Genomic DNA, 112097 nt, shown 5'->3' with positions numbered 1-112097 from the left:
AGGCGCCGCCACCGTAGTGGCTGGTGAGCCAGGTGGGCAGGCGCCCGCCCTCGAGGAAGGCAGGGCGGCCCACCAGGATGCCCTGGCGGGTCTGCTCGAATTGCAGGCGCTGGGTGGCGAGCAGCTCGGCGCGCTCCTGCGGCAACAGCAGCAGGGGATTGCTGAGCACAAAGGCCAGCAGCATCACGCCAAGGAAGCCTGCCGCCAGGCGCAGCGCCCGGCCGCGGCCCAGGCGGCCACGCCGCAGGCCGAGGAACAGATACGTGGGGATGGTGAGCACGAACCAGGCTGTACTGTATTTGATGCCGAGGCCAAGGCCGGCCGCGGCCGCGGCCCACCAAAAATACGGCCCAAAACGCAGCCCATCGCGCCGCAGGCAAAAGAACACCAGGCTGACGCATAACAGCGCCAGCCCATCGGCGTGCCACCATAGGCTGTTCACCAACAGGCCGGGCACGATCAGCAGCAATACGAACAACACAATGGTTTTGAGGCGCGCGGCGAACCCGGTGGCCGCGTAGGTGAGCAGCCATACGCTCAGCAAGTTGGGCAGCACGCTGATGCATTGGCGTAATACCAGCACCAGCGTGCTGGTGTGCGCGGCCCAGCCGCTGCCCAAGAGCACGCGCAGCGGCAAGAGCACCAAGGCGGAGAGGAAGTAAAACGGGTAACCGTAGAAATAATGCTGGTAGGCCACGAAGTTGCGCAGGCTGCCCACCAGCGTGTCGCTGCCGCTGGCCATGCGCACGGCGTGGGCATACTGGGCGAACTCGTCCACCTCAAAAATGGCGAGCATCTCGGGGTTTTGTGCCCCGGTATGGTTGGGCAGGATCAGGGTGAGGAAATACAGCAGGCTAAGTGCCAGCAGGAAGCCAATGTGCCGCGGTGAAAGCGTTGACGTACTTTTTTGCATAGTGTGCCGTGCCAATGAACTTCCCCTGGCAACGGTAGAAACTACGCGAAAATTCTATCCCGCGGCGATTTGGAATGTAAACCCCAAAGCAAGCGCTCACTCCTGGGCACGATTGTAGAGCAGCAGCCAGGCACCCCAGGCCGGGTCGCCCGCCTCGGTGATGCAGGCGGCGGGCTGCAGGCCGGCTAGCGTCTCGCTGCCGGCAATCGAAAGGATGTAGGTGGAGCCAGGGGTCATTTCAAATTCAGCGTAGCCCGGGCCGAAATCCGGGCGGGCGCCGGTAAAGAATTCGCTGCTTTCTTCGCCATCGTTCATCGCCAAACGCACGCCGGCCTGGGCCTGGCCGTTGGCGTCGAAGACGAACAGCTTGACCAAGGGCGGCGTCTCGCTGCTTTCGCACAGCAGCTCACGGCTGCCCAAGCTGTAGCTGCCGCCTTCCGCGGCCGCGAAGGGCGTGGCCGCCGCGCCGGCCTCTTCCGGATTGGGGGTGAACACCGCCTCGGAGGTGGATTGTGCGCTGACTTCGAAAGTATCCAGATCCTTGGCCAGGCTGGCGAGGGCACGCGCCTCGCGCTGCGTGGCGCTGTTGCCCAGTGCCAGTTGCGCTTGGGCGCTGAGCGCACGCGCCGGGTCAGCATCGCCCAGTTGCGCCAGGCGCGCCTGCGCCCGGTTAAGGTCACCGCTGGAGGCGTAGGCCAGCGCCACCATCAAGCGGTACTGGTCCTTGTATTCGGCGGCAAGGTGTTGCGGGCCGACACTGCTGACCTGCAGCGGGAAGGCTACAAACGAGAGCACGCAGCCGAACACCACGCCGAGCAAGAGGCCGGTGAGCAGATACAGCGGGGGGCGCTTGGCCGGAGTTTTGGTCATCATGGGGTGGGCGTAGTGGCCAGGTTGGGGCGCTGGCTGCGTAGTTCGCTGGCCAAACCGGCCAATAGGTTAAGGTCGCTTTGGGCGTAGCCGTGTTCCTGGCCAAATTCCAGCGCGGCGATCAGCGGCAGCAACGGATTCTCGGCGTTGAGGAATTCGAGGTGGTGCGTGGCACGGCTCAGGTTGCCATCGGCGGCGTAGGCCTCGGCGGCCATCAGGGCGTAGTCGGCGGCGAAATCTTCGCGCAGCAAACGCGGCGCGGCATCGGCCGCAGACAGCGGGCGCAACTGCCAGCCGAGGTACAGGCTGGCGATCAGGCCGAACAGGATGGTGAGGCCGAAGAAGGTATAGCGAGTAACCATAGATAGCTGGGATGCAAGAACGCGGCCAAGTGGGCGGATGCACCCGTAGTGTAGCCAGTTTTTGGCTACGCTACCTTCTGAATGATGGATGAGATTGCTAGTGAATACGGCTGATGAGATTGCCCACGATGATCAGCCCAAAACCGCCGAGAAACCAGGCCAGCCCCGGCAAAAACGAGCGTAAGGCTGCGGCCTGCGTAGTGGGTTGCTCGTCGCCTGTGCCGCGCAGGAACAGCCAGGCGCCCCAGCACACGCTGCCTGCGCCCGCTAGCACGAGTGAGACGCCTATCAGGTTGGATAGCAGGGCCAACCAGGCCTCGGCGCGTAGCAAAGGCAGCAGCGTCTCGTAGGCAATCGAGATAATGATGATGCTGAAGATAATGCCAGCGATCAGCAGAAATAGGGCCTGGGCGGAGAAGAGCCTGCGCACCCGCGGTTAGCCCAGTTTTTGTGCGACCCAACTGGCGGCCACCGCCAGCGCTTCGTCCAGCTTGCCGTTGTCTGTGCCGCCACCCTGGGCCAGCTCCGGCTTGCCGCCACCGCGGCCATCAAGGACGGCGGCGGCTTGCTTGGCAAGCTCGCCGGCTTGCAGGCCACGCGCCACCAGGTCTTTGGTGACCGCGGCGATGAGCGTGACGCTGCTATCGCTCACCGCGGCCAGCAGGGCTACGCCGCTGGCATGCTGCTGGCGGAACTTGTCTGCCAGGGCGCGCAACGCATCGGCATCGGCGCCGGGCACGGCCGCCGCCAGCACCGGCACGCCGGAGACTTGGGGAACGTTGGTGAGCAGGTCGCCCAGGCTTTCCTGCGCCTGGGCGCGGCGGGCGGCGGCCAGCTCTTTGCTGAGCTGGCTGAGCTCGCTCTGCAGCGCCGCCGTCTTGGCGGGCACTTCGTCAGGCGTGGTCTTGAGGGTGCGGGCGGCTTCTTGCAGCGCGGCGTTGCGCGCCTTCGCCAGCGCATAGGCCTCGCGCCCGGTCACCGCTTCGATGCGGCGGATTCCGGCGGCGGCGCTGCCTTCGCTGACGATGAGGAACAAGCCAATATCGCCGGTGTGTTCAACATGTGTGCCGCCACACAACTCATACGAGAACGGTGCATCTTCGTTGCCGATGGCGATCGTGCGCACTTTCTCGCCATACTTCTCACCGAACAGGGCGGTTGCGCCTTCCTGCTTGGCTTGCTCCAGCGATTTGGTCTCTTTTTCCAGCTCGTAATTATCCAGCACCCAGGCATTCACCTGATCTTCGATTTTGGAGAGGGCGTCCTTGCTAACGGCTTCAGGATTGTTGAAATCAAAACGCAAACGGTCGGGCGCCACCAGCGAACCGGCCTGGCGGGCGTGCTCACCAACGATTTGATGCAGCGCAGCGTGCAGCAGATGCGTGGCGGTGTGGTTGCGCATGATGTCCTGGCGGCGGCGTGCATCCACGCGGGCGATGGCTTCATCGCCCAGCTTGGGCGTGCCGTTGACCACTTCGCCAATATGCACGATGGCGCCGGCGGCGGGCTGCTGCATCTCGGTCACCTGGATGGCCCAGCTGCCGTCCGCCGCCTGGATGATGCCGGTGTCGCTCACCTGGCCACCCGCGGCAATGTAGAAGGGCGTCTTGGGCAGAATCACGGCCACAGTGTCGCCAGCGGCAGCCTGCTGCAGCGGCTGGCCGTCTTTCACCAGGGCCAGCACTTCGCCCTTGGTGTCGAGTTCGTCCAGGTCTTCGTAAGGGTCGTACTTCACGCCCTTATCGCTTAGTTTCTTCTCGGTTTGCAACTGCTGCACTACGGCGGCAAAGGCTTCGGCTTGTTCGCCGCCCAGCGCGCCCATGGCCTGGCCTGCACCGGAGGCTGCCCGGTGCTGCTCCATGGCGGCCAGGAAGCCCGCTTCGTCTACGGCGTAGCTGCGCTCGCGCGCCACGTCACGCGTCAGCTCCAGCGGCAAGCCGTAGGTGGCGTACAGGTCAAAGGCCTGGGCGCCATCCAGCGTGCCGCCGGCGGGCAGCCCGGCGAGCAGTGCGTCCAAATGGGCCGTGCCGCTTTCGACGGTGCGCTGGAACTGCTCTTCTTCACGCGTCAGGCCATCCAGGATGGCTTTGCGGTTCTTGACCAGCTCAGGGTAAGCCTCGCCATAATGTTCGATGATGGCTTCGGCCACCTGGGCCATGAACGGCTCGGTCAGGCCGAGCTTAGTGCCGAAGCGGGCAGCGCGGCGGATGATCATGCGCGCCACATAGTTGCGGCCCACGTTGCCAGGCACCACACCTTCGGCGATCAGGAAGGTGGCGGCGCGGGCATGGTCGGCAATCACGCGGTAGGGCGTGAAGTTGGCGTCACGTTCAGCATCCGTTTGCCCGGCCAGTTGCTGCACCTTGGCGATGAGCGGCGTAAACAAATCCGTGCGATAGTTGCCCTGCACCTTCTGTAGCACCGAGACGATGCGCTCTAGGCCCATGCCGGTATCGACATGCTTGGCCGGCAGCGGCTTGAGCTCCTTGGGGCCAGTGCGGTTGTACTGAATGAACACCAGATTCCAGATCTCAACGAAGCGCGGGCTGTCGAGCGCCAGCTCGCCGTCGGCGTTCTTCTGGATCTCGCCGTACTCCGGGCCAAAGTCGTAATAGATCTCGCTGTTGGGACCGCAGGGGCCGGTGTCGGCCATCTCCCAGAAGTTGTCCTTGCGGCCGTAATACACCAGGTGCTCGGGCACAAAGCCGGGCTGGGCCAGCCAGTTGTCGGCGGCCTCTTTGTCAGTCTCAATCTCGCCCTGGTCATCCTTGAACACCGAGGCGTACAGGCGGTCTGCCGGCAAGCCCCATGTCTGGGTTAGCAGTTCCCAGGCCCAGGCAATGGCCTCTTTTTTGTAATAGTCGCCAAACGACCAGTTGCCGAGCATCTCAAAGAAGGTGTGGTGCGTGTCGTCCGTACCTACATCTTCAAGATCGTTGTGCTTGCCCGCCACGCGCAGACACTTCTGCGAGTCCACGGCACGCGAGTAGTCACGCGTGTCTGTGCCGAGGAAGACGTCTTTGAATTGCACCATGCCGGAGTTGGTGAACAGCAGGGTGGCATCGCCGCCCGGCACCAGCGAGGAAGAGGGTACCTCGGTGTGGCCGCGGTTAACGAAGAAGTCCAGATAATCTTGGCGGATTTGGTTGGCAGTTTTCGACATGGTTCTCTCTTTCAGAGAGGGGAATTATACGCAATGACTGGGAACTCTATCCCTGTATGATAGTATGATAAGTCTTAAGTGCATTATTTTTGAATTTGTACTATAGAGAATAAAGTGGGAGCTGAGATGGATGTACTCGGGTATCTGCTTCAAACTGAAAGTGCAAATCTACTCCTAGTTCTTGGGACGGTTGTTCTTATAACTGCCCTTGCAGGGCGTCTTGGTAATTTTGTAATCCTCAGTGGTTTTGGGCGTTTTTTAGTTGGGGGCTTGGGGATTTTATTTCTGCTAACTTCGTTCTTTGGAGCTGGACTCTTTCGTGCTCAAGAAGAAGACGAGAATAAAACTGAGCTAACGCCATCAAGTACTATTTCTAACTTTCCTTCTGCCGAAGCAACAGACAGACCTTCGATAGGCACAAGTGCTACTGCTGCAGTTGGAGATGCCTCTCAGGGGACGAGTTGCGAGAGTCGAGTAGTTATAAGAGAGCAGGTAGCTAACAATACAACGATGAGTTTTACTAGATGTCCAGTGGGTGAAATCAAATATCTTATTCAAGCTGATGATTTATTGAATAGTGTTCTCCTCGACTGTCCAGGGACCTCAAATCAAACTATTCCCTTCTACAGAAATGATCAAAGATCAGAGGGTCAACTCTTGCCCGTTTTTGAAACAGTTAACTTCAGAAGTTTTGAGGGGTGCAAGGTTCATTTTTCCATTACGAGTTCTGTTGGGAATATTGGTTACACCATCTGGCAGGAGCTTGTTTCCCAGTAGCTAAGCCCAGAAGAGTTCAAGCAGGGCAGCTTGTTCGGTGTCGGTCAGTTCGTGACCGCGGGTGGGATACCCCCTGGATGATGAAAGCTCTGGCTCGACTTATAGCAACCCCTCTCCATCAGGGAGAGGGGTAACTCCCGCAGGGAGTCGGGGTGAAACTTTAGTTTAGAAATTCCAGCAGCGCGGCCTGCTCCGTGTGGGTCAGCTCGTGCCCGCCGGGGTGGGTGAAGGTGTCCACGTCGGCGCCGCCAGCGCGCAGCACCGCAGCTACGTTGAGTGCCTCAGCGGCGGGGATCAGCGGATCACGCTCGCCATAGGTGACCAGGAAGCGTTTGCTCATCAAGTTGAGCTGCGGCGGGCCGAAGGGGAGCATGCTGTGCAGCAGGGCGGCATTGGTGATGACGCTAGGGTGGCGCAACAGGGTGGCCAGAATCATGTTGGCCCCGTTGGAATAGCCCACAAAGGTGGCTGATTTGGCATCCGTATCGTGCTCGGCGTACCAGCGGGTGAGGAAGGCGGCCAGCTTGTCCGTCTCGGTCTCGATGCTGGCCATGTCGAACACGCCCATCGCCAGGCGGGCGAAGAAGCGCGGCATACCGCCTTCGGAGATGTTGCCGCGCAGGCCCACAATGTTGTAACCCTCGCTGGCTGGTTCCACCAGCGGGATAAGGTCGTGCTCATCGCCGCCGGTGCCGTGCAGCAGGAACAGGGTGCGCGCTTGCCCGCGGTCTTGGTGAGTGTAGATGAACTCGCTCATGCTGGCGGTGTGCTACGGCAACGGGCGCACGGTGACCGGGGTCAGGCCGGCTTCAATCTGCGCACGATGCTCTTCAAGGAAGGGCGGCAGCGAGAGCGCTTCGCCCAGGGTGTCCAGCGGCTCGTCGGCGGTGAAGCCTGGCCCCATCGTGGCCAGCTCGAACAGGATGCCAGCCGGGGTGCGGAAGTAAACCGATTTGAAATAGAAGCGGTCAATTACTGTAGTGGGGTACAGCCCCATGCCAGATAGGCTGCGGCGCACGGCCTGCTGCGCTTCTTCGTCTGCTACGGAGAAAGCGATGTGATGCACAGTGCCTGACGCGTTGAAACCCGGCGCCTTGCGAGCGTCTTCTTCCAGCTCAAGAAACTCGGCGCGTTGCAGGCCGGGCAGGTGGTAACGGGTCAGGTTGCCCTCGCTGCTTTCCACTTCGTAGCCAAAGGCGGCCAGGATGGGCTCCACCATGCGTTTGTCATGCACACTCAACAGGGCGGAGTGGAACTGGCGGATGGCATGCTCGGCGCGGATGTCTGGTGTGGTCCACAAGTCTTTGTCGTCAAAGGTGGCCGGGTCCACTTCCACCAGCTCGAGGCGCTGGTCATCGTAATCATAGAAGACGATGCGCTGCCAGCCAAGCTGGGTGATGATGCCCTCGTGCTTGACGCCGAGGGTATCGAAGCGCTCCTTCCAGAAGGGCAGCGCGCCCGTGGGCACGGCCAGGCTGATGTTGGTGACCAGCCCATTGCCTCGGCTGCCGGGGGAGGCTGGCAGGAAGGTGAAGAAGGTCAGGTCCATGCCCGGGCCACCCTCGCGGTCGCCAAAAAAGAGATGATAGGCGCTGACATCGTCTTGGTTGACAGTCTTCTTGACCAGACGCAGGCCGAGGATTTGTGTATAGAAATCGACCAAACGCTGCGGGTCAGAGCCAATGGCAGTGATATGGTGAATGCCGAGAGTAGGGGGCATGGTGTGCTCGCTTTCTGTGTGAGGCGGAAGTACTAGCTAGATGAGCGCAGCTGCGGCGCTCTTACATCAGAGATATGTTAGCAGATAGCGGTTAGCTATTAGCGGCTAGCGATCAGCTTTCAGCAGTTAGCGTGTAGCACAGCCGTAAGCTATAAGCCCTAAGCAAAAATCGACTTTGTCATTGCGAGCGAAGCGAAGCAATCTCCAAGCTGATACTGGGGATTGCTTCGTCCGCGCTGTGCTTTGCACAGCGCAATCCTCGCAATTAATCGTTGCTGCAACCAGCTGCTGATAGCTGATAGCTGATGGCTGCTGTTAAAAACTTACACCCTCTAGCTTCAGCAAGCTCAGCTTGCGTGCATCACGCATTTTGCCGCCGTAGCCGCCCAGCGTGCCGTCTGAGGCCACAACGCGATGGCAGGGCACCACAATGGGAATCGGGTTGCGGCGCAGGGCTTGGCCTACGGCTCTGACAGCCTTCGGCTGTCCAAGCCGTGTGGCAATTTGCATATAGGTGCGCACCTGGCCGCGCGGCACGCGGCGTGTCTCTTGCAGTACGCGTTGCTGGAACGGAGTCAGGTGGCTGAGGTCTACCGGCAGGTCCACCGCCTGCGTGTCACCCAGTAGATACAGGCGCACTTGCTCCGCGGCGGCGGCCACCTGCGCCGCAGAGCGCAGCGGCTGGCCGCCGAGCTTGCGCAGGTAGGCGCGCAGGCTGTCTTCGCTGCTCTCGTATTCGATGGCCAGCAGGCCGTGCTCACCTACGGCAATCCACAGCGGGCCGAGCGGCGTGTCTTGCACCCGGTCGTAGTACATGGGCGCGCCGGCCTGAGCGGCGAGGCTGCGGCGTACGGCCGCCTGCGCCCGCTGGGTTGCTGTAGCGTTAGGCCTGGCGGTGTAGGCCGCATCCAGAGCCTGTTCGAGAGCGTTGCTGGCCGGGGTGTGGTGCTCTAGCCAGTTGTTGTAATTAGCCATAATCTTCCTCGCTAAATTGGGCGCGCAGCTTTTTGAGCGCCTGGTAGACGTGGGCGCGGGCGGCCTGCTCGCTGCAACCTAGCGCGACGGCCACCTCGGCATACTCCAGTCCCTGATACTTACGCAGCAGCAGGGCGGCTTGCTGCTGGGGCGGCAGGCCGCCTACTGCCGCCCGTACGGCTGCTGCGCTGATGCGCTGCAGCACCTGTGTTTCTACGTGCGCTTCGCCGGAGGCATGCTCTTCGTGCAGCTCGGTTTGCCGTGCCGCGTGGCGGCCGTTGCGTTGTAGGCGCGTGCGTGCTGTATTGGTGGCAATTTTGTACAGCCAGGCGCGCAGATTGTCGGGCGCGGTGCGCTCGTAGGCCTTGTAGGCGCGTAGGTAGGCATCTTGCAGGCAGTCTTCCGCTTCGGCCTCGTCGCCCAGCAGGCGCCATAGGTAACCGAACAACTCGCCGCCGTAAGCGTCTACCAGGGTCTCAAAGTCCGGCTTGGTGGTCACCAGCATCACTCTCTATAACCATGATAGCGGGGATTTGTGAAAGGCAGCTGTCAGCTGTAAGCCGTCAGCTTTCAGCTAAACCCTCGCAGATAGGGTCATTCCGAGCCTGAGCGAAGCGATGGTGAGAAATCCTTTAGGGCAATGTAAGACCCGACCCTTATAGAGTGCCCTAAAGGATTCCTCCTCGGTTGCGCCGCTAAAGGCGGCGCAAAGGCACCCCTCGTTCGGAATGACAAAAGAGGCGGCGCTTGTTTTTCTGAAGATAGATACTGCTTACGGCTTACAGCTTAAAGCTGAGTGCTCAAAGCTGACAGCTATAATCATCCCATGACCCGCCGTTATCTTACTTTCGCCGTATTTGTCTCTGGCCTCACCACCCTGGGTGTCGAGCTGACCGCCTCGCGTTTGCTTGGAAATGTCTTCGGCACCAGCAACCTGGTGTGGGCCAGCATCATTGGCCTCATCCTCATCTATCTCACGCTGGGCTACTTCATCGGTGGCCGCTGGGCCGATCGCTCGCCGCACTTCGAAACCTTCTACAAGATCCAGTTGTGGGCCGGCTTCACCGCCGGGATTGTGCCGCTGGTGGCGCGCCCGGTGCTGCGCGCTGCAGCCGATGCCTTCGACCAGCTGCAGGTCGGCGTGTTGGCTGGTTCGCTGGTTTCCGTACTGATCCTATTCATTGTGCCGATCACGCTGATGGGCACGGCTTCGCCGTTCGCAATTCGCCTGGCCATCACTGACCAGAAAGAAGCTGGCCAAACTTCGGGCCGTATCTATGCTTTCTCCACGCTAGGCTCGGTCATCGGCACCTTCTTGCCAGTGCTGGTGCTCATTCCGGTGTTCGGCAGCACGGCCAGCATGCTGATCTTCAGCTTCGCGCTGATGGCCGTAGGCTTGGTGGGGCTGGGCCTCTCGGTCAGTTGGCAGGCGGCCGCCCGTTGGCTGGCGTTGCCCGCCGTGCTTGCCGTGCTGGCGGCGGTGTGGGCGCAGGGCAACCTCAAGGCCACCAGCGGGCAGATCTACGAAGATGAAACCGCCTACAACTACATCCAAGTGTTGGAGTATGACGGGGTGCGCTTTCTGCGCTTGAACGAAGGGCAGGGCGTGCACTCCATCTACCATCCGGATGTGCTCGATTTCCGCGGCCCGTGGGAGCAATTTTTGGCCGGCCCGTTTTTTAATCCTGGCTACAAGCCGGAAGATGTCTCGGCCATCGCCATCATCGGGCTGGCAGCGGGCACCAGCGCGCGTGGCGCCACGGCCGTGTTGGGCGAGGGCGTGCCGATCGACGGCTACGAGATCGATCCGGACATCATCGCCGTGGGCCGCGAGTACTTCGGCATGACCATGCCCAACCTGACCGCCGTGGCCGTAGACGGCCGCTGGGGGCTGGAGCACAGCGCGCGTATATATTCGCTGATCGAGATTGATGCTTACCGCCCGCCCTACATTCCACCGCATCTCACCACCGTGGAGTTTTTCACCCTGTGCCGTGAGCGCCTGACCGCAGATGGCGTACTGGCGATCAACGTAGGCCGCGCCCCCAATGACCGCCGCCTGATCGAGGCGCTGGTGGCCACGCTCTCAGAAGTCTTCCCCAGTGTGCATGTGATGGATATTCCCGATACCTTCAACTCGCTGGTGTATGCCACGGTGCAGCCCACCAGTTTTGACGACCTGCAAGCCAACTATGACCGGCTGGCTGCCGACGGTACCCATTCACTGCTGTTGGCCGCTATGCAGCGCACGCTAGAACACCGCCGCGAGACACCCAGCGGCGGCCAGGTGCTCACCGATGACCGCTCGCCGATCGAGCGGATCATCAACAGCATGGTGCTGCGCTTTGTCCTCTCCGGTGAAGTCGAGAGCCTGCAATGAAGCAACTCATTCGTATCCTTGTCCCCATTTTGGTGCCAGTCGCCATCCTGCTCACTGCCACGCGCCTCTTGCTGACTCCACTATTCGTCAACATTGAATATCACATGCCCGGCTTCCCCGCGGATAGCTATGGCATGACGCAAGCCGAGCGCTTGCACTACGCCCCGCTGGCGCTGGATTACCTGATGAATGATGAGGACATCAGCTTCCTAGGAGACCAAACTTTCGAAGACGGCACGCCGCTGTACAACGAGCGCGAGCTCAGCCACATGTACGATGTGAAAGTGCTCACCCAGCAGGCACTCAAAGTCTGGGTGGGCGTGCTGCTGGCGCTGGTCGCCATCGGCTTGCTTGCCTGGCGGCTGGGCTTGTTGGCCGAGTTTCGCGCCGCGCTGGGGCAGGGCGGTGCCTTTACTGTGACGCTGATCCTGGCCTTGCTGGTGCTGGTGGCGCTCAGCTTTGACTGGCTCTTTACTGAATTTCACCACCTCTTCTTTGAAGGGGATACCTGGCTGTTTTACTACTCCGATACGCTCATTCGCCTGTTCCCGATGCGCTTCTGGCAGGATGTGTTTATTGGCCTGGGCGGGCTCGCGTTGCTGGGCGGGCTGGCCTTATGGCGCGGCATGCGGCCGCGCCTGGGCAAGTAATATCTCGGCGCTACGCCCAGTCTTGGCAGTATGACTGTACAAACTTGTGATATTGCCATCATTGGTGGCGGCCCGGCAGGCTTGCAGGCGGCCTTGGTTCTGGCGCGCACGCGCAAGCACGTGCTTGTCTTCGACGCGCCGGAGCCGCCGCGCAATGCCGCTTCGCATGGCGTGCACAATTTCCTCGGGTTGGATGGGCTGCTGCCAGCCCAAATTCGCGAGCAAGCCTGGCAGCAGATCGCGATCTATGACAGTGCCGAGCTGCGCGCCGAACGCGTGGCGGATGTGCAGCCCGCTGAACACGGTTTCATGCTGGCGCTGGACGGCGGGGCACAGGTGCAGGCACGCCAGGTCATCCTGGCGCTTGGCCTGCGTGACGTGTATCCGGCCGTGCCTGGTTTTGCCGAATGCTGGGGCGATAGCATCATTTCCTGCCCGTATTGCGATGGCTACGAAAACCGTGACCGCGTGTGGGGCTTGGTAGCGGATTCGGCCGAGTACCTGGCGCACATCCCGCTGATCTACAAAAATTGGACCCAGCAGGCGGTCATCATCGCTGAAAAGGGTCTACTGGACGAGGCGCAACGCCAACGCCTGGCGCGCATGGATTTGCCAGTGCATGAGGGCAAGATCACTGAAGTGCATCACTCGGCTGGCAAGGTGCAGGCGGTGACGCTGGACAGCAGTGAGCACCTGGCGCTCGCTACGCTGCTATGGCGCCCTGCGGAGGAGCAGCAACCCCTCACCAAGCAAATGATCACTACGTTTGGCCTGCAGCTCAGCGACAAGGGGCAGATACATACCGATATGCTCTATCAAAGCAGCACGCCGGGCCTGTGGGTAGTGGGTGATATTCTCGGGGTGGGTGGTGCACTGAGCGCGGCACACCAAGGTGGCCTGGCCGCCCTGGCCATCACGCGCAGTTGGCACTTCCCCGACGAGGCGTAGAAAAACAAAAAGCCCCAGCTTTGCTGGGGCTTTTGTTTAGATCACAAAGTATTCCGATAACACCATGCCGAGCAACGACAGCGTCATCAGAATCGTCGTGATAGCGCCGTTCGTCGCCATCGCTTCTTGCAATGCCGCCATGCGGGCTTGCAGTTCGGCTGTGGCGCCGCCCGTCAACTCGGCGGCTACAGCCTGCATCTGCTTGACGTAACGCCCACTGCGCCCGCCCATGTAGCCAGCCAGGATACCGAACAGGCCGCCCAGGGTCAGCGCCAGGCCGCTGCCGGTGTTGAGTGGCGCCAGGCCATGAAAGAGCAGGCCGTATAGTAGCAAGCCCGAGAGCAACGTTAGCCCGCCAGCCATGCCCAGGCGCTTGGACATTTTGCCTGTCTGTGCCATGGTCTGCATGAATGTCTGGCCATCGGCGCCCAAGGCGTGCACCGTGGGTGTTACGAACAGCGCCATGGTGTAGCTGGCGCCAACCCACAGCACGCCAGCGAAGATATGGATGATGCGTAAGATCACTAATGCCCAAGCCATTTCACTCTCCTCGGGATAGATTATGCGCCGAACTTCTCCAGCCGCCCGGCGTGGGCCAGCGCCAGCGCCATCAGCTGAGTGGCGGGGAGCGTGCCCAGCCCGCCCTGCGCGCAGGCGCGCTCGCCGAAGCGGGTCTGCTCATCGGGCAAGCCGCGCTCGGGGGCCCAGAACAGCAGCGGTACCGGGTGCCAGGAGTGGCTGCGCATCTTCACCGGCGTGCTGTGGTCACCCGTCACCATGAGCACATCCGGCTTCAGTGCCAGCAGTTGCGGCAGCGCCTGATCGACGCTCTCGATCACCTTGACCTTGCCGTCGAAATTGCCATCCTCACCCATGCTGTCGGTCTTCTTGATGTGGATGAAGAGAAAATCATAGTCGTTCCATACCTTGGCCGCCGCAGCAAACTCATCGGCGGGGGCTTCGCCATCAAAAAGGATCGTTTGCATGCCCACCAGTTTGGAGACGCCGCGGTACATCGGGTACACCGCCACACAGGCGGCTTTGAGGCCGTAGGCATCCTGGTATTGGGGTAGCTGCGGGTCGCCACCAAAACCGCGTAGGGTGATGCCGTTGGCTTTGGGCTGGCCGGCCAGTACCTTGTGCGCCGCGGCGATCCATTGGTTGAACAGCTCGGCGGCCTTGGCGGATTTGTCGTCGCGGGCCACCGCGGGCAACGGTTGGGCGCCGGTGACCTGGGGATCGGTATCGTCAATCTCGCCGTGCAGCCCTTCGCCGTGGATCACCACGGCAAAACGGTACTCTTTCACATGGCGCACCTCAACACGGGCACCGGGCAGCTCGATCTGCTTGAGTTGCTCGACGATGGGCGCCGCATCTTCCGACGAAATGCGGCCGGCGCGGCGGTCACTGATCTTGCCTTCCGCATCCAGCGTGCAGAAATTGCCGCGCGCCGCCACCGCACCGGCGGGTACATCCAGCCCCACGCCGAGCGACTCCATCACGCCGCGGCCCACCGGGTAGTGCAGCGGGTCGTAGCCGAACAGCGCCAGGTGCGCCGGGCCGGAGCCGGGGGTGACGCCGTGGCGCACGGGGATGGTGCGGCCCAGCGTGCCTTCGGCGGCCAGGCGGTCCAGATTGGGGGTCTGCGCGGCTTCGAGGGTGGTTGGGCCGCCGGGCACCAGCGGCAGGCCGCCGAGGCCATCCAACACCAGCAAGACAATCTTGCTGGCGTTGGGCTTAAGCAATTCGGGTACGTAGTCGTAGGGCATGTGCACTTCCTTTAGATAATAAAAACGGTGCAAGGCACCGTTACGCACCTTACACCGTTTATATATCACAAACGCGCGGCTAGCGGATGGCCTGCTCGCTGTCCTTGTCAAACAGGTGCAGGTTGCGCGTGTTGAAGACCACCTGCGCCTTATCGCCCACTTTGTACTGGGAGCGCGGGTCGACACGGGCCACAAAATCCGCTGCGCCGGCCTTGAGGTAGGCTACGATCTCGTTACCCATCAGCTCGACAATATCCACCGTGGCTTCCACCTGCGCCGGGGTGATATCCGCCGGGGTGAACTTGGCGTTGTGGATGTCCTCGGGGCGGATGCCCAGGGTGACCGATTTGCCGGCATAGGCTGCTGCGGCTTTGTTCTCGGCCGGCACTGCCACCTGGAAGCTGCCCGCATCCGCCACCAGCTTGCTGCCATCTTTGGCCAGCTTGGCGTCGAAGAAATTCATCGCCGGGGAGCCAATGAAGCCGGCCACAAACTTGTTGGCCGGGCGCTCGTACAGGTTGTGCGGGGTGTCGATCTGCTGCAGCACACCGTGGTTCATCACGGCAATACGCGTGGCCATCGTCATGGCTTCCACTTGGTCATGCGTTACATAGATGAAGGTGGTCTTGAGGTCTTGGTGCAGCTTGCTGATCTGGGCGCGCGTTTGCACGCGCAGCTTGGCATCCAGGTTGGAGAGCGGCTCATCCAGCAGGAAGACGTTGGGTTCGCGCACGATGGCGCGGCCCACGGCCACACGCTGGCGCTGGCCGCCGGAGAGCTGGCGCGGTTTGCGCTGCAGCAGATCTTCAATGCCCAGGATGGCGGCGGCATTGTCTACGCGGCGCTTGATCTCGGCTTTATCCATTTTACGGAGGCGCAGACCAAAGGCCATGTTCTCAAAGACCGACATGTGCGGATACAGCGCATAGGATTGGAACACCATGGCAATATCACGGTCTTTGGGCGGCAGGTCATTGACGACGCGATCCCCAATGCGGATCTCGCCACCGCTGATCTCTTCCAAGCCTGCCAAAAGGCGCAGGGCGGTGGATTTACCGCAGCCGGAAGGGCCAACCAACACCAAAAATTCTTTGTCCTCTACGTGAATATTCAAGTCGTTTACGGCGAGGACATCCCCGAAACGCTTTGTGACATGGTCATACGTTACGCTGGCCATAGTCTGAACCTCCATTTCTTAAGAATATAGTGGTTCGATTATAAGACCTATTCGTCTTCTGGTTGCTTGGTCAATTTGTCAAAAATCCCCGACCAGGTGACTAAAAGACGAAGAGACTGCTTTTGACGGTTAGAATTTCGCCCATGAGCAGCGAATCTTCGCTCAATGAGGCCCTCACCCCAGTGCGCCAGCAATATCTGGACATCAAGCGCCAGCATCCGGGGGCGATTCTGTTCTTCCGCCTGGGTGATTTTTACGAAACCTTTGATGAAGATGCCGAGCTGGTAGCCAAAGAGTTGGATATTGTGCTCACCTCGCGCAATGTGGCCAAAGGGGCGCGGGTGCCCATGGCGGGTGTGCCGCACCATGCCGCTGAGAGCTACCTGGCACGCCTGATCGAGCGCGGCCACCATGTCGCCATTTGTGAGCAAGTGGGCAGCGAGCCGATCAAGGGGCTGATGCCGCGCCAGGTGGTGCGCATCGTTACCCCCGGCACGGTGGTGGAGCCGGGGCTGCTGCCCGGCGACGCTAACAATTACCTGGCCGCCGCCCTGGTGCACGAGGGGCGCGCCGGCCTGGCCTATGCCGACCTCACCACGGGGGAGTTTGCCGCCACCGAGCTGGACGCCGCCGCCCTGCGTGCAGAGCTCGGCCGCTTGGCGCCTGCCGAGACCATATACATCGACAAAGAGCTCGATTTGGCGGGCTTGCCCGGACACGGCAGCGCCTGGCCGGCCTATCGGTTTGAGCCGGCCCGCGCCAAAGACGCGCTCTTGAGCCACTTCAAGGCCAGCACGCTACAGAGTTATGGCTTGGACAGTCGCCCGCTGGCGGCGCGTGCTGCCGGGGCGCTGCTGCAATATGTGCAGGAGACGCAGCCCGCCAGCCTGGCGCTGCTGACCAGCTTGCGCGCCTATACGCTGGACGAATTCATGAACCTGGATGCCTCGGCGCGCCGCAATCTGGAACTTACCGAGACGCTGCGCGGCGAGCAAGCCGGTTCGCTGCTAGGCACGCTCGACCGTGCCGTCACGCCGATGGGGCGCCGCTTGCTGCGCCAGTGGGTCGGCAAGCCGCTGCTGGAGTTGGGTGCCATCCACGCCCGGCAAGAGGGCGTGGCCTGGCTGCATGCGGACGGCATGCGCCGCGCCGAGCTGCGCAGCGCGCTCAAGCCGCTGGGGGATCTGGAGCGCATGGTCAACCGCGTGCTGGGCGGTACGGCCCAGCCGCGTGATCTGGCTGCCATGCGCAGCACGCTGGAGGCGTTGCCAGCCGTGCTCAAGCTCGCTGTGAATCTCAAATCGCCAGTCTCTGCTCTTTTGATTGGTTTGTCAGACTGTGCAGCTGAACTCAAGCTCCTGCAATCCGCCATAGCCGATGAGCCGCCCGCCGTGCTCGGCCATATCGGCGTAATGCGTGCCGGCTACTCGAGTGAGCTGGATGAGCTGATGGCGGCCACCAGCCATGCGCGCGAATGGATTGCCAATCTTGAATCGGCTGAACGCGAGCGTACGGGCATCAAGTCGCTCAAGGTGGGCTACAACCGCGTGCACGGTTATTACATCGAGGTCACCAAAGCCAAGGACGATGGCAATCTGCCCGCAGAATACATTCGCAAGCAGACGCTGGTAAATGCCGAGCGCTACATCACGCCAGAAATGAAAGAAGTAGAGACGCAGGTGCTCAACGCCGAGGAACGTATCTTGGCGGTGGAGACGCGCCTCTTCAAGGAGCTGTGCGTGCAGCTGGCCGCCAGCGCCGAGCCGCTGCTGGCCTGCGCCCGCGCCCTGGCTACGCTGGATGTGCTCGCCGCGCTGGCCGAAGTAGCCGCGCTGCAGGGCTATGTGCGCCCCAGCGTCAAAGACGATGGCGCGCTAGGTATCATCGCCGGCCGCCATCCAGTCGTGGAGCGCTGGCTGCCGGCGCAAGAACGCTTTGTGCCCAATGACACCGTCTTCGAAGAGGGTGAGTGTGTGCGCCTGATCACTGGCCCCAACATGAGCGGTAAGTCTACCTACCTACGCCAGGTGGCGCTGATTGTGCTGCTAGCGCAGATGGGCAGCTTCGTGCCCGCCGAGAGCGCCAGCATTGGCCTGGTGGATCGTATCTTTACGCGCATCGGTGCTCAAGATGAACTGCACGCCGGCCATTCCACGTTCATGGTGGAGATGACCGAGACGGCTAGCATTCTCAACCACGCTACGTCGCGCAGTTTGCTGATCTTGGATGAGATTGGCCGCGGCACCAGCACCTATGACGGCCTCTCGATTGCCTGGGCGGTGATCGAGCACATTCACAACCAGCCGCGCCTCAAGGCACGCACGCTGTTCGCCACGCATTATCACGAGCTCACCGCGCTGGCCAATACCCTGCCCGGCGTACGTAATTACAACGTGGCGGTCAGCGAAGCCGATGGCAACGTTGTGTTCTTGCATAAGATCGTTCCCGGCGGGGCGGACCGTTCGTACGGCATTCACGTCGGCCAGCTGGCCGGGCTGCCGCGCCCTGTGCTGGCCCGCGCCCAGGAGATATTGGCCGAGCTCGAGACGAACGGGCAGCAGCCGGCGGCTGGCGTGGTGGCCGTTCGCGAGCCGCAGGCGCCGCTGTTCGCGTTTGAGCACCCGCTGGTGGAAGAGCTCAAGAAATTGGACCTAGACGGCTTGTCGCCGATCGAGGCGCTGAACAAGCTGGCGGAATGGAAGAAGCGTTTATAAACCCGCCTGATTGTTACTCACGCGTAAAAATGGATCCTTCGCTGCGCTCAGGATGACCTTGTCGTTTAAAAAGGGTTGATCGAGGATCTCGAAAACGATGTCGTGCGTATCATCGCGTCTAACAAGTATGCTCTCTTGCCCGTGGTGTATTTCGCAGATGTTTACGACTGGCATAAGGATTGGATCCTTCGCTGTGCTCAGGATGACCTTGTCGTTTGAAGAATAGGTTGATCGAGGAGCGCCTTAAAAACGATTTTGCGCAGAGATAGATTCTAGCCCCGGGCGACATTAGTTGAGTGGTGCTAGAAAGCAATGTCATGCTGAGCAGCCGCATAGCGGCATGCGAAGCATCCACCCTGACCTAGACTAACTTCCCAACCAATCTTTGCTCAAATCTTCGAAAGTGGGATTTTGTGTACGGATTAACTCCAGTTTCTTTTTTCTTGTCCAGCCCTTGATTTGTTTCTCGGCGGCTAGTGCGTCGTGAACATTGCCGAAGCTCTCGGCAAATAACAACTGGTCTACTCCGTACTTGGCAGTAAAGCCTGGCACTTGTTTAGTCTTGTGTTCGTACAACCTTCGGGCCAAGTTATTGGTTACACCGATATATAGCGTACCTTTGCCATTGCCAAGAATATAAACAAAGTACTCTCGCTCAATTGCCAAGCCTTTTGCTCCACACGCCGGTAAATTCCGGCACGCGTTGCCAGCCGTTGGCATGCACGCGCGTGGCCAGCTCCTCGCCGAAGAAGAAGCGGCACAGCTCCACGGCGCGTGCCACGCTGCCGAAGTCGTAGTCCGTTGCCAGCGTGCTCCGCTGGAAGCCGTGCTCGTTTTCCAGCCAGGCGTAGTAGGCTGCCAACACGGCGTGCGGCGGGGCAGGCTGCAGCACGCCCGTGCCCAGCGTCTCCATGATGAGCAGCGTGCCACCGGGTTTGGCGGTGCGCTGCATCTCGGCGATGGCGCGGCCGGCGTGCTGTTGCCAGGTATCCGGGTACCAGCCCACCAGGTGCCCGAAGGCCCAGCCTGCGGTAACTACATCGGCCCAGCCGCTGGCGAAGGGGGTCTGGCGGCCGTCAGCTTGGACGAGCGGCCAGCCAGCTTGGGGATTGCTTGGTCCGTTTGCCGCTTGCGACAATACTCCTCGCAATGACAGGATTTGGTTTTGTTGCTCGAGCAGCATAGCCATATGCAGGTCTGAGGCCACGATGGTGCAACCCGACCCCTGCAGCAACAAGGGGATACGCCCGCTGCCACTGCCGAGGTCCAGCACGCGTGCGCCCGCCAAAGGCGCTATGCGTTTCAGCGCCTTTGGCAAGTTGCCATCTGCATCCTCGGCGGCGATCAGTGCGTGATAGGCGGCGGCTTTGTGGGTGTAGATGTTGCGGAAGTGGTCCATAAAAATAGTCTCGTAGTCTTTTAGTTTTTTGGTCAAGTCAGCGACTAACAGACCAAGCGACTAACCGACTACTCTTGAGCAATCAACTCTCTTAAATGAGCAATATGCTCCGGCGTAGTGCCACAGCAGCCGCCGATGAGTTTGGCGCCATCCGCTAGCCATTGGCGGGCAAATTCGGCGTAGCCTTCGGGCTGCTCAGCGGCGGTGGGATCCCAGTTGATGTAGTCTTCGGTCTCGCTGGGGTTGGCATAGGCGCTCAGCGGTAGCGTGGTAGCGGCGCGCAGCTCGTGCAGCGCGTGGTGTAGATAGGGCGCCGCCGTGCAGTTGATGCCAATGAAGGCCGGGCCGTGCGGTTCGATGGCGCGCGCCGCATCGGCGATGCTTTCGCCGGAGAACAGGCGCCCGTCCAGCTTGCAGATGAAGCTCACGCCAAAGGGCAGGCCGGTGGCCTTTGCGGCCTCGGCGGCAGCCTCGGTCTCTGCGATGTCCTTCATCGTCTCGAGTAGCAGCAAATCCACGCCGGCGGCGGCCAGCGTGCGCGCGATCTCGCCGTGCTCGCGCAGGTAGACCTCGCGCGGCAGGGGCACCATCGTATAGCTGTCCTCCAGCGGGGCGATGCCGCCGGCCACATACGCGGGCTTGCCGCTGGCGCGCACGGCGGCCTGGGCGATGGCGACGGCCAGCGTGGTCAGGCGGGCGGCCTCGTCCCCCAGGCCGACCTGTTCCAGGTTGCGGCGGTGGGTGCGGAAGGTGTTGGTGATGATCACTTCAGCCCCAGCGTCGAGGTAATCACGGTGCACCTGTTCCACCAGTTTGGGGGACTCGAGCAGGGCCAGCGCGCTCCAGATGGAGGTGCTGGTGTCGATGCCGCGGTGCTGCAGTTCGGTGCCGGTAGCGCCGTCCAGCAGGATAGGGCGCGGGTCAGCTAAACGTTGGAGAAAGCGATTCATTGGATGATTGTATCTTGAGTAGATATGGCCGTCATCTGGTCTGCTAGTTAACTGGTCGGAGCTTGACCAGCCAACCAATGGACCAAGAGACTCTGCAACTACTCGTATAATTTACTCTCTATGCTAAAAAAGCTACTCTCCCGCGAGAACTTCTACGCGGTGCTGCTCTGCCTTATTGTCATCGCGCTACTCATCGTCACTAGCGATAGCGCGCCGCTGTGGATCTACCAGGGCTTTTAACCCGGGGCACTTAAAGTGACTCTGCATCAAATCCTCATCTTTGCCATTCTGGGCTTGCTGGCTGGCCGCACCTATGGCCGCATCAGCCGCCCCTGGCTGCTGTTCGCCGCCTCGGCGCTGGCCGTGTTCTGGCTGCAACCCGCCGCGCTGGTGCGCGGCTTTGATTTTTGGCTGCCTGCCGCCAGCCTGGGCCTGGCCGCCATCGTATGGGCGCTCACGCTGCCCACGGGCGCCAGCCTGACGCGTGAGGACAAACTGGCCGCCGCTGCGCTTGCGCTGGGCGGCCTGGTGCTGGCCGCCACGCGCTACCTACCCACGCCGCTGCTCACCGCCAGCCGCCCTCCGCAAGTAGAGCTTGTTTTTGTGCTGGCGCTGGTGCTAGGCGTGCTGGCCTGGCTGGCCAGCCGCTGGGGCCGCGGCCGGGCTGCCGCCCTGAGCGCTGCTGTTTTGGCGGTGCTGGCCGTGCTGGTGGCGCTCAAAGCCGAGCCGCTGACACGCAGCCTCAGCGCGGCGCTGCGCAGTCTGAGCGGGCAAGACGCCAGCCTGGCTACCGCTTTTGACCTCAACTGGCTGGGCTTCTCCTACATTGCCTTCCGGCTGGTTCACACCCTGCGAGACCGCGCTGCGGGCCGCCTGGCGCACTACGGCCTGCGTGACTTCGTGACCTATGTCGTTTTCTTTCCCGCGCTGACCGCTGGCCCCATCGAGCGCGTGGAGCGCTTCGTGCCGCAAGTGCAAGCCAGCTTCGTGCTCGGCGCGGCAGAGTTGCAGGCCGCCGGGCAGCGCTTGGTAAGCGGCCTGTTTATGAAATTTGTGCTGGCGGATGCGCTGGCCTACTTTGCGCTCAATCCTGTTCTTGGCGCGCAGACCAGCTCCACGCTGTGGATGTGGTTGCTGCTGATCGCCTATGCCTGGCGCATCTTCTTTGATTTTGCGGGCTACACCCACATTGCCATCGGCTTGGGTTTGCTATTCGGTGTGCGCCTGCCGGAGAATTTTGCCCGCCCGTACAACCAGCCCAACCTGACCGCTTTCTGGAACAGTTGGCACATCACGCTGGCACACTGGTTCCGGGCCTACTTCTTCAATCCGCTCACACGCTTCCTGCGCACACAGCAATGGCCGGTGTGGGCCGTGGTGTTGGTGGGGCAAGTCAGTACGATGGCGCTCATCGGCTTGTGGCATGGCGTCACATGGAACTTCCTTATTTGGGGTGTGTGGCACGGATTGGGCTTGTTCGCCCACAGCCAGTTTGCCGCCGCGCGCAAAGGCGCCCCGGCGCCCGCCCGCTGGCAGCATGCGCTCTCCGTGCTAGGCACATTCATCTATGTTGCCCTGGGGTGGGTGTGGTTCGTGCTGCCGCATCCTGAGGATGCGCTGCATGTGCTGCGCGTGTTGTTGGGGATGAGCTAAACATGCAAACACAAACAATCTCCCCGTTGCGCTTGCTGGTCAAAGCGGCGCTGCTGTTCCTCGGCCTCAATCTGCTGTGTGGGGTATTCAACCCCATGCCAGCACTGGGCCAATTGAGCCTGTACAACCACGTCTTGCCCGGCCGTGAGCGTTTGCCCTATGGCGATGACCCGCAACGCTCCTACAACCTCAACCTCTATAGTGTCGAGGCGATGTTTGCCAGCCACGTGTTGGCTGGCGCGCCCAAGGCGGCGGACGAGTTCCGCGTCTTCGTGATCGGCGATTCATCGGTATGGGGATTCCTACTCGAGAACGACGATACGCTGGTAGCGCAGCTCAATTCCGCCAACTTGCACAGTGTCGATGGCCGCCGCGTGGTCTTCTACAACCTCGGCCATCCCACCATCTCGCTCACTAAAGACCTGATGCTTCTAGATGAGGCCATGCAATACCAACCCGACCTTATCCTGTGGCCGACAACGCTCGAAGCGTTCCCGTGGGACAAGCAACTTGCGTCGCCGCTGGTGCAGAACAACCCGCAACGCGTCTCTGCACTTGTGGAGCGTTACCAACTGCCAGTCAGCGTGTCCGAGGCACCTCAATCTCCAATCTCAAATCTCTTCTTCATCGAACAGCGCCGCAACCTGGCTGACCTGCTGCGCTTGCAGCTCTACGGCTTCGCCTGGGCCGCCACTGGCATAGATGTCCACATTCCGGATAACTACGCCCGCCACGCTATTGACCTTGAGGCCAGCGAGGCTTACGGTAGCCTGCAGTCGCCGCTGCTAGCCGACCAACTGGCCTTCGAAGTGCTGGCGGCCGGGGTGGCGCGCGCCGGGCAGGTGCCCGTGCTGGTCATCAACGAGCCCATCTTTGCCAGCGCTGGCGCCAACAGTGACTTGCGCTACAACTCCTTCTATCCGCGCTGGGCCTACGATGGCTACCGCAGCCTGCTGGCCGCCGAGGCCGCCGCGCAAGGCTGGCACTACGCCGACCTGTGGCAGGCGGCCGCCAACGATCAGTTCACCAACACGCCAATTCACCTGACCCCGCAGGGTACACTTCAATTCACTTATGAACTCCTTGAGACCCTCTCTACCCAGTTTGACCTCAATCCCTAAATTCATCTTTCTCGCGCTGCTGCTCGCCGCCTGCTCCGGTGGCGCGGCGGCTGGCTCCCCGGCGTCCGCCGTGGAAAGCTACCTGCAAGCGCTCGTCTCGGTAGATGAGGTGGGCGCCATCAACGCCTCGTGCTCAGCCTGGGAGGCGCAGGCGCGCCTGGAGGCTGCCGCTTATCAAGGCGTGCAGACTCAGCTTGAGAATCTCGACTGCAGCCTGCTGGCGCAGGAGGGCGACTCGGCCTTGGTGAGTTGCACTGGCCAAGTGCGCTACAGCTACGCCGGTGGTGAAGACCAGCTGGATGAGCTGGGTGGCCGCGTCTTTAGCGCTGTGGTGGATGGCGGCGAGTGGAAGATGTGCGGGCTGGCCAGCAATTCGCAGATGGCCGAGGCACAGGCCACCGCTACGGCACAGCCGGCTGAGCCGGCCACCAGCACGCCGGCTGCCGCCGCCGCGCAGCACACCGCCACGCCAGATACGCGCCCGCTGCCGGCCGACTGGCGCAGCTGGCCCATCATCCCTGAGCCTAGCGAGTGGCTGGGGCAGGTGTATGCCGCCGGCTTGGCGCAGGGCAACAACCCGCAGCATTTTTCCGTGGCGGGTGATTGCCAAAACATTCCTGAAGCGTTCATGGGCGTGTATGACATCCCTGAACGCTTCTCCTTCCCGGCAGATGAGCAGTACCTGCTGGAGACGGTCAGCCACTTCACGGGTTCCTTCAATCGTGATGGCTTGGCAGTGGATGGCGGCTACAACTTCCCCGCCATCTTCACGCCGCTGCGCGCTGACCCGGCCGAATGTGACAATGGCGAAGACCCGCTGGCCTGCGAAATACGCACCTGGCAGCCATCCTTCATCTTTATCTCGATGGAATTCGTCTACGAAGGCCGCACTGCTGAGAACTACGAAGACTACTTGCGCCAGGCGGTGGACTACGCGCTGGCCCACAACGTGATCCCTATTCTGCTCACCAAGGCTGACAACGTTGAAGGCGGCCACGCCATCAACGCGGCTACCGCCCGCGTAGCCTACGACTACGACATTCCGCTCATCAACTGGTGGCGCGCCGCCCAACCGCTGCCCGATCACGGTCTGGATTTGGATCGCGATAAGGGTTTACAGCCGCCTGATTTTCACATCACCTACGAAGCCTGGAGCGTGCGCTCCTATGTAGGCCTGAAGACTCTTGATACCTTGCGCCAGTCGCTGATACACTGGGGCGTGGAGACACGATGACCGATAAAAACGAAATCATTTCCAAGCTGAATACCTACATCGTCACCGAGCTGCTCAAGCGCCCAGACAAGACCATTGGCGCAGATGAAGCGCTGATTTCTGGTGGCCTAATCGACTCCTTCTCGCTGGTGGATTTGGCTCTGTTCGTAGAGCAGAGCTGGGGTGTGCGTATTGATGACACCGAGCTGAATGCTGAGACGTTTGACACGCTCAACCAACTTGCTGAGTTAATTGCCGGGCGCGCAAAGTGACCCGCGGACTAATTGACCAAGCGACTGTCCGTTAGTCACTTGGTCTGCTGGTCTCGATCATTTTAGATGTCTACGCTTGTATCTACCCTAACCGCCCGCGCCGCTGAGGCGCCCCAGCAGCCCGCGCTCACCTTCATTGAGCGCGGCGCCGAGCACACCATCACGCGCCACGAATTCTTGCAGGCGGCGCAAGCCTACAGCGGCCGCCTGGCTGCCGCGGGCTTGGGCGCCGGGGAGCTGGTCATTCTGGTGTTGCAGCACTCGCTGGATCTGGTGTACGCCTTCTGGGGCGCCACCTTGCTGGGCGCAGTACCCTCCATCTTTCCATTTTTGACCGAGAAGCTCGATCCTGACCTGTACCGCCAGCGCGTCAAGACCCTGGTAGAGCACGAGGGCGCCAAGGTGGTCATCACCTATCCCGAGTTTTACGCTTCGCTGGCTCAGCTGCTGGCGGATGTTGACTGCACCGTGCTTTCCACGGCGGATACCGCCAACGCCAGCCTGCCACCCACGCCGCAGCTCGACCCCGATGCGGTGGCGCTGCTGCAACACAGCAGCGGCAGCACCGGCCTGCAAAAGGGCGTAGCCCTTTCGCACCGCGCCGTGCTGCGCCAGGTTGAGGCCTACGGCAAGTCGATTGCGCTGAACCCGGATACGGATGTCATCGTTAGTTGGTTGCCGCTGTATCACGACATGGGGCTGATTGCTGGCTTCGTTATTCCCATCCTCACCGGCACGCATTTGGTGCTCATGTCGCCATTTGAGTGGGTGCGCCAGCCCACCAGCCTGCTGGAGGCGATTGGCCGCCACCGCGGCACGCTGTGCTGGCTGCCCAACTTTGCCTACAAGCTGATTGCGCGCAGTGTGCGCCCCGGTGCCGAGTTTGACCTTTCCACGTGGCGGGCAGTGATCAACTGCTCCGAACCGGTGTATGACGAGAGCCACCAAATTTTTGCCGAGAAGCTGGCCCCATTTGGCTTCTCGCCCAACGCCTTGGGCGTGAGCTATGCCATGGCGGAGAACACCTTCGCCGTCACGCAGACCGCGCTGGGCCAGCCGCCCAAGGTAGACGTGGTGGAGATTGCCGCGCTGCAAGAACGCGGCGAGGCCGTGCCCGCTGCCGAGGGTAAGCGCGTGGTGAGCTGTGGTGCGCCGATTGAAAGCGTGCAGCTGGGCATCTTTGACGCTGAACGCAACCCGCTGCCTGAGCGCAGGGTAGGGGAGATTGGCTTACGCAGTGAATTCATGCTGAGCGGCTACTACAAGCGCCCGGACCTTAGCGAGCAGGCCATCACCGCCGATGGCTGGTACCTGACCGGCGATATGGGCTACCTGGCGGACGGCGAGCTGTACATCAGTGGCCGCAAGAAGGATCTGCTCATCGTGGGCGGCAAGAACATCTACCCGCAAGACCTTGAAGACATTGCCAACCGCACCACGGGCGTGTATCCCGGCCGCGCCGTGGCCTTCGGCGTGCTGGATGAGCGCATGGGCTCTGAGAAGGTCATCATCCTTTGCGAGCTGCACGAGGGCGCTGACCCGGCCGCCGCGGAGCAAGAGCTGCGTGCCAAGGTGGTGCAAGAGACCGAGGTCACTGTGGGCGATCTGCGTTTTGTGCCGCGCGGCTGGATTTTGAAGACCTCCAGCGGTAAGCACGCCCGCACAGACAATCGTGAGAAGTACCTGCGTGAGTTTGGCGGCTAAGGATATGCACTCGCTGGAGTGATAAAGACAAAAAAAAGACCGGCCTTGGCCGGTCTTTTTTATCTTTGCTTCGTAGATTACTTGGCGCTGCGCCCGTTGGCGGCCGGCACCAGCGCCGGCGTTCCGCCGATGCGCTTGGGGGCCACTTTAGGCATCATCTTCTCGAACTCTTCGCGGGTAAGGGTTTCCACCTCTACCAGCTTCTCAGCGAGCTTCTTGAGCTCGCGGCGATACTTGGTCAGGATCTTGCGCGCCTGCACGTAGGCCGTGTTGACCAGTTTCAAAACTTCCTTGTCGATCTGCTCGGCCATCGCCTCGGAGTAGTCCTTCTGCTCCGAGATCTCACGGCCCAGGAAAACCAATTCTTCCTTCTGGCCGTACACGCGGTTGCCCAGGCTCTCGCTCATGCCCAGGCGCATCACCATCTGGCGGGCGATGTTGGTGACGGTTTGGATGTCGCTCGAGGCGCCGGAGGTGATGTCGTCGAACACCAGCTCTTCGGCGGCGCGGCCGCCCAGGGCCACGATCATGCGTTCGGTCAGCTTCTTGCGGCTGATCATGTCGCGATCTTCGTCGGGCAGCGCCAGTACGTACCCACCGGCCTGGCCGCGTGGCACGATGGTGATCTTGTGGATCGGGTCGGCATTCGGCAGCACGTGGCCCACGATGGCGTGGCCGGCTTCGTGATAGGCCACGATCAGCTTCTCTTCCGGGCTGATCAGCTTGCTGCGGCGCTCAGGGCCGCCCAGCATCACGCGTTCCACCGCTTCTTCCAGCTCTTCCTGCCCGATGGTCTTCTTGTTGCGGCGGGCGGAGAGGATCGCCGCCTCGTTCACCAGGTTTTCCAGGTCAGCGCCGACGAAGCCGGGGGTGGCGCGCGCCAGCGTTTCCAACTTGACTTCCTTGCTCAGCGGTTTGCCGCGGGCGTGTACCTTCAGGATGGCTTCGCGGCCCTTCACATCGGGCGGGTCCATCGTTACGCGGCGGTCAAAGCGGCCCGGGCGCAGCAGCGCCGGGTCGAGAATGTCGGGGCGGTTGGTGGCGGCGATCATGATGATGTTGGTATCGGTGTCGAAACCATCCATCTCCACCAGCATCTGGTTGAGGGTCTGTTCGCGTTCATCGTGGCTGCCGCCCAGGCCCGCGCCACGTTGGCGGCCAACCGCATCGATTTCATCGATGAAGATGATGCAGGGCGAATGGCGCTTGGCCTGCTCAAACAGGTCACGCACGCGGCTGGCGCCGACACCGACGAACATCTCCACGAATTCCGAACCGGAGATGGAGAAGAACGGCACGCCCGCCTCACCAGAGACGGCTTTGGCCATCAGGGTTTTGCCGGTGCCGGGCTGGCCCACTAGCAACACACCCTTGGGGATGCGTGCACCGAGGGCAATGAACTTCTCCGGCTCTTTGAGGAACTCAACGATCTCTTGCAGGTCCACCTTGGCTTCTTCCACACCGGCCACATCGTTGAACGTGACGGTGGGGTTTTCGCCGGAGAACATGCGGGCGCGCGATTTGCCAAACGACATGGCGGCGTTGTTGCTGCCTTGGGCCTGGCGCATCACGAACCAGAAGATCAGGCCGACAAAGATCAAGGGCCCCAAGTAGGTCAGTACGGTCAGGATGCCCAGCCAGGCGCTGGGGGGGCGCACTTCCAGCTCGATATTCTGTGCATCCAGCTCTTCGGCGGTGACGCCGAGATCGAGCAGTTGCTGCACGGTGGTTTGGCCAGCTTCACGCAGCGCGGTGCGCTCGGTGCCATCGCTGTACACCAGGCGCAGGGTTTCTTCGTCAGTCACAAGCCGGCTCACTTGCCCAGCTTTGATATCCGCAGCCACCTGGTTTAGCGTCAGGGTCTCCTGGGCGCCAGTTTGCTGTTGGAAGCTGAAGACGACGAAAAAGGCCAGCGCCGCCAGGAAGAGGATATAGATCAGTGAAACTCGAGTACGAGGGCTATTCAAGCGGGGCCTCCGGAAATTAGAACAATCGCGGGATTATACCAACCCCCGCCCCGCTTGTTTATCCTCGGCTTACTTCTTATACATCTCTTACGGTGGCGGCTGGCGGTGACGGCTTGCTGGAAAATGTGCCACAGATGAACGCAGATAGACGCCGATAACTGCAAAAACCAGATTGCTTCGCTTCGCTCGCAATGACGGGCTATTTTGGGCAGGCCTAAAGCAAGACCTGTCATTGCGAGACGCAGGCTTGCCTGCGCACGGAGCAATCTGAATGTATGGCAGGGACTAAACCAGATTGCTTCGCTTCGCTCGCAATGACGGGCTATTTGGGCAGGCCTAAAGCAAGACCTGTCATTGCGAGGAGTACTGTGGCTTGCATGCAATGCAAGCCACAAACGGACGAAGCAATCTGGTTCTAAAGGGATTTTGATGCAGGTTGCTTCGTTCGCAATGACGGATTACAAAAAAAAACACGCTGCCTTTCGGCAGCGTGTTTGAGATTGAGAGTGCAGCCGGTCTGAGGTCAGCCCTTGCGGCCCCAAAGCAAGCCCTCGATGCGGCGCCAGATGCGCCGCATTAGCGAGCGCAGCCAGACGAAGCGCGTGTAGCGGCGCATGCGGATCGGCTCGGCCTCGGCAAACGGCCCGGTCCACTGCAGGGCCAGCGAGCCCCAGGTGAGCCCGGCGCCGAAGCCTACCAGGACGGTATTGTCGCCCTTGCTGAGCAGGCCTTCTTCGGCCGCCTCGCACACTGCGATCGGGATCGAGGCGGTGGAGGTGTTGCCGTAGCGCTCGATGTTGACCATGAAGCGCTCCATCGGCAGCTTGAGGCCACGCGCCGCCGCCTGAATAATGCGGAAGTTGGCCTGGTGCGGCACGATCAGCGCCACATCCTCCACAGCCAAGTTGGCCTTGTCCATCGCTTCTTTGGAGGCCGCCGCCATCACGCGCGTGGCGAAGCGAAAGACCTCGTTGCCGTTCATGTGGATGAAGTGCAGGCCCGCGTCGATGGTGGCTTGCGAGGCGGGCTTGGCGCTGCCGCCCGCGGGCACGCTGAGCAGGTTGCCGCCCGAGCCGTCGGAGCGCAACACGGAGGAGAGTACCCCGCCGGGCTGCTCGGAGGCTTGCAGCACAAAGGCGCCGGCGCCATCGCCGAACAGGATGCAGGTGGTGCGGTCGTTCCAATCCACCAGGCGCGAGAGCGTCTCGGCGCCGATCACCAGGGCGTTCTTGATCGCACCGCTGCGGATCGATTGCGAAGCCATGCTCACTGCGTAGATGAAGCCAGTGCACGCCGCCGAAAGATCAAACGCGCCGGCATGATCCGCGCCGATGCGGTCTTGTACCAGGCTGGCGGTGGAGGGAAAGATATGCTCGGGAGAGGAGGTGGACACGATGATCAGGTCCAGCTCAGCGGGGGGCAGCTTGGCCACGCGCAGGGCGTTGATCGCCGCCTCGGCAGCCAGCGAAGCGGTGGTCTGCCCCTTGGCGGCGATGCGGCGCTCGCGGATGCCGGTGCGCTCGCGGATCCAGGCATCGTTGGTTTCTACGATCTTGGCCAGATCGTCATTGGTCATGACTTTCTCTGGCACGGACATGCCCCAGCCGGTGACGTGAGCGTAAGGCATCAGGCGGCTGCCTTCACGTCTTGCGCCGCGCCGAGGATGATGCTGGCGTTGTGGCCGCCAAAGCCAAAGGAGTTCGACATCACGGTGTGGATCACTTTCTTGACGGCCGTGTTGGGCGTGTAATTCAGATCACAGGCCGGGTCAGGCACTTCATAGTTGATCGTCGGCGGTACGATGCCGTCGCGCATCGCCAGGAGCGAGAACACCGCTTCCAGCGCGCCACCGGCGCCCATCAGGTGGCCGGTCATCGATTTGGTGGAAGAGATCGCCATATCGTAGGAGCGTTCGCCGTACACGCTCTTGATCGCCGCCGTTTCGCTCTTGTCGTTGAGCGGCGTGCTGGTGCCATGGGCGTTGATGTAATCGATCTGTGCGGGCTGCATGCCGGCTTGTTCCAGCGCCATGCGCATGCAGTCCGCCGCGCCGCGGCCATTTTCGGAGGGGGCGGAGATGTGGAAGGCGTCATTGGTGCTGCCGTAGCCTAACACCTCGCCGAGGATGCGCGCCCCGCGCGCTTGGGCGTGCTCCAGCGATTCGAGCACCAGCACGGCGGCACCTTCACCCATCACGAAGCCATCGCGCTCTTTGTCGAAGGGGCGCGAGGCGTGCTGCGGGTCGGCATTGCGCGTGCTCAGCGCGGTCATGTTGGCCAGGCCGGCCACCGAGGGCTGCACGATGGCGGCTTCGGCGCCGCCGGCCAGCATCACGTCGGCCTGGCCGCGGCGAATGACCTCACTGGCCTCGCCGATGGCATTGGTGCCGGTAGCGCAGGCCGTCACCACGGCGAAGTTGGGGCCTTGGATCTGCATATGGATGGCGATCATGCCGCCGACGGTATCGGCCAGCATCATCGGCACCATGAACGGGCTCACCCGGTCCGGCCCCTTTTCCACCAGGGTCTTGATCTGCTCATAGAGGGTGTGGGCGCCGCCGATGCCGGTGCCGACGATGGCGCCGATGCGCAAACGATTGGCATCGGTGATCGTCAGATTGGCGTCCTTCACCGCTTCCTGCGCGGCAGCCAGCCCCAACTGCGAATAGCGATCCATGCGGCGCGCCTCGCGCGTGCCGTACAGCGCCGCGCCGTCAAACCCCTTCACCTCACAGGCGATTTGGGTCTTGTAGTCGCTGGGGTCGTAATGGGTAATGCGCCCGGCGCCGGAAACCCCGGCCACCGCCGCCTGCCAGGAACTGCTGACATCATTGCCAAGCGGGCTAAGGCAGCCTACGCCAGTAATTACAATTCGTTTCTTCATTGTTTATGGCCCTTCGTGGGAGCTGCGCGCTGGGCGCGGTTTAAACTTTATAACCCAACCCATCCGATGGGGATACGGGTTAGTTTGCCGCCGATTTGGGCGCCTGGGCGGCGCGCGGGCGCCACTGCACAAGCAGCGTGCCGGCCGCGGTAAGCAGCAAACCGGCGATCTGCGGCGGGCTGATGAGCTCGCCCAGGAACACCCAGCCCAAAATAGCGATCTGGATCAGCATCGTATTGTTGATCACACTCGACTCGGCCGCGGGCAGGGTGCGCAGCGTGTGGTTCCATAGAGTAAATGCGAAGGCGGTGTTGATCGCGGCCAGCCAGATGATGATGAGCCACTCTCGCAGGCTGAGCGCCGGCCATGGCTCAGTGAGCAGGCCCAGCACCAGCAGGGCGGCAGAGCCCACGCCAATGCTTACCCCGGTAACGGTGAGGGCGGAGAGCTTGGCTTGCCGGTTGAGTGCCCGCCCTTGGATGGCACCAATGGAAGTGGCCAGCAGGTTGAGCACGCCGACCGCCAACCCAAAGGTGGAGACTGTGCCAAGCCGGCCGAAGTAAACAATCGCACCAATGATCGAGATGGCCACGCCCGTCCACTGGCGGCCGTACAAACGTTCGCCGAGGAACACTACGCCTAGCAGGGCGATGGATAAGCTGCTCAGGCTAAGTAGCAGGCTTAGCGTATGGGCGGGGATATGCGCCAATGCAATAAATTGAGAACCTTGTGTGATCGTGATGATCACCAGGCCCAGCAAAACCAACGCAATGAGGTCATTGCGTTGCAGACCCGCAAGCTCCCGCCGGGCAGCCGGGCGCAGTAGCCACGGCAACATGATCACGAAGGCCAGCCCGTAGCGCAGGCCAGCAAACAGCAGTGGCGGGATCTCGCCCAGGCCGAATTTGATCAGCACCCAGGAGGTGGACCACAAGAAGGTGACGAGGAGTGCTTGCCAGATAGCTTTAGTTCGAGGAGTCATGTTATTGCGTGTGCCTCGTCATTCCGACGAGCGGCGTAGCCGCAAGGAGGAATCCGTTAAGGGCTGAGTGGAGTGCAGATGCTTCTGAGTGAATTCCGAATACATCTCTAAATGGGTTCCTCACTGGCCTGGGTTAGGCACCCTGGTGGTACTGCATCAAGCTGTTCGGAATGACATAGCGAGGGCGCATCTATTCCGGCCCACCACAAAGACTGGTGGCAACGGATGGCACTGTTGCGTGGCTACGCCACGCGTTGGCGTTACTACTCGGCTGCGCCGAGTAACGTAACACCAGCTCATTCGGGTCCTACCACGAAGACTGGCGGCAATGGGTGGCACTGACCGCAGCCGATGCGCGGCTCCTCGACGCTGCATTGGCACTGGCTGCATTCGGCGCTGACCTGTACGCTGGGCTGCATGAAGAATAGCGGCCTGTGCACGCGCGGCAGCAGCGTCTGGTGCTCACAGGCGTTGGCCGCCAGGATCTCGGGCACTGGGCAGTTGTTGCATAGCGCTGGTGTCCAGGCCAGGCGGTGGGCGTCCAGCAGGCGGCAGCGCTCAATGTTGCGGCCGCGGTAGTAGTCGCCATGGAAATGGCGGCACTCGCGGCCGGCAGGCGTAATCATGTGGGGGATTATAGCGGGGCTGACGTTATCCACAGATGAACACGGATACTAACTTCGATGAACACAGATACCTGGTATCTGCGTTCATCGGTTTTCTACATCTGTGTCCATCTGTGCATGCGTGCTGTGGGTTACACCCGCGTGACGTACTCGCCGGTGCGCGTGTCCACGCGGATCGTATCGCCCTGGTTCACGAAGGCTGGCACCTGCACCTGCAGGCCGGTTTCGGTGGTCACCAGCTTGTTCACGCCGGTGGCGGTATCGCCGCGCACCGCCGTCTCCGCCTGGGTCACTTCCAGGTCCACCGCGGTAGGCAGCTCCACGTCCAGGGCCTCATCGCCGTAGAAGGTCAGCTTTACATCCATGCCGGCCTTCAAATACTCAGCCGAGTCACCCAGCACCTTGGAGGGCAGGGCGGGCTGCTCGTAGGTGTCCTGGTTCATGAAAATATAGTTATCGCCATCCTGGTAGAGGTACTGCACGTTCTGGTAATCCAGGCGCACGTCTTGCACGCGCATGCCCGAGTTCCAGGTCTTGTCGATCGTGGAGCCAGTGCGCAGGTTGCGCGCCTTTACACGGATCGTAGCGCTGCCGCGCCCAGGCTTGTTGTGCGAGTACTCCAGCACCTTGAACAGGTTGCCGTCTTCTTCAAAGGTGACGCCTTTGCGCAGGTCGTTGACATCAATCATTAAACTCGAGCTCCTCTAGGTTCCAAACGATAACTTTCCGTGGCTGCGGGCAAGATACCCGCAGAGCGGGCGGCATTATAGCGCAGAACCGGCATCTCTAGTAGTACGTTTGGGCTGCCTGAGCGCCGGAGAGAAGGTGGTAAACTCAACGTAGTAGCGGTATTTTGAGGATTCTGTGGCTGAACAAACCCGCAAAGTAGTGTGCGTAGAAGACGAGCAGGAAATGATTGACCTCATGCGCCTGATTTTGAGCCGGCGCGGGTTTGAAGTGTTGGGCGCCAATGGGGGCGTGAAGGGCTTGGCGCTGATCCGGGCCGAGAAACCCGATATTGTGCTGCTGGACCTGATGATGCCTGAGATGGATGGCTGGCAGGTCTACCAACAACTCAAAGCCGATCCGGCCACTGAGCACATTCCGGTGGTGGTGGTCACCGCCAAAGCCCAGAATATCGATAAAGTGCTCGGCTTGCATATCGCCAAAGTAGACGATTACATTTCCAAGCCGTTTAGCCTGCAGGAGCTGGTGGACCGCGTTGAAGCGGTGCTGGCTCGCCAAAGCCAGGCGCAAGACGCCACCGCCCCCTGAGCGCGGTGGGGAACCGCCCCATGCACTCCGTTGCCATTCATAACCGCACGCGCCCGCTGCAGCGCCCGCTGCGCGCCGGCTACGCCAGCCGCTTTAGCGACAAGCTGCGCGGGCTGGCCGGGCGGCGCCACCTGGCCCCCGAAGAGGGCTTGATCCTGGCTGAGGCGCGTGCCAGCCGCCTGGGCACCAGCATCCATATGCTCGGCATGTATTTTGATCTCTGCATCGTGTGGCTGGATGAAGATTTGCGGGTGGTAGACTGTCAAATCGCACGCCGCTGGCGTAGCGTGCTGTGGCCGCGCAAAGCCGCCCGCTATGTGATAGAGTGTGCCCCGTCACGTTATGCAGAATTCCAACTCGCTGACCAACTTGCTTTCGAGGCTATATAGCCAGAGTGCTGCAGTACGCCACCTGGTGGCAAAGCGCAGCGTCATCGCCGCAGGGCTGATCGCCGCTGTGCTCTTGGCCGTGGCGGCGCAACCCGCCTTTGCCCAACAGGAAGAAGAAGACGGCGTGCGCTACATCGTGCAGGCCGGCGACACGCTCTCCAGCATCTCGTTGCGCTTTGATGTTTCCATTCAAGACATCATTAGTGCCAGTAAGCTCACCAACCCCAATGCCCTCAATGTGGGCGATGTGCTCATCATCCCCGGCCTCGATTGGATCGAAGGCACGCTTTCGTTCCTGGATGTGCCCCTAGGCGAGAATTTCGTCAGCCTCAAGCGGCGCTATCTGCTCAGCAGCGAGGGCATGGCGCGGCTCAACCAACTCACCAGCCCGGATCAGATGTATTACGGCTTCCCCGCCATGCTCACTACCCAACACGGTGAGCTCACCGGGCGCGGCCGGGCGCTGGTGGCCGCGGGCCAATCCCTGTGGGAGCTGGCGGCGATCAGCGGCGATAATCCCTGGGCTTTGATGGGCTATAACCAGTTGCCCGGCGCCTGGGCCGTCCCCGGAGATGTGCTCTTCACCCCGGGCGTGCAGGCGGCTGGCCCCGGCGGCTTGCCCAACGGCGTGCAGGGCATTGAGGTGCAGGGGCAAGGCTTTGTGCAGGGCCGCACGCTGGTGCTGGCCGCCACGGCTGACCCTGAAGTAGTGTTGGGCGGGGAGTTCTTTGGCCACGCGCTCAACTTTTTCGCTGAAGGTGAAACGCAACAAGTGGCGCTACAGGGGGTGCCGCTCGAAGCCGAGAGCGGCACCTATGACTTTGTTTTGTCCGGCACCCTGGCGGATGGCAGCCCGTTTAGCTTCAGCCAGCCCGTACGCGTCGCCAGTGGCGGTTATGCGAGTGAATCGCTCACGGTCGATCTGCAATTCCTCGATCCGGAGCAAAACGCCAGCGAGCTGCAGTGGGAGCAGGAGCTGACCACGCCGGCCAGCGGCGAGCGACGCTGGGCAGGCTATTGGGGCGCGCCGCACCCGTACATCAATGTGATCAATTCAGATTTTGGTATTCACCGCAGCTACAACAAAGGCGTGTACGAGAACTACCATCGCGGCACTGACTTTGGTGGCGGGGTGGGGATCGAGATCTGGGCGCCAGCGCCCGGCCGGGTGGTCTACGCCAGCGAGACGGTCATCCATGGAAACTTCACCGTGATCGATCACGGGCGCGGCGTATACACCACGTACTCGCACCAATCACAGCTGCTGGTAGCCGAAGGTGATGAAGTGCAAACCGGCCAGGTGATCGGGTTGGTGGGGGCCACCGGCCGCATCACCGGGGCGCATCTGCACTGGGAAGTGTGGGTGGGCGGTACCGCGGTGGAGCCGATGGACTGGCTCAACTATATCTACCCTTAGCTCAGGCCAAGCAACTCGTTCATCAGTTGGCGCGCCTCAGGCTCTGCGGCGCGGGCCACATACACATCGATCTCGCCCATACTGCCTACGAAGGTGCCATACACCTGGCCGATGGCCTCCTTGCTCAGCAATACTTGCATGCCTTGTGCTTCGAGCAGCCCGCGCAACACTTCCGCCTGGGCGGGATCGTGCAGCGTGATGATTTTGACGAAGCCAGTTTGCGGGCTCATGCCGTAAGTATAGCTGTTTGAAAAGCCATAAGCCATAAGCCATAAGCCGTAAGCTGTAAGCAAAATCGGCTGCATTGATCAACCGATTAACAGATGGGTTTTGACCAACCGACCAACTAACCAATCGACCACCTGACCACCTAACCACCCGCCACCTGATCGATTTCTCTTCACTTTGTAGCTTTCTTAGCAGGGTTTGGTATAATTCCGCCGCTGTTTCTCATGCAACGAAGTACAGACCCCATTGACTGGCAATCCTATTCCATCGAAGACGCCGATCTCGAGTTTCTCTCCGCCTACCTGCTGGAGCAAGAGACCCCGTTAGGCTCGGAAGCGTTGGCGGAGCAGTTGATTGCCTACCGCATCGCCAACCCGCGCCCGCAAGCCAAAGACGGAGCCGCCGAACGCGCCTACCTGCCCAAGGATACCTATGCGGTGGGTGACCGGGTGTATTTCCCCGCGCTCAAGAATATCGGCGGACAGGTGCGCGCCGTGCGCCCGGCCGAGGTGATCAATAGCAGCGGGTTTGATGTCATCCAGCTGGAAATGGAAGATGGCCGAACGCGCGAGTTTGCCGCAGGCCTGGCGCAGCATGCTTTGAATGACCCGCCCAAGCCAGATGCTGACCAGCCGAGTGCTGCGGTGCAGGCCCAACAGCACGCCAAAGACATCCTGCCCGCCTTGTTGGCAGCGCTGCGCTCCAGCCCCGAGTTTGTCTACATTGCCGGGCGCTGGTTCCCCAAGGCGCTGATTGTTGACGTAGACCCAGGCCAGCTCAATGTGGCCGAGGCGATCCTGGATATGGCCGGCGGCGGCCCGCTGCCCACCAGCCAACTGCTGGGCGAGGTGGAGCTGCCCGACGGTGTGAACCTCAAGCTGGCTGAATTCTCGCTGGATTTGGCGCTGCAGAACGACCCGCGCTTTGACGAGGTCGGCTCCACTGGTGAGGTGGCCTGGTTCTTGCGCCGCCTGGAGCCGGAAGCGGTACAGAAGTTGCCGCTGTATTTGCAATACACCCCGGTGGGTTTCGATCCCAGCCCGCTCAGCGAAGACATGCGTGATTTGGTGCGTTCGCTGGATGATGAACTCTCTTTCCATAATCTGCTCGATGACAATGCCCCTGAGCTCGTCGAGGTTTCGCTGATCTTCCCGCACTGGCGCGGCGGCACGCTGCCGCTGACGCCCAAGATGGCCAAGTTGTTCCCCAGTGCCATCGAATCGCCGCGCGTGCGCTTCACCTTTGTGGATGAGAAGAACGGCGAGAGCTTCCCTGGCTGGGTGGTGCGCAGCGAGCGTTATATCTACGGTTTGCTGGGTTGGTTGCAAAAGCGCGGCCTGATGCCCGGCAGCCTGATCCGCTTGCGCCGCGGCGAAAAGCCCGGCGAGATCATCGTCTCCAGCGAAGCGCACCGCTCTAGCAAGGAGTGGGTGCGTACCGCGTTGGTGGGGGCCGATGGCGGCGTGGTGTATGCCACCCTCAAACAGCAAGTCAATGGCGCCTTTGATGAGCGCATGATGATCTATCTGCCTGGCGATCTGGCCGCGCTGGATGCCATCTGGCTCAAGCGCGCCAGCCAGCCGGCCCATCTGGAGAGCATCGTCGCGCAAACGCTGCAGGAGCTTTCCAAGCTCAGCCTGCAGGGCAATGTGCACGCCGCCGAGATCTACTCGGCCGTGAACCTGACCCTGCGCTGCCCGCCCGGCCGCATTCTGGCCGAGCTGACCGGCAACCCGCGCTATGAGCATGTGGGCCATTTGCACTTCCGTATGGCGGAGGCCGAATGAGCCTGATCAAGCCCATGCCCGATACGCCCTTCCAGATCGATTTTGACTGGTGGCGCGAGAATGACCGCGAGTGGCGCGTCTACCTACGCGGCTTGCTGGGCAGCGAGCAAGACGCCCAGTTGGCCGAGATCCGCGGTGATGAGTTGGTGGATTGGGTGGATGCACACACCGGCGAAGTGCGCCGCATGAACATTCTGCAATTCCTGCTGATGGGCCACTACGCCAGCCAGGGTGGGCCGCTGGCCGAGGGCACCTCGCTGGTCGAGAGCGTCTTCCGCGCCTTCCTGATGAATGGCAACCAGCCGATGAGCTCAGAGCAACTCGGTGAGCTGCTGGGGCGCCCGGCGCAGACGATCTTGCGTACCATCTCGGGTGCGCGCGTCTACCGCGGCATCCGCCCCGTCGTTCCGGCTGAATAGTCCTGTAACCACAAAGTCACAAAGAAATCTTTAGTCGGTTAATCAGTTAATCGTATCTGTCTGCGTACATCTGAGCAAAGCGAAGGTTTCTCGCACATAATGTTCTGCCCCTGCAACCAGTTAGCATTCTGTCATTGCGAGGACGGAACGTAGGCTGTTGCCTATGAGTTTCGTCACTCGGCGAAGCCAGGTGAAAACTCGATTAGTTGTGGATCGAGGACGGAACGTAGGCTGCTGCCTAAGAGTTTCGTCACTCGGCGAAGCCAGGTGAAACTCGATTAGTTGTGGGTCGAGGACGGAACGTAGGCTGCTGCCTATGAGTTTCGTCACTCGGCGAAGCCAGGTGAAACTCGATAGTTGTGGTCGAGGACGGAACGTAGGCTGCTGCCTATGAGTTTCGTCACTCGGCGAAGCCAGGTGAAACTCGATAGTTGTGGTCGAGGACGGAACGTAGGCTGCTGCCTATGAGTTTCGTCACTCGGCGAAGCCGAGTAGAAACTCAATTAGTTCCGCCGTAGGCGGAACGTAGCGCCCCCGGCAGGATTCGAACCTGCGACCTACGGATTAGAAGTCCGTTGCTCTATCCAGCTGAGCTACGGGAGCATGGGGAGAATTATACAGGCCTTACCGCCAAGAATTTTCTTTGTGCTCTTTGTGGCTTTGTGGTTCGTAGTTTCTTGCTTTCGGCTGCGTTACTTTGGGAACATAACTTCTCAAACTTGCTGATTGACTCTGCGGCGATTGCTCTGGTATATTGGTCTGACCAACAAACCACAGAGAGCTGCATACATGCCCAATTCCATCCCACGCAAATCTGTCCCCGAACTCATTGCTGGCCGCCTGGCGGCCGGTTTGCTCAATGGCCAATACGCCGCCGGCAGCCAGTTGCCTGCCGAGCGTGACCTTATCAAAGAGCTCGGTGTGGGGCGCTCCTCGCTGCGCGAGGCGCTGCGCATCCTCTCCGAGGCGGGCTTGCTGGATGCCCAGCAGGGCGTGGGCTGGTTCGTCAATGAGCTCACCTCGGCGCGCATGCTCAAGGCGCGCCAACTGGCCGCAGATGTGGCCCCACCTGCACCTGCCAAGCGCGCGAACAAACCTAAGGCCAGCGATGGCCCCAAGCGTTTGCCGGTGGCCAAAGAGAAGCCGTTGCACATCCCCAACCTCAAAGAAGACCGCCTGGGCACTTTCGAGTTCATCTCCTGGTGGGAGCGCGAGAAGGTGCAGAATGCGCGGGTGATGGTGGTGGGGGCGGGCGCGCTGGGCAACGAGGTCATCAAGAACCTGGCCTTGATGGGCATTGGCCATCTCTACATTGTGGACTTTGACAAAGTGGAGGCGGCCAACCTGAGCCGCTCGATCCTGTTCCGCGAGAAAGACCGCGGCCGTGAGAAGGCGCACCTGGCCGCAGCACGCGCCGTTGAGGTCAATCCGGATGTGCGCGTGCAATCGCTGCACGGCGATGTCACCACAGACATCGGCTTGGGCGTATTCCGCCGCATGGATGTCATCATCGGCTGCCTCGATAATCGTGAGGCGCGTTTGGCGGTGAACCGCTTCGCCCATTGGATGAACAAGCCCTGGGTGGACGGCGCGATTCAAGAGATGCTCGGCTTGACGCGTGTGTTCGTGCCCGGCGATGGCGCCTGCTTTGAATGCACGCTCACGGAGCAAGCCCGCCGGGATTTGGCGCTGCGCTATTCGTGCCCGCTGCTGGCGCGCCAGAACATCTTGCTGGGCAAAGTGCCCACCACGCCCACCATCGCATCCATCATCGGCGCCATGCAATCGCAAGAGGCGCTCAAGCTGATTCACAACATGCCGGTGGAGCCGGGCAAAGTGCTGCACTACAACGGCTACACCAATTTCATGCACACCACTGCCTATGTGCCCGATGCAGAGTGCGAAAGCCACTGGATCTACGGCGATGTGACCGAGTTGCCGTTGCGTGCCGAGACCAATACGCTGGCTGAGCTGCTCGAGATTGCCCGCGGCGACCTGGGGCCAGACACCGTGCTGGAGCTGGACCAGGAGCTGGTGCTCTCGCTCAACTGCGCCGCCTGCAACACCGTGGAGCACGTGCTCAAGCCGTTGGCAGATGTCAGCTTTGAGGCTGGCCACTGCCCAACCTGTGGCGAGATGCGCGAGGTCAACCTGACCCACAGCATCACCGGCAGCGAAGACTTCTTGCAGCGCACGCTGCACAGCGTCGGTGTGCCGCCGCTGCACATTCTGCGCGCTACAAATGGCGCCGAATTTCGTTTCTATGAATTGACGGGCGATCTGCCCACCGCGCTGCACTTCAACGATTTTGATGAGGCGGTGCCCGGCCTGCACGCCCCGCGTGTGCGCCTGGGTGAGGCGGTGCCGGGTGAAAGCCCTGCTGGGCGCGTGCACCTGATCGACTAGTCATGGCACAGGCATTGGCGATGAGACGATTTCTGCTGGGAGACGAGAGCCGCTTCGTGGAGAGCGCCGTGGGGCGCATCACGCTGTGCGTGCTGTTCACCGTGTTGGTGGCTGCCGGGCTGACGCTGCTCTTCGTGCTGCCGGCGCGCTTCTCGCCCTTTCTGCTCAAGTTTGTCGTCATCATCGGCATGGGGGTGGCGGCCAGCTTCATCACGCGCCGGCTGCTGGCGCACCGCAGCGCCGCCTTGCGCGCCGTTACCGCCGTGTTCGCCTGCATCATTGCCCTGGCCGTGCTCAGCCCGCTGACGCTGGGCTTCGTGGGCCTCAACCTGCTGCGTACCTATGCCATCGCCACCCCGCTGGATGCGGGCATCCAGCTGCTGGTCGCCGCGCTGGCCGTGGCCGCCGGGCAGGCCGCCTGGGCACCCAGCCGCCGCACCGTGATGGTGGAGCCGCGCGAGCAGCAGCACGAGGCCGAGGCGGTACAAGCGCATGGGCCGTCTGAGCGCCCTCGCATCGGCGTAGGGGCGAGGCATGCCTCGCCCTCCCAAAGCCGCGTGCGCACCACAACGTCTCGTCAATCACCTGCGCCGCGCTCGCGCTGGGCACGCTTCGTGTCTCGCTTTGTTGCGCCGCCTGACACAGCGCCGGCACGCAAGCTGCGCTCAGCCAAGCCGGCGCGCACGCGCGCGGCCCGCGGTACGGGCATCACGCTCAGTGCGCGCGAGCAACATGTCTGCCCGTATTGCCTCGAGCCGGTCACCAAGAATGACCGTCGCGGCGTGAAGATCTGCAAGATCTGCAAGACCTGGCACCACGCAGATTGTTGGGAAATTACTGGCGTGTGCCAGGTGCCACACGCATACCAGAACTGAGAGTTGAGGAGAACACATGGCTGACATTGAGGTAACCATCATCCTGCCCAACGGCGGCGCTCGCAAAGCGGAGCTGCCGGATGATGCTCCTGTGCGTGAATTGGTGGTGGAGCTGGTCTCGCTGCTGGCGTTGCCTACCGTAGGGCCAGACGGCCGCCCGATGGGCTACCGCCTGGACAGCAAGGCGCTGGGCCGCGAGCTCAAAGAAGACGAGACGCTCGGAACCGCCACTGTGCCGGCTGAAGACCGCCTGATCTTGACCGCCGACATCACCGCCGGCGCGGTCAGCCTGGGCGAAAGCCCGCGTATGCGCCGCCTCAAGGCAGACCTGCAGCGCATGCAGGAGCTGGCCGCCCAGAGCGACCTGATCGAGTTCAAGGCCGTCTCTGCTAACCGCAACCTGCCGCCGGAGACCTACATCGTCACCTACAAGTGCAAGGGCGTTATCGCCGTCAATCACAAAGGTGAGCCGATGCTAGGCGACAAACATCAGGTCGAGATCTACCTGCACAACCAATATCCGCAGCGCTGGCCGGGCATGAAGTGGCTCACGCCGGTGTGGCACCCCAACATCAACCACCTCAATGGCACGGTGTGCGTGGATGCCGCCTGGTGGACGGCCAGCCGCTCGCTGGACCGCCTGGTGCTGATGATTGGCGAGATGGTGCAGTACAAGAACTTTCACGATGACCCCACCAAGCCGCCATTCCCCTGGGATGCTGAGGCTGCCCGTTGGAGCCGTGCCTACCGCAAGAAGCATCCCCACTTTTTCCCCGTGGATACGCGTGAGCTGCTGCGCCCTGAGCGCGTGCACATCAAGAAGCAGCCCGCTGACAAGCAAAAGCCCCGTATCAAGTTGAAGTAATCGTCTACCAAAGGAGACTAGACATGGCTGATATTCCTGTAACCGTAGTACTGCCCTCCGGGGGCAGCCGCACCGCCGAAGTGCCCAACGATGTGGAAGTGAAGGAGCTCATTCCTGAGCTGGCCACCACGCTGGAGCTGCCCACCACTGGCCCCGACGGCCGCCCGATGGGCTACCGCCTGGACAGCAAGGCGCTGGGCCGCGAGCTCAAAGAAGATGAGACTCTGGAAGCGGCTGGCGTACCAGCCGACGACCGTCTCATCATCACTGCCGACGTCACCGCGGGCTAAGCCGCCTGCTTGCACGGGGTGCGTGCCTGCTTCCCCTCAGGCACGCACCCCGCCAAAGGCCGCATTATGAGCACAAATACCTCTGACCCCACCAAGCCCAAAGGACACGCCGCCGGGCTACAGCGCGCCAAGCACGCGCCCGAGTCGGCGCGCCTGCCGCTGGCGCGTGCCCAGCGCTGGCTGGCCGCGGGCGAAGACAGTGCCCAGCCGCCGCTGCCGGTGTTCTTGACGCAAGATGTGTTCAAGACCATTAGCGTGCATGCCGCCAGCGACATGGACAACGAGGTGGGCGGCTGGTTGGCGGGGCGCTGGTGCCATGATGCGCAGGCCGGTACTGAATTCATCATCGTGGAGGCGTTGCTGCCCGCGCAGCAAGTGCGCTCAGGCAGCACCTTCCTCACCTTCACGCATGACAGCCAGGTAGCCATGCTGTCTGCGCTGGAAGAGCAATACGAAGACAAGTGCATTGTGGGTTGGTATCACACCCACCCACGTATGGGCATCTTTCTTTCTGGCTATGACACCTGGCTGCACGATCACTTCTTCCCGCAGCCTTGGCAAATTGCCCTGGTGGTGGAGCCACATTCCAAATACGGCGGCGTGTTCGTGCGTCAGGCGGGCGAACTCTCACCGCGCAAGTACCGCGGCTTCTATGAGCTGCATGCCGCCGGGACGGAAAGCGTAGTGGAGTGGGGCAACCTCAAAGCCCATCCCGCCAGCGCACAGCCGCCGGCCGAAGACACGCAGCCCACTGCGCCTGCTTCGCCCTCACCTGCGGAACACACTCCACAGGCGGGCGAGCAACTATCCCAATCTCAAACGGAGGCTGATTCATGAGCCGCATCACGCGTTTGTATTACTACACCCTGTTGGGCGCCATTGGCGGCCTGATCGGTTGGCAGGTCAGCAATGTGCTCGGCCTGTCGTTTGCACAGAACGTCTATCTCAGTGAGGTCGTAGTGGGCGGACTGATCGGCTTCTGCATCGGCGCGCTCATCGGCACAAGCGAAGGCGTAGCCTTACACAGCGCCGGTTATGCCCTGCGCGCCGGTTTGCAAAATGGCCTGTTCGGCCTGGTGGGCGGTGCTATCGGCCTGCCACTGGCCGAGGGCGCCTTCCAACTGCTGGGCGGCGAAGCGTGGACGCGTGCCGTGGGCTGGGCCGTGTTCGGCGGCTTCATTGGCGCCGGGCTGGGCTTCAGCAGCGGCTCGCAGATGTGGAAGCCGGCTCTGGGCGGCCTGTTGGGTGGGGCGCTGGGCGGCCTGCTGTTGGAGCTGGCGCGTGTGCGCCTTGCGGATGCGCTCATCGGCAAGGCGATTGGCCTGGGCCTGCTGGGCGCGGCCATCGGCGCGCTGATCGCGCTGATCGTCTTGCTGCTCTCGCGTGCCTGGCTGGAAGTGGTCAGCGGCAAACTCAAAGGCACCGAATTCGTGCTGGATAAATTCATTCACGCCAACGGGCCTACCGCCTATGTGGGCAGCAGCGCCCTCAAGGCAGACATTGTGCTGCCGGATCCGGATATTGACCCGCAGCACGCCATTCTCACCGGCGGCGATACCCACATGAACATCCGTGACATGAGCCAGAAGGGTACCTACATCAACGGGCACAAAGTGCAGCAAGCGCGTTTGTTGGATGAGCAAGCCATTCGCCTGGGCAATACCCAACTGGTCTATCACGAGAAGAGGTAAGCATGCATACATTCACTCGCTTTGTCCTCAGCCTGCTGATCGCGCTCAACCTGCTCTCCAGCCTGGCCTTTGCGCCCCTGGCCCAGGAGGCTTTGCAGGTGCGCATCACTCAGGTGGACACCAGCCAGTTCCCGCGCGTCACCTTGTTCGTCGCCGTCACCGATGCACAAGGCAACCCAGCCCCCGTCGATCCGGGCCGCCTGCAGATCATGGAAGATGGCCAACCCATCGCCGTCGATCGCATCGAAGGGGTGGGCGAGGTGGAAGCGTTGGCCACCTACCTGGTGATGGATGTCTCCGGCAGTATGAACCCGGATGGCAAGCTGGACGCCGCCAAGGCGGCCGCGCACCAGTTTGTGGAGCGCATGCGGGCGCAAGATCAAACTGGCCTGATCGCCTTTAACACCCAGGTGCACACGGTGCAGGATCTCACCGCCGACCAGGGCGCCTTGCATACCGCCATCGACAGCCTGCAGGGCGATGATGACACCGCCATGTACAACGCCTTGATGCACGCGTTGGATGGCTTGGACGGCGTCTCCGGCCGCAAGGCGATCATCGTGCTCACCGATGGCTTGGATAACTCCAGCCAGTACAGCGCCCCGGCCGTGCTGGAGCGTTTGAACACGGTGGGCGCTTCGATCTCTATAGTCGGCCTCGGCACGCCGGGGGGTGACCGCATGACCGGCATCGATCAGCCCGGGTTGCAGCAGTTGGCCGAGCAGGCCGGCGGCCAGTACGGCTACGCCGAGGATGCCGAGAGCCTGGCTGCCTTGTACGCGCGCTTCTCCGCTGGCTTGCAGAGCGAATACCAGCTCAGCTACATCTCGCCCGCCAGCCTGCGCGATGGCGTCAATCGCTCCCTCAGCGTCAGCCTCGCCCCCGCCAGCGCCGTTGCCGCAGGCAACGGCCAATCGAGCTTCGCTCGATACAACCCCGGCGGCCTGGTGCCTGAGGTGGCGCAACCGGCTGCCTGGACGCAGTTTGCCGCGATTGTTGCCGGCTTGGCGCTGCTGGTGGCGCTGCCGATGTTGGTGAGCGCGCTGCGCCCCGCCGGAGCGGGGCCGCGGCCCAAACGGGCAACTTTGGGGCGCAAACGGCCGCGCATCAAGCTGAAAGATTAAAATTTCTCATCAAATTACCCGTAAATGGCCCTGGCGCGCTTGACTTTTGGCTAAAAAGGCCCTTATCATGTTCTTACGAACATGAACAATGTTTATTCAAACAACGGGCCGGCGGGTCTGGACAAGCAGGGCCGCCAAAAGGAGATCCTTAATTTCCTTAAAGCCAATAGCGCCGCCAGCGTAGCGGATCTGTGTGAACGCTTGCAGGTCTCGGAGATGACCATTCGCCGTGACCTGCATGAGCTCGATCGCCAGGGCCTTTTACGCCGCGTACACGGCGGCGCCATGCTTGGCGCCAGCCGCAGCTACGAGCCGCCCTACAAGAGCCGCGCCGTGGAGAACACGGCCCAAAAGAAGGCCATCGCCCAACGGGCGGCGGCCTTCGTTGTGGATGGCGACAGCCTGGCGCTGGATAACAGCACCACCACCTTTGAAATGGTGGAGTTCCTGACGCCGCGCATCAACCTCACCATCGTCACCGCCAGCCTTTCCATCGCCCTGGCGATCTCCGAACGCTTTCATTCCAATTCGGGCTTGCGCCTCATCGTTACCGGCGGGGTGGTGCGCCCCGGCGAAATGTCGCTGGTGGGCGATTACGCCCACAATATGCTGCGCGAGCTGCACGTCGATAAAGCCTTTATCGGCGTAGGCGCGATCGATGTGCAAGAAGGCTTCACCGAATACAACCTCGATGATGCCTTCGTCAAGCGCGCCCTGGTGGCCTCGGCCAACGAGGTGTATGTGCTGGCGGATAGCAGCAAATTTGAGCGCTCCACCTTTGCTTCGGTGGGCGCGCTGGATCTGGCGGATGCGATCATTACCGATGCCGCCATCCCAGCCAGCTTAAGTGAGCAAATTCGCGCCCGCGGGATTGAAGTCATTCTCGCGGACTAAATGTGTGTGGGAGGAGGAGGTGACGCGTAAGAGCAGAGTGTCAAGATCGGTTCACAAAAATCGTTTCCTGCCAACCCAATTTGGGTGAAGGAGTACTGTTATGAAGAAAGTTTGGGTTGTGTGCGCCACTGGGATCGCCACCTCAACCATGATGCGGTTGAAGGTGGAGAGTTTCCTGGAGGAGGAACATATCGCCGCCATCGTCAATCAATATCGCGTGACGGAGATCTCGCCTGATCGCGTGGATGCCGATGTGATCGTGGCCACCACGGAGATTCCGCAAGAATTTCATTCGTTGGTGCCGGTGATCAATGGCATTTCACTGATCACTGGGGTTGGCCAGGAAGAAACGTTGAGTGAACTAGCTGTCGTACTCAAGAAGCAGGAATAACAAAGGAGAAATCAAGCTATGGAAGGTTTTCTTACCTCAATTGGCGAATTCCTTAATGCACTCGGTCCATTGATCGTGCTGCCCGTGGTGATCGCCATTCTCGGTGTGATCCTCGGTCAAAAATGGGATAGCGCCATCCGCAGCGGTCTGATGACCGCGGTGGCCTTCGTCGGCATCTTCCTCACCGTGGGCCTGTTGGGCAGCACGGTGAGTGTCATCGGTGAAGCCTTTGCGCAGAACACCGGCACCGGCCTCGACGTGATCGATATCGGTTGGCCGGCCGCCTCGGCGCTGGCCTTCGGTACCCCCGTCGGCAACCTGATCATCCCCTTGGGCATTGTGCTCAACCTGGTGCTGCTGGCGCTTGGCCTGACGCAGACCCTCGATGTGGATATCTGGAACTTCTGGCATATGGCCTTCGTCGGCGCCATCGTTCACTATGTCACTGGCAGCTTCGCCCTGGCGCTGTACGCCGCGGCCTTCTCGCTGGTGGTGGCTTTGTTCCTGGCGGATTGGTCTGCTCCCTTGGTGCAGAAGCACTTCAAGATCCCCGGTATCTCCATCCCCCATCTGCAGTCCGCCAGCTACATGCTCCTGGCTGCGCCCTTCGCGGCGTTGTTCAAGCGCATCCCGTTCCTGGCCAAGATGAATGTCGATCCCGACACCATTCGCAAACGCCTTGGCCTCATCGGCGAGCCGATGGTGCTGGGCTTCGTGATCGGTTTGCTGCTGGCCTTCTTCGCCGGCCAGTCGGCCACCGATGTCATCCTCACTGCCGTCAACATCGCCGCGGTGATGCTTTTGATCCCGCGCATGGTGGCCATCCTGGTCGAGGCGCTCACCCCGGTGGCCGAAGCCGCCCGCAAGTTCATGGCCAAGCGTTTTGGCAAGCGTGAGTTTTACATCGGTATGGACTCGGCCATTCTGGCGGGTAACCCCACCGTGATCGCCGCTGGCCTGCTGATGGTGCCGGTCGAGATCCTGCTGGCCCTGGCGCTTTCCCCGCTGGGCAACCGCACCCTGCCGTTCATTGACTTGGCCGATGGTGTGTTCGTGGCCGCGTTGCTGGCGCCCCTCGTGGCCGGCGATGTGATCCTCACCACGCTGCTCGGTGCCATCGTCATGGGCGTTGGCCTGATCTTCACCACCTTGCTGGCCCCCGCGGTCACCCAGTTGGTCAACAGCAGCGCCGCCGGCCTCGACATTCCGGCCGGCTTTGGCGCCTACACCGTGATGAGCGATGGCGCCATGCCTGTCTCCTACGGTCTGTACTACCTGTTCCAATCCCCTGCGGCCATCGCAGTCGTCGTCAGCCTCGTGCTGCTCGGCGGCCTGTACTGGCTCAAACGCAAGTACCCGCTGGGCGCCTAAGCCCAGTTGTACTGAAGCATCCCGCGCGGCGGGGGTGATTCCCCTCACCCCCCGCCAGACGGGGAGTAAATCATTGTTCTGCGAGGACGAAACGGAAATGAGCTGGATTAACGATCTCTTCAAAACCACGAAACCGGTGATTGCCATGGTGCATATGCCGCCGCTGCCAGGGGACCCCGGCTATGACGCCGAGAAGGGCATGGGCTACATCATCGAGCATGTGCGTGCCGACCTGGAGGCACTCCAGGCCGGCGGGGTCGATGCGGTGATGTTCTCCAATGAGGCCAGCCTTCCGTATCTCACCGATGTCGAGCAGATCACCGTGGCCTGCATGGCGCGTGTGATCGGCGAGCTATTGCACCAGGTGCGTATTCCCTTCGGCGTCAACGTCTTGTGGGATCCGTACGCCTCGCTGGACTTGGCCAAAGCGGTGGGCGCGTCCTTCGTGCGTGAGATCTTCACCGGCGTATACGCCAGCGATTTCGGCTTGTGGAACACCAACGCCGGCAAGATCGTGCGCCACCAGCACGCCATTGGCGCGCAGGATGTACGCCTGCTCTTCAACATTGTGCCCGAAGCCGCCGTCTACCTCGGCGGCCGCCCGCTGGCCGAAATTGCCCGCTCCACCGCGTTCAATGCCCGCCCGGATGCGCTGTGCGTCTCCGGCCTCACCGCCGGCAAGGAAACTTCGCAGCAAGCGCTGGAAGAAGTGAAGGCTGTGGTGGGCGAGGTGCCCGTGTTTGCCAACACCGGGGTGCGCCTGGCCAACGTGCAGCAGCAACTGGCCGCCGCCGATGGCGTTGTGGTCGGCACCACCTTCAAGCGTGATAACTACATCTGGAACCCGGTAGACCCCCAGCGGGTCGAAGAGTTCATGACGGTTGTGCGCAAAATTCGCGGCTGATACCCATGGCTACGGTGCAAGTGCTGCCATCGATCGTCTCGGCGCCGCTGCTGGATTTGCAGCCGGCGCTGGCCGAGCTGTACGCTGCGGGCATTCGCACCCTGCATGTGGACATTGAAGATGGCCACTTTGTGCCGGTGATGAACCTGGGCACGCGCTTGATCGCGCACCTGCACGGCGATGGGCGCTTCGCCCTCGATGTGCACCTGATGGTCTCCAACCCGGAGGAAGTGATTGCCTGGGTGGCCGCCGCGGGTGCCAGCGCGATCAGCTTCCATTACGAGGCCAGTGCCTACCCACGCCGCCACCTACAGATGATTCGCCAGCACGGCCTGCGCGCCGGGCTGGCTTTTAACCCTAAGACCCCCTGGCCTGCCTTGGAGTACCTGGCGGATTGTTTGGATTTCGTCATCCTGCTCACCAGCGAGCCAGAAGAGCCAGATATGCCCTTTCTGCCCCAGGTGCTGGCCAAAGTAGAGGCGGCGCGCCGCTGGGCGCAGCACCACGCCCCGCACCTGGCCATCGTGGCGGATGGTGGCATCGATGCCGCCACCATCGCCGCGGCAGTGCAGGCCGGCGCCGGCCAGGTCGTCGCCGGCCGGGCGGTGTTTGCCGCTGGGCAGATCAGCACCAATCTCGCGAAACTGCAAAAGGCACTACACCCATGAGCATTTTTGATCTTCTCGCCCCTGAAGCCATTCACCTGAACGTGGAGGCGCAATCAGCCGAAGAGGTTATCCGCTGCCTGGGCGGCGGCCTGCAAGCGGCTGGCAAAGTGAAAGACGGCTTTGTAGAAGCCACGCTTGAACGCGAACGCAAAATGCCCACCGGGCTGGCCCTGGCCGGCGAATACAACGCCGCCTTGCCGCACGTTGATCTTGAATATGTCGAGAGCTCGGCCCTGGCGCTGGCCACCCTCAGCCAGCCGGTCAGCTTTCGCAACATGGTCAACAAAGAGGAAGAAGTGGCCGTGCGTCTGGTGGTGATGCTGGCGCTCAACGATCCGAAATCGCAGATCGAGGCGCTTGGCCAGGTGGCGGTGCTGTTGCAAAACCCGCGCATCGTGGCCCGCCTGGTGGCGGCCAGCGATGTGCAGGATGTGCAGGCCGCGTTGCAATTGGTCGATGCCGCCAAAGGGGTGGGGCGGTGAGCGCCTGGTTGCTCAGCCTGACCGGCGAATGGGGCCCACCGTTATTGGCCTGGTATCAGGCCAATAGCTGGGTGAACCTGCTCTTCGTCGCCTATGGCGTAGTGGTGCTGCTGGCTTGGCGCAATTACGATCATGTGCAGCAGCAGGCCATCGCCGCCCTGCTGGCCGGCGCCAAGCCTGGCGAGGATGGCCGCCTGGTGCTGCCGCAGACCCTGCGGCTTAACTGGTCGGCGGCGGTGGCCGGCTTGCGCTTCCCCTGGCTCACCCGCCGCGGCCACTTGCGCTTGCACGCCTGCACCGCCGAGAACGCCGAACGCTTGCTAGACCCGCGCCAGACCCGTCTGGCGGCCGAGCGCACATTGGAACGCATGCAAAGGAAGCTATCGTGACCACGCTGGAACTCACCATCATCAATGAGGTGGGCTTACACGCCCGCCCCGCTGCTCAGTTTGTGCAGCAGGCCGCCAAATTCAAAGCGGATGTGCAGATTCGCAACCTCACCAGCGCCTCGGCCTGGGTGAATGCCAAAAGCATCCTCAGCGTGCTTACGCTCGGCGTGGGCAAAGGCCAGGTGATCGAGCTGCAAATTTATGGGGAAGATGAAGCCGAGGCCGCCGCGGCCTTGCGCCAATTGGTCGAGAGCGATTTCGCCGTTTAGCTCAACCTTGGGATGGCGTGCGCGGCATCACCAGCGCCGCCAGCGCGAACAGGAAGGCCCCGATCATCTCAAAGGTCTCTTCGGTCCAGATCGCCCAGTCGTGAATGTAATAATTGGGGGTGGAAATATAGTTGTTCAATGGCAGGTAATTCTGATCGATCAACTGCGCTATTAGGATCAGCCCCAACGCCACCAGCACATAGATAAATGCCGGGTTCTGCCGCAGAGCCTGCAGCAGGCTGCGCAGGCTGGCGCCCAGCGAGCGGCGCAGGCGGCCGTTCCAGAGCAGCAGCGCCAGCCAGGCCAGCAGCGCCTGCGCCTGCGCCCACAGCACCAAGGGGAGCTGGCGTGCCAGGCGGGTAAGCTCATCGTACATGGAGAGGAAGCCGGCGCGGAACTGGAAATATAGCGCCGCCAGCACGATCGCCGCCAGCAGCCACTGCAGCCCGCCGGGCAGGCGCCGCGCCAGCCAGGCCGGGGCCGCCTGGCCTGGGCGCAGGGCCCTGAGGGCCCAGCCCGCCAGGCCCGCGGCCGCGGCCAGCAGCAGCAGGCCGCCCAGCCGCGCCACAGAGAAGCCTAGCCACACGCCATGCTTGGGGTCTGCCGGCAGTTGCAGCAGGTAGAGCAGGGCGGCCAGGCTGGCCAGCAGGCTGGCCCCTGCGGCCACGCGCAGCATGCGCAGCCGCCAGGCGGCTTCGTCGCCACTGGGCAGGCCGCGGCGCATCAGCCACCACAGCAGCAGCAGCGCCGCGGCCAAGGCGGCGTTCAGCTGCAGCAGCCCAGCGAACAAGCCAGCATTCCAGCCGCCTTGCTGCAGCCATTCGCCCACCACGCCCTGCACAAAGCCGATCGAGCTATGCAGATCGCGAATATAGAAGTGATAGCGCTCAATATAGATCGGCTGAAAGCCGAGCAGCTCAACGCCGTAGGCAATTTCATCCAGAAAGATCAGCACGCACAGCGCCAGCAGCAACCAATACGCCCATTGCAGCGGGTGCCGGCCGGCGCGCTGCAAGCGCAGGCTGCCCGCCAGCAGCAGCAGGCAGGCCACAAAGTAGACCTGCGGGCTGAAATCCTCGGGGTCGGGCATGTGCTCTAAAAACAGGGTGAAGACGGCGAAGATCACCGCCGCTACAAGCAGAGCCAGTAAACCATGTTGCCACCAGGCGAGTTTGCGCATACCGGCGTTATTCTACCTGCACAAGTCAAGACAAAAAGCCGCGTGCAGGCAGGTAAAATAAGGCCACAGGTCGGCGTCTATAGTGCATATTGAGACCTGAGTATATATTTGGATAGGAGAATGATGGAACGCATCGGTTTATTGCAACTGGCTGGGCAGGACGTAACGATTGTAGGCCCCGATATTGAAGTGGGCCAGCAGGCGCCGGCATTTACGCTGCGCGCCAAGGATTGGTCGGTAGTGGATGTACTCCAGGCTACCGAAGGCAAAGTGCGTATTATTGCCGCCGTGCCTTCGCTGTCTACGGGTGTCTGCGAGACCGAAACCAAGCGCTTCAACGAAGAAGCCGCTGCCCTTGACCCCGACATTGCAATTGTGACCGTGAGCACCGATCTGCCGTTCACCCTCAACAACTGGTGCGCCGCCAACGGCATCGAACGCGTCACCCTGTATTCGGACGCTTACGATACCAATTTTGGTGAAGCCTACGGTACGCTGATCAAAGAGCGCCGTATCCTGCGCCGCGCCGTATTTGTGGTGGACCGCGCCGGCAAGGTAGTCTACGCAGACTACATGAAGGCCCTGGGTGACCAGCCGGACTACGCCAGCGTGCTGGCGGCGGCGCAGGCTGCGCTCGGCGTCTAAGCTCAGGGCGCCGGCGGCCCGCCGCCCGGTGCCAACGCTCCATCGCAGTACATGCACGAAACTGAACTGGACAATTTAACGGCTCGCTCCGCCTGGGAAGACTCTCAGGAGGTGCACTTCCGCCTGATCACCGCCTTCTCACGCCAGTGGGCGGCGCGGCCACACCTGTGGCGCCCGCCCACTGACCTGCTTGAGACTGCGCAAGCCTACCTGGTGCGCGTCGAGGTGGCCGGTATGCAGGAGGGCGAATTGAGCATTGCCATCGAGGGGCGCGAGATGGCTATTTATGGTGTGCGCCAACTGCCCGCCAGCCAGCCGGCACACGAAGCCGCCTACCACCAGATGGAAGTGCGCTTCGGCGAATTTCTGAGCGCTTTGCAGCTGCCCGGACCGGTGGATAGTGAGCACATCGCCGCCAACTACCGTGATGGATTTTTGATCGTGACCCTACCGAAAGAGAGAGCATCCTAATGGCGCGCTCCTGGTTTGATGAATTGGCCGACATGTGGGATTGGATGGAGGCAGAAGACAGCCATGCCCTGCATGAGTTGATCTTTAAGCCCACCATCACCAAGATCGCCAAAGACAGCAAGGGCAAGGCCGGGCGCTCGGGCAGCGAAGGCGAAGACGGGTTGCCTGAGATCCCCGATGAGCTGCCGATCCTGCCGTTGCGTGGCTTGGTGGTCTATCCGCAAACCGGCGTGCCGCTCACCATCGGCCAGCCGCGCTCCATCCGCCTGGTGGATGAGGCCGTGGCTGGCAACCGCCTGGTGGGCCTGGTCACCTCGCGCGATCCGGAGAAGGAGAACCCGGGGCCGGAGGATCTGTACCCGGTGGGCACGGTGGCTTCGGTGCACCGTTTGTTCCGTGCCCCGGATGGCACCATTCGCCTGCTGGTGCAGGGTTTGGCGCGCTTCCGCCTGGGCGAATTCACCGCCACCAAGCCCTACCTCAAAGCCAAGATCAGCCTGGCCCCAGAGTTCGAAGAAGATGGGCTGGAAGTGGAAGCGCTGGCGCGCAGCGCCCGCAGCCAATTCCAGCGCATCGCCGAGCTGCTCGGCACCATTCCGCAGGAGCTGGTCTCCAGCATTATGGATCTGGAGAACCCGCTGCAGACCACCTACCTGGTGGCCAATTTCCAACGCATGGAGTTGGCCCAGTCGCAGGAGCTGCTGGAGCTGGACTCGTTGCGCGACAAGCTGCGCAAACTGGTCGAATTCCTCACGCATGAGATCGAAGTGCTCGAAGTGGGCCAGCGTATTCAAGATAAGGCGCGCTCGGAAATCGAGGGCATGCAGCGCGATTACTTCCTGCGCGAGCAACTCAAAGCGATCCAGCGCGAATTGGGCGAGACCGACGAAGTAGCCGCTGAGGTGGAGGAGCTGCGTAAGAAGATCGACGACGCGCAGATGCCTGAAGAGGCCGATAAACAGGCGCGCCGTGAGCTGGAGCGCCTCTCCAAGCTCAGCACGGCCTCGGCCGAGTATGGCGTCATCCGCAGCTATCTGGATTGGCTCATCGCCATCCCCTGGGCCAAGACCACGGCAGATAACCTGGAGATCGCCCACGCCCGCAAAGTGCTCGATCAGGATCACTATGGCCTCAAAGACGTCAAAGATCGTATCCTGGAGTTTTTGGCGGTGCGCAAACTGCGCACCGAGCGCAAGGCCGAGCTGAGCAAGCGTGCCCGCCGTGAGCAAAGCATCCGCCGGGAGCGCGAAGGCGTGATCCTGTGCTTCGTTGGCCCGCCCGGCGTCGGCAAGACTTCGCTGGGGCGCTCGATCGCCCGCGCCTTGGAGCGCGAGTTCGTGCGCATCTCGCTGGGCGGCGTGCGCGACGAGGCCGAGATCCGCGGCCACCGGCGCACCTACATCGGCGCGCTGCCCGGGCGCATTGTGCAGGGGCTGCGCCGCAGCGGGACGCGCAATCCGGTCTTCATGCTCGACGAGGTGGATAAGCTCGGCAATGATTTCCGCGGCGATCCTGCCTCGGCCCTGCTGGAGGTGCTGGATCCGGAGCAGAACAGCGAATTTCGCGATCATTACATCGAAGTGGCGCTCGATCTCTCGCAGGTGATGTTCATCACCACCGCCAACTCGCTCGATACCATCCCCGGCCCGCTGCGTGACCGCATGGAAATCATCCGCCTGAGCAGCTATACCGAGGGCGACAAGTTGGAGATCGCCAAGCATTACCTGATCCCGCGCCAACTGAGCGAGAACGGCCTGCGCAAGAACGAGGTTAAGTTCAGCAATGGGGCCATTCGCCAGATCATCCGCGCCTACACCCGCGAGGCCGGCGTGCGCAACCTGGAGCGCCAGATCGGCGCGGTATGCCGCAAGCTGGTGACGCGCATCGCCGAAGGCACGGCCAAAACCCCGGTGCGCGTCACACCCGAGCGGGTGCGCGAGCACCTCGGCCCGCAGCGCTTCTATCGCATGGAAGAGATCGCCAGCCGCACCTCGTTGCCCGGCGTGGTGACCGGCCTGTCGTGGACGCCCACCGGCGGCGATGTGCTCTTTATTGAGGCCACGCGCATGCCCGGCGGCAAAGGCTTCCAGCTTTCCGGCCAGTTGGGCGAGGTGATGCAAGAATCGGCTCGCGCCGCCCTCTCGTATGTGCGCTCACGCGCCAAGCAGCTCGGCATTGAGCCTGATTTCTTCCAAACCACCGATCTGCACTTGCATGTGCCCGCCGGCGCTCAACCCAAGGATGGCCCATCGGCTGGCGTCACCATGGTGACCGCATTGGTCTCGTTGCTTACCGGCACGCCGATCAAGCCGCATGTCGGCATGACCGGTGAGATCACGCTGCGCGGCCAGGTGATGCCAGTGGGCGGCATCAAAGAGAAGGTGTTGGCCGCCCACCGCGCCGGCCTCAAGACGATCATCATGCCGGCCCGCAACGAGATTGACCTGGAAGAGCTGCCCAAAGAGGTGCGCGCCAAGCTGGACTTTAAATTCGTCAAGACGATGGATGAAGTCTTGGGCTACGCCCTGGCCAGCAAACCCGCCGCCAAGGCCGCCAAACCGAAAGCTGCGGCCAAAGCCAAGCCGGGCGGCAACGGGCAGGCCGGCAACGGCCACAAGCCATCCAAAACCACGCGCCGCAAAGGCGCCACTGCTGGGCGCGGCTCGCATGCCTAAAACCATCCTGGTGCTCGAGGACGAAGAGATGCTCTACCAGTTGGTGCACGATCTGCTGCACTTTGAGGGCTACCAGGTCCACCGGCTGACCGATTTCAACAATCTCAGCGGCGAGCTGCGCGCCAACCCGGCGGATGCGATCGTGGCTGATGTGAATTTGCGCGGCGCAAATGGCATGGACTTGGTCGAAGCGCTGCGCCGCCAGCCTGATTTCAACAATGTGTATGTTCTGCTCACCTCGGGCATCGATTATGGCGAAGAGGCGTTGCAACGCGGCGCCGATGATTTCCTGCAGAAACCGTATATGCCCGATGAGTTGGTGAATTTGCTGGCCAGTCGCCTGGCCGAGGGGAGCTGAGTTGTAGTATGGGAGACAGTGTGAAAACAAATCGATCCCGCGGCGGCGGGAAAAAATGGTATGCCATGGATCTGCATTTGCATACCCCCGCCTCCAGCGATTACCAGGAGCCGCAAGCCAGCTACCTGGATATTTTGCGCCGGGCTGAACAGCGCGGCCTTGACATCATCGGCTTTGCCGATCACAACACCGCCAGCGGCTACCGCCGCATGGAAGAAGAATTCGAACAGTTGCGCATGCTGCGCAGCCTCAAGCGCATCTTGCCGGAAGAAGAAGAGCGCCTGAAGGAATACGAACGCCTGCGCGCCAAAATTCTGGTGCTGCCCGGCTTTGAATTCACCGCCACCTTCGGCTTTCATATTCTGGGCCTGTTTGACCCCAAGAAACCGCTGCGCGAGATCGAGCACATTCTGCTCGATCTCAATGTGCCCTCAACCCAGTTGGATGCCGGCAGCGTCACCGTGGGCGCCTCGGCCGATGTGCTGACCGCCTACCAGGCCATCCACGAGGCCGGCGGTATCGTCATCGCCGCGCATGCCAACTCCACTAATGGCGTGGCGATGCGCGGCTTCAACTTCGGCGGCCAGACCAAGATCGCTTACACGCAAGACCCGCATCTGCACGCGTTGGAAGTGACCGATCTGGATAAACGTGGGCGCTATTCCACCGCCGCCTTCTTCAGCGGCATTAAGCCGGAATACCCGCGCCGCATGCACTGCATCCAAGGCTCGGATGCCCATCGTTTGGATAATGACCCCAAGCGCCATAACAATCTGGGCATCGGCGGGCGCGTGACGGAAGTGCTATTGCCCGCCGCTAGCTTTGAAGCGCTGAAGGCCTTGTTTGAAAGCAACGACTTTGCGCGCACGCGCCCGGCCCTAAGCAAAAAGCAGGCCGAAGGCGCCCATTTTGACTTTGTGCGCTCGGCGCGCGAGCAGGGCAGCAACATCGTGCAGGAGTTTCACGAGAGCCTCAGCGGGCGCACCAATCTCAATGCCATCATTGCCGATGTATGCGCCTTTGCCAACACCAACGGTGGCACGCTCTTCATTGGCTTACGCGCCGAGCCCAAACCGATCCTGGGCGTGCGCAACCCCAGCCAGGCGATCCGCCAACTGGAGCAGGAGATCGGCAAGCGCATCAGCCCGCCGCTGGCCTGCACGGTGGATACCTTGCAAAGCGAGGGCAAGAGTGTGCTGCGCGTGATCGTGCCGCGCGGCGATGACCAGCCCTACGCCGTAGACGATAACCAGATCTACTTGCGCACCGAAGCCGAAACCGGGCTGGCCGTGCGCGATGAGATCGTGCGCCTGGTGACCGGCGCGGCTCCGCAAGCCGAGCCGCCCGCCAAGCCAGGCAAAGAGCCGCGCCGCGGTGCGGGCCGGCGCGGCAACGGCCACGGCGCCGCCAGCAATGGCCGCGGCAGCAAGCCGCAGCCGGCGGCTGCCGCAGCGCCTGAGGCGCCCAAGCCTGAGCTGCCCAGCCGCGCCGAGCACGCCCCGCGCACCGGCGTGGAAGTCGTCTCGCAGGAGGATCGCAACGGGGTGGCCTATTACATCGTGCGCGATCTGCGCAACAACATGGTGGTCAACAACGTCACCGAGAAATCGGCGCGCAAGTTGTGGCACTACGCCATCACAGAGTATGCCGGCCTGCCCAAAGACGTTGGCCAACTCTCCGTAGAGTGGCGCGGCGACTTTGGCCTGCTCAAGCATTATGTGCAGCGCCAGCAGGATCGCTATGATTTTGTGCAGCGTGTGGATGGCGGTCTGCGCTTCTACTTTGGCGTTACCGAAGAGGGCGTGCATGGTGACTGGCGCCAGTTTGTGGTTGAGGAAGCCCCCTCTGAAGAGGATGGGTTGCCTGGCTCAGAGGCGCTGCCCTAAGCGCCGGCGCGGCACTCACTCCCCATCGAGAATATACACATCCCCAGACCCACTGCGGAAGCTGCTCAGCAGGCGCAAGGTGCTTTCAGGCACTAGCGTCTGAAGCTGCTCCGGGGTGGGCACCTCGCGCTTATAGTCGAGCGCCGCACCAAACCAGATCAGGTAGGCCTGGTCTTGCGCGGCTGGCCAGCTCTTGAACTCCGCCAGGGCTGCTGCCAGGCTGGCCTGCGTCTCGCCGTCGTAGCGCGGCAGGCGATAGATTGGCCGGCGCAGCAAGAACCAGGCGGCGGCCTCATTATTGCTATACACCTTATCTTCGGGTGTAAGGGCCAGGCCCTGCAGGTAGGTGGCCAGCTCAGACTGGCGCAGGCTGCGCGTGTTGTACAGGTTGTAGTAGCTCACATCGCCTTCTTGCTGGGAGCGCTGCACATACTCCACACTGCGATACAGCGGCAAGAGCAGCCACACCGCCAGCCCCGCCAGCGCCACGTGGCGCCAGGGGGCTTGTAGGCGCGGCGCAAACGCCTGCCAGGCGGCCGCGGCCAGCACCAGCAGGCAAGGCAGCAGCAGCGCATGCAGGCGCTGGCTGCCAGGCACGCGGTGCTCGGCATAGCTGATGGTGAACACCAGCATGCCGCCATACACCAGCGTGAAGGCCGCCGCGGGCAGCAGCGGCGCCGCCAGCAGGCGCCGGCCGAAGGCTGCCCAGCGCGCCCGTGTGCTACGCCAGGCCAGCAGCGCCAGCAGCACGCCAAATAGCGCCAAGGGCGGCACGCTGAGCAGGATGCGCTGTGGCACGAACCAGCTAACCACTTTTTCGATGAAGGCGAGCAGCAAGCCAGGCGGGTAGGCGGGCTGGTGGCTGCCGAGTAGCAAGCCGCTTAGACGGTAGTTGTGCAAAATTGCCCACAATCCGATAGGCAGGCCACTGGCCAGCCCGTAGGCAGTGGCCCAGCGTAGTGCGCCGCGCCACTGCGGCCGCCAGGCCAGCAGCACCACCAGCGCACCGCTCATTACCAGGGCCGCCCCGGCATAGCGCAGGAAGCAGGCCGCCGCGGCCAGCGCCGCCATCTGCCAGAAATGGCGCGTGGCGCGGCCGGCGGCATACTGCTGGGCGACCAGCAGCCACAGTAGTACGCACAGCATGAACAGCGGGTCAGAGGCCACGTTGGCCGAAACTTCCAGCAGCGGTAGTGCCGTGGCCACCACCGCGCTGGCCCATAAGGCGAACACCGGCTGGCCGAGCAAAGCGCGCCACAGGAACACTCCGCTCAGCAGGATCACTCCACCGAAGGCAAGACTATTCAGGATCTGCGCTAGCTTGAGCACATCCCAGCCGCTGAGCCAATGCAGCCCGGACAGCAGCGCCGGGTACAGCGGCGGCCAATGCACCAGCGGCTCACCGAGGTAATCCACCAGGCCGCGGCCGGCGGCCAAATTCTCCGCGGTGGAGAGGTAGCGTGCCCCATCCGTGGAGAGGCCCGGCCCCCAGGGGAGCGTAGCGGCGAATACCGCCAGGCTGCCCAGCAGCGCCAGGAGGGCCAGGCAAAAATAGTAGCGGCGTGAGCTCATGCGGGGATTGTAGCAGTCTGGGCAGCGCTGGGCTGCAGGCGCGCCACCAGGCCACTCCAGCGTTGCGCAACTTTGTTGTTGCTGACCGCGATGCCGATCGCCCGGCGGCTGCCCACCAGTACGCACAGGGTTTGGGCCCGCGTGACGCCGGTGTATAGCAGGTTGCGCTGCAGCATGATGTAGTGCTGGCTGAGCACCGGCATCACCACGCAGCGAAACTCGGAGCCTTGTGCCTTGTGCACGGTGATGGCGTAGGCCAGGGTCAGCTCGTCGGCCTCGCTCCAGTCGTAGCTCACCCGGCGGCCTTCAAAATCCACCGTCAACGTTTGCGCTTCGTTGGCAATTTCCACCAGGCGGCCAATATCGCCGTTGAAGACGGTCTTGTCGTAATTGTTGCGAACTTGCATCAGACGGTCGCCTACGCGCAGCAACTGGCCGTGCATCCGGCGCTCTGCTTTCAGCGCGCTGGGCGGGTTCAGCGCGGCTTGCAGCGCCGCATTGAGCGCCGCCACGCCCGCCGCGCCGCGATACATCGGCGAGAGCACCTGGATATCCTGCAACGGGTCCAGCCCGAAGCGCGCCGGGATGCGCTGGGTCACCAACGCCACGATCTTGGCACTGGCCTCCTCGGCGCTCTCGGTAGCATCCAGGAAAAAATCGCCGGCGGCATCTTTGCTGGTCTGTGGCATAGCGCCCTGGTTCATGGCGTGCGCATTGGCCACAATGTCGGAGCCGGCGCCCTGGCGGTAGATCTGTTCCAAGCGCGTGACCGGAAAGCGCTGGCTGGCGATCAAGTCGCGCAGTACATCGCCGGCGCCCACCGAGGGCAACTGATCCACATCGCCCACCAGCAGCAAATGCGTGCCGGGCTGCAAGGCTTTGAGCAGGGTATGCGTAAGCTGTACATCCAGCATCGAAGCCTCATCGATCACCACCAGATCCACCGCCAGTGGCTCGTCTTCGTTGTAGCGCGGGCCTTCGCCGGGGGTGTAGCCGATCAGGCGGTGGATGGTGCTGGCGGGCTGGTTGCTGGTTTGCGCCAGGCGCTTGGCGGCGCGCCCGGTGGGGGCCGCCAGCGCAAAGCGCTTACCGGAAAGCTGGAGCAGGCCGATCAGTGCTTTCATCGTAGTGGTTTTGCCGGTGCCCGGGCCGCCGGTGAGAATGCTCACCGGGCTGCGCAGGGCGGTGAGCACCGCCTGGCGCTGCTGGGCATCCACCTGGGTCAGGTCACTGAGGGCCGCCGGGTCACGCAGCAGCGGCAGATCGGCGGTGGCACTGTGCTCGGCGGTGGCCAGCGCCAGCAGGCGCTCGGCCAGGCCCACTTCGGCGGCGTGCAGATCTTTGGGGTACACCGCCTCGGCCTCGATGACCACGTCGCCGCGCACCGCCAGGCGCTCCAGCGCCGCCTGCAGGGGCGCCACGGAGCTGCCGAGCAACTCGGCGGCGCGCGCCTGCAATTGCGGGCGCGGCACATAGACATGCCCATCGGCGCTGAACTGCGCCAGCGTATACAACAGGCCCGCTTCCAGGCGGGCGGGGTGCTCGGCCGGCAGGCCAAAAGATTTGGCGATCTTGTCAGCGGTCAGGAAGCCCACGCCTTGCAGATCACGCGCCAAGCGGTAGGGATCGTTCTGCACTACCTGCATGGCGCGGTTGCCATATTCTTTGAAGATCTTGGTGGCCAAATGGGTGCTGATGCCGTGACTGCTTAGAAACAGCATCACCTCGCGCACCTGGCGCTGCTCCTCCCAGGCGTTGAGGATCTGCTTATGGCGTTTAGGCCCGATGTCAGCAACCTCGCGCAGGCGCTCGGGCTGCTTGTCGATGATCTCGATCGTCTGCGCGCCGAAATGATCCACAATGCGCCCAGCGAGGGTGGGGCCAACGCCTTTGAGCAGGCCGGAGCTTAGATAACGGCGGATGCCTTCGACGCTGGTGGGCAGGGTTTGCTGCAGCGTCTGCACTTGGAACTGCAAGCCGTGACGCGGGTGCTTGACCCACTCGCCTTGCATCTCAAGATGCTCGCCCACGGCAAATTCCGGCAGGTTGCCGGTCACCGTAACGGTGCCGTCGGCATCCTGGCTGTAGGCGCTTTCATCCGGCCGCAGGCGCAAGACACTGTAGCCGTTCTCGGCGTTGTAATAGGTGACGTACTCCACAGAGCCGCTGAGCGCATCGGGCATGCGCATGATTATTACTTAAAAACACAAGGCGATCATATCGCCTTGTGTTTTTAAGTCGGCCGCTGGCGCAAAATAAAAGCGGGCCATTGGTCCGCTTTTTTGTTTTTATCTGCGGCGCTGGTGCCAGGCCAGCAAGCCGGCGATCACCGCCAACGAAGCCAGCAGGGCTTCCAGGTCACTGGCGTGCGCCGCCACCCAGCCGGTGAGCGTCGGCGCGGGCGCCGTTTTCAAGCTCGGCGCTTCTTCTGTGGAGAACATTTCGTCTGCCGTCGCTTCCAGGCTGCGGGCCTGCGCCTCTTCGGCCACCTGGCTTTCGGCGATGGCATTGCCAGTCACCAGGCCGCCGGCAGCGGAATCGGCGGCGGGCGCCTCGGCCATCATCAGCACCGGCTCAGCCGCCGGTGCGCTGGGCAGGCCGTTGAGCGAAAAATCGGTGGCCAGCACGAACAGCAAGGCCAGCGCGGCCAGCGCACTGGCGAAGTTGAAGCCTGACCAGCCACGGCGTGCCGCGGCGGCCCCGGCCTGCGCCGGGCTGAGCATGAATTGGCGCGGCAGCCTGCGCTGCGGGGCGCGGCGCAGCACACTGCGCAGGCGCTGTAAGTCTTTGAAGGCCGCGGTGAGCGCGGGCTCGTTCTCCAGGCGCGCCAAGAGGGCCTCGCGCTCAGGCGGGCTGAGTTGGCCGTCCAGGTGCGCTGAGAGCAACTCGAGTTCGTGGGGCGAAAGGGGTGCGGTCATTGCGTGCCTTCGCGGTTAAGACGAAATCGGTCGGGCAAGAGTTCCGCAAAACCGCGCAGACATTCCTGCATGCGGCTGCGGGCGCGCGCCAGGCGGCTCTTCACCGTGCCGAGCGGGCGCTTGAGGATCGTGGCGACTTCGCTGTACTCCAGGCCCTGCACATCGATCAGCACCACCGCGGTGCGAAACTCCTCTTCGAGTTGATTGAGGCAGCGCTGGATCGCCTGGTTGAGCTCAACGCGCTCGGCCAGTTCCTCTGGGCTTTCGCCCGGATCGGCCAGCCAGGCCGGCTCGGGCAACTCTTCGCCGTCCGGGGCTTGCGGCTCCAGCGGCGTTTGCGGGCGGCGCTTTTGACGGCGCAGCTCGTCGTAGCAGGCGTTGGTGACGATGCGCAGCAGCCAGGCCTTGAACGAGCCGCCTTTGAAGCTGCGCAGGTTGCGGTAGGCGGCCAGCATCGCATCCTGCGTGGCGTCCTGGGCCAGGGCATCATCGCCCAGTAGGCGATAAGCCACATTGAAGGCCAGCGCCTGGTGGTTGAGCACCAGATGATTGAACGCGTCCAGATCGCCCGTTTGGGCCACCTGCACCAGTTGAGCTTCGTTCAGCGCGGTTTCGCTCAAGGCTTCCTTTTGGCAAACAGCCACAGATAGATGGCGCGCCACACCAGCAACACAGCCGCCAAGCCGGCGGCTGTGATGGCGGTGAACAGCGGCAGCGCCACACCGCCCAGCCAGGCGGCGCGCAGCACCGCTCCCAGCGGCGCGGCCAGCACCATCGCCGGCAGCAGCTTCCATAGCGTGCGCCAACTGGGCACTTGCCATTGATCCGTCAGGTGGCCGGCCAGCCACCAGGCGGCGGCAAAGGGCACCAAATTGGGCAGCAAACGTTCGGCGCCGCTGGAGTGGAACTGCAACCCCACCAGCATGAACAATGTGATCAGCACAAGATCACCAAGCAGTAGAATGTGGTTTGCTTTCATAGCCCTAGTTTAATCTGAATTGCCGTGAGGATGGCGGCGCAGCATGGCCTTTGATGCCCGCACGATCAGAGCCGTCTTTTTGGATGTAGACGGTACCCTGCGTGATACCGATGATCATTATGTGGCTCAGTTTACGCGCTGGCTGCGGCTGGTCTTCGGGCTGCCGCGTGCAGCTCGCCACGCACGCACAATGGTGATGCGCCTGGAGAAGCCCGGCAACGATGTGCTCGGTTTGCTGGATGTGCTGGGCCTGGATGGCCCGATCGGCCGCCTGAGCGAAGCGCTGGCGCGCCGCCGCCCGCTGCGGCTGAGCGCCGCGCGGCTCATCCCCGGCATCGCTGACGCGGTGCAGCAATTGGCCGCCCGTTACCCGCTGGCAGTGATCACCGTGCGCGGCGCCACCGCCACGCAGGCCTTTTTGCAGGCCAGCGGGCTGGATGCGCAGATTGCTGTGGTGGTACACGGGCTTAGTACGCCGCGCACCAAGCCGCAGGCTGCGCCGTTGCTGCATGCTGCTGCGCAGCTCGGCGTGCCGGTGGAAGCTTGTGTGATGGTGGGCGATACTACGGTGGACATTTTGGCGGCCAAGCGTGCGGGGGCGCAGGCGATCGGCGTGCTGTCTGGCTTTGGCGAGGAAGCCGAGCTGCGCGCCGCAGGGGCGGATTTGATCCTGCCCTCGGTGGCGCAGTTGCCTGGAGTATTGATCAAGCCCAATCCCTGATCCAGGCTGGATTTGCTGTGCCCTAAAGGATTCCTCGCTCCGCTCGGAATGACGGTGCGGCTAAATGGTGCGGGTAGCAAGGGTACATCTGCGAATGCCATCCGTGTCATTCCGAACCCGAGCGCAGCGAGTGGTGAGGAATCCTTAGGCCATGTCTTGCTTACACTAGACTTGCAATGACCTAAAGGATTCCTCGCTGCGCTCGGAATGACAAGAATTAAAAACTCGCACAGCGGGTTGCTGCAGTGAATGGGAGTAGGGAGACAGCGTTACTTGCTCAGCCGCTGCAAGAATTGCTGATAGCGTTCGGGGTTGGGCGGGTTCAATGCCAGGATGGCGCGCACGGCAATCTTGGCGCCTTCGCGGTCACCGGCTTCCACCAATAGCTCGCCCACCTTGTTCCAGGTACGGATGGCATCGCCGCGCTTGCCCATCTGCTGGTAGTGCTCCGCCAGGCGGCGCTGGCCCAGGGTGAAGCGCGGGTTCTCGTCTACCAGCGTGCTCAAGAAGCTGCCAGCTTCCTCGTCGCGGCCGCGGCTGTTGAGGTAAGAGAGATAGTTCTCCAACTCTCCGTTGGCCTTGCCTTCTTGCCCCAGGCGCAGGTTGAGCTGCACCAGGTTGAGGCGCGCGGTTTCGTCATCAGGTGCCAGGCTGCGGATCTGCTCGTAGACCAGCAGCGCCTTGCGCCAATCCAGCCGCTGCAGATCGATATCGGCCATTTGGTGCAATACCTGCACATTCCAGGCGGCGTCCACTTCGGCGCCTTGCGCCAAGCGCAGCGCCTTCTCGTAGGTATCGCGGGCCTTGTCCAACTGGGCCAGGCGGTAGTACACGTCGGCCAGCTCCAGGTTCTGGCTGGCGGCCTGCGGCAGTTGGTCGCTGGCGCTGAGCTGCTCGATCAAGCGCAGACGTGCATCCACATCCAGGGGCGAAATGGCGACGATGCGCTGGTAGGTTTGCGTGGCACGCTCATTGTCGCCGCGCGCCCGGTAGACGCGCGCCACCGTGGCCAGCTTTTCGGTGGCCTGCTGGGGGCGGTCGCTGAGCAGCAGCAGTTCGGCCATGTGTACATGCAGCGGCAGGTAGCTGGGCGAGAATTCCAGCGCGGCGTAGGCTTCTTCCATGGCGGCGCGCAAGTGGCCCTGGCGCGAGATCTGGTTGATGCGCCCGAGCGCATCCACCAGGCGGGCACTGTTGGCATGGGTCAGGATCTCGGCCACCGGGGTGGGGGCGCTGGCGTTTACGCGCACCGGTAGCTGGCCGCGTGCTTCGTTCACCCCAGTGCGCCAATTTGGGCGCATGAGCAGATAGCGGATGTTATCGCCGAGCAGGCTGAGCGCCTGGCGGTTCTCTTGGCCGGCGCTCTTCTCCAGCAGGCTGGCGTAGGCGGCGCGCAGCGCCGGGGCTTGCTCGGCGGGCACCACGGCGGCATCGGCCAGCGCCAGTGCTTGCAGGTATTCGCGCACGGCGTCTTCCGTCTTGTCTTGCTGGCGCAAATAGTCGCCGATCAGTAAATGGCTGGCCAGGGCGTAGTCAGGGTGCTCAAGCGCCTTTTGAAAGTGGCGTTGGGCGCTTTCGGCGCGCCCGTGGGCTTCCAACAAGGTGCCCAAGTTGAAGTGTGCCGCGGGATGATCGAGCCCGGCATCAATCGCCGCTTTCAATTGTTCGGCGGTGTGTTTGTCATCCTGGCGGGTTTCAAATTCGAGTGCCTGGCTCAGATGGCGCGCAATGGCACGCTCGTCAAAGCCACGCGCCAGGATGCCATCGGTCACCGTGCGCGCCAGCTCACCCAGGCCACCCTTGCGCTTCTCCGGCTCCACCGGGGTCAGGTCAAACAGCATGGCGGCCAGAGCCTGCAGGGCGTGCTGGTTGGCCTCTTCCACTGGGTCAGGCCCTTCATCAAAGGCATGCAGGCTTGGGTGCAGGCTGCTGGGGCGCGCCGCGCCGGGCGGCAGGCGCAGCGGCCCGGTGGCGGCGCCCATGCGCAGCGGCTTGGGCAGGGTTTTGTAGGCCTTCAGCATCGCCACGGCCTGCTGGGCTTCTTTGCTCTTGGGATTCAGGCGCAGGGCATGTTCGCCGCTGGCGCGTGCCTCTTCGATCTCGCCGGCGTGCTGTTGCAGCGCGGCCACGGCGATGTATTCGGTAATCGCCTGGGGGATGCGCCCGAGGCGCTCATACACCAGTGCCAGGCGGCTGTGTGCGTCGAGGTTCTCAGGTTCCAGGCGCACCACCCGCGTCCAGTTGTTGATCGCCTTGTCCGCATCGCGCAGGCTGAGATACAGCTCGGCGGCGCGCATCGAGAATTGGATCGCTTCGTCTTTGCGCCCGGTGGTTTTGAAGATCTCGGCCATCTTTTCGATCGGCAACGGGTCTTCGGGTGCCAGGCGCGAGGCGCGCCGGTAAAACTCCAGCGCCTGCTCCAGATTGCCCAGCTCGTAATGCGCCAGGGCCAGGCTGTTCAGTGTGGGCGGGTTATCGGGGAACTCTTGCAGGGCATGGCCGTAGTGCTCTACGGCCTCCTGCCAGCGGCCTTCCCAGGCGGCAGAGTGCCCCAGATTCATGGCGCGGCGAAATGCGTCTTCGTTACCGTGTGGGGAGACCATAAGTACGTACGGAAGAGTTTAACACTCTCTGGCAGGCGTGCGCAAAAAGCGGCGCCCTGGCGCCGCTTTTGGATGGGCCTTACTGGCTGGGCGGCGCCCAGTTGGGCCCCACGATGACTTCCACGTCTACCTGGCTGGTGGGGTCATACCGATTGAAGATATAGCCGGGGGTTACGCCCATCAACTCCACCAGGTATTGCAAGGTGTAGGGATTGCCGGTGTAGTCGATCAGCGTGGTGGCGTTCACCGGGTTGGCATTGCCCGTGGTGACGATGTTGAAGCCCTGGGCCTGCAGGTAGGCGCGGGTGCTATCCGCCAGGCCGGAGTTACCCGAGCCGTTGTAGACGGCCACGCTGGCCGCCTCGGCCTGCATGTTCACCTGCGAGGCGCTACTGGCCGCCACGACGCTGCGCACGGTGCCGGTGGTGAACATTTCATCACGCAAGGTGCGGATGTTTTCGGTGATCGGCTTGAGGATCGCCAAGCCATCCGGCGAGGTGGCCGGGGCGACATAATCCGGCGGAGCGATGACCGCCTGGCGAATTTCGCTGGGCTCGACATTACGCAGGGTAAAGCCCAGCGAGAACATCTCTTCCAGGGTCATATTGGTATTGACACCGCTGGAAAGATCTTGATAGATCTGGAAGCCACGGGAGATCAGCAGGTTGCGTACATCATCGCGCATCAGTTGCTGGCGAATGCCGAGGATCACTTCCTGCTGGCGGCGAGCGCGGTCAAAGTCACCATCTTCGCTGTGGCGGGCGCGCGCGTAAGCGAGCGCATAGGCGCCATTCAGTACCTGGCGGCCGGGGTAGATACGCACGGGCAGCTCTTGCCCGATGATCTGCACATCCACACTGTTTTGCACGGTGAGCTTGACGCCGCCAATCAGATCGACGAAGCGTTCAAAGGCGCTGAAATCGATCTGGGCGTAATAGTTGATCGTAATGCCGAGGAACTGCTCCACGGTCTTGATCGCCAGGCCGGGGCCGCCGCCGGGCAGGCGGGCGCCTTCGCCCAATTGGTAGGCGGCGTTGATCTTGTTGTGGCCGAAGCCGGGCACATCCACCCATAGGTCACGCGGGATCGAGAGCATGCCGGCGGTGTTGCTGGCCGGGTCAAAAGTGAACAGGATCATCGAATCGGTGCGCGGCGGGCCGTCTCCCGATGCCCAATCACGCGCATCCAGGCCCATCAGCAGGATCGTCACGCGCGAGGTGCCGTCCCACTCCGTCAGGGTCGGCGTCAGGTTCTGGGCCACCTGGGGGGCACCGCTGCCGCTGGGCTCATCGGGATCGTTCTGCGAGAGAGCCAGGCCGGGCAGGCTGAAGGAGGTGGTGCTGACGATAAACTGGCGCGCCAAATTGAAGGCGGTCAGCGCGGTAGCCAGCGTGGCCAGCACGAAGGCCACCGAGAGGATTTTTTGCAGCGTGCTCATGGCGCCGAAGCGCTGGGCAAGACGTTGAAAGAAGGGTTTTTTCATAGTTTTGGGTAGCAAGGCGTGATTATAGCATTGGGCGTTTTTAGGCGCATGAATGCAGGGTTAACCACTCCTGGCAGGCTTTACGATGCAACAACGATGCCAAAAGCGCAGGGACTATAATGTGCGCCAATGTACCCAACTGAGCTAGCGGCCCTGTTTGCCAGCGGGCGCCAGGCCGCCCTGGCGGTCACCGGCGCCGGCGCGCAGGCCATCCAATGGTTGCTGGGGGTGGGCGGCGCCTCGCAATTCGTACTGGATGCACGCGTGCCTTATGCGGCGCGTGCCCTGCAGCAGTATGTGGGCTTTGTGCCCCAGAAATACGTCAGCCCCAGCACCGCCCAGGCGATGGCCGCCGCGGCCTATGCGCAGGCGCTCGCCACCCAACCGCAGGCGGCTCCGGCGCTCGGCCTGGGCAGCACCGCCAGCATCGCCACCAATTATGCCAAGCGCGGCGAGCACCAGGTCGTGCTGGCGCTGCACAGTGCCGCGGAGGTGACGACTTACCAACTGGTGCTGGCCAAAGGGCAGCGGGAGCGCGCCGGTGAAGAAGCGCTAGTGAGCATGCTGATCCTGAATGCCTTGTTGCAGGCCAGCCAGCAGCCGCCACTGCCGCTGGATCTATTGCCCGGCGAGCAGGTGCACACCGCGCAGCAGGCCGCCAGTCAGCCACTGGATGCGCTGATGGCGGGCCAGGCGCGCAGCGTGCTGTGCTACCCACCGGCGGCCTATGTGCAAGATGTGCCGTATAGCGGCGCGATCCTCTCCGGCTCGTTCAACCCGATTCACGAGGGGCACCTGCTGCTGGGCCAGACGGCGCAGCGCAAGCTCGGCCTGCCCTTTGCCTTTGAGCTCTCACTCGAGAATGTGGAGAAGCCCAGCCTGAGCCGGGCCACGGTGGAAGCGCGCCTAAGCCAGGCGCGCCTGCTGGGGCAGCGCGTGCTGCTCAGCCGGGCGCCGCTCTTTCGCGACAAGGCGGCACTGTATCCCCATAGTGTCTTCGTAGTGGGCTTTGATACCGCCCGACGCCTGGTGGATCCGAAATACACTGCCAATGACGCCGCGGCGATGCACGCCGCGTTTGATTTCATCCGCGCCCAGGGCTGTAGCTTCCTGGTGGCTGGCCGCAAAGTGGGCGAGGCGTTTTATACCCTGGCCGATCTACCCATTCCCGCCGGACTGGAGGATCTGTTCGCCGGCCTGAGCGCCGATGAGTTCCGGCTGGATCTTTCGTCGACCCAGATCCGCGATCAGCAAAGCCAGGCGCAGGCATGAGCGCGCCGGCCCGCACCTACGCGCTGCGCCCGGCCGGCCTGCGCGACCTTAGCGCCATCCGTGATCTTGAGCAGCTCAGCTTCCCGCTGGATGCCTGGCCGTTGATCGAAATGATCAGCGTGCTCAGCCTGCCCAGTGTATTGCGCTGGAAAGCGGTGGAAGGCGAGGCCGAGGACTTGGTCGGCTTCATCGCCGTGGATGTGCGCCGCCGCGACCACCTGGCCTGGATCGCTACGATTGCGGTGCACCCGCAGCGCCGCGGCGCGGGCATCGGCCAGGCGCTGATGGCGCAGGCCGAGGCGGCGGTGAATGTGCCGCGCATGCGCCTCTCGGTGCGCATGAGCAACGAAGCCGCCATCGCGCTGTACGAGAAGCGCGGCTATACGCGCGTAGACGTGTGGCGTAAGTACTACGCCGGCGGCGAAGATGCGCTGGTGATGGAGAAGTGGCTGTTCAGCGAAGACGCTGCTGAATAGCCTCGTTACTTCTTGCTCTTCTTGGCGGCCTTCTTCTTGACGGCCGCTTTTTTGGTCGCCTTCTTAGGCGCCGCCTTTTTAGGCGCTGCCTTCTTGGCGGCCTTTTTCACTGCCGGCTTCTTTTTGGCCGCCGGCTTATTTTTAGCCGCCGGCTTCTTAGCAGCAGCTTTCTTGGCTGCCGCCTTCTTGGCAGCGGCCTGTTGGCCGGGGCTGGGAGCGTTGGCGCTGCCTTTGCCTACCAGCAGCTTGGTCTGCTGGATCTTCTTATCGGAAAGATCCCAGGTCTTGAGTTCCTTGTTCACCAGGCTGCTGTGCTTCTTGGCGATGTCTTTGAGCGCCGCGCCGACGGAGCGACGCACATACTCGCTCTCGTCGGCGCGCAGCCCGCGCAGCAGGGTGATGGCCGCCTCAGGGTTGGCTTTGAAATAGGGGCGTGCCGTCCACACGCGTAGGCCTTCGGTCACCGCCCGGCGCACGCTGGGGTTGTCGTCGCCCAGCCAGTCCTTGATCAGCGGCAAGCTCTCCTGGTACCCGGCCTGGGCACAGATCAGGTCAAAGGTTTGCGCAAAGGCTTCTTGTACGCGCCAATCCGGGTCGCGGCTGACGCGTTGGCGCAGCAGCTTGAGCGGCTCCGGCGTTTGGCCGGCCAGGTGGCCCAGCAGCAGCGTGGCTAGCACGCGTGCCTGGTAGATGTGCGATTCCAGCAGATCCTTGGCCAGATCCAGCGCCTTGGCGGGCGTTTCGTTCTTCATCGTCTGCTCGGCGATGCGTTTGGTCTCCGGCAGGCCAACTTTGGCCTTGGACACCTTTTCAATCAGGGCTTCGAGTTTCGTCTTAGCGGGCATAGGCGGTCTCTCTTTTATACAAGTGGCGCAGCCTCAGGGCTGCGCCACTTCGTAGGTCATATACACATGAAGTCAACGCGTGGCGTTGATCACGACTTCACCATCAACTTTTCGTATACCGGGTAGTTCCAGTGGCGGAACTTGGGCAGGCGCCCGCGCACGGCATCGTCATACATCTGGCGCAGCGTGCTGGTTATCGGGCCCATGGCGCCGTCACCCACCACTCGGTGATCCACCTTGGTGATGGCGGTGACCTGGGCGGCGGTGCCGGTCATAAACAGCTCATCGGCCAGGAAGACTTCGGTGCGGTCGATCGAGCGCTCGATCACGGTGTAGCCGGCCTCGCGGGCCAGCTCGATGATCGAGCGGCGGGTAATCCCTTCCAGGATGTTATCGGTGATCGGCGGGGTGAACACCACGCCATCGCGCACCATGAACACGTTTTCGGCGCTGCCTTCGGAAATGTGGCCATCGGCGGTCAGCACCAGCGCCTCATCGAAGCCGGCGCGCACCGCATCGGTCTTGATGAAGGCGGTATTGACGTACGCACCGGCGATCTTGCCGCGGGCGGGGATCATGTTGTCATCCAGGCGGCGCCACGAGGAGATCGTGACGTGCGCCCCGGTGTCGTTCGAGACGTACTTGCTGAACGGCACCGAGAACAGGGTGACTTCGGTCTGCAGGTCGTGCAGCTTCACGCCGATGATCTCGTCGGCAAAGTAGGCCATCGGGCGCACATACACGTCCTGGCGATGGCCCTCCATTTGCAGCATTTCGACCATGCGGTCGAGCAACTCGTCTGGGCCTACCGGGATCTCCATCACCATCAGCTTGGCTGAGTTATACAGGCGTTTTAGATGGTCCTGCGGGCGGAAGATGAACAACTCTTCCTCAGCATCGTTCCAATAGCCGCGCACCCCGCCAAAAATGGCCGTGCCATAGTTCAGTGCATGCGTCATCACGCCAATCTTGGCATCAGAATAGGGAACGACCTTGCCTCGGAAATATGCGTAGTTGGGAACTGCCACAAGCACCTCCAGCTGGTTCTCAGACCCTCAGGCCTGGCGGTTTAAGGCCCCCACGCGTGAATTATACCGCAAGGGCGGGGGCGTTTCTAGCAGCATTTTGCGGGGTTATAGCGGTCAGCGGTGCTAACGAGAGTAAAATCAGGCCCCAGACGGGCTAACCCGCCAATCTTACATTGAGGAGACGCCCTTATGAAGCGTGCAGTCAGTATCAGTATCGGTTCGTCTAAGCGAGATAAAGCCGTAGAGGTCAAATTGTTGGGGGAGACCGTGCGCATTGAGCGCATTGGCACCAATGGCGATATGCAAAAGGCCGCCGAGCTCTTCCAGGAGCTGGATGGCAAGGTGGATGCCTTTGGTTTGGGCGGCGCCGATCTGGGCTTGCTGGTGGATAAGAAGTTCTACCCCCTGCATTCTGTGCAGCCAATCGTGCGCCACGTCAAAAAGACCCCGTTGGTGGATGGCGAGGGCCTCAAGAACACGCTGGAGAACCGCGCCGTAGGCTACCTACACGAGAAGACCGGCGATTACATCAAGGAAAAGCGCGCCTTCGTGACCGTAGGCACTGACCGCTGGGGCATGACCGATTCGTTCCTCAAGGCGGGCTACGACTGCGTGTTCGGCGATTTTATGTTCGCACTTGAAGTGCCCATCCCCCTGCGCAGCGAGAGCGCCCTCAAGACCATGGCGGCGGTAGTTGCCCCCATCGCCACCCGCCTGCCGTTTGAATGGGTCTATCCCACTGGCGAAAAGCAAGAGCTACACACCCCCAAGTGGGAGAAATACTTCCAGTGGGCCAGTGTGGTGGCCGGTGATTTCCATTACATCAAGCGCAACATGCCCAATGATATGCACGGCAAGGTGATCGTCACCAACACCACCACGCCTGAGGATATTGAGTTGCTGAAGCAGGTGGGGATTAAATACCTGGTGACCACTACGCCGGTGTTTGACGGGCGGTCGTTTGGCACCAACATGCTCGAAGCCGCGCTGATCGCCGCGGCCGGCAAGGGCCGCAAGCTCACCCATGCCGAGTTGAACCACATCATCGATGAGCTCAAGCTCGAGCCACAGATCCGGGAGTTGAATTGAAAGTAGACGCACTGCTAAGCGCCGGCGGCATTCCGCAACCCGGCGAATCATTGTACGAATTCAGCCAGGGCCGCTCCAAGGCGCTGATCGAGATTGCCGGCAAGCCGATGGTGCAGTGGATCCTGGATGCGCTGAGCCAGGCGCAGCACATCGGCAATGTGGTCATCGTCGGCCTCAGCGAGGCCGACGGGCTGACCTGCGAGAAGCCCTTGAGCTACGTGCCCAACCAGGGCGAGATGCTGCCCAACATCCGCGCCGGCGCACGCAAGATCGTGGAGCTGAACCCTGAGGCTTCGTATTGCGTGCTGGTGCCCTCGGATACCCCGGCGATCAGCGGCGCGATGGTGGATTGGGTGCTGGGGCAATTGCGCGTGCCTGAGGATGAGATGCTCTACAACGTGGTCACGCGTGAGGTAATGGAAGCGCGCTTCCCCGATTCGCGGCGCACCTTTACGCGCCTCAAAGACGCCGAGGTGTGCGGTGGCGACATTACCCCGGTGGCGCTCAGCGTGATCCTCTCCAGCGGCGGCACCTGGGAGAAGCTCAGCGCTGCGCGCAAGAGCCCGCTGAAACAAGCCGCGCTGATCGGCTTTGATACGCTGTTCCTGGCGCTGATCCGCCAGCTCAGCATTGCGGCGGCCGCCCAGCGTGCCAGCCGCAGCCTGGGGCTGCGGGCGCGGGCGCAGTTCTGCCCGTATGCCGAGATCGGCATGGATGTGGATAAGGCCCACCATCTCGAAGTCATGCGCGCATATTTGGAAGCCAAGCGCTGATGGAACACTGGCTCACTCAAGATGCCGCCTGGTCGGCGCGCCTGCGCGTGGCCGAGCAACCCGGCCTGCTGCGCCGCCTGGCGATCTTCTTCGGCCACTCCGGTGATTCGTGGTTCTGGGGCGTGGGCTTGCTATTGATCATGTGGCTCGGCGGCGCCGAGTGGCGCCAGCGCGCCTTGGCCCTGTTCATGGGCATTGCGCTGACCGCCATCGTGGTGCTGGTGATCAAATTCAGTGTGCGCCGCGCCCGCCCGGCGGGCGAATGGGGCCAGATCTACCGCAAGGCCGATCCGCATTCCTTCCCTTCGGGGCATGCCGCCCGTGCGGCGATGCTGGCCGTGCTGGCCGTAGCGCTCGGCCCGGCCTGGTTTGGCGTGCTGCTGGGCATATGGGCGCCGCTGGTGGGGCTGGCGCGCGTGGCCACCGGCTTGCACTTCGTCTCAGATGTGCTGGCAGGCTGGGCGCTGGGTCTGGGGATGGGCTGGGTTACGCTGCAACTGTTGCAGTCCAGCACCTTGGCCGGCTGGCTGGCAGCCTTCTAACTACGCCCCCAACGGGCACGGGCGTACGGCACAATACCCCGCCATGGTGACTTCTATGCTCAAACGTTTGCGCGGCTCGCTGGCCTTGGTGCTGGTGCTGGTATTTGTGGGCGGCTACTGGCTGGGCCAGGTGCGCAGCGCCCCGGCCGCCGAAAATGATAGCGGCTATACCAGCAATAACGTGCGCGCCCGCGTCACCGGTATTGTGCAGGCAGGCCAGGTAGACATGGGCGGCAAGCTGCAGGCCTACCAGGTGCTCTCGGTGGAAGTGCTCGAGGGCAAATATGCCGGCCAATCCTTTGAAGTCGATTACGGCCGCCGCCAGATCGTGGCGCCCGGCTCGTACTTCTCGGCGGGCGATGAGTTGCTGTTGACGATCAGCGCCGTGCCCAATGTAGCCCCGCAAGCCTATTACGCCGATTATGTGCGCAGCCGCCCGCTGGCGGTGCTGTTCGCCTTGTTCGTGGTGGTGACCTTGTTCATCAGCGGCAAGAAGGGGCTGCGCAGCCTGATCTCGATGAGCTTCAGCCTGACCGTGATCCTGGCCTTCATCCTGCCGCGCATTCTGGCGGGGGATGACCCGGTGTGGGTCAGCGTGGCCGGCTCGTTCGTGATTCTGGCGGGCACGCTCTACCTGGTGTATGGCTGGACGATCAAAACGCACGCGGCGGTGATCGGCACCCTGATCGCACTGCTGCTCACCGGCCTGCTCGCCGATTACTTTATTGAGTTCGCCCGCATGACTGGCTTCGGCAGCGAAGAAGCCATGTTCCTGAGCCAGCAGCCCAGCTCGGCGATCCTTGATTTTCGCGGCCTGGTGCTGGGCGGCATCATCATCGGCAGCCTGGGCGTGCTCGACGATCTGGTGATCACGCAAGCCTCGGTGATCTTCGAGCTCTACCTGCTCGACCCTACACAGGGCTGGCGTGCCCTCTACCGCCGCGGCATGCGCGTAGGGCAGGATCATGTGGCCGCCACGGTCAATACCTTGGTGCTGGCCTATACCGGCGCGGCGCTGCCCTTGCTGCTGCTGGTATCCGGCGATGGGGCAGATTGGTTTGGCTTTATCAATCGTGAATTTGTGACCGAAGAAATTTTGCGCACCCTGGTGGGTTCGCTGGGCCTGATGGCCGCCGTGCCGCTGACTACGGTGGTGGCCTGCTGGGCCGCCACCCAAATGTCGGGCTGGGGGCGCATCCGGCCCTTGCTCGGCCCGGCGCTCGAAGCTGACCTAAGCCATGAGCCGCACGGGCATCACCACCATTAAGCCACTGAGCGAATAAACGCCGCACTGGCATGGGCGGCTTCGTGCAGCACTTCGGCATCCGTGCGCCCGGAGCGTTTGAGCACCTTGAAACTATGATCGGCCTCGGCCAGCCAGTGGAGTTGTGCGCGCGGCAGCGGCTGCAGGCTGCGCTCCAGAAGCTGCGGTGTGGCCAGTGCATCGCGCCTGCCTTGCAGGAACAACATGGGCACGCCCACCTGGGCCAGGTGCGCCGCCCGCGTCACGGCGGGTTTGCCCGCCAAGTGCAGCGGAAAGGCGAACAGCAACAGCCCGCGCACGTTGGGCAGCGGCGCCTGGCTGGCCGCCAGCGTAGTCATGCGGCCACCGAAGGAGCGCCCGCCTGCAAATAGCGGCAGCCCGGCCGCCACTTGGGCCGCCAGCCCACAGGCGGCCAGCACGCTGGCCGTCGCCACTTCGGGCGAGTCGGGCCGGCCCCGGCCGTATTCTTTGTAGGGAAAGTTGTAACGCAGGGTGGCGATCCCGGCCGCGGCGAGCGCATCGGCCAGGGCTTGCATGCTGGCATGGCGCATATCTGTGCCGGCGCCGTGCGCCAGCGCCAAGAGGGCCAGGGCATGGCTGGGTGCCTGCAGCAGGGCGGATACGTGGCCGTGCGCACCCACCTCAAGGCTGAATTCTTGCGAGCTTGCCATGCTGCCAGTTTAAAACAAAAACGCCCAGCCTGCGCTGGGCGTTTTTTATCTCTACTTGGCCAGGAAGTCTTCCAGGCGATCCCAGGTTTCGGTGATGCCCTGTTCCACGCCCATGGCGATGATCTTCTGCAATTCTTCGGCAGAGGCGTAGACGCCGCGGCTGCGCACCTGCGTGCCGCCTTCCACCTCCACAAATTCCATGGTGATCTCGGATTCAGGCATGCCGGGCACTTTGCCGCCTTCGGCGGTGGAGAAGGCATCGATATAGGTAAATTCGCGGGGAGCGTTGATGGCGGTGTAGTCCGCCAGGCCCCAGGATTCGAGCGTCTCGCCGTTCTCGTCTTTGCCGGTCATGCAATAGTGCCAGCGGCCACCCTCGCGAAAATCCATCTCGCAGTGGGTCAGCTCCCAGCCCTGCGGGCCCCACCAGTGCGTGAGGTGGGTGCAGTCTGTAAAGGCGGCCCATACTTTGTCGCGCGGGGCGGCGAAGGTGCGCTCCAGATACAGCTCGGCGCCGTTGGTAGTGATCGTCATTTTGTTCATCGTTTTCTCCTTTTGGCGATGGTCGTGGGGTGGTGCCTAGTGGTCGCTTGGATCCAGCGTCTTCAAGTAATCATCCAGCTTGTTGAAGCTCTCTTCCCAGCGGATGCGGGTGTGCTCCAACCACCCGGTCACCAGCGCCAACTGGGCGGCGTTCAGCTCAGCGGGGCGTGCCTGGGCCTGGCGGCCGCGTGTGATCAGCCCGGCCTTCTCCAGCACCTTGAGGTGCTTAGAGATGGCTGGCTGGCTCATGGCGAAGGGCGCAGCCAGCTCATTGACCGTGGCGGCGCCACGCGTCAGGCGTTCTAGGATGGCGCGCCGCGTCGGGTCAGCCAGGGCGGCGAAGGTGAGACTGAGAGTGTCGGTAGCGGTGCTCATGCTGTGTTATATAACTATCTAGTTATATAACACAGCGGGCGGAATGTCAAGGCGTGGCCGATGGTTCCAGCGGCTCTGCCAGGCCCACCAAAATGCCTTCGGGGCCGCGCAGGTAGCACAGGCGGTAACTGTTCTCGAATTGAACCACTTCGCCCACCAGCGTAGCACCCTGCGCGGTCAGGCGGGCCAGCAGTGCATCCAGCCCGCGCACGGCGAACATGGCGCGCAGGTAGCCGAGCGAGTTCACCGGGGCGCGGCGGTGATCTGCGGCGATGGCGGGGGCCAGGTAGCGGCACAGTTCAATGCGGCTGTGCCCATCCGGCGTTACCAGCATGGCGATCTCCACCGTCTGATCGCCCAGGCCAGTGACGCGGCCGGCCCAGGTGCCCTCGACCAGGGTGCGGCCTTCCAGCGTCAGGCCGATCTCGCCAAAGAAGGCGATGGCCGCATCGAGGGATTCCACCACGATGCCGATATTGTCCATGCGTAGCAATTGGCTCTGGGTCATTTCCACCTCCGGATAACAAAACGACGCCAAAGGCGGCGTCGTATGCAGAACGGTGCAGCGGAGAGGGAGGGATTCGAACCCTCGATACCTTGCGGTATACGCGCTTTCCAAGCGCGCGCACTAGGCCAGACTATGCGACCTCTCCAAATACGAGCCCGTATTATAACTAACTCCTAGGCCATCGATTAATTGATTAATCGATAGTTTTAATGGTTGGCTGGTCGCATGGTCGCTTGGTCAATTGGCCAAGCGACCATGCGACCAAGCAACTAAATGACATTGTTCTCCACTCTTTCGAATTTCCATCCCTTATACTCCTCCCCATGACTGTCACGACCATCTATCTTGGCTTAGGCAGCAACCGCGGGGAGCGTATGGCGAATCTGGAAGCGGCCCTCGCCGCCCTTACCCCCGCCGTGCGCATGGTGCGCCGCAGCACGGTCTACGAAACCGAGCCATGGGGCTACGTCGAGCAAGCGCGCTTCCTGAATATGGTGGTGGAAGCCGAGACCGAACTGAGCCCGCAGGAGTTGCTAGCACATATCAAGCATATTGAGCAGCAGGTAGGGCGGGTGGCCAGCTTTCGCTACGGCCCGCGCGAGATTGATATCGATATTCTGCTGTACGGTGATTTTCAAGTGGACCTCGGCGAAGCTGAGGCCCGCTTGACCATACCGCACCCGCGCCTGGCGGAGCGGGCCTTCGTGCTGGTGCCATTGGCCGAGCTCGCCCCTCAACTGGCCGTGCCCGGCCTCGCCGCCACCGTGGCCGAGCTGCTGGCGGCGCAAGACGCCAGCGGGGTAATGCAGTTCACGCCGGGAGCACAGCATGAAGATCGGTAAGCATGAGTTTCATTGGGGCAGCCGCACCTATGTGATGGGTATTCTCAACATCACGCCAGACAGCTTCTCTGGTGATGGCTTGTATTCACAGGAACAGGTCGTGGCTGCGGCAGTGGAGCAGGCGCGCCGCTTTGTTGCCGCAGGCGTCGATTTGCTGGATGTGGGCGGCGAGAGTACGCGGCCGGGCAGCCAGCCGGTGAGCGCTGAAGACGAGCTGGCCCGCGTGCTCCCGGTTGTGCAGGCCTTGGCCGCCGAATTCGATACGCCCATATCCATCGATACCTATAAGGCCAGCACGGCGGCCGCTGCCCTGGATGCGGGTGCCGCACTGGTGAACGATGTGTGGGGCTTGCGCGCGGACCCGGCGTTGGCGCCGTTGATTGCGGCGCGGCGCGTGCCGGTGGTGCTGATGCACAATCGCAGCCAGCCCGCCAACGCCGAGGTGCGCGAGCGCCTGGGCGGCCGCTATGTGGGCGTTGAATACAACGAGCTACTCGGTGACATTCGCAATGAGCTACTCGAAAGCATCTCGATAGCGCATGCTGCTGGCATTTCCGATGAGTACATCGTCCTTGACCCCGGTATTGGCTTTGGCAAAACGGTGGAGCAGAATCTGGAACTGTTAGACCGCGGCGGCGAGCTGCGCGATCTCGGGTATCCGTTACTGGTTGGCCCCTCGCGCAAATCCTTCATCGGCTACACGCTCGATCTGCCGCCAGACCAGCGCATGGAAGGTACCGCCGCTGCGGTCGCCGTCAGCATCGTGCGCGGCGCCAACATCGTGCGTGTGCACGATGTTGAGCCCATCGTGCGTGTGGCGCGCATGACGGATGCGATTGTGCGCCATGGCGGCTAAACGCCGGCCAGGGGTATAACTGTGCCATGCCCACTCCGGCGGTTGCCCCTACGGCGTTGACGGCGTCCGAACTACAGCGCTATTCGCGCCATTTGCTCATTCCTGAAGTGGGGTTGGCCGGCCAGCAGAAGCTACGTGCTGCGGCGGTGCTGCTCATCGGTGCTGGCGGCCTGGGTTCGCCGGCGGCGATGTACCTGGCCGCGGCCGGGGTGGGGCGCATTGGCCTGGTGGATGATGACCGCGTCGATGCTTCTAACCTGCAGCGCCAGGTGATCCACGGCACGCCGCAGGTGGGCCAGCGCAAGGTTGACTCGGCGCGCCAACGCATGCTGGAGATCAACCCGCACATTGAAGTGCAGGCGCTGGCGCAGCGCTTTGATTCGGCCACGGCGCTGGAGATTGCCCAGGGGTACGACCTGATTATCGACGGCAGCGACAACTTTCCCACCCGCTACCTGGTCAATGATGTCTGCCTCAAGCTGGGCATTCCGTTCGTGTATGGTTCCATCTATCGGTTTGACGGCCAGGTGAGTGTCTTCGCTGCGCCGGGCGGTCCCTGCTATCGCTGCCTATTCCCGCAACCGCCCGAGCCGGGCACGGTACCCAGTTGTGCCGAGGGCGGTGTGCTGGGCAGCCTGCCCGGCATCATTGGCAGCTTGCAAGCCAGCGAAGCCATCAAGCTGCTGCTGGGCATCGGTGCACCGCTGGTAGGGCGCCTGCTGATGTTCAACGCGCTGGAGATGCAAACGGACACCGTGCGCCTGCGCAAAAACCCGGCCTGCCCAGTGTGCAGCCTGCCGCCAGACTCTATCCACCTGATCGATTACCAGGCATTCTGCGGTTTGCCCGCTGAGTCCAACCATGAGGTAGCCATGCAAAACCCGAACGAGATTTCCCCGGCCGAATTGGCCCAGCAGCGCGCCGACGGCGCGGCCCTGACCGTGATCGATGTGCGCGAACCGCATGAGCTGGCGATTGCGCGCCTTGAGGGTACGCTGGATATTCCCATGATGCAGATCCCGGCGCGCCTGGCGGAGCTTGACCCGGCGGCCAGCTATGTAGTGATGTGCCATAGCGGGGCGCGCTCGCAACGCGTGGTGGAGTACCTGCAGGCGGCCGGCTTTGCTGACGTGCGTAACCTGGTGGGTGGCATAAACGCCTGGGCAGAGCAAGTAGACCCAGACCTGCCGGTGTATTAGCGCATCTACCCCGCGCCAGGACTATAATGAACCTTCGCCATGGACGCAGACACTAACCCCCGCAAGACCATTTTGATCGTGCTGGCCCACCCGGATGATGAATCCTTTGGCATGGGGGGCACGATTGCTTACTACGACACGCAAGGCGTGGATGTGCACCTGATCTGCGCTACCCGCGGTGAAGCCGGCACAGTAGACCCTGAGTATCTGGCCAAATATAAAACCATCGCCGAGCTGCGCGAAGCCGAGCTGATGCGCGCCGCGGAGGCGCTCGGGCTCAAGAGTGTCATCTTCCTGAACTATCGCGATAGCGGCATGGTGGGCTCTGAGGACAACACCAATCCGCAGGCGCTGGTGCAGGCGCCGCTGGAGCAGGTGGCCGGGCGCATTGTCGCCGAGATCCGCCGTCTCAAACCGCAGGTGGTGGTGACCTTTGACGAGACCGGTGGCTACTATCACCCGGATCATATTCACATCCATCAAGCCACGCTGGCCGCTTTCCACGCTGCCGGCGACGCCACCCAGTACCCCGCGGCCGGCGCGGCCTACCAGCCCGCCAAGCTATACGTCAGTGCCCGTAACCGCGCCCGCCTGCGCCGCGCTGTGTTCTTGATGCGCTTGGTAGGCAAAGATCCCTCCAAGGTGGGGCGCAACAAAGACATCGACCTCACCCGCTTGGCGCGCGATAAGGACACCGCGCCACACGTCACGATCAACTATCGCCGTGTGCAGGCGCGCAAAGACCAAGCCGATGCGGCGCATGCCAGCCAGGGTGGGGGGCGTTTCATTGGCTCCAACCTGCTCGAAGTGATCGCCCGCTGGCTGGGCAACAAAGACCGCTTTACGCGCATCTACCCACCCACGCCGGATAGTTACCGCGCCACAGACCTGTTTGCGGACTAGGCGCTTTGTGGTACAATCCCACGTTGCTTTTTAAGGATACGATAAGGACGTAGAGTACATGGCTGACTTGTTGAAGGCTGTAGAAGCCAAACCGAATGAAAATATCCCCGCCTTGCGCCCTGGTGACTTGGTGAGTGTGCATGTCAAGATCAAAGAAGGCGATCGCGAGCGCATTCAGGAGTTCAAGGGCACCGTGCTGAAGGCCGGTGGCTCGCGCAACAACCGCAACTTCACCGTGCGCCGCGTGGCCAGCAATGGCATCGGCGTCGAGCGCACCTTCCTCACGGCTTCGCCGCTGATCGAGAAGGTGGTGGTGGAGCGCCACTCCAAGGTGCGCCGGGCCAACCTGGGCTACCTGCGCGATCTGAGCGGTAAGAAGGCTCGCCTCAAGCAGAAGTTTGACAACTAGAATTTTGCATCTGGTATAACCTAGAGCGCAGCGCAAGCTGCGCTCTTTTTATTTTGCGTATGAATAGCCCCCACCGCACATCCCCGCAACCGATCGGCGCCTTTGACTCTGGCGTAGGCGGGCTCAGCGTATTGCGTGCCCTGCAAGCCGAGCTGCCCGGCGAAGACTTCATATATTTTGCTGACCAGGCGCATGTGCCCTATGGGCCACGCGGCCTGGAGCAGGTGCGTGGCTTTTCGGAGGCGATTGCCAGGTATTTGGTAGCGCAAGGCGCCAAGCTGATCGTGATCCCTTGCAATACCGCCTCTGCCGCGGCCCTGCACTCCATCCGCCAACGGTATCCGCAGATCCCGGTGGTGGGCATGGAGCCGGCGGTGAAGCCGGCCGCCGAGCACACCGCCAGCGGCGTGGTGGGCGTGCTGGCTACCGAGACCACATTTGAGGGCGAGCTATACGCCTCTGTGGTGGAGCGTTTTGCGCAAGACGTGACGGTGCTGCAAAATACCTGCCGCGGCCTGGTGAGCGAGATCGAAGCCGGCCGGGCCAATGGGCCGGAGGCACGCCGCATCCTTAGTGAGGCGTTGCAACCAATGCTGGCGCAGGGGATGGATACGGTGGTGCTGGGCTGCACGCATTACCCGTTTGCGTTCGATACGATCCGCGACATTGTTGGCCCGGCGGTGCGCCTGGTGGACCCGGCGCCGGCGGTGGCGCGCCGCGTGCACAGCTTGCTGGCCGCCGGCGGCCTGGCTGCGGCTGGCGGCGAGGGAAGTACGCGCGAGCACGGGACTACGCGCTACGTGACCAGCGGCGACTCTGGGGCGATGCAGCAACGCGTACATGAGCTGCTAGGCGTGGAAGCTGTGGTTGAGGGAGTATATTGGCAGAATGGGGAGATTCATCCACAGATGAACACAGATGAACACAGATAAACCCTTATTATCTGCCTGCTATGCGTTTGATCTGCACCCTTGGGGTTCCAAAATTAATAAGTAGAGCAAGTGAGAGGCCAGAGGCCTTTAGGTAATTGAGGCACTGCGCGGTATGCGCCTTGTCTAGTGATGTAAGTGCTTTCACTTCTACGATAAGCTGCTTCTGGATTACAAAGTCTGCAATATAGTCCCCAACAACAAAGCCCTTGTATCTTACGGTAAACGGTTGCTGCTGAGTAAACTGCACGTTGTTTGACCGCAGTTCAACTTCCATTGCATTTTCGTACACTTTTTCCAGGAAACCCGCACCTAATGTGTTGGAAATTCTAAATGCGGCACCAATTACTACCTCAGTAAGTATGTTGAGTTCATTCGGTTGCACCACTAAGTCCCCCCAAACAACTGAATCTATCTGTGTTTATCCGTGTTCATCTGTGGACAATTATGAATCAGCTGGGAGGATACCCGCCCGTTCCAGCGATACCTCCACGCCAGCGAAGTTCTCAAAGGATAGATCAGTAAAGCGCAGCCCGTAGAGATCCTTCAGGCGGCGGAAGATGCTGATGTAGGTCTCGGGCAGGCGCTGCTGCCAATTGAGCCCCAGTTGTTGCGCGGCAGCCTGGATCGGCTCCGGCTCCGTGCCCTCGATCTCGGCGAAGTTGCCGTAAGGCATCTCGTCCAGCGTCACCTTCAACCCATTTAGGCCATAGGTCGTGCGGTGTTTCTCGTACATGAACCGTGAGGTGAAGCCCAGCGCCTCGATCAACTTCTGCGCCTGGGTGAAGTTGGAGACGTCGAACTCGATCTCCTGGCGGGCCAGCACGCCGCCCAGCGTAGTGCTAGGCCCTTTGAAGGTCATGTGGCTGCTGGTATCGCGGCGCAGGCGCAGCATGCACGCGGCCTGGCTCAGCGAGCCGTTGGGGCTATCGAAGCGCAGGTTGAATTCGTGCGTGCGTGGGTGCAGCAGGGTGGCGCCGGCCGCCACCAGCCGCTGCTCCAGCGCGGCGGGGTCGGCAATGTGAAATTTGACTTCGAGTTCTTTGTCGCTTACCAGGGTAACCATACGCGCCTATTCTATGCTCACCATGTTGGTGCGTTGTTCTACGCTATCGCCAGCCTTCACCTGCACGCGCGACACCTTGCCATCGCGCGGCGATTTGAGCTCATTTTGCATCTTCATCGATTCAAGGATAACCAACACGTCACCCTTTTTGACTTCGTCGCCTTCATTCACGGCCACTTTCACGATCAGGCCGGGCATCGGCGCTTTGAGCACGAATTCCCCGCCATCGGCGCTACCGCCACCGGCGGCGGCGCGCAGGCGCTTCTCGCGCTCGTCTTCCACCTTGGCGCTGTGCAGCACGCCGCGCAGCAGCACTTGCAGCTCGTCATCCTCCTCACCGGAGTACACGTGCGCCTGGTACGACTTGCCGTCCACCAGCAGCGAGTAGATCGGCTGGCCGCTCACCGATTTGAAGTCCACCTCGTAGACCGTGCCATTGATGCTCACCTGGCGTGGGCTGAGGATTTCTACTTCGTATTGCGTTTCGTCGATCGTAGTGATGTATTTCATCAGCGGTGTATCCGTTCCCAGCGGGAGACCCACTTCCAGTTGCTTGTATCACGCTTGCCGCGTGAAATGATGTGCGCCGAACGCTCGGCCTGCTCGTTGGCTACCAGGGTAGCCACGATGGCGGCAATTTCCGGGTGCGTTTCCATGCCCTCTTCGGCCTTCTCCAGCGAGAAGCGTTCTTCCACGAAGCGTGTATCGAAGTTGCCGGCGATGAAGCGTGCCTGCTCCAGAATGCGCTGGTGGAAGGGGATGTTGGTCATCACGCCGACTACATGATATTCCTCAAGCGCACGGCGCATGCGCAAGATGGCCTGGGCGCGTGATTCGCCCTTGACCACCAGCTTGGAGATCAGCGAGTCGTAGTAGGGCGAGATATTGAAGCCGGCATACACGCCGGTGTCCACACGTACGCCCGGCCCGGTGGGCACGGTGAGGTGCGAGATGAAACCGGTGGACGGCAGGAAGTTGTTGTGCGGGTCTTCTGCATTGACGCGGCACTCGATCGCCCAGCCCTGCAGCTTCACCTGGTCTTGCGTCAGGCTCAGTGGCCGGCCGCGCGCGATGCGCAACTGCTCGGTCACGATGTCGAGCCCGGTCACCTCTTCGGTGATGGGGTGCTCCACCTGCAGGCGCGTGTTCATCTCCAGGAAGTAGAAGTTCTTGTCCTTGTCTACCAGGAACTCAATTGTGCCGGCGTTGACGTAGCCCACCGCTTTGGCGGCTTTGACGGCTACCGCGCCCATCTTCTGGCGGAAGTCTTCGTCTTCATCAATGAAGGGCGAGGGCGATTCTTCGAGCAATTTTTGGTGGCGGCGCTGTAGCGAGCACTCGCGTTCGCCGAGGTGGATGGTGTTGCCATCCTCATCGGCGATGATTTGAAATTCAATGTGGCGGGCGCCTTCGATAAGCTTCTCGAGGTAGACGTTGCCGTCGCCGAAGGCGGCCAGCGCCTCGCGGCGGGCGCTCTCCAGCAGGCCGGGCATTTCGTCCAGGTTGCGTACTTCACGCATGCCCTTGCCGCCGCCGCCAGCGGTCGCTTTGATCAGCAGCGGGAAGCCAATGTCTTGCGCCGCCTTCAGCAGCTCTTCGTCGGTCAGGCTGCCTTCGCCCTCGGTGCCAGGCACCACGGGCACGCCGGCGGCGGCCACGGTGGCACGCGCAATCGCCTTATCGCCCATGGCGGCAATCGCCGAGGGCTTGGGGCCAATGAAGCGGATGCCCGCATCTACACAGGCCTGCGAGAAGTCCGAGCGTTCGGCTAAAAAGCCGTAGCCTGGGTGGATGGCGCCTGCGCCCGATTTCTTGGCCACATCCAAGATGTGATCCATGCGCAGGTAGGATTCGCGTGAGGGCGCCGGGCCGATGTAGTAGGCCTCGTCGGCCAGGCGCACATGCAGCGCCTGGCGATCAGCCTCTGAGTACACGGCTACGGTTTGCAGACCCAGCTCACGGCAGGCGCGGATCACGCGCACTGCAATTTCTCCACGGTTGGCAATCAGAACTTTATTGAACATGATGGCCTACAGAGGAATGTTCCCGTGCTTGCGCGCCGGGTTGCTGTCGCGCTTGTTGGTCAGCATTTCCAGCGCGTTGATCAGGCGGGGGCGGGTGTCGCTGGGCTGAATGACATCGTCAATGAAGCCACGGCCGGCCGCAACGTAGGGATTCGCAAATTCCTTGCGGTACTCAGCCACCAGCTCGGCCTTGCGTGCCACCGGGTCCTTGGCTTCGGCGATCTCTTTGCGGAAGATGATGTTCACCGCGCCGTCCGGCCCCATCACGGCAATCTCAGCGGTGGGCCAGGCCAGGTTTACGTCACCACGGATGTGCTTGCTGCTCATCACGTCGTAGGCGCCACCATAGGCCTTGCGTGTCACCACAGTCAGCTTAGGCACAGTGGCCTCACAGTAGGCGTACAGCAGCTTGGCGCCGGCACGGATGATGCCGTTGTGCTCCTGCGCCGTGCCGGGCATGAAGCCGGGCACGTCTACCAGCGTCAAGATGGGGATGTTGAACGAGTCGCAGAAGCGCACGAAGCGAGCGGCTTTGTCTGATGCGTCAATATCCAGCACACCGGCCAGCACCATCGGCTGGTTGGCGACGATGCCGATCACATGGCCGCCCAGGCGGCTGAAGCCCACTACGATGTTCTGGGCGAACTGGTCATGAATTTCGTAGAAGGCGCCTTCGTCCACCACCATGCGGATGACATCTTTGATGTCATACGGCTTGGAAGGGTCGTCTGGGATCAGGGTATCCAGCGCCTCATCACGGCGCAGCGGGTTGTCCTTGCTGGGCTTGAAGGGCGGGTCTTCGAGGTTGTTCTGCGGCAGGTAGGAGAGCAGCTTGCGGATGAGGAACAGCGTATCCGCTTCCGAGTCGCCGACCACATGGCACACGCCCGAGGTGCTGGCGTGCACACTGGCACCGCCCAGGTCTTCAAAGGTCACTTCTTCATGGGTCACGCTCTTGACCACTTCGGGGCCGGTGACGAACATGTACGAGGAGTTGCGCACCATGAAGATAAAGTCAGTCAGGGCGGGGGAGTACACCGCACCGCCGGCACAGGGGCCCATGATGGCGCTGATCTGCGGGATCACGCCGGAGGCCATCGTGTTGCGCAGGAAGATGTCGGCATAGCCGCCCAACGAAACCACTCCTTCTTGAATGCGCGCACCGCCCGAGTCGTTCAGTCCGATGACCGGCGCGCCGTTCTTGAGCGCCATTTCCATCACCTTGATGATCTTCTCGGCGTGCACTTCGCTCAGGCTGCCACCGAAGACAGTGAAGTCTTGCGAGAATACATACACCAGCCGGCCGTCGATGGTGCCCCAGCCAGTCACTACGCTATCGCTGAGGATCTGCTGCTTCTCCAAGCCGAAGGCGTGCGTGCGGTGCTTGACAAAGGCATCGACTTCACGGAAGGAACCCTTGTCGAGGAATAAGTCCAGGCGCTCACGCGCCGTCAGGCGGCCTTGCTTGTGCTGCGCTTCCACGCGGGCGGGGCCGCCGCCTTGCTGGCTTTGGATGCGTAGTTGTTGTAGTTCTTCGATCTTTGAAGTTTGTGTCATCCTTCACTCCTGATGGCGGTGTTTCTATAGTAGGCCTGCACTGCGGGGGTGGCCAGAATAACGAATAGCACGCTGAGGCAAACGGCGCCCCATACGGCTTGAAAGACCCAGGGGTGCTTGTGCAGCCCGTTGTTTTGCAACAACAGGCGGTCTGCCCACTGGAAGGCGGTGTAACCTAGCGCCAGCCCACGGGTGGCGTTGGGCGCCCAGGCCCGCTGGCGGGCCAGCCCATAGGCTGTGGCCGCTGCGGCCAGCGCCCACAACCCGGCACTGAGTGCGAAGTATCCGGCGGGCACTGGCAATGGCAGGTTGGCAAGCTGAGCCGCCTGCTGCAGGGCAACCCACAGGCGTAGCACCTGCAAGCCTGTGAACATTAACACTAGCGCCAATAGCACGGTTACGCCGCGTGGCCGATTGGCTGGGCCAGATTTGCGCATGGCTAGAGGGCAACCCCTGCCAGTGAGTGAAACACATAGCCTTGGGCGGCCAGCGTGGGCAGTAGGCTGTGCAAAGCGGCGGCGGTCTGGCTGCGGTCTCCGCCGCCATCGTGCAGCAGCACGCTGGCGGCCGGCGCCACGCCCGCCAGCACGCGGCCGACGATGGTTTCGGTCCCTGGCTCGCCCCAATCTTCAGGATCAACGTCCCACAGCACCATCTCGTAGCCCAGGGCGTTGACCCACGGCTCGGTATTGGCATCCGTGCTGCCGTAGGGCGGGCGCATGATGTGCATCGTGCTATTCGCCAGCCGCGTGCCTGCGGCAGTACGCACCGCCTCGGCGGTAGCGTGCATTTCTTTGAGGAACAGCGCCTGGGGCATGTGCGCCAGACGCGGATGGCTGAAGCTGTGGTTGCCTACACAGTGTCCGGCAGCCAACTGTGCCTGCAGTAGCTCGGGCAGTAGCTGCACGCGGCCACCGACTACGAAGAAGGTGGCCAGCGCGCGGTGTGCGGCCAAAGCCGCCAGCACGGCGGGCGTATCGGCGGCGAGGCCATCATCGAAGGTGAAGTACAGGATCGGCTGGCCGTTGGCGTTGTGGGTGGGGCGTTCGGTGAGGCGCATAGTTAGGCCTTGGGTTTCTTTTTTAGGCTGGCCACATAACGCTCCAGGTCAGGCTGGTGCTCGGCATAGTGCTCGAAGGTATCGGTCACCAGGATCTGGTAGGGTGCGCGGCGTGGCCGGCGCGTTTGGTTAAGCTGGGCATCGCTCAGGCTGGCGCATAGCGCTTTGAGCCGCGCCAGATTGGCAGCCCAGGCGGTCAGCACCTCCTTCAGCGTCATCGCCTCGCTCTGTGCCAGCACCTGGGCGTTGATCTCATCCAGGTTGTGGATCGTCCCGGTGTCCTCGCCGGCCAGCAGCAGCGGGGCACGCAGCATGGCCAGGTTCTCCCACCACAGCAGATGGGCAATCTGGTCCTTGACCGACCAATCAGCTTGTGGCCCGGGGCGCTGCGTCATCTGGCGTGGCGTCAGCCCGGCGTACACGGCGGAGTAGGCCGCCCGGCCAGTGTGGATGCGCTGCCACAATTGTTGTGGGGTCATGCGGGAGGGCGTAGCTAGCATCGAAAGCTCCTTTGGCAGTGCATAACATTTTACGGGTGATTCTAGTTATTACATTAAGTTAACAGACTGGCAGGTGTAGTGTGTTAAACTCCAAAACGATTGCCCGCTAGAGGGCGGCACCTATTTTGTAAGGAGAACAAAAAAATGGGTATTTTTGACAAGATTCTTAAGGGTTTGGGTATCAAGAAGGACGATGACGCCAAGGATGCCGGTGCTACCAGCGCGGCTCCCAAGGCTGGCGTAACCGCTGCTCCGCGTGCCAAACTGAGCACCGGCCTGGGCGCCAACAAGCCGGCCCCGATGGATGCGGTGGATGTGGCTGCCAAGATGGACGCGCTGGCCAAGGCCAACCCGCAGGAGCTCAATTGGAAGGTTTCCATCGTGGATCTGCTGAAGTTGCTGGATATTGACAGCAGCTTCGAGAACCGCAAGGAACTGGCCGTTGAGCTGGGCGTGCCCACTGAGTATCTCGACGACTCGGCCAAGATGAACACCTGGCTGCACAAGGCCGTGCTCAAGAAGATCGCTGAGAACGGCGGCACCGTGCCCGCCAGCCTGCTCGACTAAGCTGCAAAAAGCCAAAAAAAGCCCCGCCATTAGGCGGGGCTTTTTTGTTGGTGTGGGCGGGTGGGGTCAGGGGACAGGCTTGGGGATTGCTTCGTCCGTTTGCCGCAAAGCGGCAATGCTCCTCGCAATGACAGTGTGTCGTTGCTTCGCCCGTGCTGCTGCTTGAATAGTGAACAGTGAGGAGTGAGCAGGCTTGGGGATTGCTTCGTCCGTTTGCCGCAAAGCGGCAATACTCCTCACAATGACAGTGTGTCGTTGCTTCGCCCGTGCTGGTGCTTGCGCTGCGCCTATTCCTCGCAATCGCGGGAGGTGTATGTCATTGCGAGGAATAGGCGCAGGCACTGAACAACGAAGCAATCCTGGCCGGTGCCTAAATTCACTTGGGGATTGCTTCGTCCGTTTGCCGCAAAGCGGCAATACTCCTCGCAATGACAATGTGTCGTTGCTTCGCCCGTGCTGGTGCTTGCGCAGCCCCTACTCCTCGCAATGGCGGGAGGTGTATGTCATTGCGAGGCCGTGAAGCGGCGCAGCCACTGAACAACGAAGCAATCTGGCTTGAAGCCCTAAAGTCTACTTGGGGATTGCTTCGTCCGTTTGCCGCTGCTTGCGCAGCGCCTACTCCTCGCAATGACAGAGTGTCGTTGCTTCGTCCCGTGCTGCTGCTTGATCAGTGAACGGTGAGGAGTGAGCAGGCTTGGGGATTGCTTCGTCCGTTTGCCGCAAAGCGGCAATACTCCTCGCAATGACAAATGATGTGTGCTTCGCCCGTGCTGGTGCTTGCGCTGCGCCTATTCCTCGCAATGACAAATGATGTGAGCAGGTTTGGGGATTGTTTCGCCCGTGCTGTAAAGCAGTACTCCTCGCAATCGCGGGTTTCCTGATTACTCCTCACTCCTCACCGCTCACTGCCGACTCCTCACTGCTCACTCGAACTCCAAAACAATCTTGCCCATCTGCCCGCCGGCTTCCATGCGTGCGTGGGCGGCGCGTGCTTCTGCCAGCGGGTAGCTGCGGTCTACCACTGGCTTGAGCTCGCCGGCGAAGACTAGCGCCATCACATCGGCAAAATCCTTGAAGGTGCCCATCGTCGACCCTAGGATGCTGAGGTGCTTGCTGAAGATATAGCGGTTGTCGATCTCGAAGGTGGGTGCGCCGGTGTTGCCCACGGTGAGCAGGCGGCCGCCTTTGCGCAGCGTGCGCAGGCTTTGCATAAAGGTAATGCCTACATTGTCCACCACGGCATCCACACCGCGCTTCTCGGTCAGCAGGTAGGCGGCCTTGCTCCAGTCGCCCTGGCTGCGGTCGATCACTTCGTCGGCGCCCAGCTGGCGCGCCAAGGCCAACTTGCTTTCGTCTGAGCCCACCACGATCACGCGCAGCCCCAGATACTTGCCGATCTGGATGCTGGCCGTGTTCACGCCGCCCGAGGCGCCCACGATCAGCAGCGTCTCGCCTTTTTGCAGCGCCCCGCGGCGCACGATGGAGTGCCAGGCGGTGACATACACCAGCGCCGCTGCGGCGGCATGCGCCGCCGGGAAGCTGCCGGGGATCTCGAGCAGGTTGCTGGCCGGCACGCACACATATTCGGCATAGGTGCCGGGCAGGCTTTCGCCCAGCAGCTCCCAGTGGCGGCACTTGTTTTCTTCGCCCCGCTGCGTAAATTCGTCTTCTTCCATACAAATACTGGCATTGATCACTACGCGCTGGCCGGGTTGCCAGCGCGTCACGCCCTCACCCAGCGCATCCACTACGCCGGCGCCATCCGCTCCCAGGATATGCGGCAGACTGAGCTTGATGCCCGACCAGCCGGCGCGCACGAACAGATCAGCATGGTTGAGCGCTGCGGCGCTCAACTTGACGCGCACCCAGCCGGGGGCGGGTTGCGGGGTGGGGCGCTCGCCATACTGCAGTACCTCTGGCCCGCCGTGTTGTTCGAAGTAGATGGCTTTCATGCAGCGATTATATGTTGTGTCAGTCGCTTGGTTGGCTAGTCACCTAGTCATTGCTCGACTAGGTGACTAGCCAACCAAGTGACAGGCTTACTTTCGCCTTTATTGCTACACTCAAAGTGATTAGAATAATGTCATTCAAGGAGCACCATGGCCGATTTTGTAGTTCGCCTGCATGCAGGTTTGGGTTCAACCTCGCTGTACTATTTCCTCATCCTGTCTGTGTGGGGCTATGTGCGTTTTTTTCGCAAGCAAGGCATCGATTCCTCGTATTGGGGCATGCTGGTGATTGCTGAGTTGCTGATCTTGGCCGAATGTCTGTTGGGCGGCTATTTGTGGCTGGGCGGCTATCGCCCGATGCGCAACATTCACTTGCTGTATGGCATGATTCTGCCGATCATGATCCCGGCGGCCTACCTGTACACCAAGGGGCGCTCGGCCCGCGCGGAGATTCTGGTCTACAGTACCGCCACGATCATCACGGTGGGGCTGATCATTCGCGCAATCTATACCGCCCAGTACGCCCTGCCTGGCTAGTTGCCCCGGGTTCAATAGTAGTGATAAAATACGCAAATAAGGAACCATCTGTTAGGAGAGCCGAATGACGCAAGCTGCCGTTCCCACCGGCCAAACTGAAGTACCCCCTGAGGAGCAAGCCAACCCGCCTTTGAACCGGCGCGAGTTTCTTAACATCGCCTGGTTGTCATCTCTGGGGTTTCTGACCCTGACCCTGGCGGGCGGTGCGGTGATCTTTGGTATCCCGCGTTTCCGCGAAGGCGAGTTTGGCGGTATGTTCACCGTCGGGCGCGTGGGTGACCTGCCCGGGCCTGAAGCGGCCCCGGCCAACTTCCCCAAGGTCAAGCTGTGGATTTCCAACACCCCTGAGGGCGTGACTGCCCTGTACAAGGTGTGTGTGCACTTGGGCTGTATCTACGGCTGGAGTGACCAGGAGTTCAAGTTCATCTGCCCCTGCCACGGTTCCCAGTACGCTCACAACGGTGACTACATCCTCGGCCCAGCGCCGCGCAGCCTCGATCGCTTCGTGATCACCATCGAAGACGAGAACGGCAACGTGTTGGCCCAGACCCCCGCGGATGGTGGCCCGGTTCCCCTGCCGGACAACCCGAATGCGATTGTCCGCGTCAACACTGGCGCCAAGATCCTTGGCGAAGTTCACGGTTAAGAGCGAGACATGACCTTCATCAACAACATCCTCAAACGGCTTAACTACTCCCCGATCCCACCGCGCAGCGAGTGGAAATCGGCCTTGTTCCAGGCGCTCGATGATCGTATTCGCATCATCACCGCCGGCCTCAACCTGCGTGAGCTGCGTGCCATCATGCGCGGCGATCCGCCGACCGAAAAGCCCAACCCGCGCTACAAGGTGATCACCACCAGCTTCGTGGCCCACTTGCGCCCGCGTTACTACCCGCAGGCGGCCACCTGGTTCACGCACACCTTCCGCCTGGGTTTCTTCGTCACCTTCTTCTTCGTGATCGAAGTGATCACCGGCGTTATTCTGATGGCCTACTACGTACCCTTCCCGGACCAAGCCTATGGTTCGGTGCTGGCCATCGAGAGCAATGTGTTCTTCGGTGAGCTGTTCCGCGATATTCACCGCCTGGGTGCTGAAGCGATGGTGGCCTTTAGTTGGCTGCATATGCTGCGCACCTACTTCACCGGCTCCTACAAGGGACCGCGTTCCTTCACCTGGCTCACGGGTGTGATCCTGCTGGCCATCACGGCTTGGCTGAGCTTCACCGGCTACCTGCTGCCCTGGGACCAGTTGTCCTACTGGGCGGTGACCGTAGGTACCTCGATCACCGAGTCTGGCCCGATCGTTGGCCCCACGCTGAACTTGGTGATGCGTGGCGCGCCCGATATCGGTATGGGTGGTTTGCTGCGTTTCTACCTGCAGCACGTCATCCTCTTCCCGCTGATCGCCATCCTGTTCATCAGTATTCACTACTACAAGGTTTCGCGTGAGCACAGCATTTCGCTGCCGGCCGTGGTGGAAGAGCTGGAGCTGCCAGCTGACAAGAAGAAGGAATACAACCGCCGCATTGACTTGATCCCTGATCTGCTCAGCCATGAGATCTTCCTCATTACGTTGGGCATCTTCGTCATGCTGGTGATCCTGTACTTCCGCTGGTTCCACTCTCCGCTGGAAACGCACGCCAACCCGCAAAGCACGCCGCTGGACACTAAAGCCCCCTGGTATTTCTGGTGGCTGCAAGGCATGCTGAAGGTAGACCCGGCCAGCATCATCGAAAGCCTGGTCAACCCCATCCTGCACCCGCTGCTGGGCCTGTTCGGCGTCGACTTCACCCTGGAGTTGAGCAAGATCCTCGACTCCAAGTTCGTCATGGGCCTGATCGTGCCGCCGGTCTTGGTGGTGCTGCTGGTCTCCATCCCCTACATCGACAAAAATCCTTCGCGTCTCTCCAGCAAGCGGCCGTTTGCCATCGCCTGGGGCCTCTCGTGGGTCTTTATCATGCTGGCGCTCAGTTACATGGGCTTGCCTGAATACGGCATCGAAACCCCGGCGGCCACGCGCGTCATTCAAGACCTGGCGCCCGAAGAAGGCGAAGGCCCGTTGCGTGAAGTTCCTTACGCTGAGCTTTCGCAAGCCCAGGGTATCTACACCGTCGGCGAGGACTACGGGCGCGACTTGTGCCCCGGCCTGGCCTACCAGCCGGATCACAACAAGCCGGAAAACGTGGTGATCGGTTGCCCGCAACTGACCGCGGTGTTCAACCAGTTCAGCGAGCGCTTGCTGGCTGCGGAAGCCGATGGCCGCCTGCCTGATCTGGCGGCGCGTATCATCGTCGAGCAGTTCCAACCGGGCATGGTGCGGATAACCCCGCAGGTCGATTGGACCGACCCGACCACCGGAGAGGACAAGACCTACGAACACACCTATTTCCTGCATGAGAACCGCACGCTGGGTTCTGAGTAACTGGGTACGAGGAGAGTAAACACCCATGAAACGCGTTCAACTCGAGATCGTACTTGGCACCATCTTTGTTCTGCTCAGTGCGGCGATCATCATCATCCTGGGCATCCGTGAGCCGCAGCGTCTGGCGGATTATGTGCAGCAACAGCGCGCCCGCCAGATCGAATTCGGCGCTGGCGTTTTCCAGGCCAACTGCACCCGTTGCCATGGCACGCAGGGGCAGGGCATTACCGGCATTGCGCCCAGCCTGCGCGACGAGCACTTCTTTGCCGAGCGCATGGCGGAGATCGGCTGGGGCAGCACCCTGGAGGACTACATTGTCTCCGTGGTCACCACCGGCCGCCAGGTCTCCACTCGCCCCGAGTATGTCGGCGGTGGCAGCCCGGCGATGCCCACCTGGTCGGAGCGCTTTGGTGGCCCGCTGCGCGATGACCAAATTCGCGCCGTAGCCGCCTTCATCATGAACTTTGAGCAATACGCCCTGGGCGAGATCCCCACGCCTGAGCCGATCGGCCCGGTAGTGGATGAATCGACTCCCGAGGGCCGCGGCATGGCACTCTTCACCCAGGCGGGTTGTGTGGCTTGCCACACCATCAGCGGCATCAGCACCGCCACCGTCGGCCCCGTGCTCGACGGCCTGGCTGGCCGTGCCGGCAATGAAGTGGCCGGCCTGAGCGCCGAGGAGTACATTCACCAGTCCATCGTGGACCCGAATGCCTTCGTCGTGCCCGGCTTCTCGCCTGACGTAATGCCGCAGAACTTTTCCGAGATCCTTTCCGAGGAAGACATCAGCGATCTGATCGCCTTCCTGCTGGATCGTACTCAGTAAACCTATTCCGCTGACTAACCAAGCGCCCCTTCGCTCGAAGGGGCGCTTGTGTATCGGCACCCCGGCGAATTTTTTGCGGATGTTATACTGGCTGTTCGCGTTGCCCTCATGAAGCGTCTACTGGCTTTTACCTTTTTTGTTCTGTTTGCCGCGTTGTGCGCCTTGGCCGCCGGGCGCGGCTGGGCTGGCCAGGTGCTGGGCGACCCCGTGCGCGGCGGCCGCATCTACGAAAACTGGATGATCACCCTGGATGTGGTGCCACCGCCCGGCAACCACCCCCTGTGGAACACACAAGACGTCAATAAAAGTGCCGGCACGCAAACCTGGACCTGTGTAGCGTGCCACGGCTGGGATTACAAAGGTGCCGCGGGCGCCTATGGGCAGCATTCCACCTACTACACTGGCTTCAAAGGCATTACCGGCATCGTCGGCGGCTCGCAGGCCGAAGTGCTTAGCTGGCTTAACGGCAGCGCCAACGCCAACCATGATTTCAGCAGCTATCTCGACTCGGATGCCACGCGTGATCTGATCGCCTTCCTGCGCACGCGCTTGGTGGATACCGACCTGATGATCAACCCCACCAATGGCGGCGCGCTGGGCAATGCCGAAGAAGGGCGCAAGGATTTTCAAGCCAGTTGTGCGGACTGCCACGGGGCGGATGGTAGCGAAATCAATTTCGGCACAGAGGATTCGCCGCTGTACCTCGCCGATATTGCTGTGGCCGACCCGTGGCGCTTTGTGCACAAGACCCGCTTCGGCGCCACCGTGGCGCCGACCATGCCAGCCAGCGAGGAGCTGGGTTGGTCATTGGGGCGCGTGACCAACCTGCTGGCCGTGGCGCAGGGCCTGACGCGCGGCAATCCCGCGCTGCGGCCCTTTAATCGCAACAGCAGTGGCCCGGTGCAACTGGAAAGCCAGGCGCGCATTGAGCCGCTGGTTTGGGCGGCGGTGGGGCTGTTCGCGGTGGTGGTTGCCGGCGCAGCCTATGATTATTACCAGCAACACTATGCGCCTGGGCGGCGCCACATCAAACGTTAAGTTGCCGCATTGTTTCAGCCAGGTACACTGTTGAAATGACCCCCAAACGTATTCGTTGGCTAGCCATCGTGGCCGCAGTGCTTGTCTTGCTGGCGGGCTATGCGGCTACGGCGCGCCAAGTGACAATTTTGGTCGATGGCCAGGCCGAGCCGCTGACCACGCGGGCGCTTAGCGTAGGCGCCGCGCTGGCTGAGGCCGGTGTCGTGCTGGCCCCGGCGGATACGGTGCAGCCGGCCCGCTGGATGCCGCTGCGCAATGGGCTGGTCATCGCCGTGGAACGCGCCGCGCGCATACACCTGTTTGCCGATGGCGAGTGGTATCACACCGTCAGCAGCGAACGCCAGGTGCGTAGCCTGCTGGCGGAGTGGGATGTGGAGTTGACTGCCGCCGACCAGTTGCTGCTGGCGGGCCGCCCGCTTGACCCTGCGCAGCCGCTGCCGACAGGGGCTGCGCTGGTGCTCACCCTGCGCCGCCCGGTGACGATCACGCTGGAAGTGGATGGCCAGACCCAACAGTTCCACAGCGCGGCCAGCACCCTCGGCGAGGCGCTGGCCGCGCAGGGCATTGCGCTGGCCGCGGCGGATCAATTAGAACCGCCGGCCGAAACGCCGCTGGATGCTGCGCTCAATGCTCAACTGGTACGTGCCCGCCCGCTGACCGTGCAGTTGGCCGGCGAGAGCCACACCGTGTACAGCCCGGCTGCCACGGTGGGCGAAGCGCTGGCCCAGGCTGGGGTGGCGCTGCAAGGCGAGGACTACAGCGTGCCGGCCGAAGATCAGCCCGTGCCGGCAGATGGCCAGATACGCGTGGTGCGCGTGCAAGAGAGCGTGCAGTTGGTGCAGGAAATTGTGCCCCATGAGACGCGCTGGCAGCCTGACGATAGCGCCGAACTGGATCAGCAATCGGTGGTGCAGCTCGGCCAGGATGGTGTGCAAGCGGCGCGCGTACGCGTGCGCTATGAGGATGGCCAGGAAGTCTCGCGCCAAACCGAAGCCGAGCGCCTGCTGGTGCAACCGGTGGAGCAGATCAATGGCTACGGTACCAAGATCGTCATTCACACTGCGGTGGTGGACGGCGTCACGATCGAGTATTACCGCGCCGTGCAGGTGTTCGCTACCTCCTACTCGCCGTGTCGCTCCGGCGTGCCAGACAAGTGCTACCACGGTACCTCGTTGGGCTTGCCAGTCAAGCGTGGCGTGATCGCTACCTGGTACAACTGGTACATCGCCTTGGGAGGACACAGCGTCTACATCCCTGGCTACGGCTCGGCGGTAGTGGCGGATGTTGGCGCCTACCGTGACCGCAGCGTGCCGTGGATCGACTTGGCCTACACGGATGATGATTACGTGGGCTGGGCACAGTATGTCACCATGTACTTCACCACACCCGTGCCGCCAGATGTGCCTTTGGTGTGGCCGCCGTAGCCTGACTGTCATTGCGAGGAGTATTGCGGCTTCGACGCCATGCAAGCCGCAAACGGACGAAGCAATCTCCAATCTGCTAATTCCTAATTTTCATCCCTCCGCCTTCATACTTATAATTGCCGCATGCTCCCGCCCCTTAATGTTCCCGCGCTGCTGCGCGCTCACGGCCTGCGGCCCAACAAACGCCTGGGCCAAAACTTTCTCGTTGATGAAGTGCATTTGGAGAACATCGTGCGTGCGGCCGGGGTAGGGGCAGGCGATGAGGTGCTCGAGATCGGCGCCGGGCTCGGCTCGCTGACCCGCCACCTGGCGGCCGCAGCTGGCCGCGTGGTGGCCGTGGAGCTGGATGCGGGCTTGCTGCCCGCCCTCAGCAGCACGCTGCAGGGCGTGGAGAACGTGCAGGTGTTGCATGCCGACATTTTTGACGTAGACATCAGCCAGCACTTCACGCAAGACGGCTTTCTGGTCGTTGCCAATATCCCCTACTATCTGACCTCGAACCTTATCCGCCACTTGCTGGAGAGCCACCCACGCCCGGCGCGCATGGCGCTCACCGTGCAGCTGGAGGTAGCCCAGCGGGCCTGCGCCAGCGCGCCGGACCTTTCGCTGCTGGCGCTCAGCGTGCAGCTCTACGGCCAGCCGCGGCTGGCGCACCACATTCCCGCCGGTGCCTTCTACCCGGCACCCAACGTGGATTCGGCGCTGCTGCTGATTGAGCTCTACCAGCAACCCTTGCTGCCCTGGGAACGGATCGACCCCTTCTTCAAAGTAGCCAAAGCAGCCTTCGCCCAGAAGCGCAAGACGCTGGCCAACTCGCTGGGGGCGATGTGGGGCAAGACCGAAGCCGCCAGCCGCCTGCAGGCGGCTGGCATCGACCCGATGCGCCGCCCACAAACGCTCACGCTAGCGGAGTGGGGCAGGCTGATTAATGAACCCGGTTGAGTTTTGTGGTGCTAGGTGTTGAGCGAGAAATGCTCGTATAAACGCTCAAGTGTGAATTTGTTTCTTAGTTTGCACGCCGAGTTTTGATTGGCAAACATACCCTTTTCCCAAATTGCCTCTTCCAGCGGGCGGGTGCTCTCCCACTGGATGCGTACCAGATATTCGCAGAGCTCGGGATCATTGGCGTTTTCTCCCATGGCGTTGGCCACGAGAGGCGCATTGAGTATCGGCGTGGGCGTTCCGTTGATCTCCACCGTAAATTCTGAAACCGGCTTCACCTCTTCCAGCACCTTGCCTACACCGACATAACCAGTTTGCGGGATAAAGACGAAGACACGCGCTCCAGAGGTGAGCATGGCCAGCGTATGGCTGTACCATTTTCCGCCACCGGCCGAGATGAAGCCATAGGTAATCGCATCCTTCCAGCTGCGGCGCGGGCCTTCGCCAAAGGAACAGTAGAAGTCAGAGCCGTTCCATAGTTCTTTGCCGCGCAAGCGCGCCCCTTTTTCGGCTTGAACCTCGGCTTGCGCGGGATCGATCAGCCAGGAGCGCGCCAGAAACTCACCGCCATCTACCCGGTAGTACTGAAAGAAAACTACATTGATCGGCACACCAAAGGCGGTGGAAAGGTAGTTAACGATACGCTCGGTGGCATTGTCCATCTCGGCGGCCACGATCAGCAAGCGATGTTGCTGGTTTATTTCTTCGGGTGGCGGGCCGCCAAAGTGCTGCGCGTAGGCAGTCTCAAACTCGGAGTGCGGTGCGTAGGCATTGTAAATGCTGGCGATGGCATCGTACTTCAGCTCTTGTACCCATGTGGCGTAATCAAGAATTTGGGCGACGACTTCGCGCGGCGTCTTGTTGCGTTTGAGCTCCAGCACCACCAGATCCCCTGAGGGATTGATCGCCAATAGATCAATGTACTTGCCAAAAGGTGTTTGCACCTGGCGGCCAATGATCATCAGATTCGGATCGATCACGCCGATATCCGCATCAATGGCGGCCTCAAGGCGGCTTTCGGCTTCCAGCGAAGAGGACGGAACTTTTTCGAGGCCGTGATCGATGCGCCACAGCTCAGTTTTTATTGGCATGAATACCCACCATCAAAAGAATGTTATCAGACGCCCAGCGAGGAACGCATAAACGCCTCTGGCTAAGAGTGTACTTCCTTTAGCACTGCCAGCATCTCTGCATGCAGCGCCGGGCTGGCCGCCAGGATGCCGTTTTGCTGCGCCAGAAACTCTGCCTGGCCCAGCACCCCGCTAGCCACGCCGCCCGCCTCGTGCACCAGCAGGGCGCCAGCCGCCAGATCCCATGCGCTCAGCTTGAGCTGCCAGTAGCCGTCCAGGCGGCCAGCAGCCACATAGCACAGGTCGAGGGCGGCGGAACCGAGGCGGCGCACGCCTTGGCTGCGTAGCGAGAAGGCCTGGAACTCGGCAAAGTTGTTGCGCGGGCTGGTGCGCACATCGTAGGGGAAGCCGGTGACCAGCAAGCTCTCGCGCAGTGAGGGCGGGTTGGTGACCTGAATGCGCGCCCCGTTCAGCCAGGCGCCCTGGCCGCGTTCGGCGCTGAACATCTCATCTGCCATTGGGTCGTACACAGCGGCAAACTGCAAGGCGCCGCTGTGTTCGTAGGCGATCGAGACACAGAAGGTCTGCATGCCGTGGGCGTAGTTGAGCGTACCGTCCAGCGGGTCAATGTACCAGACATGCTCGGCATCGCCATTGTGCTCGCCGGTTTCCTCGCTCAAGATGCGATGCTCTGGGAACTGGCCCATGATCTCGCCCAGCAACAGCGCCTCAGAGGCGTGGTCCACCTCGGTCACCAGGTCAGCCTCGCCCTTGTAGGCGATTTCATGCTGCTGGCCGTAGCCGGCGCGCAAAACCTCGCCAGCACGGCGCGCCAAATCTTCGATGAATACTAGAGCAGGTTTCATGATTGATGCTAGTTTGATAGTGGATTATCCGATTAACAGATTGGGTTTGATGAATTTGTTAATCAACTAATCGATTAATCAGAACTCGCCGTGCGCTTCCCTGGCCAACTGCTCAAAATAAGCGTTGAGGAATTCTTGGCGCTGGGCACCAATCGCTTTGGCGGTGGGGGTGTAGAAGCGCTCCAAAATCTTGCTCAGTTTGAACAAGTACTCGTGATAGGAGCTGTGGGTTTCGTCGGCAGCCTTCTCGCCTGTTTGCATGAAGTGCTCAGACGGCTCGGCAAAGAAGGGCCACTCCATCACCACGTCATAGGCCAGCGTGCGTGCCACGCCGTAGGCGCCAATCACGTCCAGCTTGTCGGCGTCAAACACGATCTTGGCTTCCAGCGTCTGCGGGCGTTCGGTGCCACGGAAGCGGTGCGTGCGGATGCAGTGCTGCACCGCAGCAATGCGCTCGGCGGGCCAGCCTTCGGCGGCCAGCACCTCGGCGGCGAACTCGGCGCCGCTCTCCTGGTGGTCGGCGCGGGTTTCGCCGCCGGTCTGGCCGCTGGCATCGTGCAGCAGCACGGCGGCGCGCACGATCTCGATGTCGGCGCCTTCGCGCTCGGCCAGATGCTCTGCCGTGCGCAAGACGCGCAAAATATGATCGAAGCCGTGTACTGGGTCGTAAGCGGGATACCAGGCGCGGGCTTGATCAATTGTGGGCATGCTGCAATCTTCTTTCGTGGTTAGCGGGCGATGTAGTAGATAACTCCCAGCAGTATAACGCCAACCAAGCCGAAGACGAATGCACGCATGGCCAATTTGATGATGGCGCGCAGGATCACCACGGATAGCCCTATGAAAAGGATCAGGGCCAACAGCGCGTAATGCGCGGGCATGCTACTGATTAGATTCTGTAGAAAGCTCATCTTGATGTACCAGGTACGGCACTCCTTTCTTGTACACACTATGTACAAGATTGGTGCCAAACCGGTAACCAAGTTGGCGGTAATCCGCCACATCCAGAATGAGCAGGTCGGCTTGCTTGCCCGGCTCCAGCGAGCCGGTGCGCTCCGCCGCGCCGATGGCTGCGGCGGCGTTGATCGTGGTGGCGGCAATCGCCTCGGCTTGGGTCAGCTTGAGCTGGCGGCAGGCCAGCGCCAGCGTGAATTGCAGGCTCTCACACCAGGCGGTGCCGGGGTTAAGGTCACCGCCTACGGCCAGCAGGCCACCCGCCGCCAAGATCTTGCGCGCCGGCGCGTTATGCGCCTCGGCCAGGCCGAACGGCGTGGCGGGCAGAGCTACCCCCACGGTGTCACTGGCGGCCAAGGCAGCGATCTCCTCATCGGAGATGGCCACCAGATGATCCACCGAGGCGGCGCCCAACTCAACGGCTAGGGCGGTGCCGCCCAGATTATCGAACTCATCGGCGTGCAGTTTGAGCGGGAAGCCGGCGTCTTTGGCGGCTTCTAGCATCAGACGTGTTTGTCCCAGGTCGAACGCCCCCGTCTCACAGAACACATCAAAGAAGGGCAGCGGGCGGCCGCCGGCGTGCGCCAGCCACCAGGCTTTGAGCTCGGGTAGCCAGTTGTGCGCCAGCTCTTGGGCATAGTCGCCGGCGCGGTCTTTGAATTCTGCGGGGATAGCGTGAGCACCCAGAAAAGTAATCGCCAGCTCCCACGGTCCTTGGGCATCCAACGCCAGCAGCACCTCCAGCAGGCGCAGCTCGCTCTCAAGGCTGAGGCCGTAGCCGCTCTTGGCTTCAATCGTGGCGCTGCCGTGGGCAAACATGCGCCGCAGACGCGCCTCGGTCTCGGCGTGTAGCTGCTCCAGAGTGGCGGCACGCGTGGCGCGCACGGTGGAGAGGATGCCGCCGCCCGCCGCCAGCACCTCCAGGTAGCTCTTGCCCTGCTGGCGCAGTTCAAACTCGGCGGCACGGTCGCCCGCCCAGATGGGGTGGCTGTGGGCGTCTACAAAGGCGGGCATGACCACGCGCCCGCTGGCATCGTAGCTGTCTTCGTTGGGGTAGGCGGCGCGCAGCTCGGCGCTGTGGCCCACGGCGGCGATGGTGCCCTCGCGCAGCAGCACGGCGCCGTCTTCGATCAAGCCTAGCGTGCCCAGCTGGGCACCGCGTTGCGGCCCACCGGCCAGCGTGAGGAGTTGGGATGCGGAATGGATGAGCATAGGGGGGAGTATAAGCCGGACTGGGAGTGAGTTGTTGGTTAGTCGTTATTGACTAGTGTTGTCTCTTGGTCATTTAGTCGGCTGGTCGACCAATAGACTAAACGACTAGGCAACTACAGACTATATTCGTCGGCTAGAGTTGATTTCCGCCCTTCATCCTTGCATTCTTGCCATCCCCATGCTAGAGTTACCCGTCTTCCCAAGCTCACAATGAACGCCTCTCGTAAACAACAATTAGACCAGCAACTGCGTGCCCTCCTGGCGAGTACGCCTGAGATCGAAGGCGCCGCGCTGGTGAGCGATGACGGCTTGATCATCGCCTCTGTGCTGGCGCCGCCCGCGGAGGAAGACCGCGTGGCGGCCATGTCGGCGGCGCTGCTCTCGCTGGGCGAGCGCATCGCGCGTGAGTTGGGCCGTGGCACGCTGGAGCAGGTGTATATCAAAGGCAACCAGGGTTTCGCTTTGCTCACTGCCGCCAATGCGCGCACTGTGCTCACCATCATGGCCAGCAATGAGGCGCGCCTAGGCCTCTTGCTGCTGGAGTTGCGCAAGGCGGTGAACGACTTGCAGCGCTTGCTCTAAACCATGCTCGCCCTATCTTCAAGTGGCTATTACTTGCCCAATCGTTTTGCCCGCACGGTGTTGGAAAGTACCCAGGAATTGGTGGCTGGCGCCACCATTATGCAGGCGCTGTTACAAGGCGCTGGGCTGGCTCACTTGCACGGCGAGTACCCGCCGGCCAACTTGGCGCGCGAATTTGATTTTGCCGAGTTCGCCGCGCTGCACACCGGCATGGAGGCGCTGTATGGCCCACGTGGCGGCCGCGGCCTGGCGCTGCGCGTGGGGCGCCAAACCTTTGCCCGCGCCCTGAGCAACTTCGGGGCGCTGGCCGGCACGGCCGATGCGGCTTTCCGCATATTACCGCTGCCCGTAAAATTGCGTATTGGGCTGGGCGCTCTGGCACGTATCTTCAGCCAGATCAGTGACCAGGCGAGCCAATTGGTGGAGCACGCCAACGAATTTCACTTCCGCGTGGCGCCCAACGCAGTGTGCTGGGGGCGCCGCGGCGAGGCCAAGCCGGTGTGCTTCTTCATGGTCGGCTTGTTACAGGAGGCGGCGCACAGCCTTTCCGGCGGGCGCGAGTTCCGCGTGGATGAGGCTGAGTGCTGTGCGTGTGGGCACAGCCAGTGCGATTTTGTCATTTACAAGCAGCCTTCGGATTGATATGAAGATCACCCTGGTTATCCCTACCTATAATGAAGTTGAAAATCTGCCGCGGCTGGTGGCGGCCATCCTGGCGCAATCGATTGCCGGGCTGGATATTTTGATCGTTGATGATATGAGCCCTGACGGCACGGGGGCAGTGGCCGATGCGCTGGCTGCGCAGCATGCCAATGTGGAAGTGTTGCACCGCCAGGGGCCGCGTGGCCTGGGGCGCGCCTACATCTACGGCTTCGAGTACGCCCTGCAGCGCGGCGCCGAAGCCATCGGCCAGATGGATTGCGATTTTTCGCACCCGCCGGAGAAGCTGCCTGAGCTGGTGGCCAAACTGGCCGAGTGTGATCTGGCGTTGGGCTCGCGTTACATTCCCGGCGGCAGTATTGACCGCCATTGGCCGCTGTGGCGCAAAGCGCTCTCGCGCTGGGGCAATTTTTACGCCCGCAGCATTCTGGGCATCCCGGTCAAAGATGTTACCGGCGCCTTCCGCCTCTGGCGGCGTGAACTGCTCGAGAAGATTCCTTATCAGAATGTCGTCTCGAGTGGCTACGTCTTCCTGTATGAGATCCTGTTCCTGGCACACCGGGCCGGGGCGCGCTTTGGCGAGGTGCCCTTCTATTTTGCGGATCGCACCGAAGGCAAATCCAAAATGCGCATGCGCGTGCAAATTGAGGCTGCCGTGCGCGTCTGGCAGGTGCGCTGGCATTATCGCAATTGGCGGCCGCCGGCGTGAGAGCGCCGTGGCGCAGCCTAGCCGTCGTAGCCGCCCTTGGGCTGGCGGCGGCCTTGCTGGTGCGTGGCTTTGCCCGCCTGCCGATTGCGGATAGCGGGCTGGCGATCGATTGGAAACATATCTGGTCCGGCACGCGCCACTTCTCCGCACACTACGGCCTTACTGAATTACGTACACCTCCCTGGGCTTTGCCGTTTCTATGGCCGCTGAGTCTGCTGCCCCTCGCCAGCAGTTGGGCGCTGCTAGGCTTGCTGTGCTTGTGCGTACTCGCACTCTGCGTGCCGCGCACCGGGCGCTTGCGCTGGGCGGCAGGCGTGCTGCTGCTGTGCAGCAGCTACCCCGCCCTGCGCCAACTGGCCGATGGCAACCTGGAGTTGCTGGTGATCGGTGGCATTCTGCTATTGCTGGCCGCCGCCCGCCGCCATAATGCCTGGCTGCTGGCCGCTGGCGTGCTGCTGGCCAGCGCCAAGATCCAGGAAACCTGGCTGTTCTTGCTGGTGTATGGCTGGCAGACCCTGCGCTGTTGGCCGCGGCGCCCACTGCTGCAGGCGGCTGGGCTGGTGCTGGCGCTGGCTTTGCCCTTGCTGGCCTGGAAGGGCGGCGAGTGGTGGCTGGCGATGCGCACCTTCCCCTGGGGTGGCACGCTGATCGATAGCAGCCTGGCAGCCGTTAGCGGGCGGCATGCGGGCTGGCTGCTGTGGCTGCTCTGGCCGGCGGTGTTGGCGATCACGCTGGCGGCACTATGGCGCAGTGGTGTGCATAAGGCCAGCACGCTGACCCAGTTGCAAGCCGGTGCGCTGGTCGCGGCGGGCTTGTTGCTGGCGCCGTATGCTGCCAGCAACAGTGTGCTCACCCCGCTGGCGCTGGCCGGCAGTGCGCTGTGGGCGACGCTCCCGGCGCGCGGCGTACTGCTTTTCGCCGCGGCCAATATCCCTTATGGGCTGATGGGGAATTTGCAATGGCGCCTGACCCAGGAGTCAGACTATTGGTGTGTGGTGTTGCTGCTGATATTGGGGCTGAGCCTAAGTAGCGTGCAAGCTACTAGAAATGTTTCAGCTAAAATCTAATCGCTAATCGCTAATCGCTAATCGCTAATCGCTGATTACTAGTCCCTAATCACTAATCGTTAATCGCTAATCGCTGATTACTAGTCCCTAATCACTAATCGTTAATCGCTAATCATCGATTACGGTTTACTGTTAACTGTTAACTGCTCACTGCTCACTGATTATTGCTCACTGATTTCTTTTCATTACTCAACAACTTCCAACGTCAGCATCGTCCCCGCTGGGTAAATAAATAGGAAATTCTTCCACCAACGCTGCAGTTGCTCTTCGCTCCAGCGCGCCGGGTTCTGTTCACGCGGCGCGCCAGGGTCGAGCACTAGCCAGTGCGGGGCACTGTATTCCAGTGGCACAACGACATGCGGTATCCCGGTGGCGCCGACGCCGTAGATCAGCGTGGGTTGGCCGGCGGCCAGCACGGCGCGCAGCTCCGCCGGGGTTTGGCGGCGGCGCAGCACCGGCCGCCACGGGAAGCTGATACCTTCCCTGCGCAGCATGCGCCCATAGGCGCGCAAGCCCCACAGCGCGGCCAGCGGGTGGGTTGCGCCGCCCGGGCCGGGGAACCAGGCCGGGAAGCGCGGAAAGCGAAAGGGAATATGATCCAAAAAGCGGCCCAGCTGCACGGCCGCCAGGCTAAAGCCCGGCTGGCCGCTGCGGCGGGCCGCCATATTGGTCAGCGTGGTCATGGCGCACAGGGCGCATTCATTCGGGTTGCGGTGGCTGCCGTCGTACTGGTATTGGTGCACCTGCAGCACTTCAGGCAGGCTGAGCGGTGCGCTGGGCTTGGCCATCGCTGTCGCTCAGCCCCCGCGCAGCGCCTTTTCCAGCGCAGCAAAATCCACGCGGGCGGTCAGATCGAGGCTGAGCGGCGTGACGGCCACCTTCTTCTCCACCAGGGTGGCGTGCACATCCGTGCCGGCGCCGAAGATACTGGTATCGCTGGGCTCGGCATAGCCGGTGGAACCCGGCTCAGACCACGAGGCACGTTGTGGTGCGGTGGCGGCGTAGAAGCGCATGCGCGAGAGACGCGTCAGCTCCCAGGGGGTATCCAGGCTGGCGTTGGCCGGCACCTCGATCTTGAGCACCTGCATATCTTCGGGGAACTGTTGGGTGAGCAACTTCTGGGCGAACAGCGCGGTGAAGTATGCCGCGGGCTTGAAATCGATCTCGGTGGAGTGGGTGAGGTGGTACTTGTGCTCAGTCTCCAGCGAGACGGCCAGCGCCGGAGCGCCGTAGGAGGCGCCTTCGAGCGCCGCGCCCACCGTGCCGGAGATGGTGACGCCGGTGCCGAAGTTGGTGCCATAGTTCACACCCGCCACCACCAGATCCGGCGTGAAGGGCGGCATGATCTCAAGGATGGCATGCTGCACCACCTGGGCGGGCGTGCCGCCCACGGCGTAAATCGTCCAGTCATTGCCGTGCACGTTGAGCGTTTGGGTGGTGATGATGCCATCCGAGCTGTTGGGCATACTGCGCCCCATGCCGGAGGACTGCTCGCGCGGGGCGGCTACCCATACATAGCCCAGCGCCGAGAGTGCCTCGGCGGCGGCCCACAGGCCGGGCGAGTTGATGCCGTCATCGTTGGTTAAGAGAATTTGGGGTCTGTCTTTGTTTTCCATGAACGTTAGATTGTACCCCCAGGCATAGGCCTGGCTGGTAAAGGAATGGTTAGGGCTGTTTTAGCGCTTAGGGCAGTTGATTGGCCTGCGCCCAGTCACTGCCCAGGCGAATTTCCACGGCGTAAGCGTGGCTGGGATCGAATTCGTGCAGGATGCGGCTGCTGGGCACGCCCATCAGCTCGGCCAGGAAGCTCAGCGTGTGCGGGCTGCCATGGTGATCCACCAGCACGGTGACGCTGCTGGCGGGGGCCGCGCCCACCTGCTCCACATAGACGCCCAGGCTGTTGAGATACTCCTGCGTGCGCGCCCCCAGGCTGGCATCGCCGCTGCCATTCTGGATGGCGATGGCCGGCGCTTCGGCCGCCATGCGCTCGGCGGGCGAGCCCGGGGTGAGCGGGCTGAGCGCACCGGTGGCGGCGAAGATACGATCGCGCAGTGCGTGGATGCGATCTGGCACCGGGATGAGGATCGCCAGATCATCCGGCGAGTTGCCGTAGATCACGTCCTGCTCGCCGATCACGCCATACTCGATCTGCTCGCGTGCGATCTGGGTGCCCAAAACCGCCAGGCGGATGGCATCGTTAAGGCTGAGGTTGGTGCGGATACCGTTGGAGAGCTCGGCATAGATGGCAGGGGCGTTGGCCACCAGGCCGGGCAGCAAGTTGAAATCCACAATACGATCGCGCACGCCCAGCACGATCTGCTGCTGGCGTTGGGCGCGGGCGAAATCGCCGCCGCCGGAGTGGCGATCGCGCGCATAGGCCAGCGCCAGATCGCCGGGCAGCAACTGCGTGCCCGCATCGAGCGTGCGCGGCGGCGATTCTCCCAGAGGGTCCACGCGGATCGGCTCGGGGATGGTGATCTTCACCCCGCCGAGCAGATCGATGAAGTGCACGAAGGCACTAAAGTCGATCTGGGCGTAGTAATCGATCGGCACGCCGATGGTTTGCTCCACCGTGCGGCGGGCAAGCTCCGGCCCGCCGCCGGGCACCTTGTAGAGCTCGCCGAAGTAGTAGGCGGTGTTGATCTTGTTGGGCGTAAAGCCTGGGATCACCGCCCACAGATCGCGCGGGATCGAGAGCATGCCGGCGGTCTTGCTGACGGGATCGATGCTCAGCAGCATCATTGAATCCGTGCGCGAGGGGCCTTGCCCGGCAGACCAATCACGGTAATCCAGCCCCATGATCAAGATGGTGACACGCTCGGCGCCGTCCCAGGCTGGCGGCAAGGCCACATCCGGGCTGGTTTGTAAAATATCGTCGACCTGCAGTGGCTGGCTGTCTGGCGCCTGTGCAATGGCGATGTTGGGCAGGCCGAACAGGCCGCTGGGGGCAGCGCCGAAGTAGCGCGCCCAAGAGTACGCGCTGGGCACCACCAGCAGTGACAGCAGCACGCACAGCGCCAGGGTGATCCAGGCGCTGCGGCGGTGAGCCCGCAGATAGGGGAGAGGGTTCAGGCGGCGGAGCATATTATGGCGTCGCCGTTGGCGGCTGCGGGGTAAACGTAGCCGAGGGGGTGAAAGTGAGTGAAGGCGTGAAGGTGGCCGAGGGCGTCAGGCTGGCGGCGGGGGTCTCGCTGGGCGTCTCGCTGGCACCCGGGCTGGCCAGCGTGGCGCTGGCTAGGGCGGTGGCATTGGTGGGCGAGGGGGTCAGCGAGGCGGTGCTGGTGAAGGTGGGCGTGGCGCTGGGGCCGAGGCATTTTAGGTAGGCGTATTCGCCAGTGGGCTGCAGACCGGCATCGTTGCGGGCCGCTAGCGCCTGTTGGTAGGCCTCGCTGGCTTCGCACCAGCTTTCTTTGGTGGCCAGGCTATCGCCCCAGTGCACCAGCGATTGCCAATAGCGATAGAAGGCTGAATTGCCTTGCGCATCGCGCAGATCAGGCGCCATGCCGACCAACTGCCCGTAATAGTAAGCAGCATCTTGCGGATAGGCCAGCCAGAAGGCATTGCCATACAAGTAGAGGCGTGCCCATTGGCGATAGTTGCTGGCCTGGGCATCCAGCGGGCCGAAATTGGCCGCCAGCGAGAAATCGTACAGACCCGGTTCGAATAAGCCTTGCTGGGTGATCTCGTTGGCGCCGCGGTTGCGCAGAGCGGCATAGAGCATGCCGTCCACTTCGGCGGTGAAGTAGCCAGCATCGGCTTTGCGCAGCGCCAGCAGCGCATCAATGGCGGCGCTCCATTCGCGGGCGGCCAACTGCTGGCGGGCCGCCTGCAGCAGCTCTTCCTTGGTGCGCGGATCCTGGGTGGGGGTAGCACTGGCCTGCAGCGGGGCGCTGGTGGGCGCTTCGGGGGTGTTTTGCAAGACCAGCAATACCTCGATCAGCTTGCTGCCGGTGTCGAGGAAGCGCGGGTTCTCGTAGTAGATGAATTCGAGGCGTTGGCGCGCCAGGTCGTAGCGGCCGGCGGTGATGTCTTCCATGGCCAGGTTGTACTGCTCCAGCATTTGCATGCCAGCCTGCATAGTGGCGGTGGCGTAGAGGATGGTGCGGCCTTCGCTCCAGCCTAGCGCGGCGCTGGCACTGGTGACCAATAGCAGCGCCGCCAAGCCGGCCAGCCCGAACACCAGCGCCGGCGTGCGCAGCCAGGCGCGGCGTGGCCGCGGGGCTTGGGGCGGCACGCCGCGCTGCGGGCGGGTGGTGGCAGGCTCACTGCTGCGCCGGTTAGGCTGGGTGGCCTGAGTGTCGTTGAGATTGCTAGGCATACGCTGTAAGACTCGATTGTACAGGGTTTGGTTCCCAGATGCAGGATGCCTGCCAGGTAGTGGGCAGACTGGTACGCTGCGCAGCAGCGCTGTGTGCCAAGCGGGTAGTTAAACCAAAAACCGCCGTAAAAGCGGCGGTCTCTGGAAACTTGCGAAGCAACTTTAAACGCTGCGCAGCAACGTAGCCCACCAAGTGGACGGTTAAACCAAAAACCGCCGTAAAAACGGCGGTCTCTGGAAAGTTGCGAAGCAACTTTAGACGCTGCTGCGCAGCGTAGCGCTCTCGGCGCGACTCGAACACGCGACCCCTTGCTCCGCAAGCAAGTGCTCTATCCACTGAGCTACGAGAGCTTGTGTGAGGCGGTTATAGCCTCAGCTAGTAATTCACCAACAACCGCCTCACACTTTGGCGTTCGCAAGGGCAGCGAACGCCGCGTGGCGGCAGTACTGGCAGCGAGGTGACTTAGACCTCAGCTTTCTACGCGTCTGCGGTATGACGAGTAGACGAGGAGCTAGTCCTCACATCTGTTGTTAAGTCAGGCTCAGATGCCATCCTGACTCGGCGGGGAATTGTACCGCTACTGCAGCACAATTCAAGGCGGGGAGGGAGGGATTTGAACCCTCGTCCGGAGAAACCTCCGGAACCCACTTAGCAGGCGGGCGCACTAGACCGGGCTATGCGACCTCCCCAGTATCTGTTCAGCGGAGGGAGAGGGATTCGAACCCCCGGTAAGTCGTAGACCTACAACGGTTTTCAAGACCGCCGCCTTAAACCACTCGGCCATCCCTCCCACACCGATTGAACGGTGAGCGGCACATTTTACCATGTTCGGGGGAAAAGAGTTACGAGCTGGCCGGAAATGGTTTGCGAATTTGCAGAAATTGAAAACTGAGGAAACCGAAGAACAGGGGCAGCCAAAAGGTGAGCACGCGGTAACTCAGCGTGATCACGGCGGCTTGTTCCAGTGGCACGAACATCGAGGAAAGCGAGAGGGTCAGCACACCTTCCACCACGCCCACGCCGGCCGGGGTGGGCGAAACGATCAGAAACAGGTAGGCGATGGCGAAGCCGGCGATCAGCGTGCCGATCGAGAGCGGCACTTGAAAGGCCAGGAATACGGAGGTCAGCACGCCGAGCAATAGGCCCTTGCCGAGCAGCGCGTAAAAGAGCGGCTTCCATAATTTGCGCGGCTGGCGCGCAGAGTGCAGCCCGGTGGCGATGTCATGGGCGAACTGCTCGGCGCGCTCTTCGGAGATGGCTTTACGCTTGGTCAACGGTGCGCTAAGCGTATTAGTGCTGCGCGCGATCCAGCGTAGCAGGCGCCCCAGCTCGGCCGGGGCGCGCATGCCCAGGTACAAGATCACCAGCAGCACGCCGGTCATCGCCAGCAGCACACCCGAGGCGGCCAG

General features: G+C 62.1%; 115 protein-coding genes and 5 tRNA genes (2 of these 120 cut by a window edge). 60 read left to right on the top strand and 60 right to left on the bottom strand.

Features of this window, described 5'->3' with window-relative positions:
- The 5 genes from KF821_08630 to alaS form a co-directional block, all read right to left on the bottom strand.
- Positions 1–913 carry the 5' portion of a hypothetical protein gene (locus KF821_08630; GenBank protein ID MBX3005871.1) on the bottom strand. It extends 698 nt beyond the left edge of the window, so only the first 913 of its 1611 coding nucleotides appear in the window; it begins with the start codon at positions 911–913; the stop codon falls past the left edge of the window.
- 96 nt (positions 914–1009) lie between these two features.
- The gene (locus tag KF821_08625; GenBank protein MBX3005870.1) at positions 1010–1786 is read right to left on the bottom strand and encodes a hypothetical protein; all 777 of its coding nucleotides are present in this window, start codon (positions 1784–1786) and stop codon (positions 1010–1012) included.
- On the bottom strand, positions 1783–2145 hold the full coding sequence (locus KF821_08620) for a hypothetical protein (protein MBX3005869.1): 363 nt from the start codon (positions 2143–2145) through the stop codon (positions 1783–1785). The genes KF821_08625 and KF821_08620 overlap by 4 nt, the downstream gene beginning before the upstream one ends.
- Before the next feature lie 97 nt (positions 2146–2242).
- Positions 2243–2575 (bottom strand): hypothetical protein, encoded by a 333-nt coding sequence (locus KF821_08615; GenBank protein MBX3005868.1) that lies wholly within the window; start codon positions 2573–2575, stop codon positions 2243–2245.
- A gap of 6 nt (positions 2576–2581) precedes the next feature.
- Positions 2582–5308, bottom strand: coding sequence for an alanine--tRNA ligase (alaS, locus tag KF821_08610; GenBank protein MBX3005867.1), 2727 nt, complete (start codon positions 5306–5308; stop codon positions 2582–2584).
- Positions 5309–5434: 126 nt separating this feature from the next.
- Between alaS and KF821_08605 the strand changes: the two genes are divergently transcribed.
- Positions 5435–6085, top strand: coding sequence for a hypothetical protein (locus KF821_08605; GenBank protein ID MBX3005866.1), 651 nt, complete (start codon positions 5435–5437; stop codon positions 6083–6085).
- Between the two features lie 160 nt (positions 6086–6245).
- Here KF821_08605 and KF821_08600 read toward each other — a convergent pair whose 3' ends face one another.
- From KF821_08600 to KF821_08585, 4 genes are all read right to left on the bottom strand, one after another.
- The gene (locus tag KF821_08600) at positions 6246–6842 is read right to left on the bottom strand and encodes an alpha/beta hydrolase (GenBank protein MBX3005865.1); all 597 of its coding nucleotides are present in this window, start codon (positions 6840–6842) and stop codon (positions 6246–6248) included.
- A 12-nt stretch (positions 6843–6854) separates the two neighbouring features.
- The gene (locus tag KF821_08595; protein MBX3005864.1) at positions 6855–7805 is read right to left on the bottom strand and encodes a ring-cleaving dioxygenase; all 951 of its coding nucleotides are present in this window, start codon (positions 7803–7805) and stop codon (positions 6855–6857) included.
- A gap of 315 nt (positions 7806–8120) precedes the next feature.
- The gene (locus KF821_08590; GenBank protein ID MBX3005863.1) at positions 8121–8780 is read right to left on the bottom strand and encodes a methylated-DNA--[protein]-cysteine S-methyltransferase; all 660 of its coding nucleotides are present in this window, start codon (positions 8778–8780) and stop codon (positions 8121–8123) included.
- The gene (locus KF821_08585; protein ID MBX3005862.1) at positions 8773–9288 is read right to left on the bottom strand and encodes an RNA polymerase sigma factor; all 516 of its coding nucleotides are present in this window, start codon (positions 9286–9288) and stop codon (positions 8773–8775) included. Before KF821_08585 ends, KF821_08590 begins: the two co-directional genes overlap by 8 nt.
- A 318-nt stretch (positions 9289–9606) precedes the next feature.
- On the opposite strand from KF821_08585, the gene KF821_08580 reads away from it, so the two are divergent.
- The 3 genes from KF821_08580 to KF821_08570 are packed head-to-tail and all read left to right on the top strand — an operon-like array spanning position 9607 to position 12758.
- Positions 9607–11160: a fused MFS/spermidine synthase gene (locus KF821_08580; GenBank protein ID MBX3005861.1), complete on the top strand. Its 1554-nt coding sequence runs from the start codon at positions 9607–9609 to the stop codon at positions 11158–11160.
- Entirely contained in the window at positions 11157–11810 is a 654-nt protein-coding gene (locus tag KF821_08575) for a TIGR01906 family membrane protein (GenBank protein MBX3005860.1), read from the top strand. Before KF821_08580 ends, KF821_08575 begins: the two co-directional genes overlap by 4 nt.
- A 30-nt stretch (positions 11811–11840) precedes the next feature.
- A complete protein-coding gene (locus tag KF821_08570; GenBank protein ID MBX3005859.1) occupies positions 11841–12758 on the top strand; it encodes an NAD(P)/FAD-dependent oxidoreductase in 918 nt (305 codons plus the stop codon).
- A 36-nt stretch (positions 12759–12794) separates the two neighbouring features.
- Here KF821_08570 and KF821_08565 read toward each other — a convergent pair whose 3' ends face one another.
- The 3 genes from KF821_08565 to ugpC form a co-directional block, all read right to left on the bottom strand.
- Positions 12795–13298 (bottom strand): hypothetical protein, encoded by a 504-nt coding sequence (locus KF821_08565; protein ID MBX3005858.1) that lies wholly within the window; start codon positions 13296–13298, stop codon positions 12795–12797.
- A gap of 20 nt (positions 13299–13318) precedes the next feature.
- Positions 13319–14527 (bottom strand): 2,3-bisphosphoglycerate-independent phosphoglycerate mutase, encoded by a 1209-nt coding sequence (locus KF821_08560; GenBank protein ID MBX3005857.1) that lies wholly within the window; start codon positions 14525–14527, stop codon positions 13319–13321.
- A gap of 79 nt (positions 14528–14606) precedes the next feature.
- Entirely contained in the window at positions 14607–15704 is a 1098-nt protein-coding gene (gene ugpC / locus KF821_08555) for a sn-glycerol-3-phosphate ABC transporter ATP-binding protein UgpC (protein ID MBX3005856.1), read from the bottom strand.
- Positions 15705–15847: 143 nt separating this feature from the next.
- On the opposite strand from ugpC, the gene mutS reads away from it, so the two are divergent.
- The gene (gene mutS / locus KF821_08550) at positions 15848–18418 is read left to right on the top strand and encodes a DNA mismatch repair protein MutS (GenBank protein MBX3005855.1); all 2571 of its coding nucleotides are present in this window, start codon (positions 15848–15850) and stop codon (positions 18416–18418) included.
- A gap of 366 nt (positions 18419–18784) precedes the next feature.
- Here mutS and KF821_08545 read toward each other — a convergent pair whose 3' ends face one another.
- Genes KF821_08545 through KF821_08535 form a run of 3 tightly spaced genes read right to left on the bottom strand, consistent with a single transcriptional unit; the run spans position 18785 to position 20767 of the window.
- The gene (locus KF821_08545; GenBank protein MBX3005854.1) at positions 18785–19138 is read right to left on the bottom strand and encodes a GIY-YIG nuclease family protein; all 354 of its coding nucleotides are present in this window, start codon (positions 19136–19138) and stop codon (positions 18785–18787) included.
- On the bottom strand, positions 19074–19853 hold the full coding sequence (locus tag KF821_08540; protein MBX3005853.1) for a class I SAM-dependent methyltransferase: 780 nt from the start codon (positions 19851–19853) through the stop codon (positions 19074–19076). The genes KF821_08545 and KF821_08540 overlap by 65 nt, the downstream gene beginning before the upstream one ends.
- 32 nt (positions 19854–19885) lie before the next feature.
- A complete protein-coding gene (locus KF821_08535; GenBank protein MBX3005852.1) occupies positions 19886–20767 on the bottom strand; it encodes a homocysteine S-methyltransferase family protein in 882 nt (293 codons plus the stop codon).
- Between the two features lie 255 nt (positions 20768–21022).
- Between KF821_08535 and KF821_08530 the strand changes: the two genes are divergently transcribed.
- The 5 genes from KF821_08530 to KF821_08510 all read left to right on the top strand — a co-directional run bounded on the left by KF821_08530 (position 21023) and on the right by KF821_08510 (position 26730).
- Complete coding sequence (locus KF821_08530) at positions 21023–22420, top strand: MBOAT family protein (GenBank protein ID MBX3005851.1); 1398 nt, start codon at positions 21023–21025, stop codon at positions 22418–22420.
- A gap of 2 nt (positions 22421–22422) precedes the next feature.
- A complete protein-coding gene (locus KF821_08525; protein MBX3005850.1) occupies positions 22423–23541 on the top strand; it encodes a hypothetical protein in 1119 nt (372 codons plus the stop codon).
- Positions 23495–24775 (top strand): hypothetical protein, encoded by a 1281-nt coding sequence (locus KF821_08520; GenBank protein ID MBX3005849.1) that lies wholly within the window; start codon positions 23495–23497, stop codon positions 24773–24775. Before KF821_08525 ends, KF821_08520 begins: the two co-directional genes overlap by 47 nt.
- Complete coding sequence (locus KF821_08515; GenBank protein MBX3005848.1) at positions 24772–25026, top strand: acyl carrier protein; 255 nt, start codon at positions 24772–24774, stop codon at positions 25024–25026. Before KF821_08520 ends, KF821_08515 begins: the two co-directional genes overlap by 4 nt.
- A 66-nt stretch (positions 25027–25092) precedes the next feature.
- On the top strand, positions 25093–26730 hold the full coding sequence (locus KF821_08510) for an AMP-binding protein (protein MBX3005847.1): 1638 nt from the start codon (positions 25093–25095) through the stop codon (positions 26728–26730).
- A gap of 77 nt (positions 26731–26807) precedes the next feature.
- On the opposite strand, the gene ftsH is transcribed toward KF821_08510, so the two are convergent.
- The 6 genes from ftsH to efp form a co-directional block, all read right to left on the bottom strand.
- Positions 26808–28697 carry an ATP-dependent zinc metalloprotease FtsH gene (gene ftsH / locus KF821_08505; GenBank protein ID MBX3005846.1) on the bottom strand — a complete coding sequence of 630 codons (1890 nt, stop codon included), beginning with the start codon at positions 28695–28697 and terminating at the stop codon, positions 26808–26810.
- Between the two features lie 523 nt (positions 28698–29220).
- Positions 29221–30324, bottom strand: coding sequence for a ketoacyl-ACP synthase III (locus KF821_08500; protein ID MBX3005845.1), 1104 nt, complete (start codon positions 30322–30324; stop codon positions 29221–29223).
- Positions 30324–31580, bottom strand: a complete 1257-nt coding sequence (fabF, locus tag KF821_08495; protein MBX3005844.1) for a beta-ketoacyl-ACP synthase II — start codon at positions 31578–31580, stop codon at positions 30324–30326. The genes KF821_08500 and fabF overlap by 1 nt, the downstream gene beginning before the upstream one ends.
- A gap of 79 nt (positions 31581–31659) precedes the next feature.
- Positions 31660–32562 carry an EamA family transporter gene (locus KF821_08490; protein MBX3005843.1) on the bottom strand — a complete coding sequence of 301 codons (903 nt, stop codon included), beginning with the start codon at positions 32560–32562 and terminating at the stop codon, positions 31660–31662.
- 296 nt (positions 32563–32858) lie between these two features.
- A complete protein-coding gene (locus KF821_08485) occupies positions 32859–33188 on the bottom strand; it encodes a hypothetical protein (protein ID MBX3005842.1) in 330 nt (109 codons plus the stop codon).
- 131 nt (positions 33189–33319) lie between these two features.
- Complete coding sequence (gene efp, locus KF821_08480) at positions 33320–33877, bottom strand: elongation factor P (GenBank protein ID MBX3005841.1); 558 nt, start codon at positions 33875–33877, stop codon at positions 33320–33322.
- 175 nt (positions 33878–34052) lie between these two features.
- On the opposite strand from efp, the gene KF821_08475 reads away from it, so the two are divergent.
- Genes KF821_08475 through KF821_08465 form a run of 3 tightly spaced genes read left to right on the top strand, consistent with a single transcriptional unit; the run spans position 34053 to position 36269 of the window.
- A complete protein-coding gene (locus KF821_08475) occupies positions 34053–34463 on the top strand; it encodes a response regulator (protein MBX3005840.1) in 411 nt (136 codons plus the stop codon).
- 20 nt (positions 34464–34483) lie between these two features.
- Positions 34484–34852, top strand: a complete 369-nt coding sequence (locus KF821_08470; protein MBX3005839.1) for a DUF192 domain-containing protein — start codon at positions 34484–34486, stop codon at positions 34850–34852.
- 25 nt (positions 34853–34877) lie between these two features.
- Positions 34878–36269, top strand: coding sequence for a peptidoglycan DD-metalloendopeptidase family protein (locus tag KF821_08465; protein ID MBX3005838.1), 1392 nt, complete (start codon positions 34878–34880; stop codon positions 36267–36269).
- On the opposite strand, the gene KF821_08460 is transcribed toward KF821_08465, so the two are convergent.
- The gene (locus KF821_08460; protein ID MBX3005837.1) at positions 36266–36499 is read right to left on the bottom strand and encodes a DUF2007 domain-containing protein; all 234 of its coding nucleotides are present in this window, start codon (positions 36497–36499) and stop codon (positions 36266–36268) included. The two genes, KF821_08465 and KF821_08460, sit on opposite strands and share 4 nt — an antisense overlap.
- Before the next feature lie 222 nt (positions 36500–36721).
- Here KF821_08460 and KF821_08455 point away from each other — a divergent pair, with 222 nt between their 5' ends.
- Together KF821_08455 and KF821_08450 are read left to right on the top strand one after the other, a co-directional pair.
- Positions 36722–38284 carry a hypothetical protein gene (locus KF821_08455; protein MBX3005836.1) on the top strand — a complete coding sequence of 521 codons (1563 nt, stop codon included), beginning with the start codon at positions 36722–36724 and terminating at the stop codon, positions 38282–38284.
- Entirely contained in the window at positions 38281–38703 is a 423-nt protein-coding gene (locus KF821_08450; protein MBX3005835.1) for a hypothetical protein, read from the top strand. The genes KF821_08455 and KF821_08450 overlap by 4 nt, the downstream gene beginning before the upstream one ends.
- Before the next feature lie 529 nt (positions 38704–39232).
- On the opposite strand, the gene KF821_08445 is transcribed toward KF821_08450, so the two are convergent.
- A tRNA-Arg gene (locus KF821_08445) sits at positions 39233–39306 on the bottom strand.
- A gap of 186 nt (positions 39307–39492) precedes the next feature.
- Between KF821_08445 and KF821_08440 the strand changes: the two genes are divergently transcribed.
- The 15 genes from KF821_08440 to KF821_08370 all read left to right on the top strand — a co-directional run bounded on the left by KF821_08440 (position 39493) and on the right by KF821_08370 (position 51322).
- Positions 39493–41109, top strand: coding sequence for a ThiF family adenylyltransferase (locus KF821_08440; GenBank protein ID MBX3005834.1), 1617 nt, complete (start codon positions 39493–39495; stop codon positions 41107–41109).
- Positions 41110–41129: 20 nt separating this feature from the next.
- A complete protein-coding gene (locus KF821_08435; GenBank protein MBX3005833.1) occupies positions 41130–41984 on the top strand; it encodes a hypothetical protein in 855 nt (284 codons plus the stop codon).
- 16 nt (positions 41985–42000) lie between these two features.
- On the top strand, positions 42001–42849 hold the full coding sequence (locus KF821_08430; GenBank protein MBX3005832.1) for a hypothetical protein: 849 nt from the start codon (positions 42001–42003) through the stop codon (positions 42847–42849).
- A 23-nt stretch (positions 42850–42872) separates the two neighbouring features.
- Positions 42873–43139 carry an EsaB/YukD family protein gene (locus tag KF821_08425; GenBank protein ID MBX3005831.1) on the top strand — a complete coding sequence of 89 codons (267 nt, stop codon included), beginning with the start codon at positions 42873–42875 and terminating at the stop codon, positions 43137–43139.
- 66 nt (positions 43140–43205) lie between these two features.
- Entirely contained in the window at positions 43206–43976 is a 771-nt protein-coding gene (locus tag KF821_08420) for a Mov34/MPN/PAD-1 family protein (protein MBX3005830.1), read from the top strand.
- Positions 43973–44830, top strand: a complete 858-nt coding sequence (locus tag KF821_08415) for an FHA domain-containing protein (protein MBX3005829.1) — start codon at positions 43973–43975, stop codon at positions 44828–44830. The genes KF821_08420 and KF821_08415 overlap by 4 nt, the downstream gene beginning before the upstream one ends.
- A 2-nt stretch (positions 44831–44832) precedes the next feature.
- Positions 44833–45954 carry a VWA domain-containing protein gene (locus tag KF821_08410; GenBank protein ID MBX3005828.1) on the top strand — a complete coding sequence of 374 codons (1122 nt, stop codon included), beginning with the start codon at positions 44833–44835 and terminating at the stop codon, positions 45952–45954.
- An 81-nt stretch (positions 45955–46035) separates the two neighbouring features.
- Positions 46036–46848 carry a DeoR/GlpR transcriptional regulator gene (locus KF821_08405; GenBank protein ID MBX3005827.1) on the top strand — a complete coding sequence of 271 codons (813 nt, stop codon included), beginning with the start codon at positions 46036–46038 and terminating at the stop codon, positions 46846–46848.
- A 100-nt stretch (positions 46849–46948) separates the two neighbouring features.
- A complete protein-coding gene (locus KF821_08400) occupies positions 46949–47239 on the top strand; it encodes a PTS sugar transporter subunit IIB (GenBank protein MBX3005826.1) in 291 nt (96 codons plus the stop codon).
- Between the two features lie 18 nt (positions 47240–47257).
- Entirely contained in the window at positions 47258–48610 is a 1353-nt protein-coding gene (locus KF821_08395; protein ID MBX3005825.1) for a hypothetical protein, read from the top strand.
- A gap of 97 nt (positions 48611–48707) precedes the next feature.
- Positions 48708–49514 carry a BtpA/SgcQ family protein gene (locus tag KF821_08390; protein MBX3005824.1) on the top strand — a complete coding sequence of 269 codons (807 nt, stop codon included), beginning with the start codon at positions 48708–48710 and terminating at the stop codon, positions 49512–49514.
- Positions 49515–49519: 5 nt separating this feature from the next.
- A complete protein-coding gene (locus tag KF821_08385) occupies positions 49520–50182 on the top strand; it encodes a hypothetical protein (protein MBX3005823.1) in 663 nt (220 codons plus the stop codon).
- On the top strand, positions 50179–50664 hold the full coding sequence (locus tag KF821_08380; protein ID MBX3005822.1) for a PTS sugar transporter subunit IIA: 486 nt from the start codon (positions 50179–50181) through the stop codon (positions 50662–50664). Before KF821_08385 ends, KF821_08380 begins: the two co-directional genes overlap by 4 nt.
- Positions 50661–51053, top strand: coding sequence for a hypothetical protein (locus KF821_08375; GenBank protein ID MBX3005821.1), 393 nt, complete (start codon positions 50661–50663; stop codon positions 51051–51053). The genes KF821_08380 and KF821_08375 overlap by 4 nt, the downstream gene beginning before the upstream one ends.
- Positions 51050–51322 carry an HPr family phosphocarrier protein gene (locus tag KF821_08370; GenBank protein ID MBX3005820.1) on the top strand — a complete coding sequence of 91 codons (273 nt, stop codon included), beginning with the start codon at positions 51050–51052 and terminating at the stop codon, positions 51320–51322. The genes KF821_08375 and KF821_08370 overlap by 4 nt, the downstream gene beginning before the upstream one ends.
- A gap of 1 nt (position 51323) precedes the next feature.
- Here the strand turns inward: KF821_08370 and KF821_08365 are convergent, their stop codons facing one another.
- Entirely contained in the window at positions 51324–52502 is a 1179-nt protein-coding gene (locus KF821_08365; protein ID MBX3005819.1) for a hypothetical protein, read from the bottom strand.
- Positions 52503–52622: 120 nt separating this feature from the next.
- On the opposite strand from KF821_08365, the gene tpx reads away from it, so the two are divergent.
- The 5 genes from tpx (at position 52623) to KF821_08340 (ending at position 58537) form a co-directional block, all read left to right on the top strand.
- Positions 52623–53147: a thiol peroxidase gene (tpx, locus tag KF821_08360; GenBank protein ID MBX3005818.1), complete on the top strand. Its 525-nt coding sequence runs from the start codon at positions 52623–52625 to the stop codon at positions 53145–53147.
- A 51-nt stretch (positions 53148–53198) separates the two neighbouring features.
- The gene (locus KF821_08355) at positions 53199–53618 is read left to right on the top strand and encodes an Hsp20/alpha crystallin family protein (GenBank protein MBX3005817.1); all 420 of its coding nucleotides are present in this window, start codon (positions 53199–53201) and stop codon (positions 53616–53618) included.
- A 44-nt stretch (positions 53619–53662) separates the two neighbouring features.
- Positions 53663–56293 (top strand): endopeptidase La, encoded by a 2631-nt coding sequence (lon, locus tag KF821_08350; protein MBX3005816.1) that lies wholly within the window; start codon positions 53663–53665, stop codon positions 56291–56293.
- Positions 56286–56651 (top strand): response regulator transcription factor, encoded by a 366-nt coding sequence (locus KF821_08345; GenBank protein MBX3005815.1) that lies wholly within the window; start codon positions 56286–56288, stop codon positions 56649–56651. The genes lon and KF821_08345 overlap by 8 nt, the downstream gene beginning before the upstream one ends.
- Positions 56652–56716: 65 nt before the next feature.
- Positions 56717–58537, top strand: a complete 1821-nt coding sequence (locus KF821_08340) for a putative DNA binding domain-containing protein (GenBank protein ID MBX3005814.1) — start codon at positions 56717–56719, stop codon at positions 58535–58537.
- A 15-nt stretch (positions 58538–58552) separates the two neighbouring features.
- Here the strand turns inward: KF821_08340 and KF821_08335 are convergent, their stop codons facing one another.
- The 5 genes from KF821_08335 to KF821_08315 all read right to left on the bottom strand — a co-directional run bounded on the left by KF821_08335 (position 58553) and on the right by KF821_08315 (position 64006).
- Complete coding sequence (locus KF821_08335; protein MBX3005813.1) at positions 58553–60109, bottom strand: hypothetical protein; 1557 nt, start codon at positions 60107–60109, stop codon at positions 58553–58555.
- Positions 60106–62292 (bottom strand): ATP-dependent RecD-like DNA helicase, encoded by a 2187-nt coding sequence (locus tag KF821_08330; protein ID MBX3005812.1) that lies wholly within the window; start codon positions 62290–62292, stop codon positions 60106–60108. The genes KF821_08335 and KF821_08330 overlap by 4 nt, the downstream gene beginning before the upstream one ends.
- Before the next feature lie 105 nt (positions 62293–62397).
- The gene (locus KF821_08325; GenBank protein MBX3005811.1) at positions 62398–63027 is read right to left on the bottom strand and encodes a hypothetical protein; all 630 of its coding nucleotides are present in this window, start codon (positions 63025–63027) and stop codon (positions 62398–62400) included.
- The gene (locus KF821_08320) at positions 63024–63647 is read right to left on the bottom strand and encodes a sigma-70 family RNA polymerase sigma factor (protein MBX3005810.1); all 624 of its coding nucleotides are present in this window, start codon (positions 63645–63647) and stop codon (positions 63024–63026) included. The genes KF821_08325 and KF821_08320 overlap by 4 nt, the downstream gene beginning before the upstream one ends.
- Complete coding sequence (locus KF821_08315; protein ID MBX3005809.1) at positions 63644–64006, bottom strand: DUF3054 domain-containing protein; 363 nt, start codon at positions 64004–64006, stop codon at positions 63644–63646. Before KF821_08315 ends, KF821_08320 begins: the two co-directional genes overlap by 4 nt.
- 43 nt (positions 64007–64049) lie before the next feature.
- On the opposite strand from KF821_08315, the gene KF821_08310 reads away from it, so the two are divergent.
- On the top strand, positions 64050–64727 hold the full coding sequence (locus tag KF821_08310) for an HAD family hydrolase (protein ID MBX3005808.1): 678 nt from the start codon (positions 64050–64052) through the stop codon (positions 64725–64727).
- Positions 64728–64996: 269 nt separating this feature from the next.
- Here KF821_08310 and KF821_08305 read toward each other — a convergent pair whose 3' ends face one another.
- Both KF821_08305 and KF821_08300 read right to left on the bottom strand, forming a co-directional pair.
- Positions 64997–67330, bottom strand: coding sequence for a tetratricopeptide repeat protein (locus KF821_08305; GenBank protein ID MBX3005807.1), 2334 nt, complete (start codon positions 67328–67330; stop codon positions 64997–64999).
- A gap of 79 nt (positions 67331–67409) precedes the next feature.
- Positions 67410–68828 (bottom strand): LCP family protein, encoded by a 1419-nt coding sequence (locus KF821_08300; GenBank protein MBX3005806.1) that lies wholly within the window; start codon positions 68826–68828, stop codon positions 67410–67412.
- A 114-nt stretch (positions 68829–68942) separates the two neighbouring features.
- Here KF821_08300 and KF821_08295 point away from each other — a divergent pair, with 114 nt between their 5' ends.
- Complete coding sequence (locus KF821_08295; GenBank protein MBX3005805.1) at positions 68943–70085, top strand: hypothetical protein; 1143 nt, start codon at positions 68943–68945, stop codon at positions 70083–70085.
- The gene (locus KF821_08290) at positions 70082–70561 is read left to right on the top strand and encodes a GNAT family N-acetyltransferase (protein MBX3005804.1); all 480 of its coding nucleotides are present in this window, start codon (positions 70082–70084) and stop codon (positions 70559–70561) included. Before KF821_08295 ends, KF821_08290 begins: the two co-directional genes overlap by 4 nt.
- Before the next feature lie 5 nt (positions 70562–70566).
- Here KF821_08290 and KF821_08285 read toward each other — a convergent pair whose 3' ends face one another.
- Entirely contained in the window at positions 70567–71406 is an 840-nt protein-coding gene (locus tag KF821_08285; GenBank protein ID MBX3005803.1) for a DNA alkylation repair protein, read from the bottom strand.
- Positions 71407–71495: 89 nt separating this feature from the next.
- Positions 71496–72434: a branched-chain amino acid transaminase gene (locus KF821_08280; protein MBX3005802.1), complete on the bottom strand. Its 939-nt coding sequence runs from the start codon at positions 72432–72434 to the stop codon at positions 71496–71498.
- A 189-nt stretch (positions 72435–72623) separates the two neighbouring features.
- On the opposite strand from KF821_08280, the gene KF821_08275 reads away from it, so the two are divergent.
- Genes KF821_08275 through KF821_08260 form a run of 4 tightly spaced genes read left to right on the top strand, consistent with a single transcriptional unit; the run spans position 72624 to position 76105 of the window.
- A complete protein-coding gene (locus tag KF821_08275; GenBank protein ID MBX3005801.1) occupies positions 72624–73523 on the top strand; it encodes a hypothetical protein in 900 nt (299 codons plus the stop codon).
- On the top strand, positions 73520–74296 hold the full coding sequence (locus tag KF821_08270; GenBank protein MBX3005800.1) for a nucleotidyltransferase family protein: 777 nt from the start codon (positions 73520–73522) through the stop codon (positions 74294–74296). The genes KF821_08275 and KF821_08270 overlap by 4 nt, the downstream gene beginning before the upstream one ends.
- Positions 74296–74838 carry a phosphatase PAP2 family protein gene (locus tag KF821_08265; GenBank protein ID MBX3005799.1) on the top strand — a complete coding sequence of 181 codons (543 nt, stop codon included), beginning with the start codon at positions 74296–74298 and terminating at the stop codon, positions 74836–74838. The genes KF821_08270 and KF821_08265 overlap by 1 nt, the downstream gene beginning before the upstream one ends.
- Positions 74839–74893: 55 nt before the next feature.
- Complete coding sequence (locus KF821_08260) at positions 74894–76105, top strand: YibE/F family protein (protein MBX3005798.1); 1212 nt, start codon at positions 74894–74896, stop codon at positions 76103–76105.
- Here the strand turns inward: KF821_08260 and KF821_08255 are convergent.
- The 5 genes from KF821_08255 to KF821_08235 form a co-directional block, all read right to left on the bottom strand.
- A complete protein-coding gene (locus KF821_08255) occupies positions 76102–76773 on the bottom strand; it encodes a hypothetical protein (GenBank protein MBX3005797.1) in 672 nt (223 codons plus the stop codon). The genes KF821_08260 and KF821_08255 overlap by 4 nt on opposite strands.
- A 51-nt stretch (positions 76774–76824) precedes the next feature.
- Positions 76825–77316, bottom strand: coding sequence for an SRPBCC domain-containing protein (locus KF821_08250; protein ID MBX3005796.1), 492 nt, complete (start codon positions 77314–77316; stop codon positions 76825–76827).
- 36 nt (positions 77317–77352) lie between these two features.
- The gene (locus KF821_08245) at positions 77353–77691 is read right to left on the bottom strand and encodes a winged helix-turn-helix transcriptional regulator (protein ID MBX3005795.1); all 339 of its coding nucleotides are present in this window, start codon (positions 77689–77691) and stop codon (positions 77353–77355) included.
- A 46-nt stretch (positions 77692–77737) separates the two neighbouring features.
- Positions 77738–78199 carry a VOC family protein gene (locus KF821_08240; protein MBX3005794.1) on the bottom strand — a complete coding sequence of 154 codons (462 nt, stop codon included), beginning with the start codon at positions 78197–78199 and terminating at the stop codon, positions 77738–77740.
- A 58-nt stretch (positions 78200–78257) separates the two neighbouring features.
- Positions 78258–78344, bottom strand: a tRNA-Ser gene (locus KF821_08235).
- Positions 78345–78522: 178 nt separating this feature from the next.
- Here KF821_08235 and folK point away from each other — a divergent pair.
- From folK to murI, 6 genes are read left to right on the top strand one after another with little or no spacing between them, the layout of a single operon-like run.
- Positions 78523–79041 carry a 2-amino-4-hydroxy-6-hydroxymethyldihydropteridine diphosphokinase gene (folK, locus tag KF821_08230; GenBank protein MBX3005793.1) on the top strand — a complete coding sequence of 173 codons (519 nt, stop codon included), beginning with the start codon at positions 78523–78525 and terminating at the stop codon, positions 79039–79041.
- Positions 79028–79897: a dihydropteroate synthase gene (gene folP / locus KF821_08225; GenBank protein MBX3005792.1), complete on the top strand. Its 870-nt coding sequence runs from the start codon at positions 79028–79030 to the stop codon at positions 79895–79897. Before folK ends, folP begins: the two co-directional genes overlap by 14 nt.
- Positions 79898–79923: 26 nt before the next feature.
- Complete coding sequence (gene moeB / locus KF821_08220) at positions 79924–81096, top strand: molybdopterin-synthase adenylyltransferase MoeB (protein ID MBX3005791.1); 1173 nt, start codon at positions 79924–79926, stop codon at positions 81094–81096.
- Positions 81097–81135: 39 nt separating this feature from the next.
- On the top strand, positions 81136–81999 hold the full coding sequence (locus tag KF821_08215; GenBank protein ID MBX3005790.1) for a PIG-L family deacetylase: 864 nt from the start codon (positions 81136–81138) through the stop codon (positions 81997–81999).
- 58 nt (positions 82000–82057) lie between these two features.
- Positions 82058–82408: a 50S ribosomal protein L19 gene (gene rplS, locus KF821_08210; protein ID MBX3005789.1), complete on the top strand. Its 351-nt coding sequence runs from the start codon at positions 82058–82060 to the stop codon at positions 82406–82408.
- Positions 82409–82467: 59 nt separating this feature from the next.
- Entirely contained in the window at positions 82468–83340 is an 873-nt protein-coding gene (gene murI / locus KF821_08205) for a glutamate racemase (protein MBX3005788.1), read from the top strand.
- Between the two features lie 7 nt (positions 83341–83347).
- Here the strand turns inward: murI and KF821_08200 are convergent, their stop codons facing one another.
- The 8 genes from KF821_08200 to KF821_08165 form a co-directional block, all read right to left on the bottom strand.
- The gene (locus tag KF821_08200; GenBank protein ID MBX3005787.1) at positions 83348–83722 is read right to left on the bottom strand and encodes a GxxExxY protein; all 375 of its coding nucleotides are present in this window, start codon (positions 83720–83722) and stop codon (positions 83348–83350) included.
- Positions 83723–83782: 60 nt separating this feature from the next.
- Positions 83783–84403: a class IV adenylate cyclase gene (locus KF821_08195; protein ID MBX3005786.1), complete on the bottom strand. Its 621-nt coding sequence runs from the start codon at positions 84401–84403 to the stop codon at positions 83783–83785.
- 6 nt (positions 84404–84409) lie between these two features.
- Positions 84410–84913 carry a biotin/lipoyl-binding protein gene (locus tag KF821_08190; GenBank protein MBX3005785.1) on the bottom strand — a complete coding sequence of 168 codons (504 nt, stop codon included), beginning with the start codon at positions 84911–84913 and terminating at the stop codon, positions 84410–84412.
- Complete coding sequence (gene accC / locus KF821_08185) at positions 84913–86427, bottom strand: acetyl-CoA carboxylase biotin carboxylase subunit (protein ID MBX3005784.1); 1515 nt, start codon at positions 86425–86427, stop codon at positions 84913–84915. The genes KF821_08190 and accC overlap by 1 nt, the downstream gene beginning before the upstream one ends.
- Before the next feature lie 6 nt (positions 86428–86433).
- A complete protein-coding gene (locus KF821_08180; protein MBX3005783.1) occupies positions 86434–87984 on the bottom strand; it encodes an acyl-CoA carboxylase subunit beta in 1551 nt (516 codons plus the stop codon).
- Positions 87981–88358 (bottom strand): hypothetical protein, encoded by a 378-nt coding sequence (locus KF821_08175; GenBank protein ID MBX3005782.1) that lies wholly within the window; start codon positions 88356–88358, stop codon positions 87981–87983. Before KF821_08175 ends, KF821_08180 begins: the two co-directional genes overlap by 4 nt.
- A gap of 65 nt (positions 88359–88423) precedes the next feature.
- Entirely contained in the window at positions 88424–89044 is a 621-nt protein-coding gene (locus tag KF821_08170; GenBank protein MBX3005781.1) for a polysaccharide deacetylase family protein, read from the bottom strand.
- A gap of 2 nt (positions 89045–89046) precedes the next feature.
- Complete coding sequence (locus KF821_08165) at positions 89047–89544, bottom strand: DinB family protein (GenBank protein ID MBX3005780.1); 498 nt, start codon at positions 89542–89544, stop codon at positions 89047–89049.
- A 144-nt stretch (positions 89545–89688) separates the two neighbouring features.
- Between KF821_08165 and KF821_08160 the strand changes: the two genes are divergently transcribed.
- On the top strand, positions 89689–90111 hold the full coding sequence (locus KF821_08160; protein MBX3005779.1) for a DUF3597 domain-containing protein: 423 nt from the start codon (positions 89689–89691) through the stop codon (positions 90109–90111).
- A 923-nt stretch (positions 90112–91034) separates the two neighbouring features.
- Here KF821_08160 and KF821_08155 read toward each other — a convergent pair.
- Complete coding sequence (locus KF821_08155) at positions 91035–92063, bottom strand: zinc-binding dehydrogenase (GenBank protein MBX3005778.1); 1029 nt, start codon at positions 92061–92063, stop codon at positions 91035–91037.
- A 147-nt stretch (positions 92064–92210) separates the two neighbouring features.
- Here KF821_08155 and KF821_08150 point away from each other — a divergent pair, with 147 nt between their 5' ends.
- The 7 genes from KF821_08150 (at position 92211) to rsmA (ending at position 99249) form a co-directional block, all read left to right on the top strand.
- Complete coding sequence (locus KF821_08150; protein MBX3005777.1) at positions 92211–92597, top strand: hypothetical protein; 387 nt, start codon at positions 92211–92213, stop codon at positions 92595–92597.
- A gap of 64 nt (positions 92598–92661) precedes the next feature.
- Positions 92662–93243 carry a Rieske 2Fe-2S domain-containing protein gene (locus KF821_08145; GenBank protein ID MBX3005776.1) on the top strand — a complete coding sequence of 194 codons (582 nt, stop codon included), beginning with the start codon at positions 92662–92664 and terminating at the stop codon, positions 93241–93243.
- A gap of 9 nt (positions 93244–93252) precedes the next feature.
- Complete coding sequence (locus KF821_08140) at positions 93253–95019, top strand: cytochrome bc complex cytochrome b subunit (protein MBX3005775.1); 1767 nt, start codon at positions 93253–93255, stop codon at positions 95017–95019.
- Between the two features lie 25 nt (positions 95020–95044).
- The gene (locus tag KF821_08135) at positions 95045–95845 is read left to right on the top strand and encodes a c-type cytochrome (protein MBX3005774.1); all 801 of its coding nucleotides are present in this window, start codon (positions 95045–95047) and stop codon (positions 95843–95845) included.
- Positions 95846–95953: 108 nt separating this feature from the next.
- Entirely contained in the window at positions 95954–96883 is a 930-nt protein-coding gene (locus tag KF821_08130; protein MBX3005773.1) for a cytochrome c, read from the top strand.
- 35 nt (positions 96884–96918) lie between these two features.
- On the top strand, positions 96919–98307 hold the full coding sequence (locus tag KF821_08125) for a DUF348 domain-containing protein (GenBank protein MBX3005772.1): 1389 nt from the start codon (positions 96919–96921) through the stop codon (positions 98305–98307).
- A 123-nt stretch (positions 98308–98430) separates the two neighbouring features.
- On the top strand, positions 98431–99249 hold the full coding sequence (gene rsmA, locus KF821_08120; protein MBX3005771.1) for a ribosomal RNA small subunit methyltransferase A: 819 nt from the start codon (positions 98431–98433) through the stop codon (positions 99247–99249).
- Between the two features lie 11 nt (positions 99250–99260).
- Here rsmA and KF821_08115 read toward each other — a convergent pair whose 3' ends face one another.
- The 5 genes from KF821_08115 to hutI form a co-directional block, all read right to left on the bottom strand.
- A complete protein-coding gene (locus tag KF821_08115; GenBank protein ID MBX3005770.1) occupies positions 99261–100340 on the bottom strand; it encodes a hypothetical protein in 1080 nt (359 codons plus the stop codon).
- 62 nt (positions 100341–100402) lie between these two features.
- Positions 100403–101185, bottom strand: a complete 783-nt coding sequence (locus tag KF821_08110) for an inositol monophosphatase (protein MBX3005769.1) — start codon at positions 101183–101185, stop codon at positions 100403–100405.
- A gap of 78 nt (positions 101186–101263) precedes the next feature.
- Entirely contained in the window at positions 101264–101893 is a 630-nt protein-coding gene (locus KF821_08105; protein ID MBX3005768.1) for an HD domain-containing protein, read from the bottom strand.
- Positions 101894–101913: 20 nt separating this feature from the next.
- Positions 101914–102066, bottom strand: a complete 153-nt coding sequence (locus KF821_08100) for a hypothetical protein (protein MBX3005767.1) — start codon at positions 102064–102066, stop codon at positions 101914–101916.
- Between the two features lies 1 nt (position 102067).
- The gene (gene hutI / locus KF821_08095) at positions 102068–103351 is read right to left on the bottom strand and encodes an imidazolonepropionase (protein MBX3005766.1); all 1284 of its coding nucleotides are present in this window, start codon (positions 103349–103351) and stop codon (positions 102068–102070) included.
- Between the two features lie 210 nt (positions 103352–103561).
- Here hutI and KF821_08090 point away from each other — a divergent pair, with 210 nt between their 5' ends.
- The 4 genes from KF821_08090 to KF821_08075 are packed head-to-tail and all read left to right on the top strand — an operon-like array spanning position 103562 to position 106369.
- Positions 103562–103933: a roadblock/LC7 domain-containing protein gene (locus KF821_08090; protein ID MBX3005765.1), complete on the top strand. Its 372-nt coding sequence runs from the start codon at positions 103562–103564 to the stop codon at positions 103931–103933.
- Between the two features lie 33 nt (positions 103934–103966).
- A complete protein-coding gene (locus KF821_08085) occupies positions 103967–104575 on the top strand; it encodes a 4-vinyl reductase (protein ID MBX3005764.1) in 609 nt (202 codons plus the stop codon).
- Between the two features lies 1 nt (position 104576).
- Positions 104577–105302 (top strand): polyprenol monophosphomannose synthase, encoded by a 726-nt coding sequence (locus KF821_08080; GenBank protein MBX3005763.1) that lies wholly within the window; start codon positions 104577–104579, stop codon positions 105300–105302.
- Positions 105299–106369, top strand: a complete 1071-nt coding sequence (locus KF821_08075; protein ID MBX3005762.1) for a hypothetical protein — start codon at positions 105299–105301, stop codon at positions 106367–106369. Before KF821_08080 ends, KF821_08075 begins: the two co-directional genes overlap by 4 nt.
- Positions 106370–106554: 185 nt before the next feature.
- On the opposite strand, the gene KF821_08070 is transcribed toward KF821_08075, so the two are convergent.
- The 8 genes from KF821_08070 to KF821_08035 all read right to left on the bottom strand — a co-directional run.
- Positions 106555–107157 (bottom strand): hypothetical protein, encoded by a 603-nt coding sequence (locus tag KF821_08070; GenBank protein MBX3005761.1) that lies wholly within the window; start codon positions 107155–107157, stop codon positions 106555–106557.
- 9 nt (positions 107158–107166) lie between these two features.
- The gene (gene surE / locus KF821_08065) at positions 107167–107985 is read right to left on the bottom strand and encodes a 5'/3'-nucleotidase SurE (protein ID MBX3005760.1); all 819 of its coding nucleotides are present in this window, start codon (positions 107983–107985) and stop codon (positions 107167–107169) included.
- A 67-nt stretch (positions 107986–108052) separates the two neighbouring features.
- The gene (locus KF821_08060; protein MBX3005759.1) at positions 108053–109453 is read right to left on the bottom strand and encodes an LCP family protein; all 1401 of its coding nucleotides are present in this window, start codon (positions 109451–109453) and stop codon (positions 108053–108055) included.
- A 1-nt stretch (position 109454) separates the two neighbouring features.
- Positions 109455–110687 carry a hypothetical protein gene (locus KF821_08055; GenBank protein ID MBX3005758.1) on the bottom strand — a complete coding sequence of 411 codons (1233 nt, stop codon included), beginning with the start codon at positions 110685–110687 and terminating at the stop codon, positions 109455–109457.
- A 278-nt stretch (positions 110688–110965) separates the two neighbouring features.
- Positions 110966–111038 (bottom strand) — tRNA-Arg (locus tag KF821_08050).
- A 248-nt stretch (positions 111039–111286) separates the two neighbouring features.
- Positions 111287–111377 (bottom strand) — tRNA-Ser (locus tag KF821_08045).
- A gap of 13 nt (positions 111378–111390) precedes the next feature.
- Positions 111391–111478: transfer RNA gene (locus KF821_08040), tRNA-Ser, on the bottom strand.
- Positions 111479–111530: 52 nt separating this feature from the next.
- Positions 111531–112097 carry the 3' portion of a flippase-like domain-containing protein gene (locus KF821_08035; protein MBX3005757.1) on the bottom strand. The gene runs 444 nt beyond the window's last position, so only the last 567 of its 1011 coding nucleotides appear in the window; the start codon falls outside the window, past its right edge; it ends in the stop codon at positions 111531–111533.

It is taken from the genome of Anaerolineales bacterium, assembly GCA_019637755.1.
Lineage (GTDB): Bacteria > Chloroflexota > Anaerolineae > Anaerolineales > UBA11579 > JAMCZK01.
The sequence above is the reverse complement of the archived record's forward strand: the minus strand, read 5'-3'. Positions and strand labels throughout refer to the sequence as shown.

Excerpts from the sequence above, each read along its gene's own strand:
- KF821_08625 (MBX3005870.1), bottom strand. The coding sequence starts at position 1,786 with ATGATGACCAAAACTCCGGCCAAGCGCCCCCCGCTGTATCTGCTCACC.
- KF821_08620 (MBX3005869.1), bottom strand. The coding sequence starts at position 2,145 with ATGGTTACTCGCTATACCTTCTTCGGCCTCACCATCCTGTTCGGCCTG.
- alaS (MBX3005867.1), bottom strand. The coding sequence starts at position 5,308 with ATGTCGAAAACTGCCAACCAAATCCGCCAAGATTATCTGGACTTCTTC.
- KF821_08605 (MBX3005866.1), top strand. The coding sequence starts at position 5,435 with ATGGATGTACTCGGGTATCTGCTTCAAACTGAAAGTGCAAATCTACTC.
- KF821_08600 (MBX3005865.1), bottom strand. The coding sequence starts at position 6,842 with ATGAGCGAGTTCATCTACACTCACCAAGACCGCGGGCAAGCGCGCACC.
- KF821_08595 (MBX3005864.1), bottom strand. The coding sequence starts at position 7,805 with ATGCCCCCTACTCTCGGCATTCACCATATCACTGCCATTGGCTCTGAC.
- KF821_08590 (MBX3005863.1), bottom strand. The coding sequence starts at position 8,780 with ATGGCTAATTACAACAACTGGCTAGAGCACCACACCCCGGCCAGCAAC.
- KF821_08580 (MBX3005861.1), top strand. The coding sequence starts at position 9,607 with ATGACCCGCCGTTATCTTACTTTCGCCGTATTTGTCTCTGGCCTCACC.
- KF821_08575 (MBX3005860.1), top strand. The coding sequence starts at position 11,157 with ATGAAGCAACTCATTCGTATCCTTGTCCCCATTTTGGTGCCAGTCGCC.
- KF821_08570 (MBX3005859.1), top strand. The coding sequence starts at position 11,841 with ATGACTGTACAAACTTGTGATATTGCCATCATTGGTGGCGGCCCGGCA.
- KF821_08565 (MBX3005858.1), bottom strand. The coding sequence starts at position 13,298 with ATGGCTTGGGCATTAGTGATCTTACGCATCATCCATATCTTCGCTGGC.
- KF821_08560 (MBX3005857.1), bottom strand. The coding sequence starts at position 14,527 with ATGCCCTACGACTACGTACCCGAATTGCTTAAGCCCAACGCCAGCAAG.
- ugpC (MBX3005856.1), bottom strand. The coding sequence starts at position 15,704 with ATGGCCAGCGTAACGTATGACCATGTCACAAAGCGTTTCGGGGATGTC.
- mutS (MBX3005855.1), top strand. The coding sequence starts at position 15,848 with ATGAGCAGCGAATCTTCGCTCAATGAGGCCCTCACCCCAGTGCGCCAG.
- KF821_08545 (MBX3005854.1), bottom strand. The coding sequence starts at position 19,138 with ATGCCAACGGCTGGCAACGCGTGCCGGAATTTACCGGCGTGTGGAGCA.
- KF821_08535 (MBX3005852.1), bottom strand. The coding sequence starts at position 20,767 with ATGAATCGCTTTCTCCAACGTTTAGCTGACCCGCGCCCTATCCTGCTG.
- KF821_08525 (MBX3005850.1), top strand. The coding sequence starts at position 22,423 with ATGCAAACACAAACAATCTCCCCGTTGCGCTTGCTGGTCAAAGCGGCG.
- KF821_08520 (MBX3005849.1), top strand. The coding sequence starts at position 23,495 with ATGAACTCCTTGAGACCCTCTCTACCCAGTTTGACCTCAATCCCTAAA.
- KF821_08515 (MBX3005848.1), top strand. The coding sequence starts at position 24,772 with ATGACCGATAAAAACGAAATCATTTCCAAGCTGAATACCTACATCGTC.
- KF821_08510 (MBX3005847.1), top strand. The coding sequence starts at position 25,093 with ATGTCTACGCTTGTATCTACCCTAACCGCCCGCGCCGCTGAGGCGCCC.
- KF821_08500 (MBX3005845.1), bottom strand. The coding sequence starts at position 30,324 with ATGCCTTACGCTCACGTCACCGGCTGGGGCATGTCCGTGCCAGAGAAA.
- fabF (MBX3005844.1), bottom strand. The coding sequence starts at position 31,580 with ATGAAGAAACGAATTGTAATTACTGGCGTAGGCTGCCTTAGCCCGCTT.
- KF821_08490 (MBX3005843.1), bottom strand. The coding sequence starts at position 32,562 with ATGACTCCTCGAACTAAAGCTATCTGGCAAGCACTCCTCGTCACCTTC.
- KF821_08485 (MBX3005842.1), bottom strand. The coding sequence starts at position 33,188 with ATGATTACGCCTGCCGGCCGCGAGTGCCGCCATTTCCATGGCGACTAC.
- efp (MBX3005841.1), bottom strand. The coding sequence starts at position 33,877 with ATGATTGATGTCAACGACCTGCGCAAAGGCGTCACCTTTGAAGAAGAC.
- KF821_08470 (MBX3005839.1), top strand. The coding sequence starts at position 34,484 with ATGCACTCCGTTGCCATTCATAACCGCACGCGCCCGCTGCAGCGCCCG.
- KF821_08460 (MBX3005837.1), bottom strand. The coding sequence starts at position 36,499 with ATGAGCCCGCAAACTGGCTTCGTCAAAATCATCACGCTGCACGATCCC.
- KF821_08455 (MBX3005836.1), top strand. The coding sequence starts at position 36,722 with ATGCAACGAAGTACAGACCCCATTGACTGGCAATCCTATTCCATCGAA.
- KF821_08450 (MBX3005835.1), top strand. The coding sequence starts at position 38,281 with ATGAGCCTGATCAAGCCCATGCCCGATACGCCCTTCCAGATCGATTTT.
- KF821_08440 (MBX3005834.1), top strand. The coding sequence starts at position 39,493 with ATGCCCAATTCCATCCCACGCAAATCTGTCCCCGAACTCATTGCTGGC.
- KF821_08435 (MBX3005833.1), top strand. The coding sequence starts at position 41,130 with ATGAGACGATTTCTGCTGGGAGACGAGAGCCGCTTCGTGGAGAGCGCC.
- KF821_08430 (MBX3005832.1), top strand. The coding sequence starts at position 42,001 with ATGGCTGACATTGAGGTAACCATCATCCTGCCCAACGGCGGCGCTCGC.
- KF821_08425 (MBX3005831.1), top strand. The coding sequence starts at position 42,873 with ATGGCTGATATTCCTGTAACCGTAGTACTGCCCTCCGGGGGCAGCCGC.
- KF821_08420 (MBX3005830.1), top strand. The coding sequence starts at position 43,206 with ATGAGCACAAATACCTCTGACCCCACCAAGCCCAAAGGACACGCCGCC.
- KF821_08415 (MBX3005829.1), top strand. The coding sequence starts at position 43,973 with ATGAGCCGCATCACGCGTTTGTATTACTACACCCTGTTGGGCGCCATT.
- KF821_08410 (MBX3005828.1), top strand. The coding sequence starts at position 44,833 with ATGCATACATTCACTCGCTTTGTCCTCAGCCTGCTGATCGCGCTCAAC.
- KF821_08405 (MBX3005827.1), top strand. The coding sequence starts at position 46,036 with ATGAACAATGTTTATTCAAACAACGGGCCGGCGGGTCTGGACAAGCAG.
- KF821_08400 (MBX3005826.1), top strand. The coding sequence starts at position 46,949 with ATGAAGAAAGTTTGGGTTGTGTGCGCCACTGGGATCGCCACCTCAACC.
- KF821_08395 (MBX3005825.1), top strand. The coding sequence starts at position 47,258 with ATGGAAGGTTTTCTTACCTCAATTGGCGAATTCCTTAATGCACTCGGT.
- KF821_08390 (MBX3005824.1), top strand. The coding sequence starts at position 48,708 with ATGAGCTGGATTAACGATCTCTTCAAAACCACGAAACCGGTGATTGCC.
- KF821_08385 (MBX3005823.1), top strand. The coding sequence starts at position 49,520 with ATGGCTACGGTGCAAGTGCTGCCATCGATCGTCTCGGCGCCGCTGCTG.
- KF821_08380 (MBX3005822.1), top strand. The coding sequence starts at position 50,179 with ATGAGCATTTTTGATCTTCTCGCCCCTGAAGCCATTCACCTGAACGTG.
- KF821_08365 (MBX3005819.1), bottom strand. The coding sequence starts at position 52,502 with ATGCGCAAACTCGCCTGGTGGCAACATGGTTTACTGGCTCTGCTTGTA.
- tpx (MBX3005818.1), top strand. The coding sequence starts at position 52,623 with ATGATGGAACGCATCGGTTTATTGCAACTGGCTGGGCAGGACGTAACG.
- KF821_08355 (MBX3005817.1), top strand. The coding sequence starts at position 53,199 with ATGCACGAAACTGAACTGGACAATTTAACGGCTCGCTCCGCCTGGGAA.
- lon (MBX3005816.1), top strand. The coding sequence starts at position 53,663 with ATGGAGGCAGAAGACAGCCATGCCCTGCATGAGTTGATCTTTAAGCCC.
- KF821_08345 (MBX3005815.1), top strand. The coding sequence starts at position 56,286 with ATGCCTAAAACCATCCTGGTGCTCGAGGACGAAGAGATGCTCTACCAG.
- KF821_08340 (MBX3005814.1), top strand. The coding sequence starts at position 56,717 with ATGGATCTGCATTTGCATACCCCCGCCTCCAGCGATTACCAGGAGCCG.
- KF821_08335 (MBX3005813.1), bottom strand. The coding sequence starts at position 60,109 with ATGAGCTCACGCCGCTACTATTTTTGCCTGGCCCTCCTGGCGCTGCTG.
- KF821_08330 (MBX3005812.1), bottom strand. The coding sequence starts at position 62,292 with ATGCCCGATGCGCTCAGCGGCTCTGTGGAGTACGTCACCTATTACAAC.
- KF821_08325 (MBX3005811.1), bottom strand. The coding sequence starts at position 63,027 with ATGACCGCACCCCTTTCGCCCCACGAACTCGAGTTGCTCTCAGCGCAC.
- KF821_08315 (MBX3005809.1), bottom strand. The coding sequence starts at position 64,006 with ATGAAAGCAAACCACATTCTACTGCTTGGTGATCTTGTGCTGATCACA.
- KF821_08310 (MBX3005808.1), top strand. The coding sequence starts at position 64,050 with ATGGCCTTTGATGCCCGCACGATCAGAGCCGTCTTTTTGGATGTAGAC.
- KF821_08305 (MBX3005807.1), bottom strand. The coding sequence starts at position 67,330 with ATGGTCTCCCCACACGGTAACGAAGACGCATTTCGCCGCGCCATGAAT.
- KF821_08295 (MBX3005805.1), top strand. The coding sequence starts at position 68,943 with ATGTACCCAACTGAGCTAGCGGCCCTGTTTGCCAGCGGGCGCCAGGCC.
- KF821_08290 (MBX3005804.1), top strand. The coding sequence starts at position 70,082 with ATGAGCGCGCCGGCCCGCACCTACGCGCTGCGCCCGGCCGGCCTGCGC.
- KF821_08285 (MBX3005803.1), bottom strand. The coding sequence starts at position 71,406 with ATGCCCGCTAAGACGAAACTCGAAGCCCTGATTGAAAAGGTGTCCAAG.
- KF821_08275 (MBX3005801.1), top strand. The coding sequence starts at position 72,624 with ATGAAGCGTGCAGTCAGTATCAGTATCGGTTCGTCTAAGCGAGATAAA.
- KF821_08265 (MBX3005799.1), top strand. The coding sequence starts at position 74,296 with ATGGAACACTGGCTCACTCAAGATGCCGCCTGGTCGGCGCGCCTGCGC.
- KF821_08260 (MBX3005798.1), top strand. The coding sequence starts at position 74,894 with ATGCTCAAACGTTTGCGCGGCTCGCTGGCCTTGGTGCTGGTGCTGGTA.
- KF821_08255 (MBX3005797.1), bottom strand. The coding sequence starts at position 76,773 with ATGGCAAGCTCGCAAGAATTCAGCCTTGAGGTGGGTGCGCACGGCCAC.
- KF821_08250 (MBX3005796.1), bottom strand. The coding sequence starts at position 77,316 with ATGAACAAAATGACGATCACTACCAACGGCGCCGAGCTGTATCTGGAG.
- KF821_08245 (MBX3005795.1), bottom strand. The coding sequence starts at position 77,691 with ATGAGCACCGCTACCGACACTCTCAGTCTCACCTTCGCCGCCCTGGCT.
- KF821_08240 (MBX3005794.1), bottom strand. The coding sequence starts at position 78,199 with ATGACCCAGAGCCAATTGCTACGCATGGACAATATCGGCATCGTGGTG.
- folK (MBX3005793.1), top strand. The coding sequence starts at position 78,523 with ATGACTGTCACGACCATCTATCTTGGCTTAGGCAGCAACCGCGGGGAG.
- folP (MBX3005792.1), top strand. The coding sequence starts at position 79,028 with ATGAAGATCGGTAAGCATGAGTTTCATTGGGGCAGCCGCACCTATGTG.
- moeB (MBX3005791.1), top strand. The coding sequence starts at position 79,924 with ATGCCCACTCCGGCGGTTGCCCCTACGGCGTTGACGGCGTCCGAACTA.
- KF821_08215 (MBX3005790.1), top strand. The coding sequence starts at position 81,136 with ATGGACGCAGACACTAACCCCCGCAAGACCATTTTGATCGTGCTGGCC.
- rplS (MBX3005789.1), top strand. The coding sequence starts at position 82,058 with ATGGCTGACTTGTTGAAGGCTGTAGAAGCCAAACCGAATGAAAATATC.
- murI (MBX3005788.1), top strand. The coding sequence starts at position 82,468 with ATGAATAGCCCCCACCGCACATCCCCGCAACCGATCGGCGCCTTTGAC.
- KF821_08195 (MBX3005786.1), bottom strand. The coding sequence starts at position 84,403 with ATGGTTACCCTGGTAAGCGACAAAGAACTCGAAGTCAAATTTCACATT.
- KF821_08190 (MBX3005785.1), bottom strand. The coding sequence starts at position 84,913 with ATGAAATACATCACTACGATCGACGAAACGCAATACGAAGTAGAAATC.
- accC (MBX3005784.1), bottom strand. The coding sequence starts at position 86,427 with ATGTTCAATAAAGTTCTGATTGCCAACCGTGGAGAAATTGCAGTGCGC.
- KF821_08180 (MBX3005783.1), bottom strand. The coding sequence starts at position 87,984 with ATGACACAAACTTCAAAGATCGAAGAACTACAACAACTACGCATCCAA.
- KF821_08175 (MBX3005782.1), bottom strand. The coding sequence starts at position 88,358 with ATGTTCACAGGCTTGCAGGTGCTACGCCTGTGGGTTGCCCTGCAGCAG.
- KF821_08170 (MBX3005781.1), bottom strand. The coding sequence starts at position 89,044 with ATGCGCCTCACCGAACGCCCCACCCACAACGCCAACGGCCAGCCGATC.
- KF821_08165 (MBX3005780.1), bottom strand. The coding sequence starts at position 89,544 with ATGCTAGCTACGCCCTCCCGCATGACCCCACAACAATTGTGGCAGCGC.
- KF821_08160 (MBX3005779.1), top strand. The coding sequence starts at position 89,689 with ATGGGTATTTTTGACAAGATTCTTAAGGGTTTGGGTATCAAGAAGGAC.
- KF821_08155 (MBX3005778.1), bottom strand. The coding sequence starts at position 92,063 with ATGAAAGCCATCTACTTCGAACAACACGGCGGGCCAGAGGTACTGCAG.
- KF821_08150 (MBX3005777.1), top strand. The coding sequence starts at position 92,211 with ATGGCCGATTTTGTAGTTCGCCTGCATGCAGGTTTGGGTTCAACCTCG.
- KF821_08145 (MBX3005776.1), top strand. The coding sequence starts at position 92,662 with ATGACGCAAGCTGCCGTTCCCACCGGCCAAACTGAAGTACCCCCTGAG.
- KF821_08140 (MBX3005775.1), top strand. The coding sequence starts at position 93,253 with ATGACCTTCATCAACAACATCCTCAAACGGCTTAACTACTCCCCGATC.
- KF821_08135 (MBX3005774.1), top strand. The coding sequence starts at position 95,045 with ATGAAACGCGTTCAACTCGAGATCGTACTTGGCACCATCTTTGTTCTG.
- KF821_08130 (MBX3005773.1), top strand. The coding sequence starts at position 95,954 with ATGAAGCGTCTACTGGCTTTTACCTTTTTTGTTCTGTTTGCCGCGTTG.
- KF821_08125 (MBX3005772.1), top strand. The coding sequence starts at position 96,919 with ATGACCCCCAAACGTATTCGTTGGCTAGCCATCGTGGCCGCAGTGCTT.
- rsmA (MBX3005771.1), top strand. The coding sequence starts at position 98,431 with ATGCTCCCGCCCCTTAATGTTCCCGCGCTGCTGCGCGCTCACGGCCTG.
- KF821_08115 (MBX3005770.1), bottom strand. The coding sequence starts at position 100,340 with ATGCCAATAAAAACTGAGCTGTGGCGCATCGATCACGGCCTCGAAAAA.
- KF821_08110 (MBX3005769.1), bottom strand. The coding sequence starts at position 101,185 with ATGAAACCTGCTCTAGTATTCATCGAAGATTTGGCGCGCCGTGCTGGC.
- KF821_08105 (MBX3005768.1), bottom strand. The coding sequence starts at position 101,893 with ATGCCCACAATTGATCAAGCCCGCGCCTGGTATCCCGCTTACGACCCA.
- KF821_08100 (MBX3005767.1), bottom strand. The coding sequence starts at position 102,066 with ATGCCCGCGCATTACGCGCTGTTGGCCCTGATCCTTTTCATAGGGCTA.
- hutI (MBX3005766.1), bottom strand. The coding sequence starts at position 103,351 with ATGCTCATCCATTCCGCATCCCAACTCCTCACGCTGGCCGGTGGGCCG.
- KF821_08090 (MBX3005765.1), top strand. The coding sequence starts at position 103,562 with ATGAACGCCTCTCGTAAACAACAATTAGACCAGCAACTGCGTGCCCTC.
- KF821_08080 (MBX3005763.1), top strand. The coding sequence starts at position 104,577 with ATGAAGATCACCCTGGTTATCCCTACCTATAATGAAGTTGAAAATCTG.
- KF821_08070 (MBX3005761.1), bottom strand. The coding sequence starts at position 107,157 with ATGGCCAAGCCCAGCGCACCGCTCAGCCTGCCTGAAGTGCTGCAGGTG.
- surE (MBX3005760.1), bottom strand. The coding sequence starts at position 107,985 with ATGGAAAACAAAGACAGACCCCAAATTCTCTTAACCAACGATGACGGC.
- KF821_08060 (MBX3005759.1), bottom strand. The coding sequence starts at position 109,453 with ATGCTCCGCCGCCTGAACCCTCTCCCCTATCTGCGGGCTCACCGCCGC.
- KF821_08055 (MBX3005758.1), bottom strand. The coding sequence starts at position 110,687 with ATGCCTAGCAATCTCAACGACACTCAGGCCACCCAGCCTAACCGGCGC.